We start from the raw sequence: 82,577 nt of genomic DNA, 5'->3' as shown, positions 1-82,577 counted from the left end.
CGCGCACCCGGCGCCCGCGACCGGCTGGGTCCGCCCGCCCGCCGGGGTCAACGGTTCGTCCGCCGCGGCCACGGCGCCCACCGCCCCCGTACCGGCCCCGGGCCCCGCCCCGGACGCCCCCGCCCCCGACCGCTGGCGGCCCTGGCGCTTCCGCATGTCCAACGACGTGTGGGGCACGCCCGTCGTCTCCGGCGATCTGCTGTACGTGACGTCCTTCGAGGTCCACGCGCTGGACGTGGGCAACGGCCGGCGCCAGTTCAAGACCCGGGACGTGGCCTGGGCGATGGCCGTCGAGGGCGGCAGGATCCACGCGTCGGACGGCCCCTCGCTGTACGCGCTGGACGCCGCGACCGGCGCCGAGCAGTGGCGCCTGTCGACCGACGCCTGGGTGTACGCGCTCAAGGCCGACCGGGGCACGGTCCTGACCGCGACCCGGGGCGGCGGCGTACAGGGCTGGGAGGCGTCCAACGGCGAGAAGCTGTGGGAAGTCACCGGCGCGCAGACCGACTTCGAGACGGCGGAGGCCGGGCCGGTCATCCACGACGGCACGGTGTACGTCTGGCAGGACGCCCGGCTGCGCGCGCTGGACGCCCGTACGGGGCTGGAGCGCTGGTCGTACCCGATCGGCGACGCGGCCTCCTGCGGCGGCGTCCCGGTCCGGGTCACCCCGGCCTCCGACGGTTACGTATACATCGCGGCGGGCACCCGGGTGCTGGCGGTGGAGACCGGCTCCGGCCGGGTCCGCTGGCACTTCGAGGCCCCGGCGGTCTTCCTCTCCCCGCCCGCGTTCGCGCCGGGCCCGGCGGTGACGGGCGGCGGGGTGTACCTCGCGGACTACCTCGGCACGGTGTACGCGCTGGACGCGACGACCGGCAAGGACCGCTGGCGGATCGCCACGGAGGCCCGGTCCTCCATCGAACCGGTGCTGGTCGCGGTGGGCAACGTGCACGTCGGCAGCGGCAGTGCGCTGTACACCCTGGACGCGGTCACCGGCACCCCGAAGTGGCGCTTCGCGGCGGGCGGCGATGTGGTGGGCGCGCCGGTGGTGGCGGACGGCCGGGTCCACTTCGGCTCGGCGGACCATGTGCTGTACACCCTGGACGCGGCGGGCGGCCAGCTCCGCTGGAAGCTGGCGACGGGCGGCGAGATCACGGGGTCGCCGGTGGCGCAGGGGGGTGTGGTGTACGCGTGCAGCAAGGACCGGTGCGTGTACGCGCTGGACGCGCTGAAGGGCACGGGCACGGGGAATCGGGCCCGGACCTGAGCCGGTTGTTTTTGTCCTCAATCGCCGGACGGGCTCGAAAGATGTCCTCAATCGCCGGACGGGCTTGATTTTCCCGCCCGTCCGGCGACTTCCCCAGCCCGTTCCGGCGCACACCCAGCCCGTCCGGCGTTTGAGGACATCCTGAGCCCGTCCGGCGATTGAGGACGGAACCCTTGGCGGGGGCGGGCGTCAACCCTGCGGGGGCGGCGGAGGCGGATGGGGCGGGTGGACCGGGTCGCGGGGGTCGTCCTCCGGGTGCGGGGCGGCCCGCGGATACGACCGCGTACGGGGGTCACGGGGGTCGGGCCCCGTGTACGGGTCCACCTCCGGCTCCGGCCACGGCGACATCTGCACGGACATCCCCGGCTCCTGCGTAGGCGGCCACGTATCCACCTGATCCGCCGCCGGCACGGCGAACGGCTCCACCGGCTCCCGCTCCCGCCCCCGCACCGGACTCCGCTCCCGCCGACTCCGCCGCCCCCTCATCAGCAACGCCCCGATCAGCATCAGCACCCCGCCCGCCAGCGCGTTCGCCACCCCCACCTGCAAACCCTCCCCGTCCCCACCCACCACCAGCGACCCCGAGGCCTGCCCCTGGCGGACCATCCACAGGATCGTGAAGCCCAGCACCACCAGCCCCGCGAGGGCGACCACGAGCCGCGAGCGGAGCACCACGCCCACGATCACCAGCAGCGCCGCCGCCAGGAACGGCAGCAGGATCGAGACCAGCACCCCCGACTCCGTGGCGGTGATCCCCTCGAAGAGGTCCGCCACCCGGTAGTCGCGCCCGGCCCGCCCGCCGTACCAGTCGCGGAACGGGCTCAGCACGGCGGAGGCGGCCCCGGCCAGGGCGACGACGGAGCCGAGGACGTTGCGGATCATCGTCAGCCTCCAGGGGCGTACGCGAACGGCCCCCGTCACCGACGCTACGCCGGGACGATCACCCCCGCCACGCAGACCATGACCGGACCGTGACAGGGTCATGACCTGAACGGGGAGTCCCGCAGGGCATGCTGAGCGTCACAACGCACGCCACCGGCTCGACATACGGCAACGAAACTCAAAGGGGGGCTGCATCCATGATGCGGCGACAGATGAAGCTCGCGGCGGTCCTGGTCGTGGTGGTGCTCGCGCTCACCGGATTCTCGACCTCCAGCAGCGGCGGCAAGAGCGGCAAGAGCAAGAGCGGCAGTTCGAGCGGCGGTGGCTGCTCCAGCTCGAAGAAGAGCAACAACGGCTACCGCGACACGGACTACAACGACGACGACTACGACGACTCCTCGTCCTCCGGCTCGTCCGGCTCCTACGGAACCCCGACGCCCACCGCGTCCGACGCCCCCGCCGTCCGGGTGATCCGCTGCGCCGCGCCGGGCAAGGGCAAGCGCAAGGCGGTCACGGCGTCGCTGGTCGAGCTGCGGGCGAACGAGCCGGGCTCGCAGGCGTACGAGATCGACGTGCGGTTCGTCGACGCCCTCGGCCAGACCGTGGACACCGCCGAGACCACCACGAACCTCGACGGCGGCGAGGTGCGCACCCTCACCGTGCGGATGGAGAGCCCCGGCAAGGTGTCCCGGGTCAAGCGCTGCGAAGTGACCGCGGTGGCGCTCTGAGCGCGGCCGCTTCCCGCACGCGCCGGGGCGGGCCTCCAAGGATCACCGTATCCACGGGCGCCCGCCCCCACCCCGCCCCCCGAACAGCTCCGCCTGTCGCTCCGGGGGCAGGTTGCCGAGGGCGATCAGCGCCGGGGCCTGGGCCATCGCCTGGGTCCTGGCCGCCTCCTTCGCGGACCACACCGCCCGGACCGTGCCCTGGACGGCGTCCGTGGGGTAGCCGGCGATCACGGCCGCCGACCGCAGCGCCGCCGCCACCGCGCCGCCCGGCTCCGTCACCTCACTGACCAGCCCGACCGCGTACGCCCGCTCGGCGCTCACCCGTTCCGCCGTGCCCATCAGGGACATCCGGGCGACTTCTCCGTACGGCATCCGCTGGGCCATCGCGATCGCCTCGTACGCCGAGACCATCCCGTACGTCGTGTGCGGGTCGAAGAACGTCGCCTCCCGGGACGCGACGACGAACTCCGCTTCGCCCAGCAGGTAGAACGCGCCGCCGCAGGCCATCCCCTCCACCGCCGCGATCACCGGCTTCCACAGGTCGTTCGCCTTGGGCCCGATGCGCAGGAGCGGGTCGTCGACGGCGTACGGGGAGGGGGGCTGCGGGACGTCGACCCCCCGGTCGATCCCGGTACAGAAGGCGCGTGTTCCGGCCCCGGTGAGGACGGCGGCCCGGACGCTCTCGTCGTACCGCAACTCCTGCCACAGCGCGGCGAGTTCCGCGGCGGTCTCCAGGTCGATCGCGTTGAGCTTCGCCGGCCGGTCGAGGGTGACGAGCGCGACCCCGGCCGCGGCCTCCCGCTCGATGCGCAGCGCCACCGCTCACCGCTCCAGGAGCCAGCGGACGAGGGTGACCGAGCCGTCGGGCCCCGCCGGGCAGAACGCGGCCCGCACCGGACCCCCGATCCGCAGCCGCGCCGGGTCGACGGAGTTCAGCGGCGCGTCGGGGGAGGCGACGACGTTCCCGGCAAGACGGATCTGCGGGGCGTCCGCGAGCTCGACCAACACCGCGTTGTACGGGGCCTGTTCGGCGTACGCGGGGAGGAGTGGCGGGTGCGGCACGACGTACGACCAGAGCCGCCCGCGCCCGCTCATCAGCCGCCACTCGCTGGCGAAGGACCCGCAGTGCGGGCAGCAGGGGCGGGGTGGGAAGCGGAGTTCGCCGCAGACGGGGGAGGCGCAGGCCTGGACGCGGAGTTCGCCCCGGGCGGCGTACGCCCAGAAGGGGGCGCCGTCCTCGTCGACGACGGGCAGCAGTAGTGCGTCGGAATCGGACATGCTCATGGGATTGCCTCAACTCCTCAGCAGGACAGCGGATGTCGGCACGCCCTCACCGGCGGTGACCAGGCAGGTGGTGGCGTCCGGCACCTGGGCGGTGGAGGTGCCGCGCAGTTGCTTGACGCCCTCGGTGATGAGGTTGAAGCCGTGGACGTACGCCTCGCTCAGCCCGCCCCCGCCGGTGTTGACCGGCAGTCGTCCGCCGCTCTCCAGCGCCCCGCCCTCGGTGAACGCGCCGCCCTCGCCGCGCGCGCAGAAGCCGTAGCCCTCCAGGGAGAGCGGGACGAGCGGGGTGAACGCGTCGTAGATCTGGGCCACATGGACGTCGTCCGGTCCGAAGTCGGCCTGTTTCCACAGCTGTCGGGCGGCCGTCCAGGCGGGTCCGGTGAGCGGGTCGTCGTTCCAGTAGTTGACCATTCCGTGGTGCTGGGCGGGCAGCCCCTGGGCGACGGAGTGGAGGTAGACGGGCTTCTGCCGGCAGTCGCGGGCGCGCTCGGCGGAGACGATGACGCAGGCCAACGCCCCGTCTGTCTCCAGGCAGTTGTCGAAGAGGCAGAGGGGTTCGCTGATCCAGCGGGAGGTCATGTACATCTCGCGGGTCAGCGGGCGGTCGTACATGATCGCGTCCGGGTTCTGGTTGGCCCGGTTGCGGCAGGCGAGGGCGACGTTGAAGAGGTGGTCGCGGGTGGCCCCGTACTCGTGCATGTAGCGCCGGGCGAGCATGCCGATCTCGTCGGCGGGCCGGAGGAGCCCGTAGGGTCGGGTCCACTGGGCGGGGGTGGGCAGTTGCACGGCGGTGTTCTTCCACGGCCGGGGCCCGGATCCGCGCTTCCGGGACCGCCAGGCGACCCCGACGCTCGCCTGCCCGGTGGCGATGGCGGCGGCGAGATGGCCGAGGGTGGCGCAGGAACCGCCCCCGCCGTACCCCACCTTGCTGAAGAAGGTGACATCCCCGGCCCCGATCGCCTTGGCGACCTCGACCTCGTCGGTCTCCTCCATGGTGTACGAGGCGAAGCCGTCGACCTCCGAGGGGGCGATGCCCGCGTCGTCGAGGGCGGCGAGGATCGCCCGGCAGGCGAGGGTCTTCTCGGACTCCGGGAGTCGTTTCGCGAACGCTGTCTGACCTATCCCGGCTATCGCCGTCGCGTCCTTGAGCGTCGCCATCCGCTGACCTCCCGCACCGTCGCCCCTGCTGACAGCGGCAGAGGCTACCGCTAATCTGACGGATAGTCAGCTAGTGCGGCGGCGGAAGGCGGGCGCGTGATGCGGGGCGACGAGGAGTGGGGCAGCATCCCGGGGCTGGTGCGGGCGGCGGCGGAGCGGTACGGCCCGACCGAGGCGGTGGCCGACGGCCGCACGAGGCTGACGTACGCCGAACTCGGCGCGCGGGTGGAGCGGGCGGCGGCCGCGTGCATGGCGGCCGGGGTGGAGCCGGGGGACCGGGTGGCGATCTGGGCCCCGAACACCACGGACTGGATCGTCTCGGCGCTCGGCGCGGTGAGTGCGGGCGCGGTGCTGGTCCCGCTGAACACCCGCTTCAAGGGCACGGAGGCGGCGTACATCCTGCGGCGCAGCCGGGCGAGGCTGCTGTTCGTCACGGGCACGTTCCTGGGCACGTCGTACGTGGCGTCGCTGCGCCGGGCGGAGGTGAAACTGCCGGACCTGGAACGGGTGGTGGTGCTGGCGGACACGGCGCCGGAGGACTACACGAGCTGGCCGGAGTTCCTGGCGGCGGGGAGGAGGGTGGAGTCCCCCGCCGTACGGGACCGAGCGGCCGCGATCGCCCCGTCGTCCCCCTCCGACATCATCTACACCTCGGGCACGACGGGCGCGCCCAAGGGTGCGGTGATCACCCATGCCCAGACGCTGCGCGCGTACGAGATCTGGAGCGACCTGGCGGGCCTGCGCGAGGGCGACCGCTACCTCATCGTGAACCCGTTCTTCCACACCTTCGGCTACAAGGCGGGGATCATCGCCTGTCTGATGCGGGGGGCCACGATGGTGCCGCAGCCGGTGTTCAACGTGGACACGGTGCTGGCGAACATCGCGGCGGAACGCATCTCGGTCCTGCCCGGCCCGCCGACCCTCCACCAGTCCCTGCTGGACCACCCGGCCCGCGAGGCGCACGACCTGTCGGCCCTGCGCCTGGTGGTGACGGGCGCGGCGGTGGTCCCCCTCCAACTGGTGGAACGCCTGCGCAACGAGTTGGGCATCGCGACGGTCCTCACGGCGTACGGCCTCTCCGAGGCGAGCGGCATCGTCACGATGTGCCGCCGGGGCGACGCGCCGGAGGTCGTGGCGACGACGTCGGGCCGCGCGATCCCCGGCACGGAGATCCGTGTCCTGGCGGAACCGGGTGCTCCGGGCGAGGTCCAGGTCCGCGGCTTCAACGTCATGACCGGCTACTACGAGGACCCGGACACGACGGCCGCCACGATGACCGAGGACGGCTGGCTCCGCACCGGCGACGTGGGCGTCCTGGACCCGGCGGGCAACCTGAGGATCACGGACCGGATGAAGGACATGTTCATCGTGGGCGGCTTCAACGCGTACCCGGCCGAGATAGAACAGCTCCTCGGCCTCCACCCGGACGTGGCGGACGTCGCGGTCATCGGCGTCCCGGACCCCCGCCTCGGCGAGGTCGGCAAGGCCTACGCGGTCCGCCGCCGGGGCGCGACGCTCACCGCGGACGACCTGATCGCCTGGTCCCGCCGCGAAATGGCGAACTTCAAGGTCCCGAGGACGGTGGAGTTCGTCCCGGAACTCCCGCGCAACGCGAGCGGCAAGGTGGTGAAGGGGGAGCTGCGGGGATCACCGGATGGGAGGAAATGAGTGGGGTCGGCGGGTTCCCGGCGGCATCGTCGTGCGTATGGCAACCAAGAAGTACACCGTCACCCTGCCGGAGAAGCTGGCGGAGGAGATCCTGGCCGAGGTCGGCCCCGGCGGGTTGAGCGCGTACGTCACTCGGGTCGTCGAGCGCCGACGCGAGCAGGACCGGCTGGGGGAGCTGGTGGCATGGATGGAGAAGGAGTACGGCCCGCCCACGGAGGAGGAGCAGGCGGCGTCCGCCGCCGAGTTGCGTGACATCGAGCGGTGGTTCGAGGAGCGGGGCCTGTAGGTGCCGTCCCCGGACACGCGAGAGGGGCCCGAGCGTTTCCCCCGTCTCGGGCCCCTCACACATTCCCCCGTACCGCGACCGCGGCGGCTCCCCCTCGGCGCTGCCGTGATCGCTTCCCCCGTGTCCCCGTCGGGGAGGTCTAGTTGGCGGGCTCGCTCGTCGCGTGGGCGTCGGTGGGCTTCGCCACCGGCTTGGACGTGGCGTGGGCGTCCTGCGGCTTCAGGGGGCCGCCGGTCGCGTGCGCGTCCTGGGTGGTGATCTCCTCGCCGGTGGCGTGGGCGTCCTGCGGCTTCAGGTCGTTCTTGTTGGCGGCCATCTGGCTCAACTCCTGATCGTGGTGGCGTGATGATCGGGCGGGGACCGCCCGGCTGTTCCCCCGTGGACTGCCGGGCGGGCCCTCCAGGGCCGTTCACCTTAGTGGTGGGCCGCTGAGCCGACCCGTCTGCCCCCCGACGCGACGGATCGATGACTAAAGGGTGCAGTGTGGCGATAAACGATTGATGAACGCCCCTGCGGCGTCAGCTCACGCCTGCCGGGTCCAGGAGTTGACGCACTGCTTCCGCTTCCGGCGACCCCAACTCCTCGAAGACGGTCAGAGCCTCGCCCCAGCACACCTGGGCCCGGTCGGTCTGTCCTATCACCGCGAGGGCCTGACCGAGCACGGTCAGGATATTGGCACGCCGCCAGTCCCCGCCGATGCCGCGCAGCACGGCCAGGGACTGTTCGGCGTGGGCGGCCGCCAGGGCCCCCTCCTGTTCGGCCAGGTGAAGCTCGGACAGGCGGAAGAGCGTCATCCCGTGCCACAGCTGCTGCCGGCTCTCACGGAATATCTGCAGAGCCTCCAGCAGCACGTACCGGGCGTGGTCCGTCCGGCCGCTGCCGATCAGCGCCAGCCCGAGAGCGTACTTGCCGTTGGCCAGCCGGAGCGCCAGCCCCGAGGCGTCGTCCTCGTAGATGGCGACGCCTTCCTCGGCCAGCTGGACGGCGGTGGTGGTCCGGCCGGTCGCGAGGTGCACCCGCGAGAGATTGCACAGGGCGGCGGCCTCACCGGGCTTGTTGCCGTCGGCCCGGAAAGCGGTCATGGCCTGGGTCAGATGGGCTTCGGCGTCGTCGTGCCGGTTCTCGTAGAGGGCGATGATGCCTCGCTGATTGGGCGCCTGCCCCTGCGACACCGCGTCCTGCGCCAGCCGCCCCAGGTCCAGTGCCCGGATCGCCTCGGTCTCGGCCTCGGCGAACCGTCCCGAGACGCTGTGCACATGCGACAGCATCGTCCGAGCCCTTGCCTCGGCCCGGGGCACCGCCGCCGTCTCCGCCGCCTCGCTGACCGCCTTCGCCGCCGTGGCGAACTGATGGGAGTTCGCGCCCGATTCGCCCAGGTCGACCACGGCCATGAGCAGATCGGCGGCCCGTTGCGGCATACCGATGGCCGCCGACTGGCGTGCGCAGGCCAGCAGCCCGCTCGACTCGGTGAACAGCCAGTCCAGCGCGGCCTCCCGCGCCGGGAAGGTGAGGCCCGGGTACTCGGTGGGCGTGAAGTGGTCGAGTACACGCTCCCCCGGCCGCTCCAGCGCATAAACCCCCGCCGCCGTAGCCAGATAGAAGTCCAGCAGCCGCGACAGCGCCGACTCCCGCTCCGTCGCCCCCTCGTCCCGTTCCGCGCACGCTCGCGCGTAGAGGCGCACCAGGTCGTGGTAGCGGTAGCGGCCCGGGGCGGCGGACTCGACCAGGCTCGTGTCGACCAGGGCCTCCAGGAGGTCCTCCGCCGCGTGCGGGTGCAGGTCCAGGAGGGCGGCCGCCGCGGCCAGGGAGATGTCCGGGCCGTCCGCCAGGCCCAGGAGGCGGAAGGCTCGGGCCTGGGCCGGTTCCAGTTGGCCGTAGCCGAGTTCGAACGTGGCCTTCACCGCGAGGTCCCCCGCCTGGAGCTCGTCCAGCCGGCGCCGCTCGTCCGCGAGCTTCGCCGCGAGGACCGACACCGTCCACGTGCGGCGCGCCGCCAGGCGGGAGGCGGCGATGCGGATCGCCAGGGGCAGGAAGCCGCACGCGGCCACCACGTCGAGGGCCGCATCGCGCTCCGCGCCCACCCGCTCCGCGCCGACGATCCGGGTGAAGAGAGCCAGCGCCTCCTCCGGTGACATCACGTCCAGGTCCACCAGATGCGCCCCGGCCAGGTCCACCATCCGCACCCGGCTCGTCACCAGCGCCGCGCACCCCGGCGTACCGGGCAGCAACGGGCGGATCTGCGCCGCGTCATGCGCGTTGTCCAGGAGGATCAGGATCCGGCGGCCGTCCAGCGTCGAGCGGTACAGCGCGGCCCGCTCGTCCAGCGTGTCCGGGATCGCCGAGTCCGCCGTGCCGAGCGCGCGCAGGAACGAGCCGAGGACCGTCTCCGGCTCCGCCACCCGCGCCCCCGCGCCCTGGAGGTCGACGTACAGCTGTCCGTCCGGGAAGTGCCTGCGGGCCTGGTGCGCCACGTGCACCGCCAGGGTGGTCTTGCCGACCCCGCCGATCCCGGCCACGGCCGAGACCGCCATGACCGAGCCCTCCGCCGTGGCCAGCCGGCTGCCCAGCTCCGACACGAACGCGGAGCGGCCGGTGAAGTCGGGCACGGTGGCGGGCAGCTGCGCCGGCTTCAACGGCGCCGGCGTCGGCGCCGGTTCGTCCGCCGGGCGGGCCAGCTCCTCGTCCGCGCGCAGGATCCGCTGCTGGAGCTGGGCCAGTTCGGGGCGCGGGTCGACCCCCAGCTCCTCGGCGAGGAGACGGCGCGTGTCCGCGTACACGGCCAGCGCCTCCGCCTGCCGCCCGCTCCGGTACAGCGCCACCATCAGCAGCTCGCGCAGCCGCTCCCGCAGCGGGTGCGCCGCCGTGAGCGCGGTCAGCTCGGAGACCGCCTCCGCGTGGCAGCCGACCTCCAGGTCCAGGTCGAGCCGCGTCTCGGTGAGCTGGAGCCGCCACTCCTCCAGCCGGGTCCGCTGGTTGTCCGCGTACGGACCGGGCACGGAGGCCAGCGCCTCGCCGTCCCACAGGCCCAGCACCTTGTTGATCAGGGTGCGCGCCTGGCACCGGTCCCCGGCCGCCCGCGCCTTCTCCGCCTCGGCCGCCAGATCCTGGGCCAGGGTCAGGTCCAGCGCACCCCGGTCGATCCGGATCGCGTACCCGCCCGACTCGCTCACCAGCGTGTCCTGGCCCAGGATCTTGCGCAGCCGCGAGGCGTACGTCCGGATCGTCGCCAGCGCCTGCGAGGGCGGGTCCTCGCCCCAGAACGCGTCGATCAGCTCGCCCGCGGTGGCCGTCCGCCCCTCGCGCAGCAGCAGCGCGGTCAGCAGGGCACGCTGCTGGGGCGAGCCGGACGAGAGCAGCTCCGAGCCCCGCCAGGTCCGGACGGGGCCGAGCACGGTGAACCTGAGAGCGTCCGCCGTACCCGGTTTCTCCGGAGCACGCTGCTCCGGTACGCGCACGCGTGGCCCGCTGTCACGGTCCATTGATGCCCCCTGTCCTGCTCGCCTGCCGGACCCGCTCGTCTGCGGATCCTGCCGGTGGTGCCGCTCCCGAATGTCCCCCGTGCGCCGAAGTGCGATGTGCATCCGGATGGCGCGGTACCGCTGGTATCGCGCTCAACAGTCTGCCTTGTCTCGGGCGGACTCGTCAGCAGTGGGTGACGCTCTGCACAAGCCCTCGACAACGATTCGGGAACCACGCCCCGTCGCACGCTCCCCATCGCGCTACCCGCCGTGTCCCACGTCAATGCCCGCACGCAAGCTGACGGTTCGTCAGATCAGCGCTACCGTGGAACACATGGAGACCTTCCCGAAGATCATCTCGGTGGACGACCACACGGTGGAGCCCGCTCATGTCTGGCGGGACCGGCTCCCGTCCAGGTACGCCGACTCCGGCCCGCGTATCGTCCGCGCGCCCCTGAAGGAAATGACCTTCCTCGGGGGAAAGTTCGCGCCCGTCATGGGTGCCAAAGGCGACGACGGGCCGGTCGGCGACTGGTGGGTGTACGAGGATCTGCACCGGCCGCTCACCCGCCTGGACACCGCCGTCGGCTACGACAGGGACGAGATCAAGCTGGAGATCATCACCTACGAGCAGATGCGCCCCGGCTCCTTCTCGGTCCCCGACCGGCTCGCCGACATGGACGTCAACCACGTCCAGTCCGCGCTCTGTTTCCCGACCTTCCCGCGCTTCTGCGGGCAGACGTTCACCGAGGCCAAGAACCGCGAGCTGGGGCTCCTCGGCGTACGCGCGTACAACGACTGGATGGTGGAGGAGTGGTGCGGCCCCGAAGCGCACGGCCGCCTCATCCCGCTCACCCTCATCCCGCTGTGGGACGCCGAACTCGCCGCCGCCGAGGTACGGCGCAATGCCGCGCGGGGCGTGCGCGCCGTCGCGTTCTCCGAGATACCTCCCCATCTCGGGCTTCCGTCCATACATGCGGACGACTGGGATCCGCTCCTCGCGGCCTGCGACGAGACCGGCACCGTCATCGCCATGCACATCGGCTCCTCGTCGCGGATGCCGTCCACCTCCGCCGACGCCCCGCCCGCCGTCGGCTCCACCATCACCTTCGCCAACTGCTGCTTCTCGATGGTCGACTGGCTGATGAGCGGCAAGTTCGAACGCTTCCCCAACCTCAAGATCATGTACGCGGAGGGGCAGATCGGCTGGATCCCCTACATCCTGGAGCGCGCCGACGTGGTCTGGGAGGAGAACCGCGCCTGGGGCGGCGTCGCCGAGAAGGTCCACCGCCCGCCGTCCGAACTCTTCGCCGAGCACGTCTACGGCTGCTTCTTCGACGACGCCTTCGGGCTGAAGAACCTCGACGCGATCGGTGTCGGCAACGTCCTGTACGAGACGGACTACCCGCACTCCGACTCCACCTGGCCCCGCTCCCGCGAGGTCGGCGAGGAGCAGATGGGCCACCTCGCCCCGGACGTCGTCGACCGGATCGTCCGCGGCAACGCCATCGAACTGCTGGGGCTCACGGAGGACGGGCTCTGGGCGGGGCCGGGGGGCGGGGCGTAGGACGGCCCGGCGTACGGGGAGGGGCGAGGTTCGTTACCACACTTAGGCGTACGGGGTGGGGCCCCGCCCCACCCGGTACGGGCGGCCGCGTCAGACCTTCACCACCGGCTCCTGAAGCTCCGTCACCCACTGCTCCCGGTCCGGCGGGCACTCCAGGCTGACCTCCCGGGCGTACCCCGTGGAGCGGTAGCCGTTGGCCTCCAGCCAGCGGGCCAGGGTGTTGGCCGCCGGCAGTACGTCGTCCATCGCGCCCCGGTGCACGATCGTCGCCGCCTCGAACGGCGGCAGCTCCACCACCCGTACCCCCGTGTCCCCGACCGCGCCCACCGGGGCCGCCACGGTCACCCCGGCGTGCACGACGATCCCGCCGCCGGGCTCGTCCTCGTACCGGGCGATCCCGGGGCCGGTGGGCCGGACGCCCGTGCCCTCCAGGAGCGGGAAGAGCCGCTCGTACATCGGGCCGATCACCGGCCCGATGTCCTCGGGCTGATAACTCGCGGCCGTCCCCGTCAGCTCGGCCACCCGGACCGCCGGAACGGTCTTGATCACGACGTCGTCGGCAGGCATGCGCCCCTCGCTCTCGATCGACCGGAGCCTCGCCTCGACCCGGGCCAGCCGCTCCGAAGCGGCCGCCACCGCCTCCGCCAGCTCCGCCCGGCGCAGCCGCAGCATCCCGCGCAGCTCCTCCGGGCCCACCTGCTCGTCCAGGACCGCCCCCACCTGCTGGAGCGTGAAGCCGAGGTCCTTGAGCGCGATGATCCGGTTGAGCCGCGCGAGCTGGGCCGCGCCGTAGAGGCGGTAGCCGGTGGCGGGGTCGGTGCGGGCCGGGCGCAGCAGCCCGATGGCGTCGTAATGACGCAGCATCCGGGGCGACACCCGCCCGTACCTGGCGAAGTCTCCGATGGTGAACATGATGGCTCCACTGGACCCCTTCACACGGGGTCAAGGTCAAGCGCGGCGCGGGACCGGACCGTATACAGGCAGGAGCCCCGTTCCTCCGCCGAAGCGGGGGAGCGGGGCTCCTTGGGTACTGCTATGTGCGGCCGCGATCGACCGACCCGGGCAACTAGGCCGGGGTGACGTTCTCAGCCTGCGGACCCTTGGGTCCCTGAGTGACGTCGAAGTTCACGACCTGGTTCTCCTCGAGGGAGCGGAACCCGGACGCGTTGATCGCGGAGTAGTGAACGAAGACATCCGGGCCGCCGCCGTCCTGGGCGATGAAGCCGAAGCCCTTTTCAGCGTTGAACCACTTGACGGTTCCGGTAGCCATAAGCCCTCCTTGGGCCAAAGGGTTGCCCTGCTCCAGAACCTGCAAACAAGTCTGAAAACTACAAAAGCCTGCGGGTTACATGCTCCGCAGGCTCTGTACTGCAAGGGAAACCAAACTGCAACTTGCGGGCGAGCCTAGCACGCAGTCTCCGGCGAGCGGTAGAGGGAAAGATCACTTCACCCGAAGGTTTGATCGACGGTTTGAGCGACCCGCCGGGCGTGCGGCGAGAGGTCCGTGAAAGGGGGGTGCGCGGGCCCCGGTGGTGCCGGTGGCCGGATGCGGGTCTAGCCTCGCGATGTGGACAATTCAACCGTCTCCCCCCGCGAAGGCGACGACGACCGTCGCAGCCGGCCCCGCGTCGGCCACATCCAGTTCCTGAACTGCCTGCCCCTCTACTGGGGCCTGGCGCGGACGGGAACCCTGCTCGACCTGGAGCTCTCCAAGGACACCCCGGAGCGGCTCAGCGAGCAGCTGATCGGGGGAGACCTGGACATCGGCCCGGTCACCCTCGTGGAGTACCTGCGCAACGCCGACGATCTGGTGGCCTTCCCCGACATCGCGGTCGGCTGCGACGGGCCCGTCATGTCCTGCGTGATCGTCTCCCAGCTCCCGCTGGAGCAGCTCGACCGGGCCCGGGTGGCGCTCGGCTCGACCTCCCGCACCTCGGTGCGGCTGGCCCAGCTGCTGCTGGCCGAACGGTACGGCGTCCGGCCCGACTACTACACCTGCCCGCCCGATCTGGGCCTGATGATGCAGGAAGCGGACGCCGCCGTGCTGATCGGCGACGCCGCGCTGCGCGCCAACCTCCACGACGCCCCCCGGCTCGGGCTCCAGGTCCACGACCTGGGCCAGATGTGGAAGGAGTGGACGGGGCTGCCGTTCGTCTTCGCCGTCTGGGCGGCCCGCAAGGACTTCCTCGCCGCGCACCCCGAGACGGCCGCCAAGGTCCACGAGGCATTCCTGGCCTCCCGGGACCTCTCCCTGGAGGAGGTCACCAAGGTCGCGGAGCAGGCGGCCCGCTGGGAGGCTTTCGACGCGGCGGTGCTGGAGCAGTACTTCACGACGCTCGACTTCCGCTTCGGCCCGGACCAGCTGGCCGGCGTCCGCGAGTTCGCCCGCCGCACGGGCGCGGACACCGGCTACCCGGCGGACGTCCGGGTGGAGCTGCTCGGCGTCTGAAGCCGGTGGCCCACCCGGGAAAGGGGAATTCCCTTTCCCCTTCGCGGAGAGGTCTGCCGGATAGGCGTACGGGGCAGTGAATGGTGGGCTGCGGAACAACACATTCGCGCCTTTCCCCGGGGCGAAAAGATCCCCTCCTGACCGGAGAAGGGGGAATGGTCCGGCCGTTTCCCGGTGACCGCGCCGGTGGCGCCCCCTAGGCTTCGGTCCGGGTCCGGACCGGCCAACAGGGATTACCGTCCACGGTTTCACCGTCCGCAGGCATCACAGGGTTCACAGGGGGAGTCCATATGCAGCCGCTGGAAGCGGGCGAACCGCACACCATCGGTGCCTACCGGCTGCTCGGCAGGCTCGGCGCGGGCGGTATGGGCCGGGTCTATCTCGGCCGCAGCGCGGGCGGACGTACGGTCGCGGTCAAGGTGGTCCACCCCCACTTCGCCCTCGACGAGCAGTTCCGGGCCCGGTTCCGGCGCGAGGTGGAGTCCGCCCGGCGGATCGGCGCCCAGTGGACGGCCCCGGTCCTGGACGCCGATCCGGACGCCCCGGTGCCGTGGGTGGCCACCGGTTACGTCGCAGGTCCCCCGCTCTCCCAGGCGATCACCGAGCACGGACCGCTGCCCGAGCACGCGGTACGCACCCTGGGCGCGGGCCTCGCCGAGGCGCTCGCCGTCGTCCACGGGCAGGGCATCGTCCACCGCGATGTGAAGCCCTCCAACGTGCTGCTCGCCCTCGACGGCCCCCGCCTCATCGATTTCGGCATCGCCCGGGCCCTCGGCGCGACCGTCTCGCTCACCTCCACCGGGGTCTCCGTCGGCTCGCCCGGCTACATGGCGCCCGAGCAGATCCGGGGCCGGGACGTCTCCGGCGCGGCCGACGTCTTCTCGCTGGGCGCGGTCCTCGCGTACGCGGCGACGGGCGCCGCCCCCTTCCCCGGCGACTCCTCCGCCGTCCTCCTCTACAAGGTGGTCCACGAGGAACCCGAACTGGGCGATCTGGAGGGCGAGCTGCGCGAGGTGGTCGCGGGCTGCCTCGCCAAGGACCCGGCGGACCGGCCCGCCCCGGCCGACCTCGCCCGGGCGCTCGCTCCCGGCGGGGCGGCGGCGATGGTGGCGGGCGGCTGGCTGCCGGGCCGGCTGGTGCGCGAGGTGAGCCGGTCGGCGGTGGCGCTGCTGGACCTGGAACCGCAGGACGCGCCCGTGCAGTCGGGGCCCGTGCCGTTCAGCAGCGCGTCACTGGGGGCGGGGATGGGGCCGGGCACGGGGCCGGGGCCCGGCCCCAGGCCCCGGCCGGGGGAGGCCGCCCAGGGCCGGGCCGGCGAATTCGGTCCGCCCGTCCCGAACCCGCAGGAAGCGGCGTACGGCACACCGCGTCCACGGGAAGCCTCACAGGAAGCGCCGAACCGGACACCCCATCCGGCGGAAGCCCTGCGGGAAGCGCCCCAGGAGACCCCCCAGGAAGCGCCGCAGGACGTGCCGTTCCGGGCGCCGCACCCCCAGGACGACGCGTACGGGACGCCGCATCCGCAGGACGATCAGGACGACTACGGGACGCCGCCCCCTCCTCCGCCCCCGCTGCCTCCGCGCGCCAGGTCCGCCCCCACCGGACCCCCGCTCCCGGCGCACGCCGGGACCTACCGCCAGGGCGGCGACGGCACGCACGGCACCCACGGCACGAGCGGCCTGCCGGGGCAGCGCGGCGGCGACCCCCGCCTCTCCCTCACCGTCAGCGCCGAGAACCGGCAGACCTCCGGCGAGCGCCGCGGCCGCCGGGTCAGCTGCACTGTCGCCCTGGCCGTGGCGGGCGCGCTCGCCGCCGTCACGATCGGTACGGGCCTGCTCGACGGCCTCTTCCCGGGCGGCGACGCCGACCAGGGCAGCGACAGCGCGGCCAACCCGCCGGCCGCGACCGTCACCGCCTCCCCGCCCGCCTCCGGGAAGCCGACGCCCTCCGAGTCCGACGGCGACGCGAGCGAGGCCCCGGCGGCCGCCCTGCCGAAGGCGTACGTGGGCACGTGGAAGGGGCCGATCACGGAGAAGACGACCGGTGAGCCCCACGGCACGCTCACCGCCGTCTTCACCGACGGGAAGCGCGGCGAGCGGGTCGTCCGGATGAGCACGACCATCTCCCAGCTCGGCATCACCGTCACCTGCAACAGCGTCGGCACCCTCACCTCCGGCACCGCGAAGGAGCTGAACATCCGCGAGACCACCGACCCGGACCGCCCCAGCACCCCCGGCCTGTGCACCACCACCGAGGCCGACCTCGTCTTCCGGCTCGCCGACGACGGGACCCTCGACTACCGCTCGAAGGAACGCGGCGCCGGTCTCCCGTACGGGAAGCTCACCAGGTCCGGCGGCTGACGGCGCACCGGGCTGGCGTACGCTGGATCGGTCCGTGGATCGTCAGCAAAACCGCCGAAAGGTGACAGCCCGGTGACCGAGAAGGCCGACCTTCAGCCCGTCCTCGACCGAGCCGCCGAAGGCGGTCGGATCACCCCGGAGGAGGCGCTCGACCTCTACCGGTCCGCGCCGCTGCACGCGCTGGGCGCCGCCGCCGACGCCGTACGCCGCCGCCGCTACGCCGGTACGGAGCACATCGCGACGTACATCATCGAGCGCAACATCAACTACACCAACGTGTGCGTCACGGCCTGCAAGTTCTGCGCCTTCTACGCCCCGCCCAAGGCCACCGACAAGGGCTGGACCCGCGACCTCGACGACATCCTGCGCCGCTGCGCGGAGACCGTGGAGCTGGGCGGCACCCAGATCATGTTCCAGGGCGGCCACCACCCGGACTTCGGCGTGGAGTATTACGAGGAGCACTTCTCCGCGATCAAGAAGGCGTACCCGCAGCTGGTCATCCACTCGCTCGGCGCCTCCGAGATCGAGCACATGGCCCGGATCTCGAAGGTCTCCGCCGAGGAGGCCATCAGCCGCATCCACGCCGCCGGGCTCGACTCCTTCGCCGGCGCGGGCGCCGAGCTGCTGCCCGCCCGGCCGCGCACCGCCATCGCCCCGCTCAAGGAGTCCGGCGAGCGCTGGCTGGAGATCATGGAGATCGCGCACGGCCTCGGGGTCGAGTCGACCTCCACCATGCTGATGGGCACCGGCGAGACCAACGCCGAGCGGATCGAGCACCTGCGGATGATCCGGGACGTCCAGGACCGTACGGGCGGCTTCCGCGCCTTCATCCCGTACACCTACCAGCCGGAGAACAACAAGCTGAAGGGCCGCACGCAGGCCACGCTCTTCGAGTACCTGCGGATGATCGCCATCGCCCGGCTCTTCCTCGACAACGTGGCCCACATCCAGGGCTCCTGGCTGACCACCGGCAAGGAGGTCGGCCAGCTCTCCCTGCACTACGGCGCGGACGACCTCGGCTCGATCATGCTGGAGGAGAACGTCGTCTCCTCGGCCGGCGCCAAGCACCGCTCCAACCGGCTGGAGATCATCGACCTGATCCGCAAGGCGGACCGCGTCCCCGCCCAGCGCGCCACGACGTACGAACACCTCGTCGTGCACGACGACCCGGCCAACGACCCGGTCGACGAGCGCGTCGTCTCGCACATCTCGTCCACCGCGATCGAGGGCGGCACGGCCCACCCGGAGCTGAAGCTCCTCAACGCCAACTGACGTATCCATGTTGACGATTCATGCCGCGCCCCTGGTCCTTCCGGTGGGCGCGGCGGCCGTCGCGGACGGTGCGGTCGCGGTGGACGGCGACCGGATCGCCGCTCTCGGCCCGTACGAGGAGGTCGCCGCCGCGCACCCGGCCGCCCGGGTCCGCCGCTGGCCCGGCCTCCTCACGCCCGGACTCCGCCAGGACCGGGCCCGGGAGCTGCTCACCCGCTGCTACCACCCGGACCCGCGCGAGGCCGACGAGCTGGGCGAACTCCCGCTCTGGGGCGAGGAATTCGAGCGGCTGGCGATGACGATGGACGCGACCCGGCGGGCCGGCAGCGTACGGCGCGGGCTCCAGCGGATGCTGCGCCACGGCACCACGCAGGTGGCGGGCCCGTTCGGCGCGGACGACCCGGCGCTGCGCACGGCCGTCGCCCGGTCGGGGCTGGTCGTCCAGGCCGCGCCGGCGCCCGTGCCCGTACGGGAGGAGCCCGGGGAGCTTTTGCCCGTACGGGAAGGGGTGCCGGACCTGGATCCCTTCGCGGCGGGCGGCGATCTGGCGCGTACGGCGCACGGACCGCTGACCGTGGGCGGCCGGGCCGACCTCGCGGTCTTCGATGTGCCCGACGAGGCGGCGCTGTACGGGGGCGGGCCCTGGCCCTGCGTGGCGACCGTGCTCGCGGGGCGGCTCGTGCACCGCGCCCGCTGAGACCGGAGCCCCCGTGGTCGTCAGGGCACCTTCGGGCCGCCCAGGTAGCGTCCCTTCGCGTCGTACGGCCAGGCGTTGGCGACGCAGCCCTTCAGCCCGTTGATCTGCTGCATCATCGCGGGCGCGGGACGCCCCTTCCCCGGGCAGGTCTCATGGCCGCGCCCCAGCCAGTGGCCGACCTCGTGGTTCACGATCAGCGCCCGGTACTCGGAGACGGGCCCGTCGAACTGCGGTGAACCCAGCTGCCAGCGCTTCAGGTTGACCATCACCTTCTCGCCGCCCCGGCAGTTGACCTCGCCGCGCGTGTTCAGGCCGTACGCGCCGCACATCCGGTCCGTGGTCGCCGGGGTGGCGATGCGGATCACCAGCCCGGCCGAGCCGTCGGCGACCTGGCGGAACGAGCGCTCGCCGCCGTGGCTCCAGCCGCGCGGGTCGGCCAGGATCGCGGCGATGTCCTCGGCGGCCCGGTCGGGGTCGACGCCGATGCCGTTCTCCACCTCGACCCGGTAGGCGCTGCCCCTGCCCTTCGACGTGACGCCCGCGCGGGCCACGGTGAAGGTGCCGGGACCCGAGGCGGGGATGTCCTCGGGGCCGAGGGCGTCGTCTTCCCGTTCCCGGGACGCGTCCCCATCGGCCGAGGCGGACGGCGTCGGGGTCGGCGGGGATGTGGGCGCGGGGGCGTCCTCCAGCGGCTCGGACGCGTTGTCCGGTCCGCCCGCCTGGGCGGGGGCCGCATCGGCCGGGCCGCCCTCGTCCAGCCAGGGGCGGCCGACGAGGAGCGCCGCGCCCGCCACCGCAGCGAGCACCAGCACGGTCAGCGAGAGAACCCGCCGCCGGTTCCGCTGCCGCCGTCGCACCCGCGACCGTGCCGCCGATCGGGACCGGGACCTGGGCTCGGAAGCGGACCTGGACCCGGACCCGGGCCGGGATCCGGACCGGGAGCCCGAAAGGGGCCTGGACCCAGACCCGGACCCGGCGCGGGAGCCCGAACGGGGCGCGGGCGGCGAGCCGTTGCCCATGTCCCCCGCGGCCCGGGGCGGCGGCAACCGCAGCCGGAACGTGTCCTCGTCGCGCACCGGCTCCCCGTACGCGGGCGGCAGCGTGCCGGTCGTGCGGCGGCGCGTCACGAGGCGGCCCCGCCCCACGCCAGCGGGTTCTCGTCGGCGTACGTCATCAGCTCCCGGAACCGCGGGCTCTCGGCGACCCGGACGAGGTCCCCGGCGGTGACAGGTGTGCCGCCCGCCCCGGACCGCGCGGGCGACACCGACAGCACCACCGTGCTGCGGCCGGACCGGTAGTGGAGGGAGACCTCCGTGACCGCCCGGTCCGCGAGGGTCCGCCGGTGGGCCCGGGCGGGGGTGCCGTCGTCCAGGGTGACCGCCTCGCAGGTCAGCCCCTTCTCCGGGATGTCCCGGCAGGCGGGCTCGGGGCTCCCCGGATCCGGGCGCACCGACAGGCGCACCGCGTGCACGACGTCGCCGCGCCGCCCCGCGTAGCTCCCCGGATCGTCGCCGGCCGGTCGTACGGCCCCGACCGACGCGGGCAGCAGGGCGTCCAGGGCCCGGGCCGCCCGCTGCCGGAACTCCTCCAGGCGCTGCGCCTCCTCGGGGCCGAGCCCGGGCGGGACGGAGAGGGAGGGCGCGGGCGGCCCGGGGGGTGCGGACTCCGTCGGCACGGGGGTGGCGGTGGTGCTCGGCATGTCGGGGGACTGCTCCGTACGTCGGGGGGACGAGGTGGGCGGGGTGGCGGACAGGGAGAGGGACGGTCCGGCGGGCGGTACGGGCTCCGGGTCCGGGCCCGACAGCAGCAAGGGGCCGAGCACGGAGAGGCCCAGGGTCAGCGCCGTCACCGCGACGAACGCGCCCGCGACCGCGTACCCCCGGCTCCTGGCCCGCCGCCGGTGGCCCTCCCGGACGGCGTCCGACACCAGATCGGGCTGGAGGGACAGGGCGCCGACGGTCCGGTGCAGGGCATCGCGGAACAACTCCTCGTCCCGGGACCGTTCTTCGTCACGCGTCCGGGGCGGCGGCAGGTGCTTGCGCGGTTCAGGGGTCATGGCCGGCCCTCAGCTTCCGGTGGAGTAGAGCTGGACGTCGCCCATCCGGGCGCGCAGGCGGACGAGCGAACGCGAGCACTGGCTCTTCACCGTGGACTCGCTGCACCGCAGCAGTGACGCCACGGTCTCCACGCTCAGGTCGTCCCAGTAGCGCAGGACGACCATCGCCCGTGCCCGGGGCGGGAGTTCGGCGAGGAGGCCGAGCAGGGTGACCCGGAGGTCGGCGCCCGGCGCGGGATTGGGGTGCGGGCGGGGCGCGTTGCGGTTGTGGGCGAGCAGATCCCGTACGGAGCGGCGGCGTTCGGCCACGAAGGTGCGCACCAGGACGGTCTTGGCGTAGGCGTCGAGGTTGTCCGCCCGGCTCGCCCTGCGCCAGTGCTGGAACAGCTTGGCGAGCGTCGTCTGCGTCAGGTCCTGCGCACCCTCGGTGTCTCCGCACAGCAGGTAGGCCGTCCGGTACAGCCGGCGCTGCCCGGTCCTGGCGTACGCCTCGAACGCGGCGCGCTCGCCGTCCGCCATGGCGGGCTGAGCCCCTGCCGGCATCCGCCCTCCCCTCTCTCCTCGACCCCCACCCGTTACAGAGCACCCGTGTGCCGAAAAGGTTGAAGAGGAGTGAAGAAAGGTTCGAGACGGTGTGTGCGCCGTCCGCCCACGGGGCTGTCGCCCCGTCCACGTATCGGTCCGGGGGCGTCTCACTCCCTGGTGAGGCCTGGTGTCCGCTCGAAGCGCTGTGCTAGAACAGCGCCCGTGACAGTCGATCGTTTTCTGGTGGAGTGCCTCCACATCGATCTCTGCCGCGTCTCCAGCGCATCCTGTTGATGCCGGCCGCGGCATCCTCCGCGATGCCCACGTGATGCCTGCGCGCGTCCCCGGTATCCGCGTCCTTCGCGCCTGATCCCTCTCCGGGTCCCGTCGTCCCTCGCGTCCCGCGTCCCCGCGTGCTCCGTGCCGCCCCCTCGTGTGTCCTCCCGTCCTCCCGGCCTGCCTCCTGCCGCCTCCCGCTTCCCGTCAGGTCGGCGAGGCTCCATGACCCCGGAGACCCCTCCATGCCGACCTCCCCGTCCCTGCGGGAACGGACCGCCGAAGCCGCCGCTCCCGTACCCCCGGGCCCGCCGAACGCGGGCGACGGCCGCCGCCGGCGCCGTCCCGAACGCGCCGCCCTGCTGCGCCGCATCGGACTGCGCGTCCTCGCGCTCGCCGTCCTGCTCGGCGGCTGGCAGCTGGTGACCGCGCTCCAGCTGTGGTCACCGGTGCTGGTGCCCTCGCCCGCCGCCGTGTGGCGGGCGCTGCTGGAGACCTCCGGCACGCACGACGGCGTCCGGGGCTACCAGGGGCACACCCTGATCGAACACCTCGGGATCAGCCTGCGCCGGATCCTCGTCGGGGCCGGTGCGGGCGTGGCCGCGGGGCTCGTGCTCGGCGTCCTCATGGGGACGCTGCCGTGGGTACGGGTGGTGCTGGAGCCCGCGGTGGCGTTCCTGCGCACCCTGCCCCCGCTCGCCTACTTCAGCCTGCTGATCATCTGGTTCGGCATCGACGAGGCCCCCAAGCTGTGGCTGCTCGCCATCGCCGCCATGCCGCCGGTCGCCGTCGCCACCGCGTCCGCCGTGGCCTCCGCGCCGACGGCCCTGGTCGAGGCGGCCCGGGCGATCGGGGCCCGGCGCGGACAGGTCGTCACCTCCGTCGTCCTGCCCTCCGCGCTCCCCGAGATCCTGGTCGGCGTCCGGCTCGCCTTCGGCATCGCGTACTCCTCCGTCGTCGCCGCCGAGACCGTCAACGGGCTGCCCGGCATCGGCGGCCTGATCCGGGACGCCCAGCGCTACAACCAGTCCGACACCGTCGTGCTCGGCCTCTTCGCCATCGGCGTCTCCGGCCTGCTCATCGACGCGGCCCTGCGCCTGCTGGCCGACCGCCTCGCCCCGTGGCGCAGCCACGCGTAACCCGACCACTCCTCGTTCCGCCCGCCCACTCCACTTCCGTACGAAGGACACGCACATGCCCCGAACACGCGGCCCGCTCCGCCTCACCTTCCTCGCCGTCACCCTCGGCGCCCTGCTGGCGGTGACGGCGTGCGGCAAGGGCGGCGGCTCCGGCGACGGGGGCGACGGCGGCAAGACGATACGCATCGCCTACCAGGCGTTCCCCAGCGGCGACCTGATCGTCAAGGAGAAGGGCTGGCTGGAGAAGGCGCTGCCCGGTTACGACATCAAGTGGACCAAGTTCGACTCGGGTGCCAGCATCAACACCGCGTTCGTCGCCGGGTCCGTGGATCTCGCGGCCATCGGCTCCAGCCCGGTGGCCCGGGGGCTCTCCGCGCCGCTGAACATCCCGTACGAGGTCACGTGGGTGCTCGACGTCGCCGGGGACAACGAGGCGCTCGTCGCCCGTAACGGTTCCAAGGTCTCCTCGGTGAAGGACCTGGAGGGCAAGAAGGTCGCCACCCCGTTCAGCTCCACCTCCCACTACAGCCTGCTCGCCGCGCTCGACCAGGCCGGGGTGGACGCCTCGAAGGTCCAGCTCCTCGACCTGGAGCCGCAGGACATCCTGGCCGCCTGGACGCGCGGCGACATCGACGCCACGTACGTCTGGCTGCCGACGCTGGAGGAGCTGAAGAAGACCGGCAAGGTCATCGTCTCCAGCCGCGAACTCGCCGCCGGCGGCAAGCCGACCCTGGACCTCGGGGTCGCCGCCACCCGCTTCCTCAAGGCCCACCCCGACGTGCTGCCCGCCTGGCGCAAGGCCCAGGCGCGGGCGCTCGACCTGATCCACGACGACCCCGACGCCGCGTCGGCCGCGGTCGGCAAGCAGCTCGGCATCAGCCCGGCCGAGGCAGGCTCCCAGCTGAAGCAGGGCATCTTCCTCAAGCCCGCCGAACAGGCGGATGCCAAGTGGCTCGGCACCCCCGGCAAGGTGGGCGGCCTGGCGGACAACCTGCACAGCGCCGCGCAGTTCCTCGTCGACCAGAAGCAGATCGACGCGGCGCCGGACATCGAGGCCCTGCGCAAGGCCGTCCACGCGGAAGGGCTCAGCGATGCCGTCAGCCCCTGACACGGAGAAGGCACCGGCCCCGGCGGCACACGAAGCCGCCCCCGTCGTCTCCGTGACCGGTGTCCGGCACTCCTACGGCCGGGGCGCGGACGCGGTCACCGCCCTCGGCCCGCTCTCCCTGGACATCCCGGCCGGTGAGTTCCTGGTCCTCGTCGGCCCCTCCGGCTGCGGCAAGAGCACCCTGCTGCGGCTGATCGCGGGCTTCGAGCAGGCCACCGAAGGCGCGGTCGAGGTGTTCGGGGAGCGCCCCGAACCGGGCGACCAGGCGGGCATCGTGTTCCAGCAGCCGCGCCTCTTCCCCTGGCGGACGGTCGGCGACAACATCGGCCTCGCGCTGAAGTACGCGGGCGTGCCCCGGGCCGAACGGCCGGAGCGGATCGCGGGGTTGCTGGCGCGGGTCGGGCTCGCGGACACGGCGGGCCGCCGCGTCTGGCAGATCTCCGGCGGCCAGCAGCAGCGCGTCGCCATCGCCCGGGCCCTGGCGGGCGGCAAGCGGCTCCTGCTGCTCGACGAGCCGTTCGCCGCGCTGGACGCGCTGACCCGGGAGCGGCTCCAGGAGGACCTGCGCACGGTGAGCGCCGAGACCGGGACCACGTCGGTCTTCGTCACCCACAGCGTCGACGAGGCGGTCTTCCTCGGCACCCGCGCGATCGTCCTCACCAACCGTCCGGGGACCGTCGCCCTGGACGTACCCATCGACCTGCCGCGTACCGGCGCCGACCCCGACGAACTGCGCGGACTGCCCGCGTACGCCGCGCTGCGCGCCGAGATCGGCACAGCGGTACGCGAAGCGGCCAGCTGACACCCCCGTACAAGCCGACATTCCCGTACAACGAGAGGAGAAGGACTATGACCACCGCGACGACCCCCGTCCTGCGCGAGGCCCGCATCCCCGCCGACGGCCTCTACGAGGGCCCGCGCGAGCTGCGCCGCGTCCCGGAGGGCTGGGCCGACCGCCCGTACGAGCGCTTCCGGCTGGTCCCGCTCGGCCGGGTGATCGGCGCGGAGATCCACGGCGTCGACCTGTCCCGCCCGCTGGAGGCGGCCGTGCGCGCCGAGCTGGACCGGGCGCTGCTGGAGTGGAAGGTGCTGTTCTTCCGCGACCAGCACCTCACCTCGCAGCAGCAGCGCGCGTTCGCCGGGCTCTGGGGCGAGCTGGAGACCAACCCGCTGCTCGCCACCGGCGACGACCCGGAGGTGGCCCGGCTCGACCGCACCACCGTCCCCACCTTTGAGAACATCTGGCACACCGACGTCACCTTCCGCGAGCGCCCCGCCCTCGGCGCGGTCCTCCAGCTGCGCGAGGTGCCTCCGGTGGGCGGGGACACGCTGTGGGCGGACATGGCGGCGGCGTACGACAACCTGCCCGAGGAGGTGAAGGAGCGCATCGAGGGGGCGCGTGCGGTGCACGACTTCATCCCCGGGTTCGCCCGCTTCTATTCGCCGGAGCAGCTGGCGGCGCACCAGGAGGAGTTCCCGCCGGTCGAGCACCCCGTGGTGCGCCGGCATCCGGTCACCGGCCGCCGCACGATCTTCGTCAACGCCTCGTTCACCACGCGGATCGTCGGGTTCGCGCAGGAGGAGAGCGACCGGCTGCTGCGGCTGCTGTTCCAGCAGGCGCACGCCCCGGAGTTCCAGGTGCGGTTCTCCTGGCGGGCGGGCGATGTCGCGTTCTGGGACAACCGGGCCACCCAGCACTACGCGGTCAACGACTACGCCCCGCACCGCCGGGTCGCGGAGCGCGTGGCCATCGCGGGCGACCGCCCTCACTGATCGCGGTGGCGCGGCTGCTTGAATGGAAGGGTGACCCGAGCCTCCCTGGAAAAGCAGCCGCACGAAGTCGCCTCGATGTTCGACGGTGTGGCGGCCAACTACGACCTGACCAACGACGTGATCTCGCTCGGCCAGGCCCGGCTGTGGCGCAAGGCGGTCGCGGCGGCGGTCGACGCCCGCCCCGCGCAGAAGATCCTCGACCTGGCGGCCGGTACGGCGACCTCCTCGCAGCCCTTCGTGAAGGCGGGCGCCTACGTCGTACCGTGCGACTTCTCGCTCGGCATGCTCAAGGTCGGCAAGGAACGCCACCCGTGGATGCCGTTCACGGCGGGCGACGGTATGCGGCTGCCGTTCAAGGATGAGACGTTCGACACCGTCACGATCTCCTTCGGGCTGCGCAACATCCAGGACACCGAGGTCGCGCTGCGCGAGCTGTACCGGGTGACGAAGCCCGGCGGCCGGGTCGTGATCTGCGAGTTCTCCCAGCCGACCTGGACCCCGTTCCGCACGGTCTACACGGAGTACCTGATGCGGGCGATCCCGCCGGCCGCCCGCGCGGTCTCGTCCAACCCGGACGCGTACGTCTACCTCGCCGAGTCCATCCGCGACTGGCCCGACCAGCCCGCCCTCGCCGCACTGCTCCAGAAGGCGGGCTGGTCGAACGTCGCCTGGCGCAACCTGACCGGCGGCGTGGTGGCCCTGCACCGGGCCACCCGCGCCTGACGCGCGCTTCTGGAGCGAGGACGGCGGCTGTTACTTCACAGCTTCACGGCTTCACGGGAAAGATCCCGGTGGGTTCCGGCACGGGGTCCGGCTTCTCGTCGAGATGCAGGCACTTCCATGTGTTCGGACCGACGATGTAGTCGGTGTCGATCTTGCACGCGTACTGGATTCGCCAGATAGCCGATCGGGTGTTCCACCCGAAGTAGCCGTCCTCGACCAGCCACTTCTTTCCGCCGGCCTTGACATTGTTGACGTTGAACAGGCACTGGGCGTGCTTGACCGCGGCGGAGTACTTCCTCCCGTCGTCGTACTCCAGCTGCGGGTGGCTGCCGCTGTACGGGCACTGGCCGGCCGCGGCTACGGCTGTGCTTGTCGCCGCGTCGGCCTCCTGCGGCACGGCGTTGGAAGGAGCGGCGCCCGCGAAGGCGAAAAGTGCGCCCAACGCGGCAGCGGTCGCCCCTAATCTCATTCGAACGTTCATGTGGCTTCAGCTCCCGATTCTCTGTCCGACGCGTGGCGGAACGGCACGCACACCGATCTCATCGCGCGCCGACGCGTTCCGGAACCTATAAACTTCCAGGTCGGCTGGCGGCTGCCACCGGGAACCCGCCTCACAACTCCAGCCGGAAGCAGACGGCCTCCGCGCCGCGCGGGGTCTCGTACGACTCGGCCCGCCGCATCCCGAGCCGCTCGGCGACCGCCATCGACCGGGCGTTACGGGAGTGGATCATCGCGACCACCTCGTCCACCCCGGCCGCCCGCACCCGCTCCAGCGTGGCGCGGGCGGCGGCGGTGGCGTACCCGCGCCCCCAGGCCGTACGCCCCAGGCGCCAGCCGATCTCGATCGCGCCGACCGGCCCGTAATGCGTGTGCGGCCACGGCTGTGCCCCGGTGAAGCCGAGGACGGTGTCCGCTTCGTCGGTGAGCGTCCACAGGCAGTAGCCGAGCTCGGCGTCGTGGCGGCGCTGGCGGGCGGTGAGCTCCTCGTACACGGAGAAATCGGCCCTGCGACCCCCGAAGAACTCCATCACCTCGGGGTCGTCGAAGACCCGGTACCAGGTCAGGGCGTCTTCGTCGGTCGGAACACGGAGGCGTACGGCGGGGGCCGAAGCGTGGGGCGTGGCAGGCGCGATCGACATGAGGGAGCCCTTCGGAGGGTTGTTTCGCAGGCCCCCATAGACTGCACGGGACATGTGCCGCGCGGCACGCGAATTCGAGTCTTCGGGAGATCCGACCGTGACCGAGCCCCTCTCCGAGCACAGCGCGGATGTCATCGTCGTCGGAGCGGGCCCTGCCGGCTCCACGACCGCCTACTACCTCGCCAAGGCCGGACTCGACGTCCTCCTGCTGGAAAAGACTGCTTTTCCCCGGGAGAAGGTCTGCGGCGACGGGCTCACGCCCCGCGCCACGAAACAGCTCGTCGCCATGGGGATCGACATCTCCGAGGAGGCGGGCTGGCTGCGCAACAAGGGCCTCCGCATCATCGGCGGTGGCGTCCGGCTCCAGCTGGACTGGCCGGAACTCGCCTCCTACCCGGACTACGGACTGGTCCGTAAACGCGACGACTTCGACGAGCAGCTGGCCCGCCAGGCGCAGAAGGCGGGCGCCCGCCTCTACGAGCGCTGCAACGTGGGCGCGCCCATCCGCGACGAGCGCACGGGCCGGATCACCGGCGTCGAGGCGAAGATCGGCGAGGAGAAGACCCCGGTCACCTTCCACGCCCCGCTCGTCGTCGCCGCCGACGGCAACTCCACCCGGCTCTCCCTCGCGATGGGCCTGCACCGCCGCGACGACCGCCCGATGGGCGTCGCCGTCCGTACGTACTTCACCTCGCCCCGCCACGACGACGACTACCTGGAGTCCTGGCTGGAGCTGTGGGACCGGCGCGGCGCCGAGGACCGGCTGCTGCCCGGCTACGGCTGGATCTTCGGCATGGGCGACGGCACCTCCAACGTCGGCCTCGGCATCCTCAACTCCTCCTCCGCCTTCAAGGAGCTGGACTGGCGCGAGGTGCTGAAGGCCTGGTGCGCCTCGATGCCGGAGGACTGGGGCTACACCCCCGAGAACATGACGATGCCCATCCGTGGCGCCGCTCTCCCCATGGCCTTCAATCGCCAGCCGCACTACACCAAGGGCCTCCTCCTCGTCGGCGACGCGGGCGGCATGGTCAACCCGTTCAACGGCGAGGGCATCGCGTACGCCATGGAGTCCGGCCAGATCGCGGCCGACGTCATCGTCCAGGCACACGCCCGCGCCACCCCCGCCCAGCGCGAACTGGCCCTGAACAACTACCCGAAGGTGCTCAAGGAGACCTACGGCGGCTACTACACGATGGGCCGCGCCTTCGTGAAGCTGATCGGCAACCCGAAGGTCATGAAGGTCGCCACCCAGCGCGGCCTGACCCACCCGCTGCTGATGAAGTTCACGCTCAAGATGCTCGCCAATCTGACCGACCCGCAGGGCGGCGACGCGATGGACCGCATCATCAACGGGCTGTCGAAGGTGGCCCCGAAGGCCTGAAACGGTCTGTCGAAGGTGGCGTCGAAGGCCCGGTACGGTCTGTCGAAGGTGGCGTCGAAGGCCCGGCGGAAGCCATGACCGGTGCGGTCGGGCGGTCTCGTTCCGCCCGCCGCACCGCCGGACCCATGGCCGCCCCCGCGCCGAGGAACAGCGCCCCGAGCACCAGCCAACCCGGCGGCCCCCAGGTGACGATCAGCGTGGTCAGCAGCAGCGGCCCGAGCATTCTGGCCACCGGCACCCCCGCCCCGAAGAACCCCTGGTACTGGCCCTGCCTCCCGGCCGGGGCGAGGTCGAAGCTGATCTGCCACGCCCCCGCCGACTGCCGCATCTCGCCCCACACCTGAAGCCCGGCGGCGACCAGCAGCACCGCGAACAGCGCCCACAGGGGCGCGTCCAGCGCGGAGCCGGCGAAGACGGCGCACGAGACCAGCATCAGGACCCCGCCGCTGCGGACCGTACGCACGGCACTGGGCAGATCGCGTACGGCGGCGGCCGTACGGACCTGGAAGAGCATCACGGCCCCGGTGTTGAGCACCAGGAGCGCCGAGACGGTCCAGCCCGGCGCGGCGGTGTGCTCGGCGATCCAGAGCGGGACGGCCACGCTGATCAGCGGCATCCGGAGCAGCATGACCATGTTGAGCGCCGCGACGAGCGCGTACGGCCCGTCCCGCAGGACCGATGGGACCGGCGCCGGGTCCCCGTCCTCCGGTACCGAGTCCCCGTCCTTCCGTGCCGGGGCCGTCACGCGCCCCGGCTCCGGAAGCCGCGCGAGCAGCAGCGCGCACCCCGCGAACGCGGCGGCGTCCAGGGCCAGGACCGTGAGATAGGCACCGGCCGTACCGATGTGCAGGGCCAGCCCGCCGAGCGCCGCCCCCAGCGCCAGCCCGGCGTTGAGGGCCGACTGAAGATGCGCGAGTACGCCGGTCCGCTCGCCCCTGCCCACGAGCCCGGCCAGCAGCGACTGCCGGGCGGCGGCCAGCCCGCACTGCGCGGTCGCGTAGGCGCAGGCCGCGAGCACGAACGGGAGGAACGACCGCACCGTGAGGAAGGCCGCCACGCAGACCGCCGTGGCGACGGCCAGCGCGACGGCCGTCCCGCGCGGCCCTCGACGGTCGGCCAGGTTGCCGAGCGGCACCCCCGCGACCGCTCCCACCCCCCAGGCGACCGTCAGGCCGAGTCCGATCTGCGCCGCCGAGAGGCCGACGACCTGCGAGAAGTACAGCGCGGAACAGACGTAATAGGCGCCGTCCCCCAGCGAGTTGACCAGCTGGGCCACGGCGAGCCCACGCGCCGGTCCGGCGGCGGGAATCCAGCGCTCAGGCATGACCGTCCCGGACGCGTGGCATGGGCAGCCACCAGCGCCGGGTCCGAATCTAGGGGAGCGGTTGGCCCTGTCCGTGGGCCATTCGAGAGCCTTGTAGCTGGGCCAATCCGGGCCAATGACGGGCCCTTCGGGCTCAGTCCCGGCCGGCCGCCTCGCGCGTGCGCTCGTAGTGGCGGGCCACCCGGGCCCGGTTGCCGCAGGAGGGCTTGCACCACTCCTGGCGGCCGTGGCTCTTGATGAAGTACCGGACGCAGCGCGGCGCGTGGCAGGCGCGCAGCTGCTCGCGCTGCGGCCCGCTCAGGAAGTCGACGGCATCGCGCGCCAGCGCCGCGACCAGCCGTACGCCCGGGTCGTCCTCGGCCGACAGCAGCCCTGACGTGGGGTTCTCACCGGCGGGCCAACGCAGTTGGGGCGCCACCGGCTCCAGGGCGGCCGCCTCGTTGAGCAGCCTCAGTGCCTCCTCGACGCCCATCCGCGGGTCGTCGCCGTCCTCACCGGGCACGCCCACACGGCCGCCGCCTCGACCTTCGCGGGCCGCCCCCTGATCGTCGGTCCCGCCGTCACCTGGACCCTGCGCCTGCCCTGGGAGGGCGACCGGCCTGCCGACCGGGACCAGCCGCCCGGCCTGGCGTTTCACGTCCTGGGCGAGGACCGGCGGCTGACCACCCACTTCCGTGTCGTCCTCTGATCCGGACCACAGGTTTTAATCCTCGGCCTCCCAGATGATCGTGTGCGATGATTTGCGCGCCTGCCGGGCCCGTCGGTGGCCCGGGCCGGCTGTTGCGGCGCGCGGTGCGTGCCACTCTCTTTGACGCACCCTCATATCGCACTCCCACATCGCACCCTCATATATCGCACCCCTTTTATCGAACGCAGGCCTGCGGGGCACGGAACAAGCCGCTACAGCGCTGCTCGACCCCGAAGGACAGACAGCCATGACCACCGCTTCCCTGCCCCAGCACCAGGACCTCTTCCTGGAGCCCCACTTCGCCGTGGACCTGACCGCGCCGGACGACGACGAGGACTTCGACGCCGCGTACGACGCGCTCCCCGCGCCCACCACCTCGGCCAGGGACCAGGAACGCCCGAACCGCCGCCCGCGCCGCCGGTAGGATCTCGCCCATGACGAGCCCCGAGTCGGACAGACTCCGGCCACCGGTGTGCCGGTGGCCGTGTCCGTGCTGAGCTCCGCCGACTGACGCCTCCCGGGTCGCCGGCCCCTCCATCACGGTTCCACGCCCGCCGGATCACCGCGGGTACGGGCCGTTCCCCCTCGCGTACGTGCTGAAGCACCGCCGTACGCGGAATTCGTGCCACCGGCCGAGCAGCTCAGCGCCGGGCACTTCTTCGCGCCGCCCCGCCGGACCTCCGGCGCGGCCGTCCGCGCGGCCCGTATCCCCGCACCCGGTCTGTCTGTCCACCCGACGGTTCCGTCCAAGGGGCTCCTCACCCATGCCATTCGCCGTCTATGCCCTCGGGCTCGCGGTCTTCGCCCAGGGCACCTCCGAGTTCATGCTGTCCGGGCTTCTCTCGGGCATCGCCGCCGACCTCGGCGTCTCCCTCTCCGCCGCCGGCCTCCTCACCTCCGCGTTCGCCGTCGGCATGGTCGTCGGCGCACCCGTCATGGCGCTGGCCGGCCGCACCTGGCCGCGCCGCCGCGCGCTGCTGCTCTTCCTCGCGGTGTTCGTCGCCGTCCACGTCGTCGGCGCTCTCACCCCCGGTTACGGGGTGCTCCTCGCGACCCGCTTCGTGGGGGCCCTCGCCAACGCGGGGTTCTGGGCGGTCGCGCTGAGCACCGCCGTCGCGATGGTCCCCGACCGGCTGAAGGGCCGGGCCACCGCCGTGGTGGTCGGCGGCGTGACGATCGCCTGCGTGGTCGGCGTACCGGCCGGCGCGGTGCTGGGGGAGCGGTGGGGGTGGCGATCGGCCTTCTGGGCGGTCGCGATCGTCTCGCTGCCCGCCTTCCTCGCGGTCCTGCGCACTGTCCCGGGCGGCCGCACTGTCCCGGGCGGCCGGGGAGACCGGGGAGACCGGGGAGAGCGAGGCGGCTTGGGCGTTACGGGCGGGGGCGCCGCGTCCGTACCCGGGTCCGCTGCCGCACCGATGCCCGCTCCCGTAGCCGTACGCGACGAACTGCGCGTCCTCACCGGCCCCCGGCTGCGGCCGGTCCTGCTCACGATGGCCCTGGTGCAGGGGGCGACCTTCTGCACGTTCTCCTATTTGGAGCCGCTCCTCACCCGCGAGACGGGCCTGGGCGCGGGATGGGTGCCGGTGGCCCTGGGGCTCTTCGGGGCGGGGGCGTTCGCCGGGGTCACGGTGGCCGGCCGGTACGCGGACGCCCGCCCGGTCGCCGTCGTCGTCACGGGCATGGCCGCTCTCACCGTCGGCTGGTCGGCGCTGGCGCTGACGGCGGGCAGCCCGGTGTTCGCCCTGGCCCTGGTCCCGCTGCTCGGCCTGCTCGCCTTCGGTACGGGCACCGCCCTGATCACCCGGGTCCTGGGCCTCGCCCCCGAAGCCCCGACCCTGGCCGGTGCTTTTTCGACGACCGCGTTCAACCTGGGGGCGACGGTGGGCCCGTGGGCGGGCGGCCTGGCGCTGGACGCGGGGCTGGGGCAGCGGTCGGCGGTCTGGGTGAGCGCCGTACTGGTGGTCCTGGCGCTGCTCACCGAAGGGGCACGGCAGTTGGGGCATGCGCGTGGCCGTGTCGATGTGCCTTTCCACCCGAGAGGGTGACATTGCCCGGAGAACACGCATATGGCACCCCAAAGGGTCGCCATGATGTGACGGTCCTCGCACTCTCCGCAGTCTCCGAGCCCGTGCCCATCGGGCCGCTGCCACGCGTGCGCGGACGGAGGAGCGACACAGTGTCAGGACAGCAGGGCGAGAGCGCTGAGAAGTCCATCGGAGCGTTCGCGCTCGCGGGTTCGCCCGCGGTCGCGGCGGTCGGCGGGGCCACGGCCCCGGCCGCCGACGAGGAGTGGGCGCTGCCGGGCGGCTTCGCCCGGGTCTACTACGGGGCCGGTCACCAGGGCATCGTGCGGCCGGTGCTCATGGCGGACGGGTTCAGCCTGGGGCGCAGCGATCTCGACGCGCTCTACCTCGGGCTGGAGGCGAACCACCCGCTCGTCGGCGACCTGCGGCGGCGGGGCCATGACGTCATCCTGGTCGGCTACGACGAGCGCAGCGCCTCCATTCTGGACAACGCGCATGCCGTCACCGCCGCCATCATGCGCACCACCGCCGAGCAGCTGGGCGACGCGCCGCTGACGGTCGGCGGCTTCAGCATGGGCGGCCTCGTGACCCGCTACGCGCTGGCGCGGCTGGAGCACCAGCGGATCGACCACCGCACGCGGCTGTACTTCTCCTACGACAGCCCCCACCGGGGCGCGGTCGTCCCGATCGGGCTCCAGGCGTTCGCGCACTTCATCCCGGTGCCCAACGACTTCGCGAAGCAGATGAACAGCACCGCCGCCCGGCAGATGCTGTGGCGCCACTACAACAGCCAGGACGGCTCCATCGGGGTGGACCCCGAGCGGGAGAAGTTCCTGGGCGCCCTGCGGGACGTCGGCGGCTGGCCCCGGATCCCCCGCCTGATCGGCGTGGCCAACGGCCGGGGCGACGGTCAGGGGCCGAACGTGCCGCCCGGCCAGACCGCGCTGGCCTCCACCGGCGACCGGGTCTACCCCGGGACGAAGCTGCTGACCCAGGCCGAGGGGCACGAGGCCGTCGTCGCGGAGCTGAAGCGGCTTTTCCCGAAGGCGGAGAAGACGATCAAGACGAGCGGGTTCCCGGCGCTCGACGGCGCCCCGGGCGGCACGCTCGGCTCGTACCGGATCCTCGCCTCCGCCCTGGAGAAGGCCGGAGCGACCGTGGACCTGCGCCACCCGGACGTCTGTTTCGTGCCCTCGGTCAGCGCGGTCGCCGTCCGCGACCTCGACCGGCCCGAGGACCTGTACGCGAACATCGACGACCTGCCGCCGGACGAGAGCGAGCTGGACGACTTCCTCTGCTCGTCCGAAACCACCGGGCACACGGCCATCACCGAGGAACTGTGCACCTGGCTGCTGGACCGGCTGCCGCGCTGATCACCGCGGTGCGGCAGGCGCCGGTACGGGCCGAGGGCCGCTGCTCCCGGGCGGGGGAGCAGCGGCCCTCGGCCGTGCGCGAGACGAATGCGCCGGTGAATCAGAGAACGCGGACCGCGCCGGTCGGCCGGTCGTAGTCCAGGGAGCGCTGCACCGTGCCGGTGCTGGAGTTCTGCGCACCGACGAACTCGCCGCCACCGACGTAGATCGCCACGTGGTACGCGCTGCCCGCGCCGCCCCAGTACAGGATGTCGCCGGGCTGGAGGCTGTCCAGGGAGACCTGGGTGCCGGCGGTCGACTGGGCCTGCGAGACGCGCGGCAGGTCGATGCCCGCCGTGCGGTAGGCGGCCTGCACGAGACCGGAGCAGTCCCACGCGTTCGGGCCGGTGCCGCCGGAGACGTACGCGTCACCGACCTGGGCCTTGGCGAACGCCACGATGGAGGCGGCGGAACCGCTCACGTTCGAGGAGGACGACGACGGGGCGGAGGCGGCGGCGGAGCTGCCGGAGTCCGAGGAGCCGGAGGAGGCGCTGAGCGTCGTGCGCTCGGCGGTCCGGGAGGCGCGCTCGGCGCGCTCCTTGGCCTCCGCCTCGGCCCTGGCCTTCGCGGCGGCTTCGGCCTTCTTCTTCGCCTCGGCCTTGCGAACGGCCTCGGCGTGGGCCTTCTTGGCCGTCTTCGCGGCCTTCTTCGCCGCGGCGTCCTCCGCGGCCTGCGTCTCCAGGTCGAGGGCGACCTGCTGCGTGGCCTGAGCGGAGGCGGCGACAGCGGTGGCGAGCCCGTCGGTGATCGTGGGCATCTCGATCGTCTGGGTCACCGGCTCGGCCTGGGCCGGACCGGCGGCACCCGCGACCGCGATGGTGCTGAGGAAGCCACCGGCAACTCCGGCCCGCAGTGCCGACTTCGAGGCGCGCTGACGGGGCTTCCGGTGGCTGGGTATGTGAGCGGTGTGGGACATGGGTACTAGCGCTATCAGGGCTGTAGGGGTCCCATCAAGAAACGTGTGTTGCGACACAGTTACGTTCGGAATCTGTGAATCCGCTTTCGGAGCGCCTTTATTGACGCCGTAACGGGCAAAACGGGCAGTCGCGATCAGGCCCGTGATCACTGCCTTTCGGTAATACGCCCGAATTGCCCGTCGCTTACCATCCGTTCACACCGATGGCCAAGCCCGGTTTCCCGATGCGAGGAAGCGGGTGGCACAGGTCACAGTGTGGGTGCGCCGAGGCGGGCAACCTTCGCGCCCGCGATGCGCGTGGGCGGGTCCGGGGGCGAGTGCCCTCCGGGCGGTCGGCGCGGGAGTGCCGGGCGCGCGCTCCAGGGGTTCGCCCGGCGCCCGCTCCGCACCCGTTCCGGAACTTCGTGAATGCGCGCACATGTCCCCTTCGGTCCCGGCCGCCCCTCGTCCGGGTGAGCGCCGAAGTCGACCGGGTCCCTTATCACCTCCGGGCCGTCCATCGCCAATTTGCTTGTACAGGCCGTCCATTGATAGCGCGGCACGCCTTTGACCAGCGGTAACACCATCGAATGTCACGTCTCGTGATCACTCGGCCGCTTCGCGTACGAAGATCACCGCTCATACGACTTCATGATCCTTCGTCAGGTGGTGGAGATCACAAAGTCGTTGTCGTACCCCGTGTCGCAGATCACAGGGGGCCGGGCATAGGATGCGGGGCAGTCGGGCTTGTGAACTGCCTCACATGTGCACGATCTTGGTGAGGTGGCGAGCCGGTCGCCCGATGCGGTCCAAAGGTCAAGGACGACTGGAAGGAGCGAGGAGCGTGAATGCCTACGCGCCCATCCTCGTGCTCGGCGCCCTCGGGGCAGGGTTTGCGATCTTCTCCGTGGTCATGGCCACGCTTATCGGCCCCAAGCGCTACAACCGGGCAAAGCTCGAAGCGTACGAGTGCGGTATCGAACCCACCCCGACTCCGGCCGGTGGCGGCCGCTTTCCCATCAAGTACTACCTGACGGCGATGCTTTTCATCGTCTTCGACATCGAGATCGTCTTCCTCTATCCCTGGGCGGTCTCCTTCGACGCCCTGGGGATCTTCGGGCTCGTGGAGATGCTGCTCTTCGTGCTCACCGTCTTCGTCGCCTACGCGTATGTGTGGCGGCGCGGCGGCCTGGAATGGGACTGAGGGGCTGAGGGGCACACCATGGGACTCGAAGAGAAACTGCCGAGCGGCTTCGTTCTGACCACGGTCGAGCAGGCCGCGGGCTGGGTACGGAAGGCCTCCGTCTTCCCGGCCACATTCGGACTGGCCTGCTGCGCCATCGAGATGATGACGACCGGTGCCGGCCGCTACGACCTGGCCCGGTTCGGGATGGAGGTCTTCCGCGGATCGCCGCGACAGGCGGACCTGATGATCGTCGCCGGCCGGGTGAGCCAGAAGATGGCGCCCGTCCTGCGTCAGGTCTACGACCAGATGCCGAATCCCAAGTGGGTCATCTCCATGGGGGTTTGCGCGTCATCGGGCGGTATGTTCAACAATTACGCCATTGTGCAGGGCGTTGACCATGTTGTTCCGGTGGATATCTATTTGCCGGGTTGTCCGCCCCGCCCCGAGATGCTGCTGGACGCCATCCTCAAGCTCCACCAGAAGATCCAGGACGGCAAGCTCGGGGTCAACGCGGAGGAGGCCGCCCGCGAGGCGGAGGAAGCGGCCCTCAAGGCACTGCCCCTGATCGAGATGAAGGGGCTGCTGCGGTGAGCGACCACACCCACGGCGAGGAACAGAACGGCAACGCCGTACCCGCGCCGCGCGACACCGGCGGCGAGGTCATCCGCGTCCGCAAGGGCATGTTCGGCGCGAACAACGGCGGCGACACCTCCGGCTACGGCGGCCTCATCCGCACCGTCACCCTGCCGGGAGCCGCCTCTCGGCCCTACGGCGGCTGGTTCGACGAGGTGGCCGACGAGCTCGAAGGGGCCCTGGAGGAACAGGACCTGCTCCCCGAGAACGCCATCGAGAAGACCGTCGTCGACCGCGACGAGCTGACCTTCCACATCGCCCGCGAACACCTGGTCCAGGTCGCCCGCACTCTGCGCGACGACCCCGCCCTGCGCTTCGAGCTCTGCACGGGCGTCAGCGGCGTCCACTTCCCGGGCGACAAGGGCCGCGAGCTGCACGCCGTCTACCACCTGCGCTCGCTCACCCACGGCCGGATCATCCGGCTGGAGGTGTCCGCCCCGGACAGCGACCCGCACATCCCGTCGCTCGTCGCGGTCTACCCGACCAACGACTGGCACGAGCGCGAGGCGTACGACTTCTTCGGGCTCGTCTTCGACGGGCACCCCGCCCTGACCCGGATCATGATGCCGGACGACTGGCAGGGCTTCCCGCAGCGCAAGGACTACCCGCTCGGCGGCATCGCCGTCGAGTACAAGGGCGCCCAGATCCCGGCTCCGGACCAGCGGAGGTCGTACTCCTGATGACCACTCCCCACGCAACACCTCGCGCCACGACCGAGGGGACCGTATATACGGTCACCGGCGGCGACTGGGACGAGGTCGTCGAATCCGCGGTGAAGTCCGACGACGAACGCATCATCGTCAACATGGGCCCCCAGCACCCGTCCACGCACGGCGTGCTCCGCCTCATCCTGGAGATCGACGGCGAGACCGTCACCGAGGCCCGCTGCGGCATCGGCTATCTCCACACCGGCATCGAGAAGAACCTCGAATTCCGCAACTGGACACAGGGCACCACCTTCGTCACGCGCATGGACTACCTGACGCCGTTCTTCAACGAGACGGCGTACTGCCTGGGCGTCGAGAAGCTCCTCGGCATCGAGGACCAGGTCCCCGACCGGGCCACCGTCATCCGCGTGCTGCTGATGGAGCTCAACCGGCTCTCCTCGCACCTGGTCTGCATCGCCACCGGCGGCATGGAGCTCGGCGCGACCACGATCATGATCTACGGCTTCCGCGATCGTGAACTGGTTCTCGACCTCTTCGAGCTGTTCACCGGACTGCGCATGAACCACGCGTTCGTCCGCCCCGGCGGCCTCGCCCAGGACCTGCCCCCGGGCGCGGTCGACCAACTGCGCGAGTTCATCAAGACCATGAAGAAGAACCTGCCGGAGTACGACAAGCTCGCCACCGGCAACCCCATCTTCAAGGCCCGTATGCAGGACGTCGGCTACCTCGACCTCACCGGCTGCATGGCGCTCGGCGCCACCGGCCCGGTGCTGCGCTCCGCCGGCCTCCCGCACGACCTGCGCAAGACCGACCCGTACTGCGGCTACGAGACCTACGACTTCGAGGTCCCCACCGCCGACACCTGCGACTCCTACGGGCGCTTCCTCATCCGGCTGGAGGAGATGCGCCAGTCGCTGCGGATCATCGAGCAGTGCATCGAGCGCCTGGAGCCGGGTCCGGTCATGGTCGCCGACAAGAAGATCGCCTGGCCCGCCCAGCTCGCGCTCGGCCCCGACGGTCTCGGCAACTCCCTCGACCACATCCGGAACATCATGGGCACCTCCATGGAAGCCCTGATCCACCACTTCAAGCTGGTGACCGAGGGCTTCCGGGTCCCCGCCGGACAGTCGTACACCGCCGTCGAGTCCCCCAAGGGCGAACTCGGCGTCCACGTCGTCTCCGACGGCGGCACCCGCCCCTACCGGGTCCACTTCCGCGACCCGTCCTTCACCAACCTCCAGGCCATGGCGGCGATGTGCGAAGGCGGCCAGGTCGCCGACGTCATCGTCGCCGTCGCGTCCATCGACCCCGTGATGGGAGGCGTCGACCGGTGACCACCTCACGCCAAGACGTCAGTCTGGGGATGCCGCAGCTCCCCGCCACCCCCTACCCGGCCGAGGTACGCGCCCGGCTCGACGCGGACGCCAAGGAGGTGCTCGCCCGCTACCCCGGCAGCCGCTCCGCCCTGCTGCCGCTGCTGCACCTCGTGCAGTCCGAGGAGGGCTACGTCTCCCGTACGGGCATCGCCTTCTGCGCCGAGACGCTCGACCTCACCACCGCCGAGGTCACCGCCGTCTCCACCTTCTACTCCATGTACCGGCGCAGGCCGAGCGGCGACTACCAGGTCGGCGTCTGCACCAACACCCTGTGCGCGGTGATGGGCGGCGACGCCATCTTCGACACGCTCAAGGAGCACCTCGGGGTCGGCAACAACGAGACCACCGAGGACGGCAAGGTCACCCTCGAACACATCGAGTGCAACGCCGCCTGCGACTTCGCGCCCGTCGTGATGGTCAACTGGGAGTTCTTCGACAACCAGACGCCCGAGAGCGCCACGCAGCTCGTCGACGACCTGATCGCCGGCCGCACCGTCGAGCCGACCCGGGGCGCCCCCCTCTGCTCGTACAAGGAGACCGCCCGCATCCTCGCCGGCTTCCCCGACGAGCGCCCCGGCGCCGTCGAGGCCACCGGAGGCGCGGGCCCCGCCTCCGTCGTCGGGCTGAAGCTCGCCAAGGGCGAGGCGCTCCCCAAGGCGCGCGTGGTCGCCCCGCGCGCCGGACAAGCCGGGGGCGCACGGCCCCAGGACGGGCAGCCGCACGACGCGCAGGTCCACGATCCGTCGCCGGCCGAGCGCCTGAGCTCTCATGACGCACCGCAGCAGACCTCGGCCTCCGACCCGGAGCACCCGGCCGGGCCCGCAGCCGAGGAGGGGGAGTGATGACCTTGGCCGCCGAGATCGACCACAACGGGACGAGCCCCGAGAAGCTGCTCGCCCCCGTCCTCTCCTCCTTCTGGGATCAGCCCGAGTCCTGGACGCTGGACACCTACCGCCGCCACGAGGGCTACGAAGGGCTGCGCAAAGCGCTGGCCATGGCGCCCGATGATCTCATCGCGTACGTCAAGGACTCCGGTCTGCGCGGCCGCGGTGGCGCGGGCTTCCCCACCGGGATGAAGTGGCAGTTCATCCCGCAGGGCGATGGCAAACCGCACTATCTAGTTGTCAACGCCGACGAGTCGGAGCCGGGGACCTGCAAGGACATCCCGCTCCTCTTCGCGAACCCGCATAGCCTCATCGAGGGCATTGTGATCGCCTGTTACGCGATCCGTTCTTCGCATGCGTTCATCTACCTGCGCGGTGAGGTCGTCCCCGTGCTGCGACGACTGCACGAGGCCGTACGAGAGGCGTACGAGGCGGGTTATCTGGGGACGAACATCCTGGGCTCAGGACTCGATCTAGAACTCACGGTGCACGCGGGTGCGGGTGCGTACATCTGTGGTGAGGAAACCGCGCTGCTCGACTCTCTCGAAGGACGGCGTGGCCAGCCCCGGCTGCGTCCCCCCTTCCCTGCGGTCGCCGGTCTGTACGCCTGTCCCACTGTGGTGAACAACGTCGAGTCCATCGCGTCGGTTCCCGCGATCCTGAACAAGGGCAAGGACTGGTTCAAGTCGATGGGCAGCGAGAAGTCCCCGGGTTTCACGCTCTACTCGCTCAGCGGCCATGTCACCAGCCCCGGCCAGTACGAGGCCCCGCTCGGCATCACGCTCCGTCAGCTCCTCGACATGAGCGGCGGCATGCGGGCCGGGCACCGGCTGAAGTTCTGGACGCCGGGCGGCTCCTCCACCCCGATGTTCACCGAGGAGCACCTCGACGTCCCCCTCGACTACGAGGGCGTCGGCGCCGCCGGATCCATGCTCGGCACCAAGGCGCTCCAGTGCTTCGACGAGACGACCTGTGTCGTGCGGGCCGTCACCCGCTGGACCGAGTTCTACGCCCACGAGTCCTGCGGCAAGTGCACACCCTGCCGCGAAGGGACCTACTGGCTGGTCCAGTTGCTCCGGGACATCGAGGCCGGCAAGGGCGAGATGGCCGACCTCGACAAGCTCAACGACATCGCCGACAACATCAACGGCAAGTCGTTCTGCGCGCTCGGCGACGGCGCGGCCTCGCCGATCTTCTCCTCGCTCAAGTACTTCCGCGAGGAGTACGAGCAGCACATCACCGGCAAGGGCTGCCCCTTCGACCCCGCCCGGTCCACGGCCTGGGCCGACGACACGAACACCGACGGCAAGAACGCTCACCGGGGGGTGAACGCATGACAGTCACCACGAGTGCGCCCTCCGGGGGCGGCGAGGCGGCGGTTCCGCCCGAGGACCTGGTCACGCTGACCATCGACGGCATCGAGATCAGCGTCCCCAAGGGGACCCTGGTCATCCGGGCCGCCGAACTCCTCGGCATCGAGATCCCGCGCTTCTGCGACCACCCGCTCCTCGACCCCGCCGGCGCCTGCCGCCAGTGCATCGTCGAGGTCGAGGGCCAGCGCAAGCCGATGGCCTCCTGCACCATCACCTGCACCGACGGCATGGTCGTCAAGTCGCAGATCACCTCTCCTGTCGCCGAGAAGGCGCAGAAGGGCGTGATGGAGCTGCTGCTGATCAACCACCCGCTGGACTGCCCCGTCTGCGACAAGGGCGGCGAGTGCCCGCTCCAGAACCAGGCGATGTCGCACGGCGGCGCCGACTCCCGGTTCGAGGGGAAGAAGCGGACCTTCGAGAAGCCCGTCCCGATCTCCACCCAGGTGCTGCTGGACCGCGAGCGGTGCGTGCTCTGCGCGCGCTGCACCCGGTTCTCCAACCAGGTGGCGGGCGACCCGATGATCGAGCTGATCGAGCGCGGCGCGCTCCAGCAGGTCGGCACCGGCGAGGGTGACCCGTTCGAGTCGTACTTCTCCGGCAACACCATCCAGATCTGCCCGGTCGGCGCGCTGACCTCGGCGGCGTACCGGTTCCGCTCCCGCCCCTTCGACCTGGTCTCCACCCCCTCGGTGTGCGAGCAGTGCTCGGGCGGCTGCTCCACCCGGACCGACCACCGGCGCGGCAAGGTCATGCGGCGTCTCGCGGCCAACGAGCCCGAGGTCAACGAGGAGTGGATCTGCGACAAGGGGAGGTTCGGCTTCCGCTACGCCCAGCAGCGCGACCGCCTCACCACCCCGCTGGTCCGCAACGCCGACGGCGAACTGGAACCGGCGAGCTGGCCCGAGGCGCTGGAAGCCGCGGCGGCCGGACTCCTCGCCGCCCGCGGCCGCACCGGCGTCCTGACCGGCGGCCGGCTGACCGTCGAGGACTCCTACGCGTACAGCAAGTTCGCCCGGGTCGCCCTCGACACCAACGACATCGACTTCCGCTCCCGCGTCCACAGCGCCGAGGAGGCCGACTTCCTGGCCGCCCGGGTCGCCGGCCGCGGCCGGGACCTCGACGGCGAGGGCGTCACGTACACCGCGCTGGAGAAGGCCCCCGCGGTCCTCCTCGTCGGGTTCGAGTCCGAGGAGGAGGCCCCCGGAGTCTTCCTCAGGCTGCGCAAGGCCCACCGCAAGAGCGGCCAGAAGACCTTCGCGCTCGCCTCGCACGCCACCCGGGGCCTGGAGAAGGCGGGCGGCACCCTGCTGCCCGCCGCCCCCGGCACCGAGACGGAGTGGCTGGACGCGCTCGCGGGCGGCGTCGGCCTGGAGGCCGAAGGGGCCGCGGCCGCCGAGGCGTTGCGCGGCGAGCACGCGCTGATCATCGTCGGCGAACGGCTCGCGGGCGTACCCGGCGCACTGTCCGCCGCGATCCGCACCGCCACCGCAACCGGCGCACGCCTGGTGTGGATTCCGCGCCGGGCGGGCGACCGGGGCGCGATCGAGGCGGGCGCGCTCCCCTCGCTGCTGCCCGGCGGCCGCCCGGCCACCGACCCGCGGGCCCGTGACGAGGTCGCGGCGCTGTGGCGGGTGGCCGAACTGCCCTCCCGCCACGGCCGCGACACCGGCCAGATCGTCGAGGCCGCGGCCACCGGCGAACTGGGCGCACTGCTCGTCGCCGGCGTCGGCGTCGAGGACCTGCCCGACCCGAACCGCGCCATCGAGGCGCTGAACGAGGTCGGCTTCCTGGTCTCCCTGGAGCTGCGGCCGAGCGCGGTCACCGCCCGGGCGGACGTGGTCCTCCCGGTCGCCGCCGTCGCGGAGAAGTCCGGCACCTTCCTCAACTGGGAGGGCCGGGTCCGGATGTTCCAGGCGGCGCTGAAGCCCGAGCAGATGCCCCGGACGCTCGCGCCGACCGACTCCCGGGTGCTGCACATGCTGGCCGACGCCATGGACGTGCACTTCGGGCTGCCCGACCTGACCGCCGCCCGCCGCGAGCTGGACCGGCTCGGCGGCTGGGAGGGCGGCCACGCGGACGACCCGCGCGAGGGCGCGCAGCCGCTGCCCCGGCCCGGCGACGGCGAGGCGGTCCTCGCGGGCCACCGCATGCTGCTCGACCTCGGCCGGCTCCAGGAGGGCGACACCGCGCTCGCCGGAACCCGGCACGCGGCCGTCGCCCGGCTCTCGGCGGTCACCGCCGCCGAGACCGGCGTCAAGGACGGCGACCTGCTCGCCGTCACCGGACCCGCCGGCACCGTCGAACTGCCCCTGAAGGTCACCGACATGCCGGACCGGGTGGTCTGGGTGCCGCTGAACTCGGTGGGACGCGGCATCCCCGCCGACACCGGCGTGAACCCGGGCGGCCTGGTGCGGATCGGCCCCGCCGCCGCACAGGGCGCTCCCGTCGAACCATCGGAGGTACGAGCGTGACTGGCCTCGCCGCACTCACGACGGCGCCCGAGGGCGTCGTCCTCGCCGCCGAGGATCTCTCGATGTTCGGCACCGACCCCTGGTGGCTCGTGCTGCTCAAGGCGGTCTTCTGCTTCGCGTTCCTGATGCTGATCGTGCTCTTCTCGATCGTCTGGGAGCGCAAGGTCGTCGCCTGGATGCAGCTGCGCATCGGCCCCAACCGGCACGGCCCCTGGGGGCTTCTCCAGTCGCTCGCCGACGGCGTCAAGCTGATGCTGAAGGAGGACGTGGTCGTCAAGGGCTCGGACAAGGCGGTCTACATCCTCGCCCCGATCCTCGCGGCGATCCCCGCCTTCATGGCGATCGCGGTCATCCCGTTCGGGCCCGCGGGCAACGAGATCTCCATCTTCGGCACCCGTACGACGATGCAGCTGACCGACCTGCCGATCGCCGCGCTGTACATCCTCGCGGTCGGCTCGGTCGGCGTGTACGGATTCGTCCTCGGCGGCTGGTCGTCGGGCTCGACGTACCCGCTGCTCGGCGGAATCCGCAGCTGTGCCCAGATGATCAGCTACGAGATCGCGATGGGCGCCGCCTTCGCCTCGGTCTTCCTCTACTCCGGGTCGATGTCGACCTCGACGATCGTGGAGGCGCAGGCGGACCGCTGGTACATCATCCTGCTACCGGTCTCCTTCATCATCTACATGGTGACCATGGTCGGCGAGGCCAGCCGGGCCCCGTTCGACATGCCGGAGTCCGAGGGCGACCTGGTCGGCGGCTTCAACACCGAGTACAGCTCGATCAAGTTCGCGATGTTCATGCTCGCCGAGTACATCCACATGGTGACCGTGTCGATGATCGCGGTGACGCTGTTCCTCGGCGGCTGGCGGGCCCCGTACCCGGTCTCCGCGTTCTGGGAGGGGGCGAACCACGGCTGGTGGCCGATGCTCTGGTTCTTCCTCAAGCTCCAGGCGCTGATCTTCTTCTTCATCTGGCTGCGCGGCACCCTGCCCCGGGTCCGCTACGACCAGCTGATGAAGCTCGGCTGGAAGGTCCTCATCCCGGTCTCCGTGGTCTGGCTGATGCTCGTCGCCACCGTCCGCGCGCTGCGCAACGAGGGCTACGACTTCTCCCGGATCGTGCTGTACGTCGGCGCGGCCGTGCTCGCGGTCCTGCTGATCTCCTTCGCCGTCGACATGTTCCGCGACCGGAAGCGGCGGAGCGAGGCGGAAGCGGCCGGACCCGAGCCCGCCTTCGACCCGATGGCGGGCGGATTCCCGGTGCCTCCGCTGCCCGGACAGAGCCTGCCGCCGGTGCCCAGGCGCACTCCACGACGCGAGCGGGAGCTCGTTGTCAGTGGCGGGCCGGATACTCAGAGTGACGGAAACGCGAGTGACGGAAAGGAGGCCGGCGGTGTCTGAGAAACCAGAGCTCACGGGCTCATCGGGATCCGCTGGGTCCTCGGGCGGGGCAGAGGAGCCGGGGGAGAAGTTCCAGAACCCGGTGGCCGGCTTCGGCGTGACCTTCAAGGCCATGTTCAAGAAGCGGCTCACCGAGCAGTATCCGGAGACGCCGAAGACGACGGCGCCCCGCTTCCACGGCCGCCACCAGCTCAACCGCCACCCGGACGGCCTGGAGAAGTGCGTCGGCTGCGAGCTGTGCGCCTGGGCGTGTCCCGCCGACGCGATCTACGTGGAGGGCGCGGACAACACCGAGGAGGAGCGCTACTCCCCGGGCGAACGCTACGGCCGCGTCTACCAGATCAACTACGCGCGCTGCATCCTGTGCGGACTCTGCATCGAGGCCTGCCCCACCCGGGCGCTGACCATGACGAACGAGTTCGAGCTCGCCAACACCACCCGCGAGAGCCTCATCTACACCAAGGACGAGCTGCTCGCGGGGCTCCAGGAGGGCATGGTCGACAGCCCGCACGCGATCTACCCCGGCATGGACGAACAGGACTACTACCGGGGCGTGGTCACCGAGGCCGCCCCCGGTACGGTCCGGCAGACGGCCGTGTCCAAGGGCGAGAGCGACAAGCCCGACGAGGACCCCATCGAGTCCGCCCGGGCCGCCGACGCCCGGCAGGACAAGGGGGTGGACGCGTGAACGCGCTGGCCGCAGCCACCACCACCTCCACCGGCGAGGCCTTCCAGTTCTGGATCCTGGGCACCGTCGCCGTGATCGGCGCGCTCGCCACGGTCCTGCTGAAGAAGGCCGTGCACAGTGCGCTCTCGCTCGCCGGCACCATGATCATCCTCGCGGTGTTCTACCTCGCCAACGGGGCCTATTTCCTCGGCGTCGTCCAGATCGTCGTCTACACCGGCGCGATCATGATGCTGTTCCTCTTCGTCGTCATGCTCGTCGGCGTCACCGCGGCGGACTCCCTCAAGGAGACCCTCAAGGGGCAGCGCTGGCTGGCCGCCGGATGCGCCCTCGGCTTCGGCATCCTGCTGATCGCGGGCATCGGCAACGCCTCGCTCTCCACGTTCAACGGGCTCGGCGCCGCCAACACCCGGCACGGCGGCAACGTCGAGGGACTCGCCAATCTCATCTTCACCAAGTACGTCTTCGCCTTCGAGATCACCGGCGCCCTGCTGATCACGGCGACGGTCGGCGCGATGGTGCTCACCCACCGCGAGCGCACCGAACGGGCCAGGACCCAGCGGGAGCTGGCCGAGCAGCGCGTCCGCGAGGGCAAGCACCTCCCGCCGCTCCCCGCCCCCGGCGTCTACGCCCGGCACAACGCGGTGGACATCCCCGGTCTGCTCCCCGACGGCACGCCGTCCGACCTCACCGTCATGCAGACGCTGCGGAAGCGCGGTCAGATCCGGGACGTCTCGCAGAAGTCCCTCGCCGATCTCAAGGCCCTGGAGCAGCGCTCCGGGGAGCGGCTCGGACGTGAGGACGCGGACGCCGTGACACGCGGGGCAGGCCCCGCGTCCGCGGCGGAGAATTCGGAGGCCGCCCAGTGAACCCGGTCAACTACCTCTACCTCGCGGCCCTGCTGTTCGCGATCGGCGCCTCCGGGGTGCTGATCCGGCGGAACGCGATCGTGGTGTTCATGTGCGTCGAGCTGATGCTCAACGCCTGCAATCTGGCGCTCGTCACGTTCTCCCGGATGCACGGCAACCTCGACGGGCAGATCGTCGCGTTCTTCACGATGGTCGTCGCCGCAGCGGAAGTCGTCGTCGGACTCGCGATCATCGTGTCGTTGTTCCGCTCCCGCCACTCGGCCTCGGTCGACGACGCCAGCCTGATGAAGCTGTAAGGGGTCGGAAACGTGGAGAACCTGATTGCGCTGCTCGTCGCGGCGCCCCTGCTCGGAGCGGCGGTCCTGCTCTGCGGCGGCCGCCGGCTCGACAAGACCGGCCACTGGCTCGGTACCGCGCTCGCCGCCGCCTCGTTCGTCGTCGGACTGATCCTCTTCACCGACATGCTGGGGAAGGGCGCCGAGGACCGGGCCCTGCACCAGCACCTGTTCAGCTGGATTCCGGTGGAGGGCTTCCAGGCCGACATCGCCTTCCAGCTCGACCAGTTGTCGATGACGTTCGTCCTGCTCATCACCGGTGTGGGCACGCTGATCCACATCTACTCCATCGGCTATATGGAGCACGACGAGCGCAGGCGCCGCTTCTTCGGCTACCTGAACCTGTTCCTCGCGGCGATGCTCATCCTGGTCATCGCCGACAACTACCTGCTGCTGTACGTCGGGTGGGAGGGCGTCGGTCTGGCGTCGTTCCTGCTCATCGGCTTCTGGCAGCACAAGCCCACCGCGGCCACCGCCGCGAAGAAGGCCTTCCTGGTCAACCGGGTCGGCGACATGGGCCTCTCGATCGCCATCATGCTGATGTTCACCACCTTCGGCACCTTCGCCTTCGGGCCGGTGCTGGAGTCGGCGGGCGAGACGAGCCAGGGCAAGCTGACGGCCATCGGCCTGATGCTGCTGCTGGCCGCCTGCGGCAAGTCGGCCCAGGTGCCGCTCCAGTCCTGGCTCGGTGACGCGATGGAGGGCCCGACCCCGGTCTCCGCCCTCATCCACGCCGCGACCATGGTCACCGCCGGTGTCTATCTGATCGTCCGCTCCGGCGCGATCTTCAACGCCGCCCCGGACGCCCAGCTGGTCGTCGTCATCGTCGGTGCGGTCACCCTGATCTTCGGTGCGATCGTCGGTTGCGCGAAGGACGACATCAAGAAGGCGCTCGCCGGCTCCACGATGTCGCAGATCGGGTACATGATCCTCGCCGCGGGCCTCGGCCCCATCGGCTACATCTTCGCGATCATGCACCTGGTGACGCACGGCTTCTTCAAGGCCGGGCTCTTCCTCGGCGCGGGCTCCGTCATGCACGGCATGAACGACGAGGTCGACATGCGCAAGTACGGCGGCCTGCGGAAGTACATGCCGGTCACCTTCATCACCTTCGGGCTCGGCTATCTGGCCATCATCGGCTTCCCCGGCCTGTCCGGCTTCTTCTCCAAGGACAAGATCATCGAGGCGGCCTTCGCCAAGGGCGGCACCGAGGGCTGGATCCTCGGCTCGGTCGCCCTGCTGGGCGCCGCGATCACCGCGTTCTACATGACGCGCGTGATGCTGATGACCTTCTTCGGCGAGAAGCGCTGGCAGCCGGATGCCGAGGGCCACGAGCCGCACCCGCACGAGTCCCCGAGGTCGATGACCATCCCGATGATCGTGCTGGCCTTCGGCTCGGTCTTCGCGGGCGGGTTCTTCGCCATCGGCGACCGGTTCGTCAACTGGCTGGAGCCGGTCACCGGTTACGACCACGGGCATTCCCCGCTGAGCGCGGCCACGGTCACCGGAGCCACCGTGGTGGCCCTGGTCGTCGGCGTCGGCATCGCCTGGGCGATGTACGGCCGCAAGCCGGTCCCGGTCGTCGCCCCGCGCGGCTCGGTCCTCACCCGGGCCGCCCGCCGCGATCTCCTCCAGGACGACTTCAACCACGTGGTCCTGGTCCGCGGCGGCGAGCACCTCACCCGCTCGCTGGTCTACGTGGACCACTCCCTGGTCGACGGCGTCGTCAACGGCACGGCCGCTTCGGTCGGCGGGCTCTCCGGCCGGATGCGCAAGCTCCAGAACGGCTACGCCCGCACCTACGCGGTCTCGATGTTCGGCGGTACGGCGGTCGTCATCGCCGCGACCCTGCTGATGAGGGCGGTCTGATCACATGTCCTTTCCCCTCCTGACCGCGACGGCGGCGCTCCCGGCGATCGGCGCGATCGCCACCGCCGCCGTCCCCGCCGCACGGCGCACCGCGGCCAAATGGCTCGCGCTGCTCTTCTCGCTCGGCACGCTCGTCCTGGCGGCCGTCGTCTTCGCCCGCTTCGAACCGGGCGGCGACCGCTACCAGCTCACCGAGTCCCGGTCCTGGATCGCCGACTTCGGCGTCCGGTACGAACTGGGCGTCGACGGCATCGGGGTGGTCCTCCTCGGCCTCACCGCGCTGCTCATCCCGTTCGTCATCGCGGCCGCCTGGCACGACGCCGACCCCCTGGAGACGAAGTCCTCGCGCTGGCGGCCCACCCAGGGCTTCTTCGCGCTGATCCTCATGGTCGAGGCCATGGTGATCCTGTCGTTCCTCGCGACCGACGTCTTCCTCTTCTACATCCTGTTCGAAGCCATGCTCATCCCGATGTACTTCCTCATCGGCGGCTTCGGCGACCGGGCCCACGCGGGCACCGACGAGAGCGCCGCGACCCAGCGCTCGTACGCGGCGGTCAAGTTCCTCCTCTACAACCTGGCCGGTGGTCTGATCATGCTGGCCGCGGTCATCGGCCTCTACGTGGTCGCGGGCAGCTTCTCGCTCTCCGAGATCGCCGAGGCCCGCGCCAACGGCTCCCTGGAGATGGCGACCAGCACCGAGCGGTGGCTGTTCCTCGGGTTCTTCTTCGCCTTCGCGGTGAAGGCCCCGCTGTGGCCGCTGCACACCTGGCTGCCCAACGCGATGGGCGAGGCGACCGCCCCGGTCGCCGTGCTGATCACCGCGATCGTCGACAAGGTCGGCACCTTCGCGATGCTCCGCTTCTGCCTCGGGCTCTTCCCGGAGGCCAGCAAGTGGGCGACGCCGGTGGTCATCACCCTGGCGCTGATCTCCATCGTGTACGGGGCGCTCCTCGCGGTCGGCCAGCGCGACATCAAGCGGCTCATCGCCTATGCCTCGATCTCGCACTTCGGCTTCATCATCCTGGGCATCTTCGCGATGACCAGCCAGGGCCAGTCGGGCGCCACGCTCTACATGGTCAACCACGGCATCTCCACGGCCGCGCTGCTGCTGGTCGCGGGCTTCCTCATCACCCGGCGCGGCTCGCGGCTCATCGCGGACTACGGCGGGGTGCAGAAGGTCGCCCCCGTGCTGGCCGGGACGTTCCTCATCGGCGGGCTCGCCACCCTGTCGCTGCCCGGACTCGCCCCGTTCGTCAGCGAGTTCCTGGTCCTGGTCGGCACGTTCAGCGCGTATCCGGTGGCCGGCATCATCGCCACCTCCGGCATCGTGCTCGCAGCCCTCTACGTCCTGGTCCTCTACCAGCGCACGATGACCGGCCCGGTACAGGAGTCGGTCCGCTCCATGCCGGACCTCCGGGCCCGTGAGCTGGCGGTCGCGGTTCCGCTGATCGCCGTGCTGATCTTCCTGGGCGTCTTCCCGAAGCCGCTCACCGAGGTCGTCAACCCGGCGGTGCAGCACACCATGTCCGACGTACAGAAGAAGGACCCCCAGCCCGAGGTGGAGGCCGCCAAGTGAGCGCAACAGCTGTCCACAGCCTGTGGACGACGGCGAGCGGGGTGACAGCGGCGGCGCCGGGCGACTCGTTCACGGCGCCGAAGATCGAGTACACCCAGCTGATGCCGGTCCTGATCATCGTGGTCGCCGCCGTCCTGGGCATCCTGGTCGAGGCCTTCGTGCCGCGCCGGGCCCGCTACCACACCCAGCTCTTCCTGACCGTGGTGGCGGTCGCCGCCTCGTTCGCCGCGATCGTCGGCCTCGCCGCCGGGGGATACGGCACCACGAAGGCCCAGATCGCGGCCATGGGCGCGATCGCGATCGACGGCCCCACCCTGTTCCTGCAAGGGACCATTCTCCTGGTCGCCATGGTGGCGGTGTTCACCTTCGCCGAACGCCGGCTCGATCCGGGCAGCCACGGCAACCGCGTCGACTCGTTCGCCGCCCAGCCCGGGGCCGTACCGGGCGGCGAGGGCGAGAAGGCCGCGGTGCGGGCCGGGTTCACCATGACCGAGGTCTTCCCGCTGCTCCTCTTCTCGGTGGCGGGGCTGCTGGTCTTCCCGGCCGCCAACGACCTGCTGACGCTCTTCGTCGCGCTGGAAGTGTTCTCGCTCCCGCTCTACCTCCTGTGCGCCGTCGCCCGCCGCAAGCGGCTGATGTCGCAGGAGGCGGCCGTGAAGTACTTCCTGCTCGGCGCGTTCTCCTCGGCGTTCCTCCTCTTCGGGATCGCCCTCATCTACGGCTACGCGGGCTCCCTCTCGTACGCCGAGATCGCCAACGTCGTCGACGGCTCGGTCCTGGAGATCGACCCCGCACTCGCCGACACCATGGGCAACGACGCGCTGCTGCTCATCGGCGGCGCGATGATCCTCACCGGGCTGCTCTTCAAGGTCGGCGCGGTCCCGTTCCACATGTGGACCCCGGACGTCTACCAGGGCGCCCCGACCCCGGTCACCGGCTTCATGGCCGCGGCCACGAAGGTCGCCGCGTTCGGCGCGCTGCTGCGCCTGCTGTACGTGGCGCTGCCGGGCCTCACCTGGGACCTGCGGCCGGTCCTGTGGGCGGTGGCGATCATCACGATGCTGGGCGGGGCGATCGTCGCGATCACCCAGACCGACATCAAGCGGCTGCTCGCCTACTCCTCGATCGCGCACGCGGGCTTCATCCTCGCGGGCGTCATCGCGGCCAACCCGGAGGGCATCTCCTCGGTCCTCTTCTACCTGCTGGCCTACTCCTTCGTGACGGTCGGCGCGTTCGCCGTCGTCACGCTGGTGCGGGACGCGGGCGGCGAGGCCACCCACCTGTCGAAGTGGGCCGGGCTCGGCCGCCGCTCGCCGCTGGTCGCGGCGGTCTTCGCGGTGTTCCTGCTGGCCTTCGCGGGCATCCCGCTGACCTCCGGGTTCTCGGGCAAGTTCGCGGTGTTCAAGGCGGCGGCCGAGGGCGGGGCCGGGGCGCTGGTCGTCGTCGGTGTGCTCTCGTCGGCCGTCGCGGCGTTCTTCTACATCCGGGTGATCGTCCTGATGTTCTTCAGCGAGCCGAAGGCGGACGGCCCCACGGTCGCCGTCCCGTCCCCGCTGACCATGACGACGATCGCGGTCGGCGTCGCCGTCACCCTGGTGCTGGGCCTGGCCCCGCAGTACTTCCTGGACCTGGCGAGCCAGGCGGGGGTCTTCGTGCGGTAGCGGTAGACCGCGCGGGGAAGCCCCGCAGTATGAGCGGCAGCAGCGCCGGACGGTCGGTTATCCACAGACCGTCCGGCGTTGTCGTAGGAGCCGCCTATCGTGGACGGGGACGAGAGCAGGACGGGACAGGGCCGGGCGAGCGGACCCTCGGCGGACCCTCGGGGGACAGAGCATTGGGCGTGAGCATGGACGAGACCACCGGGACGGTGACCGGCACCGGCGCGGACGGCGAGAGCGAGGCGCGGCGGACACTGCACCGCGTCTTCGGGTACGAGTCGTTCCGCGGCGAGCAGGGCGCGATCATCGAGCATGTGGTGGCGGGCGGCGACGCGGTCGTGCTCATGCCCACCGGCGGCGGAAAGTCCCTCTGCTACCAGATCCCGTCCCTGGTCCGGCGGGGCACCGGCGTCGTCGTATCCCCGCTGATCGCCCTCATGCAGGACCAGGTCGACGCCCTGCGGGCGCTCGGCGTCCGGGCCGGCTTCATGAACTCCACGCAGGACTTCGACGAGCGCCGCTCGATGGAGGCGCAGTTCCTCGCGGGCGAGCTGGACATCCTCTATCTGGCGCCCGAGCGGCTGCGGCTGGACTCCACGCTCTCGCTGCTGGCCCGAGGTGAGGTCTCCGTCTTCGCGATCGACGAGGCGCACTGCGTCGCCCAGTGGGGCCACGACTTCCGCCCCGACTATCTGGCCCTGTCCGTGCTCGGCGAGCGCTGGCCGGACGTGCCGCGCATCGCCCTGACGGCGACCGCGACGAACGCCACGCACGAGGAGATCACCCGCCGCCTTGGCATGCCGGACGCGAAGCACTTCGTGGCGAGCTTCGACCGGCCGAACATCCAGTACCGGATCGTGCCGAAGGCCGACCCCAAGAAGCAGCTTCTCTCCTTCCTCAAGGAGGAGCACGACGGGGACGCGGGCATCGTCTACTGCCTCTCGCGCAACTCCACCGAGAAGACCGCCGAGTATCTGACCCGCAACGGCATCGACGCCGTGCCGTACCACGCGGGCCTGGACGCCGCCACGCGCGCCGCCCACCAGGCGCGGTTCCTCCGGGAGGAGGGGCTCGTCGTCGTCGCGACGATCGCGTTCGGCATGGGCATCGACAAGCCGGACGTCCGTTTCGTCGCCCACATCGACCTGCCCAAGTCGGTCGAGGGGTACTACCAGGAGACCGGCCGTGCGGGCCGGGACGGGGAGCCGTCCACGGCCTGGATGGCGTACGGACTCCAGGACGTCGTCCAGCAGCGCAAGCTCATCCAGGGCGGGGAGGGCGACGAGGCGTTCCGCCGCCGGGCCGCCTCCCATCTGGACTCCATGCTGGCCCTGTGCGAGACGGTCCAGTGCCGCCGGGCCCAGCTGCTGACCTACTTCGGCCAGGAGCCCACGGCCCCCGCCTGCGGCAACTGCGACACCTGCCTCACCCCGCCGGAGACGTGGGACGGCACGATCGTCGCGCAGAAGCTTTTGTCCACGGTGGTGCGGCTGAAGCGCGAGCGGAACCAGAAGTTCGGCGCGGGCCAGATCATCGACATCCTGCTGGGCCGCAAGACCGCGAAGGTCATCCAGTTCGACCACGACCAGCTCTCCGTCTTCGGCATCGGCGAGGAGCTGGCCGAGGCGGAGTGGCGCGGAGTGGTCCGCCAGCTGCTGGCCCAGGGCCTGCTGGCGGTCGAGGGGGAGTACGGCACGCTGGTCCTCACCGACGAGAGCGCGACGGTGCTCGGCCGGGAGCGGGAGGTGCTGCTCCGCAAGGAGCCGAAGAAGCCGACGTCCCGCTCGTCGTCCGGGTCCGGCAGCGGCAAGGGCGCCAAGGGCAAGGCTGCCGCAGACCTCCCGCCGTCGGCCGTCCCCGTCTTCGAGGCGCTGCGCGCGTGGCGCGGGGCGACGGCGAAGGAGCAGGGCGTCCCGGCGTACGTGATCTTCCACGACGCGACGCTGCGGGAGATCGCGACGGTCCACCCGACGACGATCGGGGAGCTGGGAGGCATCAGCGGCCTGGGCGAGAAGAAGCTCGCGACGTACGGGGAGGGCGTCCTGGAGGTCCTGGCCCAGACGTCCCCGGGAGCTGCCCCGGAGGAACCGGCGTCCCAGGCCCCCGAGGCCCCGGTCCCGGCACGCGCGCCCCGGGCCCCCGCCCCGGCGGCCCCGGCCCGCGCACCACGTACGACGGCCCCTTCCTCGGCCCGTAAGCAAGCCCCGGCCGCGCCCCCGCAGCACAGCGACCCCGAGTTCGGCTGGGACGAGGAGCCGCCCGAGTACGAGTGAGGAGCGTGGCCGGGCAGCGGTGTCGACAGGGCGGTGAGACCTACTCCGGGTCCGCCGCCCGGCGGCGGGCCGTGATCGCCGTCAGGTCCAGATCCACGGGGAACGGCACCGACACCTTCATCCGGTCGTGGAAGATCCCGGTCGAGGTGTACGCCCCGGTGGCCGGCTCCCGCTCGAAGACGTACACCACGGCTCGCCCGTCGTGGTTCTCCACCCGCCAGTAGTGGGGGATCGTCGCGCGGGCGTACTTCACGGGCTTGGTCTCCCGGTCGCGGGTCACTGAATCCTCGGAGACGACCTCGACGGTCAGCAGCACGGAATCGGCGGGCAGCCGTGTCTGGTCCATGCTCTGGATGACCCTTTCGGGCACGACGATCAGATCGGGTTCGGGACGGTTGTGCCGATCGATGTCGATGGTGAAACGGCTGATCGTATGCGTACCGGGCAGAGCTGCGGCGCGCAGATGTTCCCCGAAGAAGCTGATGGCGCGCGAGTGGAAGAGCGTCTGCGGGCAGGGGAACACCAGGCTCCCGTCGATCAGCTCCGTGTGGGACGGCAGATTCGGGAGTGTGTCCAGGTCATCGGCGGTCCAGCCGCCCTCGGGTGGGACTGCCCACTGAGGCTCGGAGGTTTGGTCGTCCTCGTTCATCCGTGCTCCATGCGAGGAGTCTCGCGGTCCCGACCAGCGTATCCGCCGGGAACCGGATCCGGATGGCCCGAACGTGTGAACGCCTCTCGCCAAGGTGACGGGGCCGGGCGGCGGTGTCGACAGGGCGGTGAGACCTACTCCGGGTCCACCATGCGGCCCAGGCGGCGGGTGTTGCTGCGGCCGCAGGCCAGGCACACCAGCCAGTCCAGCCGTTCGCCGTTCCGTTCGAAGGGTTCGCCCACGACGTTTTCCTCCTCCCAGCCGCAGAACACGCAGTCCGCCTCGTCGCCCTGGAGCCGCCGCATGGTCGCCAGGTGGCCGCTGTGGGTGAACAGCACGCCCACCCAGCGGCAGGCGCGGCATTCCCACCACAGCTGGTGCGGGGGGCGCAGATTCGGCCCGTCGAGGATCCGTTCCGGAGGGTTTCCGCAGGCAGGGCACCCCGACAGGTCGCCGGCCGGTTCCCCGTCGGTGCCGGTCTCGGGTATCTCCATCAGTCCCCGCCCCCTCCGCAGCTGCTTCCGCCCCCTCCGCCCCCGTCGCTCCAGCTGCTGCCGCCGTCGCTGCTTCCGCCGCTGGACTGGTTCTGGCGGACGTTGTGGTGGACCGCCGAGGCGAACCACAGGGTGCGGCGTACGGTCTTCATCGTGGAGCGGCCCTCGCGGCCGGTGGTGGTGAGGGTGCCGGCCAGGCCCGTTGCCGAGACGAGGCCGGCCAGGGCGCGGCTGCGCTGGTCCGGGAAGCCCCGGGACTCCGCCTGGCCGAAGTGCCACCGGGTCGCGCCCGTCAGGTCGGGGTCGCCCGGGAAGTGCCGCTGGTAGGGGAAGAGGCCGAGGAAGCGGCGGGTCTCGCGGCGCAGGACGCCGCGTTCCACCAGGTGGTCCAGGTGGCGTTCCTCGGCGTTGCGGCCGTACAGCCGGATCCACGCCTTGGCGCTGGTCCCCGGGCGGAAGCGCTTCTTCTTGCCGGACGGCGGGTCGAGCGTGGTCAGCAGCGACGCGAGCAGCGGGTGGGCCGGGTCCAGGGGGTTGACCACCTGGACCCGGCCGCGCTCCTCGCGTATCCGGCCCTGGAGCTCCAGCTCGGCGAGGACCGCCCCCGCTGTGCCGTACCGCAGATACGTGCGGTTGCAGAGCGGTTTGCCGCGCTCCGGGTCCAGCGTCAGCAGAAGCAGTTCCTCGGGCAGCGTCAGAGCGGAGGCGTCCTGCGTCATGGCGCGGTGACGATCCTTCCGGTCACATCGCCGAGGCCCACGCGGGTGCCGTGCGGGCCCGGGGCCCAGGCGGTCAGCGTGACCGTGTCGCCGTCCTCCAGGAACGTCCGCTTGCCCTCGGCCAGTTCGAGCGCGTCGCGGCCGTTCCACGTCAGCTCCAGAAGCGAGCCGCGCTGGGCCGGCTCGGGGCCGCTGACCGTGCCGGAGCCGTACAGATCGCCCGTGCGCAGCGACGCGCCGTTCACCGTCATGTGCGCGAGCTGCTGGGCCGCCGTCCAGTACATCGAGGCGAACGGCGGCTCGGCGACGACCTGGCCGTTGATCTCGACGGTGATCCGGATGTCGAAGCCGCCCGGCTCTTCCTCGTTCGCGTCGTCGAGGTAGGGGAGGAGCGGGAAGTCGCGGGCCGGGGGCGCGGTGCGGGCCGCGTCCAGGGCCTCCAGCGGGGTGACCCAGGCGGAGACGGAGGTGGCGAAGGACTTGCCGAGGAACGGGCCGAGCGGCACGTACTCCCAGGCCTGGAGGTCGCGCGCGGACCAGTCGTTGAGGAGGAAGAGCCCGAAGACGTGCTCGCGGAAGTCGGCCAGCGGGACCGGGGTGCCGTGCGCGGAGGGGACGCCGACGACGAAGCCGACCTCGGCCTCGATGTCGAGCTTCACCGAGGGCCCGAAGACGGGGGTCGGGTCGGTGGGGGCCTTGCGCTGGCCGCTGGGGCGTACGACGTCGGTGCCGGAGACCACGACGGTGCCGGAGCGGCCGTGGTAGCCGATCGGCAGGTGCTTCCAGTTGGGGGTGAGCGCGTCGCCGTCCGGCCGGAAGATCTTGCCGACGTTGGTGGCGTGGTGCTCGCTGGCGTAGAAGTCGACGTAGTCCGCCACTTCGTACGGCAGGTGCAGGGTGACCGCGTCCACCGGGTGCAGCAGCGGCTCGATGTCCGCGCGGTGGGCGGGGACGGTCAGCCAGGCGGTGAGCGCGCGGCGCACATCGCTCCAGGCGGTGCGGCCCGCCGCGAGCAGCGGCGTCAGGCTCGGCTGTGCCAGCAGCCCCGCGTACGGGGAGCCCAGCGCGTGGGCGGCGGCCCCGGCGTCCAGGACGTGGTTGCCGATGCGGACGCCGACCCGGCGGACGTCGGGGTGGTCGGGGGTGGAGAACACACCGTACGGAAGGTTGTGCGGGCCGAAGGGGTCGCCCTCGGCCAGATCGAGCGGGCTGCTCTGCTCGGGCATGTGGTGCTGCCTCGCTTTCCAGGTCGCGTTGGGGACACGTTACGTCGGGGCTCCTACCCAGCGGCAGTGCCCTGACCATCCCCAACTGTGCGTATTGCCCGGAAAGTTCATCGGTTACCGCCGGTTCCCCCGAGAAATCCGGGGGAACCGAGCCGGAAACATCGAGCGGGAGACAAGTCCGCCGCTCAGCCCGCCGTGCGCGGAATGCGCTTCTCCCAGGTGCGGTGGAAGACGACCTCCTCGCCGTCCTTGCAGATCACCTCGTCGGAGGTGATGAAGTCGTGCTCGTCGGCCGCGATCTCGGAGCGGGTCTCGATGCGGACGTCCCAGGACATCTCCGGCCGGTGCAGCCGGATCGCCCAGTCGCTGCGGGTGCGTGCGGAGAGCGGGTCGTCCTGCTGGATCGTGTACGTCTCCAGGGCGTCCTCGGTGAATTCGAGGCCGTCGGGGTAGACGCGCGTACCGCCGTAGCGGGGGTCGACCTCCAGGCGCCATTCGCCCTTGGCGACATCGCGGACGACGAGGCGTTCGGGGCGCGGCTCCTCCAGGGTGACCGGGTAGACCACACCGAGCGGTTCGGACTGTTCCGGTTCGCCGAAGGTGATCGACGGGTCCTCGGTGTGGCGGCGCACCGGCAGCTCGACGAAGCTCCCGTCGGCGTCCAGGGTGAAGCCCGCCGAACCGGCCTGCGGCCAGATCCAGGGCCAGTACGCGGAGGAGATCGCGATCCGGATGCGGTGGCCGGGCGGGAAGGTGTGGCCGATCGCGTTGAGGTCGAAGACCACGTCCTCGGTCTCCCCGGCCGGCCAGTCGTCGGTGCGGTCGCGGCCGTGCCGGGCGGCGAGGTTGAGGACGCCCCGGGTCACCAGCGTCGAGGCGCCGTCGGGGGCGACGTCGCAGAGCCGGGCGATGGCCTGGCCGCGCGGCACGTCCATCCGGAGGCGGAGCTTCACCCGGGGGCGGCCGAGGATCTCGATCGGCGCGTCCGTGACGGGGAATTCGAACGACACCGACTTGGCGTCCTCGTCCCGCTGGTCCGGCGGCAGGTCGGCCTCGTTGCCGAACGGGAAGAAGCGGCCCGCGTCCAGGCCGGTCTGCTGCGGCGAGGCGACGATCCGCTCGCCGCCCTGGAGGGCGTACGCCGCCGGGTTCACGTTCTCCGAGGGCCAGGAGGCGTCCCCGACCCAGCGGCCGGGCAGCGTCTCGTACACCGTGGCGGGCGGGTGCGAGCCGCTGATCCAGGACCGCAGCAGCGGCTCCCGCATCACGCCCGTCTCCTTGCCCTTCAGGTGCTGGTCCCACCAGCGCAGCGTCTCCTGGAGGAAGCCGATCGCGGGCCCCGGCGGCAGCCCCCGGTCGGGGTACTGGTGCGACCACGGGCCGATGATCCCGCGCACCTGCCCGGGGTCCAGGTGCTCGACGAGCCTGAGGACGGTGTCGCGGTACGGGTCGTGCCAGCCGCCGACCGCGAGGACGCTCGCCTTGATCGCGCCGTAGTCCTCGCAGACGCTGCCGTGCTTCCAGTAGGCGTCGCGGCTCTGGTGGGCGAGCCAGGTGTGGCTGAAGGGCTCGACGGCCTCCAGCCGCTTCAGCCACATCTCCCGCCAGTCGTCGCCGGTCTGCGCCGGGTCCGGCGGGCGGCAGACGAAGGCGAGCATGGTGGCGGCCCAGGCGTGCATGTCCACGGCGAGAACCGAGCCGCCCATGTAGTGCACGTCGTTGTCGTAGCGGTCGTCGGCCGAGCAGACGGTCACGATCGCCTTCAGCGGCTCGGGGGCGAGCGCGGCGATCTGGAGCGAGTTGAAGCCGCCCCAGGAGATCCCGAACATCCCGACCCGGCCCGAGCACCACTCCTGCTGGGCCAGCCAGTGGACGACGGCGACCCCGTCGGCCAGCTCCTGCGCGTCGTACTCGTCGCCCGGCAGCCCCTCGCTGTTGCCGTGCCCCCGGACGTCGACCCGTACGGAGGCGTAGCCGTGGCCCGCGTACCAGGGGTGGCGCTGCCAGTCGCGCGGCGCGGTCCAGTCGCTCAGCCGGTAGGGCAGGTACTCCAGCAGGGCGGGGACCGGTTCGTCGGTCAGCGGCCGCCAGATCCGGGCGTAGAGCCGGGTGCCGTCGGGCAGCGGGATACGGACGTCCTCGTGGGTGGTCTCGTACGGGAACTCGGTCGTGATGTTCATGGGCCACCTCGGTGGGGGACGGGGTGCTTCGAGCGGGCGTACGGGGCAGTGGGCGGGAGCGGGGGTGTGTGAGGCGTACGGGTCAGTGGACGGGGTGCATGGTGCGTTTCAGCCAGGGCGCGGCCAGGATCATCGCCACACCGGCCGCCACCGCGATCGCCCCGTTGACGCCGAAGTACGCGGGGTTGGAGACCTCGCCGTACAGCTTCACGATCTGGGCCTGGATGCCGTTGGCCAGGGCGAGGGAGAGGAACCACAGCGCCATCGTCTGGCTGGCGAAGGCCTTCGGGGCGAGCTTGGTGGTGGCGGACATGCCGGAGGTCTCCAGCAGGATGTCGCCGAGCCCGAGCAGCAGGTACGAGCCGACGATCCACCAGGCCGCCATGCGGTACGTGTCGCTCGCGTGCCCGGAGGTCGGCAGGACCATCAGGAGGAAGGAGAGCCCGCCGAGGATCACGCCGAACGCGATCTTGTTGGAGGCGTGCGGCTGGCGGGTGCCCATCCGGGCCCAGACGGCGGCGACGACCGGGGCGAGCGCCACCTCGAAGGCGCCGAGCGCGGAGGCGTACCAGCTGGCCGGGAAGGTGAAGCCGAGGATCTCGGTCCGGGCGTTGGTCGACGCGAGGAGCATCATCGTCGAGTACGCCTGGAAGAGGATGAAGTTGAAGACGACGGACCCGAGGAAGAGGACGACGTACGGGCGGAGCCTGCCGCGTTCCTCGGCGGTGACCCGGGGGGAGCGGAACATCACCACGAAGTAGACGACCGGGGCGATCACCGAGATGACGGTGAGCACATCGACGAACCGGTCCATCGTCAGCCAGCCCGCCAGGGCCAGCGCGGTGGCGACGAGGGCGACCACGACCGCCCCGCCGACGATGAGCCGGACCGCGCGGCGCATCGCGTCGGGGGCCAGCGCGAATTCGGCCGCGTGCTTACGCCCGGCCAGGTGACGGCGGCCCGCGACGTACTGGATCAGACCGAAGGTCATGCCGACCGCGGCGGCCGAGAAACCCCAGTGCCAGCTCCAGTGCTCGCCGAGCCAGCCGGTGATCAGCGGTCCGGCGAACGCGCCGATGTTGATGCCCATGTAGTAGAGGGCGAAGCCGGCGTCGCGCCGTTCGTCGTCGGTGCGGTAGAGCTTGCCGACCATGGCGGCCACATTGGGCTTGAGCAGGCCCGTTCCGGCGCTGATCAGGCCGAGGCCCACCCAGGTCATCGCGTCGGTGGGGACGGCCATGGAGTAGTGGCCGCAGGCGATGAGGATGCCGCCGTAGAGCACGGCCCGGTACGAGCCGAGGATCCGGTCGGCCAGCCAGCCGCCCGCCACGGAGACCAGATAGACCAGCGTCCCGTAGGCGGCGGCGACGGAGGCGGCCGTGCCGGGGTCCATCGCCATGCCGCCGTTCGCCACGGTGTCGGCGAAGAACAGCACCAGGATCGCCTGCATGCCCAGGAACGAGAACCGTTCCCAGACCTCCAGGCCGGAGAGGGTCATCAGCCCCCGAGGCTGACCGAAGAAGGCGTGGTCGTCCTCGGGCGGGGGCTGGGCCGGCTCGGTGGCGGCGGTGCTGTGGGACAAAACGGAGACTCCTGATCGTATGAGCTGATCACGAACATACCGGCGGTGATGGGAAGCCGCCCACGGTGATCCATAGCGGACCGGATACGCTGAAGTTGCAAGGAGAGACAGCGACACATCGACATTGAGTGTGATCGTCAGCAGACAGGAGATGTCCCCGTGACCGTCGTCGGGCCGTTCGGACTGCACGTGCGGGACCAGGCTCTTGAGGCCGATGTCCAGTCGGGCCTGGCCGCTGTCGAGGCAGGGCTGCTCGAAGCCACCAAGAGCGACGTCCCCTTCATCACGGACGCCGCGCAGCACCTGGTGCGCGCCGGTGGCAAGAGGTTCCGTCCCTTGCTGGTCATGCTCGCGTCACAGTTCGGGGACCCCGACGCGCCGGGAGTCGTCCCCGCGGCCGTCGTCGTCGAGCTGACCCACCTGGCCACGCTGTACCACGACGACGTGATGGACGAGGCCGACGTGCGGCGCGGGGTGCCCAGCGCCAACACCCGCTGGGGCAACTCGGTCGCCGTCCTCACCGGCGACTTCCTCTTCGCCCGCGCCTCCCACATCCTGGCCGACCTCGGCCCCGAGGCCGTCCGCATCCAGGCGGAGGCCTTCGAACGGCTCGTCACCGGCCAGATCCTGGAGACCGCGGGCCCGCGCGACGGCCGCGACCCGGTCGACCACTACCTCGACGTGCTCAGCGGCAAGACCGGTTCGCTGGTCGCCGTCTCCGGCCGGTTCGGGGCGATGATGTCCGGCGCCGACGAGCGGACCGTGGACGTCCTCACCCAGTACGGGGAACGGCTCGGCATCGCCTTCCAGCTCGCCGACGACGTCCTCGACATCGCCTCCGACTCCCACGAGTCCGGCAAGACCCCCGGCACCGACCTGCGCGAGGGCATCGCGACGCTCCCGGTCCTGCGGCTGCGCGCCCAGGCGGCGGCCGACGGCAAGCCCGACGACCTGGAGCTCGTGGAACTGCTCGACGGCGACCTGAGCAGCGACGACGCCCTGGCCGAGGTGCTGCGCCGGCTGCGCGCCCACCCGGCGCTGGAGCAGGCCCGCCAGGACACCGTGCGCTACGCCCAGGAGGCGCGCGCCACGCTCGCCCCGCTGCCCGAGGGGTATGCGAAGGCCGCGCTGGAGGAGCTGTGCGACGCGGTGGTGCACCGCGCGGGCTGAGGCCGTGCCTGCCGCCCGCATATGCCCGTCGCTGATTGACGCGGTGTCACCGGGTGCCCCACCCCTACGGGATGGCGTACACGCCCCCTCCGGTTGTCATACCGGAGCAGTAGGCGGAGTTGATTCCGGGGGCTGACGCTTCGAACCGCCCGATTTGGTCAGATGGTTATCAACGGAAGCCGCCGACCACGGAGGTAGGGCACACCATGGCACCGAACGACAGCGCAGAGACCACCGGCGAGGCCACGGGCACCGCCGTGGGCCGCCGGAAGGCGGCGCGCTACATCGTCCCCGTCGCGGTCGCGGGGGTGGCGGCCGCGACCATCGGACTCGTCCCGGCGCTCGCGAACTCGGGCGACCCGGACCTGCCGAAGATCAGCGCACAGGAACTCATCGAGAAGATCGCCGCATCCGACGAGGAGCGGCTCTCCGGCACGTTCAAGATCAGCACGGACCTGGGTCTGCCTCTCGACGGCCTCGCGGGCTCACTCGTACCGGGCGGCGAGAGCCGGGGCGGGGACAAGGACGGCGGCGCGGCGGCCCCGCAGGACAAGCTCATGGAGCTGACGTCCGGCACGCACACGCTGCGCGTCGCCGCCGACGGCCCGGAGCGGCAGAAGCTCTCCATCCTCGGGAACGCGTCCGAGTACAGCGTCATCCACAACCAGGGCGAGATCTGGGCGTACGACAGCAAGTCGGACGAGGTCTACCACGCCGAGGCGCCCGAGGGCCGGGACGGCGGCGGCCACGCGGAGAAGGCCCCGAAGGCTCCCGAGGGCGCTCCGGCCACCCCGAAGGACTTCGCCGAGCAGGCGCTCGCGGCGGCCGGGGACACCACCTCGGTGACCGTGGACGGCACGGCGCAGGTCGCCGGGCGGGACGCGTACCAGCTGCTGATCAAGCCGAAGCAGTCCGGCTCGACGATCGGCTCGGTCCGGATCGCCGTGGACGCCGAGAACGGCGTACCGCTGAAGTTCACCCTGTCCGCGGCGGGCGGCGGCAAGGCCGTGGTTGACGCCGGGTTCACCAAGGTCGACTTCTCGAAGCCCGCCGCGTCCACGTTCTCCTTCACCCCGCCCAAGGGCGCCAAGGTGACCGAGGCCGACGAGCTGGAAACCGGCAAGGACGAGCGCGGCGCGATGCAGAAGGCGCTGCCCGGACAGCTGGCCGAGTTGGACGGCCTCGCGGGCGAGGGCGGCTTCAACGTCATCGGGAAGGGCTGGACCTCGATCGCCGAGATCAAGTCCCCCGACGGCAAGGGCCTCCCCGAGGCGGGCTCGGGTGACATCCCGGCCGAGGCGCAGGGCTTCCTCGACGCGCTCGGCGACAAGGTCACCGGGAAGTTCGGCTCGGGCACGGTCTTCAAGACGCGCCTGGTCAACGCCCTGCTGACGGACGACGGCTCGGTGTACGTCGGAGCGGTGACGAAGGACGCGCTGGTGCGTGCCGCCGACGCCGCCGCGAAGTAGAACGTTTCCAGGGGCACCTGGACACCCGGCCGCCGCGACCTCCGCGCACCCGCGTGGAGGCCGCGGCGGCCCCCGTGCTTGCTGAACTGCGCTTACTGACCCGCGCTCACGGAGAGGTGCGACCGTCATGACGGACACAGCGGCCGAGGCCGAGGACGCGGCGGCGAAGGACGCGCGGGCACGGGCCGTGCAGGCCGCGGGTGCGGATGACGCGGCCGCCGGCGCCCCGGTCATCCGCACCCGCGGCCTGACCAAGCGTTACCGGGGCGGCCAGCTCGCCGTGGACGGCCTCGACCTGACCGTGCCGGCCGGCAGCGTCTTCGGCTTCCTCGGCCCCAACGGCTCCGGGAAGACCACGACGATCCGGATGCTGATGGGCCTCATCGACCCGACGTCCGGCACCGCCGAGGTGCTCGGCCGCCCGATGCCGGAGGCCGCCCGTACGGTGCTGCCGGAGGTCGGCGCGCTGATCGAGGGGCCCGCGCTGTACGGGTTCCTGAACGGCCGGGACAACCTCCTGCGGTACGACCGGGCCGACCCGACCGCCGACCCGCGCACCCGCCGGGCCCGTGTCGGGACGGCCCTGGAGCGGGTCGGGCTCGCCGCCGCCTCCGGGAAGAAGGCCAAGGCGTACTCGCTCGGTATGAAGCAGCGCCTCGGCCTCGCCGCCGCCCTGCTCCGGCCGCGCCGGCTGCTGGTCCTGGACGAGCCGACCAACGGCCTGGACCCGCAGGGCATGCGCGAGATCCGGTCGCTGGTCCGGGAGCTGGCGGCGGAGGGCACCACGGTGTTCCTCTCCTCCCACCTCCTGGACGAGATCGAGCAGGTCTGCACGCATGCGGCGGTGATGGCCCGGGGTCGGCTGATCGTCCAGGGCCCGGTCGCCGACCTCGCCGCGAGCGCCCGGGGCCGGCTCGCCGTCACCACCCCCGACCCCGGGGACGCCGCCCGCATCCTCAAGGAGCACGGGCTCACCGGCCTGAGCGCCGACGGCGACCGGCTGACCGCCGACGCCCCGCCCGCCGCCGTGGACCTCGCCGACCTCAACGCGGCGCTGGTGGGCGGCGGGGTGCGGGTGAGGTTCTTCGGCGTCGAGCGGGGTTCGCTGGAGGACGCCTTCGTCGCACTCACGGGAGAGGGATTCGATGTCGCAGGCTGAGAGGTCGCAGGCTGAGAGGTCGCGGGCTGACAGGTCGCAGACTGAGAGCTCGCAGGCCGAGAACTCGCAGGTTGAGAGGCGGCGGGCCGAGAACTCGCAGGTTGAGAGGTCGCAGGCCGAGGGCGCGCAGGTTGAGAGGTCGCGGGCAGAGAAGGCCACACCTCCGGGGAGCGCGGGGCTCCGCCCCCGTAACCCGCTGTGGACGCTGGGTCTCCTCCGCTCCGAGATCACCACCCTGCTGCGCCGCCACCGCACCTACGCCCTGCTCGCCGTCCTCGCCGCCGTCCCCGTACTCATCGGGATCGCGGTCCGGATGCAGACGGGCGGCGGCGGTGGCGGGGAGGGCGGTACGGACGGCGGGGCGGGCCCGGCCTTCCTCGCCCAGGTCACCAACAACGGCTTCTTCCTGGTCTTCGCCGCCCTCGCCGCGACGCTGCCGGTCTTCCTGCCGATGGCCGTCGGCGTCGTCGCGGGCGACGCGATCGCGGGCGAGGCGAGCGGCGGCACCCTGCGCTATCTGCTGGTCGCCCCGGCGGGCCGGACCCGGCTGCTGCTCGTGAAGTACGCCTCCGTCCTCGTCTTCTGCCTGGTCGCGACGCTGGTCGTGGCGGTGTCGGCGCTGGCGGTGGGTGCGCTGCTGTTCCCGGTGGGGGATGTCACCACGATCTCGGGGACCCGGATCGGTTTCGGCGAGGGGCTGGTGCGGGCGGTGCTGGTCGTCGCGGTGTCGCTGACCGGGTTCGCCGCGCTCGGGCTGTTCGTCTCGACGCTGACCGGCAGTGGGATCGGGGCGATGGCGGCCACGGTCGGGCTGCTGATCACGGCGCAGATCCTGGACAGCATTCCGCAGCTGAGCGGTGTGCACCCGTATCTGTTCGCGCACTACTGGATGTCGTTCGCGGACGTCCTGCGGGAACCGGTCCACTGGGACGACCTGAGCAAGAACTTCCAGTTGCAGGGGCTGTACGTCGCGGTGTTCGGCTCGGCGGCCTGGGCCCGCTTCACGGCCAAGGACATCACGGCGTAAGAAGCGCCCCGGTGAACGGCGCCCCGGAGAGGGGGCAAGGCGGCCTGGCTGGATCGGATCGTCGGGGTCCGCACGCGCCGTCGGCCGGGCGAGCCGTCCCCCGATCGGCTCGTCGCGGCACGAACGGCACGAACGGTGCGGACAACGGGAACGACACGACACGGTACGTTCCGTTTCCGCCTGGGTATGGTGCGGTCTTTGGCGACGAGATGTCAACAAGAGATTGGCTGGAACCCCCCTATGCTCACCGAATGATCACATCGCCGAGCAGTGTGCGCCGTAGCGAACGATCACGCCGCGCGATCCTGCGGTCCGCCCTCGACCTCTGTACGGAGCGGGGGTACGGGCACGTCACGATAGAGGCCATCGCGGCCGACGCGGGGGTCTCGAAGAAGACGATCTACCGCTGGTGGCCATCAAAAGGAGCGGTCCTGCTGGAGGCGTTCACGGATGCCCTGATCGACGCCACCCCGTTCGTGGACACCGGCGACATCGGCGCCGATCTGCGCTCGCACGTCGCCGGCGCGGTGAATCTGCTCTCGGTCCCGCCGTTCGGCCCCGCCTACGCGGGCATCCTCTCCGAGCTGCACCACGACGACCTCCTGGCCCAGCAGCTGCGGGAACAGCTGGTCGACCCGCGCGTCGAGGAAGCGATCGGCCGGCTCCGCAGCGCCCAGGAACAGGGCCAGATCCCGCCCGGTGCGGACCTTCCGCTGGCGGTGGAGATGCTGTACGGCCCCGTCTACTACCGCCATGTGCTGCGCAAGCCGGTCCAGGACGAGGAGACGATCGCCGCACTGGTGGACCACGTCCTGCGGTCGCTGCGCGCGCCGGGGTACTGAGGCCGTTCCGGATCGCGCGGGGGCGCTCCCCCGCGCGGGGGAGGGGGATCGGCCCGGCGGTGGATGCCGCTCTGCCGCGGCCGATGCGACGTTCGGTACATGAGTACGCGTGACATGAGTACGCGGGGCATCAGCACTGGTGACGTGCGCTTCCGTGCCGGACAGCGGGGCCGGGCGACGTTGGTGTGGGCGACGCCGGTGTGGGCGGTGGCGTACGCCGGCTTCGGCCTGGTGTGTGTGCTGAGCGGGACCCCTCTGCCCCACCTCGGCGGTGACGCGGAGGGCTCCGGGCCGGCCTGGGCGGTCGTGGCGGTGGGAGTGCCGATGGCTCTGATCAGCGGGGCCGTGGTGCGGTACGGGCTGCGGCCGGCCCTGCGGGTGCTGCTCCTGTCGGCCTGCGGGCTGACCGGGGTCATCGCGTTCGGCCTGCTGATGGACGTGATCACGCTGATGGCAGGCCAGGGCGTGGACAGCCCGGCATCCGCCGCGAACAGGGCCCTGGCGGCGGCCGGTTCCGTTCTGCTCGCGGCGACCGCCCGCTCCGACCGCCTGCCCTCCGGCCCCTCCAATCCCTTCGGTTCAGCCGGTTCCGCCGTACGGTCACCGGCCTCCGCGCCGAGGCCCGTCCAACTCGCCGCCTGGACGGGCACGCTGGCGTTTCTCCCGTACGCCGCGATGAAGACGTACTGGGCGATCGGCGGCACGTTCGCGGGGGTCACCGGCGAGGAGATGCTCGCGGTCTCGGAGCGGAACGGCGCATCGGGGATTTTCCTCACCCTGGAGTCCCGGGGCCTGGACCCGACCGCCCTGCTGGCCCTGCTCGGCGTGTTCCTGCTGTGGGGGCTGGTCCGCCCCTGGGGTCAGGTCTTCCCGCGCTGGACGCCGTTCCTCCGCGGCCGACGCGTACCGCGCCTGCTCCCGCTCGCCCCGGCGCTGCTCGGTGCCGCCACGCTGGCCCCGTACGGCGTCGTCGGGATCGGCTACCTGGCCCTGGCCACGGGCGGCGCGGTGACGATGGGGCGCGGCGACTTCCCGTCCGAGGGCGACGCGCTGCTGGTCGCCTGGATCGGGCTCACCGCCTTCGCGGTCTACGGCGTCGCCCTGGCCGTCGCGGCCCGCTCGTACTGGCTACGGACGCGTCCCGCCTGACCGCCCGCCCGCTACAGGAAGCACTCCAGGATCAGCGGCAGGTCCTGTAGCCACTCCTGGAGGCGGGACTTCCTGCGGGCGGCGATGACGCACGGGTGGGCCGTGCCGTGGTGCAGGTGGACGACGACCCCGAGGTGCTTGGGGCCCTCGGCCGCGTACGCCACGGTGCGGATCTCGGCCCAGGTGTAATGCGTCTCCGCGCCCTCCGGGCCCAGCGTGACGCCCGCGGAGTCGATCAGGAGGGAGCTCCCCGGGCCGACCGCCACGAACGAGAGGTCGGCGCCGTCGTCCGGTGCGCCGCCGGCCGGGATCTGGTGGGGCAGGAGGTAGTCGGACGGGGCCGGGTACGGCAACGGGCTGCTGGGCGGGGTCTGGTGCGGGGGCTGCTGCTGGTGCGGCGGCTGGAAGGCGTTGTACGGGGCGTACGACGGTGGCGGCGGCGGAACCGCCGCGACGGTCGGCGCGTACGCCGCCGCGGGCGGGGAAGGCACCGCGTCCGGGACGAACAGGTCCAGCAGGCCCGCCGGTGTCGGCCGCTCCTCCGGGGCCTTGGCCAGGCACGCCGCGAGGACCGGCCGCAGCCCCTCCGGCACGGCGTCCAGGTCCGGCGGCTCGTGCACCGACCGGTACATCAGCCCCATCGGCGTACCCGCCCCGAACGCGCTGCCGCCCGCCGCCGCGACGAGCACCGCGCCCAGCGCGAACACGTCGGCGGCCCCGTCGACCTCCTGCCCCTGGGCCTGCTCCGGCGCCAGGAACCCCGGGGTGCCGAAGGCCGTACCGGTCGCCGTCAGCCGGGTCGACTCCAGCGCCCGCGCGATGCCGAAGTCCAGGACCCGGGGGCCGTCCGGCGCCATGATGATGTTGCCGGGCTTCAGGTCGCGGTGCACCAGACCGCAGCCGTGGATCGCCGCCAGCGCCTCGGCCAGCGCCGCGCCGAGCTGCCGCAGCCGCGCCTCGTCCATCGGCCCCTCGGCCTCCAGGAGCGCGGAGAGGGTGGGCCCGGGAATGTACGCCGTGGCCAGCCAGGGCGCCGCCGCGTCCGGGTCCGCGTCCACCACGGGGGCGGTGTGGAAGCCGCCCACACTCCGCGCGGCGGCGACCTCGGCCCGGAACCGCTCCCGGAAGTGCGGGTCGCCCGCGAGCTCCGGGCGGGCCACCTTGACGGCCACCGACCGCCCGCCACGGGAACGCGCCAGATAGACGGTTCCCATCCCGCCGGAGCCCAACTCCCGCTCCACGATGTAGCTACCGATACGTTCCGGCAGATTCACGCCGCCCCCCTGTGCTCCGGCGGATCAGTATGACGCAGGCCGGGGAGGGCTCCGGGTGGAGGCCCGGGGGAGACCCGGACGGAAGCCGAGGTATGCCCCGGCAGCCAGGGCACGCCGGTCACCGTCGACCGGGGCTGTGGCACGCTCGGCGCATGAAGATCGCCGCAGCCCAGCTCACGTGTGTTCCGGCGGACATCCCCGCCAACGTCCGGCAGGCGGCCGCCCTCGCCGAACAGGCCCGGGACCAGGGGGCCGACCTGCTGCTGCTCCCGGAACTGGCCCTCACCGGCTACGAACTCGGGGCGCTCGCCGACGATCCCGGCCTCCTGGTGGACGCGGACGACGCACGGCTGGACGCCCTCCGGTCCTGCGCCCGTCGTAGCGGGATCGCCGTGGTCGTCAACGCCGCGGTGACCGGTGGCGGCCCAGGGGCCCGTCCCGCCATCGGCACCTTCGTGTACGGCCCCGACGGCGACCTGGTCACCACCTACCTCAAGCAGCACCTCTACGAGCAGGAGCACTCCCTGTTCGCCCCCGGCGACGGGGACGGACGGTTCGAGCTCGGGGGCGTCCGGTTCGCCCTGGCCACCTGTTACGACAGCCACTTCCCGGACCTGGCCGCGCGGGCTACGGCGGACGGCTGCCACGTCTACCTCGCTTCCGCGCTGTACGGGACGGGGGACGGCATCCGGGAGCGTGCGGCCCTCTACCCGCGCATCGCCGAGACCACCGGCCTGCTCGTCGCCCTCGCGAACCACGTGGGGCCTTCCGGGCCCTGGACCGGCTGCGGCCGGGCCGCGATCTGGTCCCCGGGCGGCGGCCTCGCGGCCGAGGCGGACGACCGTACGCCGATGGTGGTCACGGCCGGGTACGGATGATGATCACCCGTACCCGGCCGTACGGATGATCATCATCCGCAGAGAGATGACCATGACCCGCCGGGAAAGGTGACTCCCGCCCCCGTCACACCCCTGCCGCCCACCGGTGGCCGGGGCCCGTGCGGCGGGTGATGCTGGTTCGGCGCGGGCCGGAACCGGTACTCCGGCGTGCCGGAGGCGGAGGGCGGGTGGAGCCGTGGCGGACAGCGAGACCCCGGCCGGGCCCCGGCGGGCCGCGGGGCCGGGGGGAGGGTTCGACGAGGCACTTCTCGCGGCGCTGTTCGCCCAGTCGGCCGTCGGGCTCGTCGTGCTCGACCCGCAGCTCAGGCTCGTACGCGCCAACTCCCTCGTCGAGGGCGTGGGGACCGGGGAGTACGTCGGCCGCCCGTTCAGCGAGGTCTTCCGGATGGACGACCCGGACGGCTCCGAGCAGCTCATGAAGCGGGTGCTGGCCGGTGACGGTCCGGTGCGCGACCACCTCGTGCGGGGCCGGCTGCGCCGGATCTCCGGTGACCGGCAGTTCCTGACGTCCTTGTACCGCCTGCACGGCCCGGGCGGCCCCGACGCCCCCGCCCTCGGCCTGGTGGTCGCGGTCGTCGACGTGACCGAGCGGGAGCGGGCCCGGGCCAGGGAAGCGGCGCTCACCGCCGTGCGGGACGCGGTCGGCGGCTCCCTCGACGTCGCCGCCACCTGCCGTGCCTTCGCCGACGCCCTCGCGCCCGGATTCGCCGACCTCGCCGTCGTGGAGGTGGTGGACGAGGTCCTGCGCGGCGCCGAGCCGCCGGTGGGCCCGATGCCGCCCGGAACCCCGCTGCGCCGCGCCGCGAGCGGGGTCTGCGACGCGGTCCGGGAGGCGGCGGAGAGCGGGAGCGGTGACCGGGGGCGGGCGGCGGGCACGACCCGCCACCTCCCCGCCCGTACGCCGTACGCGCTCGCCGCCGCCGACCTGCGGGCCCGGCTCGTCCCGCTCGGGCCCGACACCCCGTGGCTCGGCACCGACCCGGACGGGGCGCACGCCGTCGCGGAGAGCAGCGCGCACTCCCTGATCGTCGTGCCCCTCTCGCTGCGGGGCGCGGTCCTCGGGCTGGTCAGCGTCTACCGCTGCGGGGCGGCCGAGCCCTTCGACGAGGACGACGTCTCCGTGGCCGTCACGGCGGCCACCCGCGCCGCCCTCGCCATCGACAACGCCCGCCGCTACGAGCGCGAGCACGTCATCGCCTCCACTGTGCAACGCCGCCTCCTCCCGCAGACCGAGCGGCAGCAGGCGGCCGTCGACACCGCGCACGTCCTGCTGCCCGGCCGGGACAGCGGCTGCTGGTTCGACACCATCGCCCTGTCCGGCGCCCGTACGGCGCTCGTCGTCGGCGGCGTCGCGGGCGAGGGCCTCCAGTCGGCCGTCGCCATGGGCCAGTTGCGTACGGTCATCCAGGCGCTGGCGGGACTCGACCTGGAGCCGGAGGAAGTCCTCGCCCGGCTGAAGGACACCGCCGACCGCCTCGCCCACGAACGCGCGTCCCTGCCCCCGGCCGACGGCCTCCACGGCGAACCCCTCAGCGCGGGCTGCGTCTACGGCGTGTACGACCCGTTCACCCGCACCTGCACCGTCGCCCGCGCCGGGCACCCCGCCCCGCTGATCGTCGGCCCCGACGGACGGGCGGTCCCCCTCGACGTACCGGAGGGGCCCGGGCTGTTCTCCGCCGACAGCGCCCTCTTCGCGCCCGCCGTCGTGACCCTGGAGGAGGGCAGCCTCCTGGCGTTCTGCACGGCCGAGCTGCTCTCCGGCGACCGCGCCGCCGAACGCATCACCGAGACCCTCGCCCGGCCGGGCCGCAGCCTCCAGCAGCTCGGCGACGACATCGTGTACGCGCTGCCGGACGACACCCGCGCCGCCGGCGCCGCTCTGCTCCTGGCCCGTACGGGTACGGTCTCCGACCACCTCGTCGCCACCTGGGACCTCGCCGACGAGGCCACGACGCCCGCCACCGCCCGGGTGCTCGTCCGTGACCGGCTCCAGGGCTGGGGCCTGGACGAGGACACCGTGGACGCGACCGAGCTGATCGTCAGCGAGCTCGTCACCAATGCGGTCCGGTACGGCACACCGCCGCTGCGGCTGCGCCTTCTGCTGGACTCCACGCTCACCTGCGAGGTCCATGACGGCTCCACGGCCTCCCCGCATCTGCGGCACGCCCGGACCGTCGACGAGGGCGGCCGGGGCCTGTTCATCGTCTCCCGCCTCGCCTCCCACTGGGGAGCGCGCCACGGGCCGGACGGCAAGGTGCTGTGGACCGAGCAGGAGCTGCCGGGCGGTCCGCCGGACGGCCCGGCAGCTCCTGCCGGCTGAATCGCGCCGATCGTGGCCGCCGCGTCCGCCGATCGCGCAGAGTGGTCCCCATGACGACCCCCGCGGAACTGCTCCGCTCCTTCGCCCGCACCCGCGCCTCTCTCGACGGCGAGGAGGTCACGTACTGGTGGTCCGGAGACGTCTACTCCTGGGCCCCCGACGAGCCCTACCAGCGGCTCTTCGGCTTCGAGGGCCTCAACGTCGCCCGCTTGGTCCAGGACGTGGAGGCCGGTCCCGACGCGTACCAACTGCTCACCCGCGAGGCCGCGTTCTACCTGGATCCCGTGAGCCGCGAGATCCTGGAGACCTGGCAGGACCTGCCGGTGGTGCACGTCTGGAACGACCCGGCCAACCAGAAGTGGCGTCCCTTCCCGATCCCGACGACCGACCTCGGGGACCAGGTCTGCTTCAGCCTGGAGATCCCGCTCGCCTACCCGTCGCCGCTGCCGGTGGCCGACTACCCGCTGCACTCGGCGGGGGACACCTACAAGGCCCTGGAACTCTTCCAGTTCTTCGCGGACCGCGCCGACCTGGCGGGCCCGGACCCCAGCGTTCCGGCCACGATGTCGTGGAGCCGGATGTCCCCGTGGCTGCCGTGGATGGCCCGGGGGCAGCGGCCCGGCGGTCTCACCTTCCACTGCCGGGGCCGCAAGCTCGGCGCGTACACGGAGGTCCCCGAGCGCACCCGGGCCTACATCGCCGACCACCACCCGGAGTTCGCGCACGCCCCGGAGCGGTGGAGCGAGCCGAACGAGACGAGCTGGACCTACTTCCGCAGGCTCAACCCGCCGCAGGGGTAGGGGGTTGCCCCCCCAGGTCTGCCCCAGGGCTGCTCCTGGGGATGCTCAGGGGAGCGTGATGTTCCGGCCCGGGCCGCCCTCGACCGTGTCCTTTCCGGAGCCGCCGACGATCACGTCGTCGCCCGCCTCGCCGTGCAGCATGTCGTCACCGGGGCCGCCGCTGACGGTGGCGACCCCGGGGTCGCTGGTGGCGATCTCGTCGTCGCCGTCGCCGAGGAAGACGTCGATCCGGTCCGGCCGGGCGCTGTCGGTGGGCAGTTCGCAGACGACGTACGTCTCGACGCCCGGTTCCAGGTACGCGCAGTGGTCCCCGGGCTGGAGCGGAACGGAATCCCGGAAGCCGATCCGCCGGACGCCGTCGCCCTGGTCCATCGGGACCACGTGGAGGTCGTTGACCTGCCCCGGGGCGGCGGTGAAGGTGATCGACTGCTTCGCCCAGTCGGCGCCGACGCGGGCCTTGGCCTCGGCCGTGGTGGGGGCGGCGACGGCCGGGGACACGGCGAGGCCGGTGGCGAGCAGGGTCACGACGGCCGACATCCTCTTGCGCTTCACGACGACTCCTCGGTGGGTCCGTGGGGGGTCCGCCCGCCTGCCTTTACGGAAGAGGAGGGCAGGTGCATGTCAAGCGCCACGCGCGACGGTGGGGTCGCCGCGCGGGCGACCGCAGCCTACCCGTCTTGGTCTAGACCAAACCGGGGTCCGGGGTGGGGGCTAGCCGTGGCTGGCGCCGAACAGCCGCTCCAGGACCACCGCGACCCCGTCCTCCGCGTTCGTCAGGGTCACCTCGTCGGCCGCCGCGAGCAGCTCCGGGTGGGCGTTGCCCATGGCCACCCGGAGGCCCGAACCGGCGAACATCGGCAGGTCGTTGGGCATGTCGCCGAACGCGACGGTCCGCTCGGCCCCGATGCCCAGCAGCTCGGCCGCCGCCGCGAGACCCGTGCCCTTGTCCACCCCGCGCGGAGCCAGCTCCACCGTGCCGGGCCCCGCCATGGTCACCGTCGCCAGATCGCCCACGGCCCCGCGCGCGGCGGCGGCCAGCGCGTCGTCGCCCAGCTCCGGGTGGCGTACCAGCACCTTGATCACGGGCCGCTCCCACAACGCCTCGCGGGAGCCGACGCGTTGGGCGGCCAGCGTCGGATTCGGCATCCGGTAGCCGGCCTCGATCAGGGTCGCCCCGTCCATGCCGTCCTGGTCCACGGCGGCGAACACGGCCCCGACCTCCGCTTCGATCTTGCCGAGCGCGGTGTCGGCGGCCTCCCGGTCCAGGACGGCCGAGCGCAGCAGCCGCCCGGCGTCCGCGTCGTAGAGCTGGGTGCCCTGCCCGCAGACGACGAGCCCGCTGTACGCGAGGTCCGCGAGCAGCGTCCGTATCCCCGGGACGGGCCGCCCGGTGACGATCAGATGCCGGGCGCCCGCGGAGGCGGCGAGGGCGAGCGCTGCGCGGGACCGGGCGCTGACGGTGTCGTCGGGGCGCAGCAGGGTGCCGTCCAGGTCCGTGGCGACGAGGGCATATGCGGGGGGCGTGGGCATGGTCCCTAGCCTAGGAGGACCCGAACGGCCGCTTGCGCGCCAGGGGTGGATCGGCTAAAAGGGCCGCTGTCAGGCGGCCGTCCCGCCGGCGTTGCGGATGAGCTGTTGCAGCACTTTCACCGTGGTGACGTAGTCGGCGTCGGCGATGCCCTCGTGGAGCGCGGCGCGGATCGCGGGAGCGTTGCGCTTGAGGTCGAGGCGCGCCTGCTCCCCCTCCTCCGTGATCCACAGCCGCCCGTCCGCGTCCCGCCGCAGCCAGCCCCGCCGTACGAGCGCCTCTGCCTCGACCGCGAGGTCGTCCTCGGGCCGGATGTACGAGGCCATGGCGTGCTGAAGCTCGGGAAGGGTCATGCCTGCTCCGTCGGGCGATATGTCGGCGGCCGAGAGGTTGCGCAGCAGCCAGAACTGGGGCTGGGTGTACCCCTTTTCGGCCTGCCGCTCCCGCGTGTACGCGATCAGCGCCTCGTAGGCGACCCCGGTCCAGTAGGCGGCGGGCTGCGCGGCGAGTTCGGCGTCGCTGAGCTGCTGCTGATCGGGCATGGCGGGTGCTCCCTCGATCGGTCGTAGGTGCCTTACGGCGACCGTAGGACCTCAAGTGCGGTTGAGGGCAAGAGTGAAGCCCCACCGCGCCTCCGTGGTGGGGCTGTTGCTCGTGCGGCGCGCGTGACTCAGGCGGCGCCGAGGTCTCCGGATCGGACGCCCGCGACGAAGGCGCTGAACGCGGCGGCGGGGACGGTGAGGGCCGGGCCGTTCACGTTCTTGGAGTCGCGGACGGGGACGATGCCGTGCGGGGCGGCGAGGTTGGTGGCGACCTCGACGCACGCACCGCCGTTTTCGCTGTAGGAGGACGTGAACCAACGGGGGGTCTCGGTTGTCACTGGAAGCCCTTTCGCAACTGCCTGAACATGTCAACGGACGCGGCCTGGGAGGGAGCGAGCGCCTGCATCTGATGGTAGGCCGTCAGATGCTGCACCACCGAGCCACTTTCCCGCTCCAGATAGCCCTGCTGCGCCGACTCCGCGTACGACATGAGCGAGCGGTCGGGCATGGTCAGGATGTAGAGCGGAAGGCTGAACGGGCGGTGCTCTCCCATGGAGAACGGCACTACCTGGATCACGGTGTTGGGCTGCTCGGCGAACTCGATGAGCCGGTCCATCTGTGCCCGCATGACCTCCGGTCCGCCGACCGGTCGGAGCAGGCAGCTCTCGTCCAGCAGCGCGAAGACCAGCGGCGGCTTCTCGCGGACCAGGGCCGCCTGGCGTTCCGCGACCAGGGCGACGCGCTCCTGGGCCTGGTCCGCGGTGATCACCTGCCGCCGGACGACGCTGTCGGCCAGGACCGTCGCGTACTCCGGGGTCTGGAGCAGGCCCGGGATGACGCCGACCTCGTACAGCCGGATCTCCGCCGCCCGGCGCTCGTAACCCAGGAACTCCGGGAAGCCCTCCAGCAGGCTGCCGTGCTTGATCTGGCCCAGCTCGCGCTCGAACGACGCCTCGGTCCCGGTGAGCCCCAGCGCCCGGTCCGTACTACGCGAAAAGCGCAAGGTCGCAAGTTTGCGACCAGTTTCCACAGATGAGATGTGCGTGCTGGAGTAGCCGTTGCGGTCCCCCAGCCCCTCCTGTGTCCAGCCGCGCTTCTCCCGTAAGTCGCGCAGACGTGCACCGTAGGCCGCTTGCGCGGAGCTTTCCGGGTTCAATTCCTTGACGTTCACGGACCCCGCCCCGATCTTCCGTGCCGAATAGGCAAGTTGAATGACTCCTCACGGTAGGTCACGCTGAATCGCCCCGGTAGTCGTTCGGCTACAGAGAGGAGCGATAGGTGTACGGCGAGAACGCGTGCCCGAATGCGCAGGACCCTCCCGAACTCCCGGCCCTCGGCGCGCTCATGGTGGACACCGGTCACGGCGACCGCGTGGGCGAGTTCCGTGGGGTCGCCGGCCCCTACTGGTCGCTGCGGCCCGTGGGCGGCGGGGCCGAGTGGGAGGCCGAGCCGCACCGGGTCCGGCCCGCGCTCCTCATAGAGCAACTCCGGGCCAGGACCGCCCGGCTCAACGCCCGCAGCCGGGGCGAGGTTCTGTGAACGACCGCCATCCCCCACCCTCACCGGCAAGGATGAGAGCCATGCTGCAGTGCACCGCCTTCACCGAACTCCCCGAGATGGGCGCGCGGGTCGCGCTCATGGGCCTGGAGGACGAGCCCGGCGAGGCGACGGAAGCCCCCGAACTGGACGAGTTCCTGCTGTGCGAACTCGGCGAGCACGAGGAGGGGGTCGAGCACGCGGCCCAGCTCCCGTCGGTGTCGGTTTCCGGCGGGCGCGACCTGTGGATGTTCTGGAGCGAGGCCGGCGGACGCCGGAAGTTCCGCTTCACGGAACTGTTCCCGTGCCCGGCCGTCATCCACCGGCTGTCCGTCAAGGACGGCGACGCCTGCGTGCTGTACGACCGGCACCCGGCCGCGCACTCCTGGGACGTGACGGATCCGCTCGCCGATCTGATGGCGGAGCGGATCCGGGAGGACGTACGGCGCGACCGGGACGGCGGAGGGGCGTGACGACGCATCTGCCGTGGGCCGTGACGACGCATCTGCCGTCGGTCGTGACGACGCATCTGCCGTCGGGGAGGTCGCCCGGCCGTCCTTCGTCGCTGCTGTCTGCCGATCGGCAGATGTGCGGAGGAGCCCCTGCCCGGCAGCCTTGATCTTCCGACGGCAGATGCCGCGAGATCAGGGGGAGTTCGTCATGCCTGACATCGTCACCGAAACGTCCGCCGATACGCCCTCCGAGGCCTCGGACGCCTCCGGGAGGGCCGCGCCGAACGTCGTGTCCCGCCGCTGGCGCCGGTGGTGGTCCCGGTGGCCGGACCTGGCCGTGCGTCTGGCGGTCGTGTGGTCGGTGCTCTACGGGGCGGCGGCGCTGTACTGGGCCCTGGGCGGCGACGGTTACCCCTTCGAGCGGGTCCACGAGGACCGTTCGTCGGGGTCGATCCTGGAGCCGAGCCGGGCCGAGGTGGTCGCTCCGGTGCTGGCCGTGTTCTGCGCACTCGGCGTCGCCGCCGGGCTGTTGATGCTGAAGCGGCTCGGGACCGGCCGGGTCCGCACAGTCCTGCTCGGCTACGGGTGGGTGGCGGGCATCTCGCTGGCCCTCCTGATCCCCGACTACTCGCTGCTCGGCCTGCTGGCGTTCTCGCCGGTGCTGCTCGTGTTCGCCTTCACCGGGGTGCCGGGGCCGCAGGGCATGGGCGACATCCTGTACTGGCACCGCGGGAACCTGATGATCGTCTTCGTCGGCGGGCTGCTCTGGGTCGCCGCGACGCTCGCGTACCAGCGGCGCACCAGCGGGCGATGCGTCCACTGCGGGCGGGCCCCGCACGGATCGGGGCGGCGGACGGACCCCGTCAGGCTGCGCGTCTGGGGGCGCCGGGCGGTCTGGCTGGCCGTGCTGTCGACCCTCCCGTACGACATCACCCGCATCGCCTGGTACTTCGACGTGCCGCTCGGCATCACGGACGCGTTCCTGGAGGAGATGCGGGACACGCCGAACATGCTGGAGATCGGGCTCGCGCTGGGAGTGGTGTCGACCCTGGGCAGCCTGCTGACGCACGGGCTGATCGCCGGGTGGGGTGAGGTGTGGCCGCGCTGGGTGTGGTGGAAGAAGGGGCGGACGATCCATCCGGCGACCGCCGTCGTCCCGGCCGGGCTCGTCGCGGTGGTGCTCATTCCGGGCGGCCTGATGGCGGTGCGCGGCTTCGAGGCCGCCTCGTGGGGCATCACGGGGCCCGCGATCCTCTGGGTGGTGTGGGGTGCCGCGCTGGGCGCCGCCACCTATCTGTACTACCTGCGCCGCCGTGGCGTCTGCCGCAGCTGCGAGCAGGGGTGATCCCGGGCGGTGGCCTCGGGTTCCTGTCCCGGCCCCGGCCCCGGGTTCCTTTTCTGGGGCCGGGGCCGGGGCCTTGGTCGGCGCTTTGTGCCGTCGCCGTCGCCCTACTTCGACTCGACCCGTCCCAACGCGTCCGGGCCCGACGTCAGCGCCTCGCGGGCCGACTGCCAGGCGGTGTCGTCCGCGTACAGTCGGCTGCGCAGATAGGCCCAGCTGAGCCGCGCGAGGGCGGCCACGCGCGCCGGGTCCTCGTCGGTCGTCTCGGCGACGTCGTATCCGGAGATCCCGCCGAGCCCGTGCTCCGCGCCGAAGAGGGTGAGCAGGGTCTTGGGTCCGGGGGAGAGGGTGTAGGGGTCGGTGTGCCAGGCCGGGCCCCGGACCGTCAGATGGGCCGACTCGTCCTTCTCGCCGGCGACCACGAGTGTGGGTGCCGTCATCCGGGAGAAGTCCGTGGTCGTGAGGAAGGGCAGCATCTCGGCCATGGTCGGCACGATGGCGTCGCCGCCCCGGCCGGGTCCGGCCAGCAGGACGCCCGCGCCGATCCGGGAATCGGCCAGGTCCACCTCCGTACCGTCGTCCGGATCGACGAGGCGTGCGCCCAGCAGGAGGCTCGCCGTGTGCGCGCCCATGGAGTGCCCGGCGACGGCGATCCGGTCCCGGTCCATGCGGCCGGCGAGCCCGGGCACCGCCGCCTCGATCTCGTCGAGCCGGTCGATGACGCGCGATATGTCCTCGGCCCGGGAGCGCCAGTGCATGGGTGCGCCGGGGGTGTCGGGCGGCAGGTTCAGCGTGGTCGAGCTGAGGTGGGTCGGCTGGATCACGGCGAACCCGTGCGCCGCCCAGAGGCTGACGAGTGGTGCGTAGCCGTTGAGCGAGGAGAGGTTGTTCGAGAAGCCCTGGCCGTGCGAGAGCAGGATGACCGGAAGACCGCTCCCGGACGGAGGCGTTCCCCCGTCGGTCAGGGGTGCCCCCTCGCCGGTCAGGGGTACGGAGACGCGGACTTGCAGGTCCACGGCCCGGTCGGGGGTGGGCAGGGTCACCGGGGCGACGGACAGGACGGGGGAGGCAGGCCCGAAGGCAGCCGCTGCGCGGGGCGTCGACGTGCTCATGGGGAAGGTTCCTTCCGGGGGCCCCTGCCACGGGGCCGAACGGCGGCGGGGCAGGGGAGTGGAAGCGTCCGGCTTCGGCTAGAGTGAAGCGGAGCGTTGTTCCATTTACGATACGGAGCACTGTTCCGCTTTGTCAACGGCTCACCGCGCGTGGCGGCGGAGCGGGCGAGGAGAGGGGTGTGCGGTGGCTGCTGCCGATGAAGCCGGAGGGGCGTCGGCCCGACCCAGGAGGGCCGACGCGGTACGCAACCAGCAGACGCTGCTGGCCGCCGCCGCCGAGGTCTTCGTGGCCTCGGGGGTCGACGCGCCGATCCGCGAGATCGCCAAGAAGGCCGGCGTTGGCATGGGCACGATCTACCGGCACTTCCCGACCCGGGCGGACCTGGTGGTGGCCGTCTACCGCCACCAGGTCGAGGCCTGCGCCGAGGCGGGCCCGGTGCTGCTGGCCGGGGAGGAGTCCCCGTTCGCCGCGCTGGAGAAGTGGGTGGACCTCTTCGTCGACTTCCTGGTCACGAAGCACGGGCTCGCCGACGCGCTGCGCTCGGACAGCGGCGGCTTCGAGGCGCTGCACGCCTACTTCCTCGACCGGCTGGTGCCCGTCTGCGGGCAGTTGCTCGACGCGGCGGTCGCGGCGGAAGAGGTGCGGCCCGGCGTCCGGCCGTACGAGCTGATGCGAGGGGTCGGGAACCTCTGCGTGGGGCGGGACGACGATCCGCAGTACGACCCGCGCAGGCTGGTGGAGCTGCTGCTGCGCGGGCTGCGGCGGTAATTCGACGACCGGCCCTGGTTCGACGACCGGTCCTGGGGGTGGCGACCGGCCCTGGGGTGGCGACCGGCCCTGGGGTGGCGGGTTCAGTTCAGGCAGAACTCGTTGCCCTCGGGGTCCGTCATGATGATCCAGCTTCCGCCCTGCTCGTCGACCGTGCGCACGGCCCGCGCGCCCAGCGCCGTCAGCCGCTCCGCCTCCGCGTCGCGCTGACCCGGGGCGGAGTGCACGTCGATGTGGAGGCGGTTCTTCACCGTCTTCGGCTCCGGCACCCGCTGGAACAGCAGCCGCCGCCCCTGTCCCGTACCGCTGACCTCGTCGTACGGGTCGCCCGGGTGCCGGGCCGCCGCCAGGTCGAGCCAGGCTCGGCGGCCGTGGGCGTGGGTCGTGATGGCCTCGGGCACGGCTCCGGCCGCGAGCAGCTGCTCGACCAGCGGGCTGTTGTCCTCGACGAGATAGCCCAGGGCCGCCGCCCAGAATCCGGCCTGCGCGTGCGGGTCGGCGCTGTCGATCACGAGTTTCCAGGACAGGGGCTGTGCCGGTGTCTGTGTCATGGAAACCGTTTATAGTGGTTACATGAGCGGAAAGGCAACCAACACGCCGGGGCTGCTGCTGCGGCATCCGGACGGCAGTTCGTTCCGGTTCGATCCGGGCGCGCTGTGTCTGGAGCTGCTGCCGACCGGTGGGCCGGGCCCGCTGTCGTACTTCGAGGTGCTGCACGAGCCGGCCGATCTGGTGCGCTGGGCGGAGGAGAGCCGGCTGCCGGGCGGGCTCGGCGGCGGGTTGGGTTCCGATTCCGGTTCCGGGGCCGACTCCGGTGAGGGGCTTGTCGTGAGCGCGGCGGAGGTGGCGGACGCGCGGGCGCTGCGCGATGCGCTCTGGCGGATTACGGAGAGCTGGGTGCGGGAAGAGCCTCCGGCCCCGGACGACCTCGCCATCCTCAACGACGCGGCGGCCCGGCCGTCGTTGACGTCCCGGCTGACCCTGGGCGGCGAGCGGTCGTGGACGCCCGGCGGCACCGGGACCGGGCTGCTGTCCACCGTCGCCCGCGACGCGATCGACCTGTTCACCGGGGCGTACGCCCACCGCATCCGCACCTGCGGCGCGCACGACTGCCGCCTGGTGTTCGTGGACACCTCACGCCCCGGCAAGCGCCGCTGGTGCTCGATGGAGCGCTGCGGCAACCGGCACAAGGTCCGCGCCCACCGCGCGCGGCTCACGATCTCCGACACCGACTGAAACCGACTGAAGGAGTACCTGCCATGCCGACCGGACTGACACAGGACGCAGGCTGGGAGATCGGCGTCTCCCGGACCGTCCGCCGACCGCTGGCCGCCGTGTGGGACTTCGTCTCCGGACCGGAGGGCGCCGCGCTCTGGCTCGGCCTCGACGGCCCGCTGCCCACGGAGAAGGGCGCTCCGTACCGTACGGCGGACGGAATCGAGGGCGAGATCCGCAGCTACCGCCCCGGCGACCGGATCCGCCTCACCCACGGGACCTCCACCGTCCAGGTGGCCGTGACGCCCGGCAGCTCCGAGGACCGGACCG

77 protein-coding genes and 2 pseudogenes (1 of these 79 running past the window's edge) are annotated in these 82,577 nt (G+C 71.9%); 49 read left to right on the top strand and 30 right to left on the bottom strand.

What is annotated here, in order from left to right; all coding sequences use genetic code 11:
- Positions 1–1,264: PQQ-binding-like beta-propeller repeat protein (locus tag A3Q37_RS16945; protein ID WP_176711433.1), on the top strand; the 1,264-nt coding region annotated here is incomplete at its 5' end.
- 189 nt (positions 1,265–1,453) lie between these two features.
- Here A3Q37_RS16945 and A3Q37_RS16940 read toward each other — a convergent pair.
- Positions 1,454–2,146, bottom strand: coding sequence for a hypothetical protein (locus A3Q37_RS16940; RefSeq protein ID WP_065485218.1), 693 nt, complete (start codon positions 2,144–2,146; stop codon positions 1,454–1,456).
- A 197-nt stretch (positions 2,147–2,343) separates the two neighbouring features.
- On the opposite strand from A3Q37_RS16940, the gene A3Q37_RS16935 reads away from it, so the two are divergent.
- Positions 2,344–2,874 carry a hypothetical protein gene (locus tag A3Q37_RS16935; RefSeq protein WP_065485217.1) on the top strand — a complete coding sequence of 177 codons (531 nt, stop codon included), beginning with the start codon at positions 2,344–2,346 and terminating at the stop codon, positions 2,872–2,874.
- A gap of 42 nt (positions 2,875–2,916) precedes the next feature.
- Here the strand turns inward: A3Q37_RS16935 and A3Q37_RS16930 are convergent, their stop codons facing one another.
- The 3 genes from A3Q37_RS16930 to A3Q37_RS16920 are packed head-to-tail and all read right to left on the bottom strand — an operon-like array spanning position 2,917 to position 5,316.
- The gene (locus tag A3Q37_RS16930) at positions 2,917–3,693 is read right to left on the bottom strand and encodes an enoyl-CoA hydratase/isomerase family protein (RefSeq protein ID WP_065485215.1); all 777 of its coding nucleotides are present in this window, start codon (positions 3,691–3,693) and stop codon (positions 2,917–2,919) included.
- Between the two features lie 3 nt (positions 3,694–3,696).
- On the bottom strand, positions 3,697–4,152 hold the full coding sequence (locus A3Q37_RS16925; protein WP_065485245.1) for a Zn-ribbon domain-containing OB-fold protein: 456 nt from the start codon (positions 4,150–4,152) through the stop codon (positions 3,697–3,699).
- A 15-nt stretch (positions 4,153–4,167) separates the two neighbouring features.
- Entirely contained in the window at positions 4,168–5,316 is a 1,149-nt protein-coding gene (locus tag A3Q37_RS16920; RefSeq protein WP_065485213.1) for a lipid-transfer protein, read from the bottom strand.
- Between the two features lie 99 nt (positions 5,317–5,415).
- Here A3Q37_RS16920 and A3Q37_RS16915 point away from each other — a divergent pair, with 99 nt between their 5' ends.
- Both A3Q37_RS16915 and A3Q37_RS16910 read left to right on the top strand, forming a co-directional pair.
- Positions 5,416–6,984, top strand: coding sequence for a FadD3 family acyl-CoA ligase (locus A3Q37_RS16915; protein ID WP_065485211.1), 1,569 nt, complete (start codon positions 5,416–5,418; stop codon positions 6,982–6,984).
- Positions 6,985–7,021: 37 nt separating this feature from the next.
- Positions 7,022–7,270 (top strand): hypothetical protein, encoded by a 249-nt coding sequence (locus A3Q37_RS16910; protein WP_065485243.1) that lies wholly within the window; start codon positions 7,022–7,024, stop codon positions 7,268–7,270.
- 139 nt (positions 7,271–7,409) lie between these two features.
- Here the strand turns inward: A3Q37_RS16910 and A3Q37_RS37255 are convergent, their stop codons facing one another.
- Together A3Q37_RS37255 and A3Q37_RS16905 are read right to left on the bottom strand one after the other, a co-directional pair.
- On the bottom strand, positions 7,410–7,595 hold the full coding sequence (locus tag A3Q37_RS37255; RefSeq protein ID WP_164202058.1) for a hypothetical protein: 186 nt from the start codon (positions 7,593–7,595) through the stop codon (positions 7,410–7,412).
- Positions 7,596–7,788: 193 nt separating this feature from the next.
- The gene (locus A3Q37_RS16905) at positions 7,789–10,749 is read right to left on the bottom strand and encodes a BTAD domain-containing putative transcriptional regulator (RefSeq protein ID WP_065485209.1); all 2,961 of its coding nucleotides are present in this window, start codon (positions 10,747–10,749) and stop codon (positions 7,789–7,791) included.
- Positions 10,750–11,062: 313 nt separating this feature from the next.
- Here A3Q37_RS16905 and A3Q37_RS16900 point away from each other — a divergent pair, with 313 nt between their 5' ends.
- Complete coding sequence (locus A3Q37_RS16900) at positions 11,063–12,295, top strand: amidohydrolase family protein (protein ID WP_065485207.1); 1,233 nt, start codon at positions 11,063–11,065, stop codon at positions 12,293–12,295.
- 90 nt (positions 12,296–12,385) lie between these two features.
- Here the strand turns inward: A3Q37_RS16900 and A3Q37_RS16895 are convergent, their stop codons facing one another.
- Together A3Q37_RS16895 and A3Q37_RS16890 are read right to left on the bottom strand one after the other, a co-directional pair.
- Complete coding sequence (locus A3Q37_RS16895) at positions 12,386–13,207, bottom strand: MerR family transcriptional regulator (RefSeq protein ID WP_065485205.1); 822 nt, start codon at positions 13,205–13,207, stop codon at positions 12,386–12,388.
- A 154-nt stretch (positions 13,208–13,361) separates the two neighbouring features.
- A complete protein-coding gene (locus A3Q37_RS16890; RefSeq protein WP_003967102.1) occupies positions 13,362–13,565 on the bottom strand; it encodes a cold-shock protein in 204 nt (67 codons plus the stop codon).
- Positions 13,566–13,862: 297 nt separating this feature from the next.
- On the opposite strand from A3Q37_RS16890, the gene A3Q37_RS16885 reads away from it, so the two are divergent.
- The 4 genes from A3Q37_RS16885 (at position 13,863) to A3Q37_RS16870 (ending at position 19,073) form a co-directional block, all read left to right on the top strand.
- Positions 13,863–14,744 (top strand): menaquinone biosynthetic enzyme MqnA/MqnD family protein, encoded by an 882-nt coding sequence (locus A3Q37_RS16885; RefSeq protein WP_065485203.1) that lies wholly within the window; start codon positions 13,863–13,865, stop codon positions 14,742–14,744.
- Between the two features lie 290 nt (positions 14,745–15,034).
- Positions 15,035–17,104, top strand: coding sequence for a serine/threonine-protein kinase (locus tag A3Q37_RS16880; RefSeq protein WP_065485201.1), 2,070 nt, complete (start codon positions 15,035–15,037; stop codon positions 17,102–17,104).
- Between the two features lie 72 nt (positions 17,105–17,176).
- On the top strand, positions 17,177–18,376 hold the full coding sequence (gene mqnC / locus A3Q37_RS16875) for a cyclic dehypoxanthinyl futalosine synthase (protein ID WP_010060965.1): 1,200 nt from the start codon (positions 17,177–17,179) through the stop codon (positions 18,374–18,376).
- A 7-nt stretch (positions 18,377–18,383) separates the two neighbouring features.
- Positions 18,384–19,073: an imidazolonepropionase-like domain-containing protein gene (locus A3Q37_RS16870; protein WP_065485199.1), complete on the top strand. Its 690-nt coding sequence runs from the start codon at positions 18,384–18,386 to the stop codon at positions 19,071–19,073.
- Positions 19,074–19,093: 20 nt separating this feature from the next.
- On the opposite strand, the gene A3Q37_RS16865 is transcribed toward A3Q37_RS16870, so the two are convergent.
- Genes A3Q37_RS16865 through A3Q37_RS16855 form a run of 3 tightly spaced genes read right to left on the bottom strand, consistent with a single transcriptional unit; the run spans position 19,094 to position 21,648 of the window.
- Positions 19,094–20,200, bottom strand: a complete 1,107-nt coding sequence (locus A3Q37_RS16865; RefSeq protein ID WP_255311833.1) for a DUF3152 domain-containing protein — start codon at positions 20,198–20,200, stop codon at positions 19,094–19,096.
- Positions 20,197–21,129 carry a hypothetical protein gene (locus A3Q37_RS16860; RefSeq protein ID WP_065485195.1) on the bottom strand — a complete coding sequence of 311 codons (933 nt, stop codon included), beginning with the start codon at positions 21,127–21,129 and terminating at the stop codon, positions 20,197–20,199. The genes A3Q37_RS16865 and A3Q37_RS16860 overlap by 4 nt, the downstream gene beginning before the upstream one ends.
- A gap of 9 nt (positions 21,130–21,138) precedes the next feature.
- A complete protein-coding gene (locus A3Q37_RS16855) occupies positions 21,139–21,648 on the bottom strand; it encodes a SigE family RNA polymerase sigma factor (RefSeq protein ID WP_079137825.1) in 510 nt (169 codons plus the stop codon).
- A gap of 527 nt (positions 21,649–22,175) precedes the next feature.
- Between A3Q37_RS16855 and A3Q37_RS16850 the strand changes: the two genes are divergently transcribed.
- The 5 genes from A3Q37_RS16850 to A3Q37_RS16830 are packed head-to-tail and all read left to right on the top strand — an operon-like array spanning position 22,176 to position 26,673.
- A complete protein-coding gene (locus tag A3Q37_RS16850) occupies positions 22,176–23,069 on the top strand; it encodes an ABC transporter permease (protein WP_065485190.1) in 894 nt (297 codons plus the stop codon).
- Between the two features lie 55 nt (positions 23,070–23,124).
- On the top strand, positions 23,125–24,177 hold the full coding sequence (locus tag A3Q37_RS16845; protein ID WP_065485188.1) for an ABC transporter substrate-binding protein: 1,053 nt from the start codon (positions 23,125–23,127) through the stop codon (positions 24,175–24,177).
- Positions 24,161–24,979: an ABC transporter ATP-binding protein gene (locus A3Q37_RS16840; RefSeq protein ID WP_065485185.1), complete on the top strand. Its 819-nt coding sequence runs from the start codon at positions 24,161–24,163 to the stop codon at positions 24,977–24,979. The genes A3Q37_RS16845 and A3Q37_RS16840 overlap by 17 nt, the downstream gene beginning before the upstream one ends.
- A 47-nt stretch (positions 24,980–25,026) precedes the next feature.
- Complete coding sequence (locus A3Q37_RS16835; protein WP_065485183.1) at positions 25,027–25,950, top strand: TauD/TfdA family dioxygenase; 924 nt, start codon at positions 25,027–25,029, stop codon at positions 25,948–25,950.
- A gap of 30 nt (positions 25,951–25,980) precedes the next feature.
- Positions 25,981–26,673 (top strand): demethylmenaquinone methyltransferase, encoded by a 693-nt coding sequence (locus tag A3Q37_RS16830; protein WP_065485180.1) that lies wholly within the window; start codon positions 25,981–25,983, stop codon positions 26,671–26,673.
- 43 nt (positions 26,674–26,716) lie between these two features.
- Here the strand turns inward: A3Q37_RS16830 and A3Q37_RS16825 are convergent, their stop codons facing one another.
- Together A3Q37_RS16825 and A3Q37_RS16820 are read right to left on the bottom strand one after the other, a co-directional pair.
- The gene (locus A3Q37_RS16825; RefSeq protein ID WP_141693574.1) at positions 26,717–27,154 is read right to left on the bottom strand and encodes a peptidoglycan-binding protein; all 438 of its coding nucleotides are present in this window, start codon (positions 27,152–27,154) and stop codon (positions 26,717–26,719) included.
- A 130-nt stretch (positions 27,155–27,284) separates the two neighbouring features.
- Positions 27,285–27,812, bottom strand: a complete 528-nt coding sequence (locus A3Q37_RS16820; protein ID WP_065485175.1) for a GNAT family N-acetyltransferase — start codon at positions 27,810–27,812, stop codon at positions 27,285–27,287.
- A 97-nt stretch (positions 27,813–27,909) separates the two neighbouring features.
- Here A3Q37_RS16820 and A3Q37_RS16815 point away from each other — a divergent pair, with 97 nt between their 5' ends.
- On the top strand, positions 27,910–29,193 hold the full coding sequence (locus A3Q37_RS16815) for a geranylgeranyl reductase family protein (protein WP_065485169.1): 1,284 nt from the start codon (positions 27,910–27,912) through the stop codon (positions 29,191–29,193).
- Here the strand turns inward: A3Q37_RS16815 and A3Q37_RS16810 are convergent.
- Both A3Q37_RS16810 and A3Q37_RS16805 read right to left on the bottom strand, forming a co-directional pair.
- A complete protein-coding gene (locus tag A3Q37_RS16810) occupies positions 29,159–30,517 on the bottom strand; it encodes an MFS transporter (RefSeq protein WP_079137824.1) in 1,359 nt (452 codons plus the stop codon). The two genes, A3Q37_RS16815 and A3Q37_RS16810, sit on opposite strands and share 35 nt — an antisense overlap.
- Positions 30,518–30,650: 133 nt before the next feature.
- A pseudogene (locus A3Q37_RS16805) lies at positions 30,651–30,980 on the bottom strand (CGNR zinc finger domain-containing protein); the annotation flags it as partial.
- Between A3Q37_RS16805 and A3Q37_RS36470 the strand changes: the two are divergent.
- The 4 genes and pseudogenes from A3Q37_RS36470 to A3Q37_RS16790 all read left to right on the top strand — a co-directional run.
- Positions 30,954–31,205 (top strand): annotated as a pseudogene (locus A3Q37_RS36470) (phosphodiesterase); the annotation flags it as partial. The pseudogenes A3Q37_RS16805 and A3Q37_RS36470 overlap by 27 nt on opposite strands.
- Before the next feature lie 247 nt (positions 31,206–31,452).
- A complete protein-coding gene (locus tag A3Q37_RS37250) occupies positions 31,453–31,629 on the top strand; it encodes a hypothetical protein (RefSeq protein WP_176711431.1) in 177 nt (58 codons plus the stop codon).
- Between the two features lie 340 nt (positions 31,630–31,969).
- Complete coding sequence (locus tag A3Q37_RS16795) at positions 31,970–33,250, top strand: MFS transporter (RefSeq protein WP_065485165.1); 1,281 nt, start codon at positions 31,970–31,972, stop codon at positions 33,248–33,250.
- Between the two features lie 131 nt (positions 33,251–33,381).
- The gene (locus tag A3Q37_RS16790) at positions 33,382–34,602 is read left to right on the top strand and encodes a triacylglycerol lipase (RefSeq protein ID WP_065485163.1); all 1,221 of its coding nucleotides are present in this window, start codon (positions 33,382–33,384) and stop codon (positions 34,600–34,602) included.
- 100 nt (positions 34,603–34,702) lie between these two features.
- On the opposite strand, the gene A3Q37_RS16785 is transcribed toward A3Q37_RS16790, so the two are convergent.
- Positions 34,703–35,557, bottom strand: a complete 855-nt coding sequence (locus tag A3Q37_RS16785; RefSeq protein WP_065485161.1) for a C40 family peptidase — start codon at positions 35,555–35,557, stop codon at positions 34,703–34,705.
- 823 nt (positions 35,558–36,380) lie between these two features.
- Here A3Q37_RS16785 and A3Q37_RS16780 point away from each other — a divergent pair.
- The 15 genes from A3Q37_RS16780 (at position 36,381) to recQ (ending at position 54,792) form a co-directional block, all read left to right on the top strand.
- Positions 36,381–36,740: an NADH-quinone oxidoreductase subunit A gene (locus A3Q37_RS16780; RefSeq protein ID WP_003967084.1), complete on the top strand. Its 360-nt coding sequence runs from the start codon at positions 36,381–36,383 to the stop codon at positions 36,738–36,740.
- A gap of 18 nt (positions 36,741–36,758) precedes the next feature.
- Positions 36,759–37,313, top strand: a complete 555-nt coding sequence (locus tag A3Q37_RS16775) for an NADH-quinone oxidoreductase subunit B family protein (protein WP_065485157.1) — start codon at positions 36,759–36,761, stop codon at positions 37,311–37,313.
- On the top strand, positions 37,310–38,035 hold the full coding sequence (locus A3Q37_RS16770; RefSeq protein ID WP_065485155.1) for an NADH-quinone oxidoreductase subunit C: 726 nt from the start codon (positions 37,310–37,312) through the stop codon (positions 38,033–38,035). Before A3Q37_RS16775 ends, A3Q37_RS16770 begins: the two co-directional genes overlap by 4 nt.
- Complete coding sequence (locus A3Q37_RS16765) at positions 38,035–39,357, top strand: NADH-quinone oxidoreductase subunit D (RefSeq protein ID WP_065485152.1); 1,323 nt, start codon at positions 38,035–38,037, stop codon at positions 39,355–39,357. Before A3Q37_RS16770 ends, A3Q37_RS16765 begins: the two co-directional genes overlap by 1 nt.
- A 29-nt stretch (positions 39,358–39,386) precedes the next feature.
- Positions 39,387–40,241, top strand: coding sequence for an NADH-quinone oxidoreductase subunit NuoE (nuoE, locus tag A3Q37_RS16760; protein WP_065485150.1), 855 nt, complete (start codon positions 39,387–39,389; stop codon positions 40,239–40,241).
- Entirely contained in the window at positions 40,238–41,620 is a 1,383-nt protein-coding gene (gene nuoF, locus A3Q37_RS16755; RefSeq protein ID WP_176711430.1) for an NADH-quinone oxidoreductase subunit NuoF, read from the top strand. The genes nuoE and nuoF overlap by 4 nt, the downstream gene beginning before the upstream one ends.
- Positions 41,617–44,127 (top strand): NADH-quinone oxidoreductase subunit G, encoded by a 2,511-nt coding sequence (locus A3Q37_RS16750; protein WP_065485146.1) that lies wholly within the window; start codon positions 41,617–41,619, stop codon positions 44,125–44,127. The genes nuoF and A3Q37_RS16750 overlap by 4 nt, the downstream gene beginning before the upstream one ends.
- Positions 44,124–45,527: an NADH-quinone oxidoreductase subunit NuoH gene (gene nuoH / locus A3Q37_RS16745; protein ID WP_065485144.1), complete on the top strand. Its 1,404-nt coding sequence runs from the start codon at positions 44,124–44,126 to the stop codon at positions 45,525–45,527. The genes A3Q37_RS16750 and nuoH overlap by 4 nt, the downstream gene beginning before the upstream one ends.
- Positions 45,520–46,215 carry an NADH-quinone oxidoreductase subunit NuoI gene (gene nuoI / locus A3Q37_RS16740; protein ID WP_065485142.1) on the top strand — a complete coding sequence of 232 codons (696 nt, stop codon included), beginning with the start codon at positions 45,520–45,522 and terminating at the stop codon, positions 46,213–46,215. Before nuoH ends, nuoI begins: the two co-directional genes overlap by 8 nt.
- Positions 46,212–47,081: an NADH-quinone oxidoreductase subunit J gene (locus A3Q37_RS16735; protein ID WP_065485140.1), complete on the top strand. Its 870-nt coding sequence runs from the start codon at positions 46,212–46,214 to the stop codon at positions 47,079–47,081. Before nuoI ends, A3Q37_RS16735 begins: the two co-directional genes overlap by 4 nt.
- Positions 47,078–47,377 (top strand): NADH-quinone oxidoreductase subunit NuoK, encoded by a 300-nt coding sequence (gene nuoK / locus A3Q37_RS16730; protein ID WP_007451729.1) that lies wholly within the window; start codon positions 47,078–47,080, stop codon positions 47,375–47,377. The genes A3Q37_RS16735 and nuoK overlap by 4 nt, the downstream gene beginning before the upstream one ends.
- 12 nt (positions 47,378–47,389) lie before the next feature.
- On the top strand, positions 47,390–49,285 hold the full coding sequence (gene nuoL, locus A3Q37_RS16725) for an NADH-quinone oxidoreductase subunit L (protein WP_065485137.1): 1,896 nt from the start codon (positions 47,390–47,392) through the stop codon (positions 49,283–49,285).
- A gap of 4 nt (positions 49,286–49,289) precedes the next feature.
- Positions 49,290–50,861, top strand: coding sequence for an NADH-quinone oxidoreductase subunit M (locus A3Q37_RS16720; protein ID WP_065485135.1), 1,572 nt, complete (start codon positions 49,290–49,292; stop codon positions 50,859–50,861).
- Complete coding sequence (gene nuoN / locus A3Q37_RS16715) at positions 50,858–52,522, top strand: NADH-quinone oxidoreductase subunit NuoN (RefSeq protein ID WP_176711429.1); 1,665 nt, start codon at positions 50,858–50,860, stop codon at positions 52,520–52,522. Before A3Q37_RS16720 ends, nuoN begins: the two co-directional genes overlap by 4 nt.
- Positions 52,523–52,707: 185 nt before the next feature.
- Positions 52,708–54,792 (top strand): DNA helicase RecQ, encoded by a 2,085-nt coding sequence (recQ, locus tag A3Q37_RS16710; RefSeq protein WP_065485131.1) that lies wholly within the window; start codon positions 52,708–52,710, stop codon positions 54,790–54,792.
- Between the two features lie 40 nt (positions 54,793–54,832).
- On the opposite strand, the gene A3Q37_RS16705 is transcribed toward recQ, so the two are convergent.
- The 6 genes from A3Q37_RS16705 to A3Q37_RS16680 form a co-directional block, all read right to left on the bottom strand.
- Positions 54,833–55,441: a Uma2 family endonuclease gene (locus tag A3Q37_RS16705; protein ID WP_065485129.1), complete on the bottom strand. Its 609-nt coding sequence runs from the start codon at positions 55,439–55,441 to the stop codon at positions 54,833–54,835.
- Between the two features lie 134 nt (positions 55,442–55,575).
- Positions 55,576–55,935: a hypothetical protein gene (locus A3Q37_RS16700; protein WP_065485126.1), complete on the bottom strand. Its 360-nt coding sequence runs from the start codon at positions 55,933–55,935 to the stop codon at positions 55,576–55,578.
- Entirely contained in the window at positions 55,935–56,654 is a 720-nt protein-coding gene (locus tag A3Q37_RS16695; RefSeq protein ID WP_065485124.1) for a GPP34 family phosphoprotein, read from the bottom strand. The genes A3Q37_RS16700 and A3Q37_RS16695 overlap by 1 nt, the downstream gene beginning before the upstream one ends.
- Entirely contained in the window at positions 56,651–57,880 is a 1,230-nt protein-coding gene (gene fahA, locus A3Q37_RS16690) for a fumarylacetoacetase (RefSeq protein WP_065485122.1), read from the bottom strand. The genes A3Q37_RS16695 and fahA overlap by 4 nt, the downstream gene beginning before the upstream one ends.
- A 185-nt stretch (positions 57,881–58,065) precedes the next feature.
- Complete coding sequence (locus A3Q37_RS16685) at positions 58,066–60,060, bottom strand: CocE/NonD family hydrolase (protein WP_065485120.1); 1,995 nt, start codon at positions 60,058–60,060, stop codon at positions 58,066–58,068.
- Positions 60,061–60,142: 82 nt separating this feature from the next.
- On the bottom strand, positions 60,143–61,642 hold the full coding sequence (locus tag A3Q37_RS16680) for a peptide MFS transporter (RefSeq protein ID WP_065485118.1): 1,500 nt from the start codon (positions 61,640–61,642) through the stop codon (positions 60,143–60,145).
- Between the two features lie 159 nt (positions 61,643–61,801).
- Here A3Q37_RS16680 and A3Q37_RS16675 point away from each other — a divergent pair, with 159 nt between their 5' ends.
- The 6 genes from A3Q37_RS16675 (at position 61,802) to A3Q37_RS16650 (ending at position 68,458) form a co-directional block, all read left to right on the top strand.
- Positions 61,802–62,812 carry a polyprenyl synthetase family protein gene (locus A3Q37_RS16675; RefSeq protein ID WP_065485116.1) on the top strand — a complete coding sequence of 337 codons (1,011 nt, stop codon included), beginning with the start codon at positions 61,802–61,804 and terminating at the stop codon, positions 62,810–62,812.
- Positions 62,813–63,018: 206 nt separating this feature from the next.
- Positions 63,019–64,281 carry a DUF2092 domain-containing protein gene (locus tag A3Q37_RS16670; RefSeq protein WP_065485114.1) on the top strand — a complete coding sequence of 421 codons (1,263 nt, stop codon included), beginning with the start codon at positions 63,019–63,021 and terminating at the stop codon, positions 64,279–64,281.
- Positions 64,282–64,408: 127 nt separating this feature from the next.
- Complete coding sequence (locus tag A3Q37_RS16665; protein WP_065485111.1) at positions 64,409–65,440, top strand: ABC transporter ATP-binding protein; 1,032 nt, start codon at positions 64,409–64,411, stop codon at positions 65,438–65,440.
- A complete protein-coding gene (locus A3Q37_RS16660; RefSeq protein WP_079137823.1) occupies positions 65,427–66,467 on the top strand; it encodes an ABC transporter permease in 1,041 nt (346 codons plus the stop codon). The genes A3Q37_RS16665 and A3Q37_RS16660 overlap by 14 nt, the downstream gene beginning before the upstream one ends.
- 251 nt (positions 66,468–66,718) lie before the next feature.
- Positions 66,719–67,309 (top strand): TetR/AcrR family transcriptional regulator, encoded by a 591-nt coding sequence (locus A3Q37_RS16655; protein WP_065485108.1) that lies wholly within the window; start codon positions 66,719–66,721, stop codon positions 67,307–67,309.
- Positions 67,310–67,408: 99 nt separating this feature from the next.
- Entirely contained in the window at positions 67,409–68,458 is a 1,050-nt protein-coding gene (locus A3Q37_RS16650) for a hypothetical protein (RefSeq protein WP_255311832.1), read from the top strand.
- A gap of 11 nt (positions 68,459–68,469) precedes the next feature.
- Here A3Q37_RS16650 and A3Q37_RS16645 read toward each other — a convergent pair whose 3' ends face one another.
- Positions 68,470–69,732 (bottom strand): serine/threonine-protein kinase, encoded by a 1,263-nt coding sequence (locus A3Q37_RS16645; RefSeq protein ID WP_079137822.1) that lies wholly within the window; start codon positions 69,730–69,732, stop codon positions 68,470–68,472.
- Between the two features lie 152 nt (positions 69,733–69,884).
- On the opposite strand from A3Q37_RS16645, the gene A3Q37_RS16640 reads away from it, so the two are divergent.
- From A3Q37_RS16640 to A3Q37_RS16630, 3 genes are all read left to right on the top strand, one after another.
- Positions 69,885–70,610: a carbon-nitrogen hydrolase family protein gene (locus A3Q37_RS16640; protein WP_065485098.1), complete on the top strand. Its 726-nt coding sequence runs from the start codon at positions 69,885–69,887 to the stop codon at positions 70,608–70,610.
- Between the two features lie 196 nt (positions 70,611–70,806).
- On the top strand, positions 70,807–72,951 hold the full coding sequence (locus tag A3Q37_RS16635) for a SpoIIE family protein phosphatase (protein ID WP_065485096.1): 2,145 nt from the start codon (positions 70,807–70,809) through the stop codon (positions 72,949–72,951).
- A gap of 50 nt (positions 72,952–73,001) precedes the next feature.
- A complete protein-coding gene (locus A3Q37_RS16630) occupies positions 73,002–73,751 on the top strand; it encodes a DUF1838 family protein (protein WP_065485094.1) in 750 nt (249 codons plus the stop codon).
- A gap of 45 nt (positions 73,752–73,796) precedes the next feature.
- Here A3Q37_RS16630 and A3Q37_RS16625 read toward each other — a convergent pair whose 3' ends face one another.
- The 5 genes from A3Q37_RS16625 to A3Q37_RS16605 all read right to left on the bottom strand — a co-directional run bounded on the left by A3Q37_RS16625 (position 73,797) and on the right by A3Q37_RS16605 (position 76,992).
- Entirely contained in the window at positions 73,797–74,288 is a 492-nt protein-coding gene (locus tag A3Q37_RS16625) for a hypothetical protein (protein WP_107471548.1), read from the bottom strand.
- Positions 74,289–74,462: 174 nt separating this feature from the next.
- A complete protein-coding gene (locus A3Q37_RS16620) occupies positions 74,463–75,281 on the bottom strand; it encodes an HAD family hydrolase (RefSeq protein WP_065485090.1) in 819 nt (272 codons plus the stop codon).
- A 69-nt stretch (positions 75,282–75,350) separates the two neighbouring features.
- Entirely contained in the window at positions 75,351–75,821 is a 471-nt protein-coding gene (locus A3Q37_RS16615) for a transposase (protein WP_065485088.1), read from the bottom strand.
- A 128-nt stretch (positions 75,822–75,949) separates the two neighbouring features.
- On the bottom strand, positions 75,950–76,159 hold the full coding sequence (locus A3Q37_RS16610) for a DUF397 domain-containing protein (protein WP_065485087.1): 210 nt from the start codon (positions 76,157–76,159) through the stop codon (positions 75,950–75,952).
- Entirely contained in the window at positions 76,156–76,992 is an 837-nt protein-coding gene (locus tag A3Q37_RS16605; protein ID WP_065485085.1) for a helix-turn-helix transcriptional regulator, read from the bottom strand. The genes A3Q37_RS16610 and A3Q37_RS16605 overlap by 4 nt, the downstream gene beginning before the upstream one ends.
- 107 nt (positions 76,993–77,099) lie before the next feature.
- On the opposite strand from A3Q37_RS16605, the gene A3Q37_RS16600 reads away from it, so the two are divergent.
- The 3 genes from A3Q37_RS16600 to A3Q37_RS16590 all read left to right on the top strand — a co-directional run bounded on the left by A3Q37_RS16600 (position 77,100) and on the right by A3Q37_RS16590 (position 79,154).
- Positions 77,100–77,360 (top strand): hypothetical protein, encoded by a 261-nt coding sequence (locus A3Q37_RS16600; RefSeq protein ID WP_065485083.1) that lies wholly within the window; start codon positions 77,100–77,102, stop codon positions 77,358–77,360.
- A 41-nt stretch (positions 77,361–77,401) separates the two neighbouring features.
- Positions 77,402–77,830, top strand: a complete 429-nt coding sequence (locus A3Q37_RS16595) for a hypothetical protein (protein WP_065485080.1) — start codon at positions 77,402–77,404, stop codon at positions 77,828–77,830.
- 187 nt (positions 77,831–78,017) lie between these two features.
- Complete coding sequence (locus A3Q37_RS16590) at positions 78,018–79,154, top strand: hypothetical protein (protein ID WP_079137821.1); 1,137 nt, start codon at positions 78,018–78,020, stop codon at positions 79,152–79,154.
- A 104-nt stretch (positions 79,155–79,258) separates the two neighbouring features.
- Here the strand turns inward: A3Q37_RS16590 and A3Q37_RS16585 are convergent, their stop codons facing one another.
- Positions 79,259–80,263 carry a chlorophyllase gene (locus A3Q37_RS16585; RefSeq protein ID WP_065485078.1) on the bottom strand — a complete coding sequence of 335 codons (1,005 nt, stop codon included), beginning with the start codon at positions 80,261–80,263 and terminating at the stop codon, positions 79,259–79,261.
- Positions 80,264–80,447: 184 nt separating this feature from the next.
- On the opposite strand from A3Q37_RS16585, the gene A3Q37_RS16580 reads away from it, so the two are divergent.
- A complete protein-coding gene (locus tag A3Q37_RS16580; protein ID WP_065485076.1) occupies positions 80,448–81,032 on the top strand; it encodes a TetR/AcrR family transcriptional regulator in 585 nt (194 codons plus the stop codon).
- A gap of 83 nt (positions 81,033–81,115) precedes the next feature.
- Here A3Q37_RS16580 and A3Q37_RS16575 read toward each other — a convergent pair whose 3' ends face one another.
- On the bottom strand, positions 81,116–81,583 hold the full coding sequence (locus A3Q37_RS16575; RefSeq protein WP_065485074.1) for a VOC family protein: 468 nt from the start codon (positions 81,581–81,583) through the stop codon (positions 81,116–81,118).
- Between the two features lie 22 nt (positions 81,584–81,605).
- On the opposite strand from A3Q37_RS16575, the gene A3Q37_RS16570 reads away from it, so the two are divergent.
- On the top strand, positions 81,606–82,268 hold the full coding sequence (locus A3Q37_RS16570; protein WP_065485072.1) for an ABATE domain-containing protein: 663 nt from the start codon (positions 81,606–81,608) through the stop codon (positions 82,266–82,268).
- Positions 82,269–82,291: 23 nt separating this feature from the next.
- Positions 82,292–82,577 carry the 5' portion of an SRPBCC domain-containing protein gene (locus A3Q37_RS16565; protein WP_065485070.1) on the top strand. The gene runs 104 nt beyond the window's last position, so 286 of the gene's 390 nt are visible here — the first part of the coding sequence; its start codon is at positions 82,292–82,294; its stop codon lies off the right edge, out of view.

This window comes from Streptomyces sp. PTY087I2 (assembly GCF_001687325.1).
Taxonomy (GTDB): Bacteria; Actinomycetota; Actinomycetes; order Streptomycetales; family Streptomycetaceae; genus Streptomyces.
Note: the sequence above shows the minus strand (reverse complement) of the source record. Positions and strands in the feature narration are given on the sequence as shown.

Bases quoted from the DNA above. Each gene is read 5' to 3' on its own strand.
- A3Q37_RS16940 (WP_065485218.1), bottom strand. From the start codon at position 2,146: ATGATCCGCAACGTCCTCGGCTCCGTCGTCGCCCTGGCCGGGGCCGCC.
- A3Q37_RS16935 (WP_065485217.1), top strand. From the start codon at position 2,344: ATGATGCGGCGACAGATGAAGCTCGCGGCGGTCCTGGTCGTGGTGGTG.
- A3Q37_RS16925 (WP_065485245.1), bottom strand. From the start codon at position 4,152: ATGTCCGATTCCGACGCACTACTGCTGCCCGTCGTCGACGAGGACGGC.
- A3Q37_RS16920 (WP_065485213.1), bottom strand. From the start codon at position 5,316: ATGGCGACGCTCAAGGACGCGACGGCGATAGCCGGGATAGGTCAGACA.
- A3Q37_RS16915 (WP_065485211.1), top strand. From the start codon at position 5,416: ATGCGGGGCGACGAGGAGTGGGGCAGCATCCCGGGGCTGGTGCGGGCG.
- A3Q37_RS16910 (WP_065485243.1), top strand. From the start codon at position 7,022: ATGGCAACCAAGAAGTACACCGTCACCCTGCCGGAGAAGCTGGCGGAG.
- A3Q37_RS16905 (WP_065485209.1), bottom strand. From the start codon at position 10,749: ATGGACCGTGACAGCGGGCCACGCGTGCGCGTACCGGAGCAGCGTGCT.
- A3Q37_RS16900 (WP_065485207.1), top strand. From the start codon at position 11,063: ATGGAGACCTTCCCGAAGATCATCTCGGTGGACGACCACACGGTGGAG.
- A3Q37_RS16895 (WP_065485205.1), bottom strand. From the start codon at position 13,207: ATGTTCACCATCGGAGACTTCGCCAGGTACGGGCGGGTGTCGCCCCGG.
- A3Q37_RS16890 (WP_003967102.1), bottom strand. From the start codon at position 13,565: ATGGCTACCGGAACCGTCAAGTGGTTCAACGCTGAAAAGGGCTTCGGC.
- A3Q37_RS16880 (WP_065485201.1), top strand. From the start codon at position 15,035: ATGCAGCCGCTGGAAGCGGGCGAACCGCACACCATCGGTGCCTACCGG.
- A3Q37_RS16870 (WP_065485199.1), top strand. From the start codon at position 18,384: ATGTTGACGATTCATGCCGCGCCCCTGGTCCTTCCGGTGGGCGCGGCG.
- A3Q37_RS16860 (WP_065485195.1), bottom strand. From the start codon at position 21,129: ATGACCCCTGAACCGCGCAAGCACCTGCCGCCGCCCCGGACGCGTGAC.
- A3Q37_RS16855 (WP_079137825.1), bottom strand. From the start codon at position 21,648: ATGGCGGACGGCGAGCGCGCCGCGTTCGAGGCGTACGCCAGGACCGGG.
- A3Q37_RS16850 (WP_065485190.1), top strand. From the start codon at position 22,176: ATGCCGACCTCCCCGTCCCTGCGGGAACGGACCGCCGAAGCCGCCGCT.
- A3Q37_RS16845 (WP_065485188.1), top strand. From the start codon at position 23,125: ATGCCCCGAACACGCGGCCCGCTCCGCCTCACCTTCCTCGCCGTCACC.
- A3Q37_RS16840 (WP_065485185.1), top strand. From the start codon at position 24,161: ATGCCGTCAGCCCCTGACACGGAGAAGGCACCGGCCCCGGCGGCACAC.
- A3Q37_RS16835 (WP_065485183.1), top strand. From the start codon at position 25,027: ATGACCACCGCGACGACCCCCGTCCTGCGCGAGGCCCGCATCCCCGCC.
- A3Q37_RS16825 (WP_141693574.1), bottom strand. From the start codon at position 27,154: ATGAACGTTCGAATGAGATTAGGGGCGACCGCTGCCGCGTTGGGCGCA.
- A3Q37_RS16820 (WP_065485175.1), bottom strand. From the start codon at position 27,812: ATGTCGATCGCGCCTGCCACGCCCCACGCTTCGGCCCCCGCCGTACGC.
- A3Q37_RS16810 (WP_079137824.1), bottom strand. From the start codon at position 30,517: ATGCCTGAGCGCTGGATTCCCGCCGCCGGACCGGCGCGTGGGCTCGCC.
- A3Q37_RS37250 (WP_176711431.1), top strand. From the start codon at position 31,453: ATGACCACCGCTTCCCTGCCCCAGCACCAGGACCTCTTCCTGGAGCCC.
- A3Q37_RS16795 (WP_065485165.1), top strand. From the start codon at position 31,970: ATGCCATTCGCCGTCTATGCCCTCGGGCTCGCGGTCTTCGCCCAGGGC.
- A3Q37_RS16785 (WP_065485161.1), bottom strand. From the start codon at position 35,557: ATGTCCCACACCGCTCACATACCCAGCCACCGGAAGCCCCGTCAGCGC.
- A3Q37_RS16775 (WP_065485157.1), top strand. From the start codon at position 36,759: ATGGGACTCGAAGAGAAACTGCCGAGCGGCTTCGTTCTGACCACGGTC.
- A3Q37_RS16765 (WP_065485152.1), top strand. From the start codon at position 38,035: ATGACCACTCCCCACGCAACACCTCGCGCCACGACCGAGGGGACCGTA.
- nuoE (WP_065485150.1), top strand. From the start codon at position 39,387: ATGCCGCAGCTCCCCGCCACCCCCTACCCGGCCGAGGTACGCGCCCGG.
- A3Q37_RS16750 (WP_065485146.1), top strand. From the start codon at position 41,617: ATGACAGTCACCACGAGTGCGCCCTCCGGGGGCGGCGAGGCGGCGGTT.
- A3Q37_RS16720 (WP_065485135.1), top strand. From the start codon at position 49,290: ATGTCCTTTCCCCTCCTGACCGCGACGGCGGCGCTCCCGGCGATCGGC.
- recQ (WP_065485131.1), top strand. From the start codon at position 52,708: ATGGACGAGACCACCGGGACGGTGACCGGCACCGGCGCGGACGGCGAG.
- A3Q37_RS16705 (WP_065485129.1), bottom strand. From the start codon at position 55,441: ATGAACGAGGACGACCAAACCTCCGAGCCTCAGTGGGCAGTCCCACCC.
- A3Q37_RS16700 (WP_065485126.1), bottom strand. From the start codon at position 55,935: ATGGAGATACCCGAGACCGGCACCGACGGGGAACCGGCCGGCGACCTG.
- A3Q37_RS16695 (WP_065485124.1), bottom strand. From the start codon at position 56,654: ATGACGCAGGACGCCTCCGCTCTGACGCTGCCCGAGGAACTGCTTCTG.
- fahA (WP_065485122.1), bottom strand. From the start codon at position 57,880: ATGCCCGAGCAGAGCAGCCCGCTCGATCTGGCCGAGGGCGACCCCTTC.
- A3Q37_RS16685 (WP_065485120.1), bottom strand. From the start codon at position 60,060: ATGAACATCACGACCGAGTTCCCGTACGAGACCACCCACGAGGACGTC.
- A3Q37_RS16670 (WP_065485114.1), top strand. From the start codon at position 63,019: ATGGCACCGAACGACAGCGCAGAGACCACCGGCGAGGCCACGGGCACC.
- A3Q37_RS16665 (WP_065485111.1), top strand. From the start codon at position 64,409: ATGACGGACACAGCGGCCGAGGCCGAGGACGCGGCGGCGAAGGACGCG.
- A3Q37_RS16660 (WP_079137823.1), top strand. From the start codon at position 65,427: ATGTCGCAGGCTGAGAGGTCGCAGGCTGAGAGGTCGCGGGCTGACAGG.
- A3Q37_RS16655 (WP_065485108.1), top strand. From the start codon at position 66,719: ATGATCACATCGCCGAGCAGTGTGCGCCGTAGCGAACGATCACGCCGC.
- A3Q37_RS16650 (WP_255311832.1), top strand. From the start codon at position 67,409: ATGAGTACGCGTGACATGAGTACGCGGGGCATCAGCACTGGTGACGTG.
- A3Q37_RS16640 (WP_065485098.1), top strand. From the start codon at position 69,885: ATGAAGATCGCCGCAGCCCAGCTCACGTGTGTTCCGGCGGACATCCCC.
- A3Q37_RS16630 (WP_065485094.1), top strand. From the start codon at position 73,002: ATGACGACCCCCGCGGAACTGCTCCGCTCCTTCGCCCGCACCCGCGCC.
- A3Q37_RS16625 (WP_107471548.1), bottom strand. From the start codon at position 74,288: ATGTCGGCCGTCGTGACCCTGCTCGCCACCGGCCTCGCCGTGTCCCCG.
- A3Q37_RS16620 (WP_065485090.1), bottom strand. From the start codon at position 75,281: ATGCCCACGCCCCCCGCATATGCCCTCGTCGCCACGGACCTGGACGGC.
- A3Q37_RS16615 (WP_065485088.1), bottom strand. From the start codon at position 75,821: ATGCCCGATCAGCAGCAGCTCAGCGACGCCGAACTCGCCGCGCAGCCC.
- A3Q37_RS16595 (WP_065485080.1), top strand. From the start codon at position 77,402: ATGCTGCAGTGCACCGCCTTCACCGAACTCCCCGAGATGGGCGCGCGG.
- A3Q37_RS16590 (WP_079137821.1), top strand. From the start codon at position 78,018: ATGCCTGACATCGTCACCGAAACGTCCGCCGATACGCCCTCCGAGGCC.
- A3Q37_RS16585 (WP_065485078.1), bottom strand. From the start codon at position 80,263: ATGAGCACGTCGACGCCCCGCGCAGCGGCTGCCTTCGGGCCTGCCTCC.
- A3Q37_RS16575 (WP_065485074.1), bottom strand. From the start codon at position 81,583: ATGACACAGACACCGGCACAGCCCCTGTCCTGGAAACTCGTGATCGAC.
- A3Q37_RS16570 (WP_065485072.1), top strand. From the start codon at position 81,606: ATGAGCGGAAAGGCAACCAACACGCCGGGGCTGCTGCTGCGGCATCCG.